General features: G+C 64.3%; 102 protein-coding genes and 1 pseudogene (2 of these 103 only partly in view). 51 read left to right on the forward strand and 52 right to left on the reverse strand.

The annotated features are described in order from the left end of the window. The 11 genes from CQ050_RS06945 to CQ050_RS06995 all read left to right on the forward strand — a co-directional run. Window positions 1–22: the 3' portion of a thiolase gene (locus CQ050_RS06945; protein ID WP_105556300.1), read on the forward strand. 1,151 nt of this gene lie to the left of the window's left edge; the window shows 22 of its 1,173 coding nt (coding positions 1,152–1,173); the start codon falls outside the window, past its left edge; its stop codon occupies window positions 20–22. A 37-nt stretch (window positions 23–59) separates the two neighbouring features. After that, window positions 60–752, forward strand: a complete 693-nt coding sequence (locus tag CQ050_RS06950) for a 3-oxoacid CoA-transferase subunit A (RefSeq protein WP_105556075.1) — start codon at window positions 60–62, stop codon at window positions 750–752. Next, a complete protein-coding gene (locus CQ050_RS06955; RefSeq protein WP_105556076.1) occupies window positions 742–1,413 on the forward strand; it encodes a 3-oxoacid CoA-transferase subunit B in 672 nt (223 codons plus the stop codon). The genes CQ050_RS06950 and CQ050_RS06955 overlap by 11 nt, the downstream gene beginning before the upstream one ends. Before the next feature lie 127 nt (window positions 1,414–1,540). Beyond that, window positions 1,541–1,921 carry a hypothetical protein gene (locus CQ050_RS06960; RefSeq protein WP_233213849.1) on the forward strand — a complete coding sequence of 127 codons (381 nt, stop codon included), beginning with the start codon at window positions 1,541–1,543 and terminating at the stop codon, window positions 1,919–1,921. Next, the gene (locus CQ050_RS06965; RefSeq protein ID WP_105556078.1) at window positions 1,918–2,766 is read left to right on the forward strand and encodes an alpha/beta fold hydrolase; all 849 of its coding nucleotides are present in this window, start codon (window positions 1,918–1,920) and stop codon (window positions 2,764–2,766) included. The genes CQ050_RS06960 and CQ050_RS06965 overlap by 4 nt, the downstream gene beginning before the upstream one ends. Window positions 2,767–2,815: 49 nt before the next feature. Then, window positions 2,816–3,979 carry an ABC transporter substrate-binding protein gene (locus tag CQ050_RS06970; protein ID WP_105556079.1) on the forward strand — a complete coding sequence of 388 codons (1,164 nt, stop codon included), beginning with the start codon at window positions 2,816–2,818 and terminating at the stop codon, window positions 3,977–3,979. A gap of 18 nt (window positions 3,980–3,997) precedes the next feature. Beyond that, complete coding sequence (locus CQ050_RS06975) at window positions 3,998–4,867, forward strand: branched-chain amino acid ABC transporter permease (protein WP_105556080.1); 870 nt, start codon at window positions 3,998–4,000, stop codon at window positions 4,865–4,867. A 3-nt stretch (window positions 4,868–4,870) separates the two neighbouring features. After that, window positions 4,871–5,845 (forward strand): branched-chain amino acid ABC transporter permease, encoded by a 975-nt coding sequence (locus CQ050_RS06980; RefSeq protein ID WP_105556081.1) that lies wholly within the window; start codon window positions 4,871–4,873, stop codon window positions 5,843–5,845. After that, window positions 5,842–6,624 carry an ABC transporter ATP-binding protein gene (locus tag CQ050_RS06985; protein ID WP_105556082.1) on the forward strand — a complete coding sequence of 261 codons (783 nt, stop codon included), beginning with the start codon at window positions 5,842–5,844 and terminating at the stop codon, window positions 6,622–6,624. The genes CQ050_RS06980 and CQ050_RS06985 overlap by 4 nt, the downstream gene beginning before the upstream one ends. Then, complete coding sequence (locus CQ050_RS06990; protein ID WP_105556083.1) at window positions 6,611–7,324, forward strand: ABC transporter ATP-binding protein; 714 nt, start codon at window positions 6,611–6,613, stop codon at window positions 7,322–7,324. The genes CQ050_RS06985 and CQ050_RS06990 overlap by 14 nt, the downstream gene beginning before the upstream one ends. Before the next feature lie 12 nt (window positions 7,325–7,336). Further along, a complete protein-coding gene (locus CQ050_RS06995; RefSeq protein WP_233213851.1) occupies window positions 7,337–8,143 on the forward strand; it encodes an N-acyl homoserine lactonase family protein in 807 nt (268 codons plus the stop codon). A 68-nt stretch (window positions 8,144–8,211) separates the two neighbouring features. On the opposite strand, the gene CQ050_RS07000 is transcribed toward CQ050_RS06995, so the two are convergent. The 11 genes from CQ050_RS07000 to CQ050_RS07050 all read right to left on the reverse strand — a co-directional run bounded on the left by CQ050_RS07000 (window position 8,212) and on the right by CQ050_RS07050 (window position 20,441). Then, on the reverse strand, window positions 8,212–8,991 hold the full coding sequence (locus tag CQ050_RS07000) for a 1,6-dihydroxycyclohexa-2,4-diene-1-carboxylate dehydrogenase (RefSeq protein WP_105556085.1): 780 nt from the start codon (window positions 8,989–8,991) through the stop codon (window positions 8,212–8,214). A 15-nt stretch (window positions 8,992–9,006) separates the two neighbouring features. Further along, the gene (locus tag CQ050_RS07005; RefSeq protein ID WP_105556086.1) at window positions 9,007–10,305 is read right to left on the reverse strand and encodes an MFS transporter; all 1,299 of its coding nucleotides are present in this window, start codon (window positions 10,303–10,305) and stop codon (window positions 9,007–9,009) included. Between the two features lie 134 nt (window positions 10,306–10,439). Next, a complete protein-coding gene (catA, locus tag CQ050_RS07010) occupies window positions 10,440–11,375 on the reverse strand; it encodes a catechol 1,2-dioxygenase (RefSeq protein WP_105556087.1) in 936 nt (311 codons plus the stop codon). Between the two features lie 50 nt (window positions 11,376–11,425). Then, window positions 11,426–12,571 carry a muconate/chloromuconate family cycloisomerase gene (locus CQ050_RS07015; RefSeq protein WP_105556088.1) on the reverse strand — a complete coding sequence of 382 codons (1,146 nt, stop codon included), beginning with the start codon at window positions 12,569–12,571 and terminating at the stop codon, window positions 11,426–11,428. Between the two features lie 287 nt (window positions 12,572–12,858). Then, a complete protein-coding gene (locus tag CQ050_RS07020; RefSeq protein WP_105556089.1) occupies window positions 12,859–14,040 on the reverse strand; it encodes an MFS transporter in 1,182 nt (393 codons plus the stop codon). Window positions 14,041–14,195: 155 nt separating this feature from the next. Further along, the gene (locus CQ050_RS07025; RefSeq protein WP_105556090.1) at window positions 14,196–14,474 is read right to left on the reverse strand and encodes a hypothetical protein; all 279 of its coding nucleotides are present in this window, start codon (window positions 14,472–14,474) and stop codon (window positions 14,196–14,198) included. 148 nt (window positions 14,475–14,622) lie between these two features. After that, complete coding sequence (locus CQ050_RS07030) at window positions 14,623–15,609, reverse strand: tripartite tricarboxylate transporter substrate binding protein (RefSeq protein WP_105556091.1); 987 nt, start codon at window positions 15,607–15,609, stop codon at window positions 14,623–14,625. Between the two features lie 85 nt (window positions 15,610–15,694). Next, window positions 15,695–16,642: a hydroxymethylglutaryl-CoA lyase gene (locus CQ050_RS07035; RefSeq protein WP_105556092.1), complete on the reverse strand. Its 948-nt coding sequence runs from the start codon at window positions 16,640–16,642 to the stop codon at window positions 15,695–15,697. Then, a complete protein-coding gene (locus tag CQ050_RS07040; RefSeq protein WP_105556093.1) occupies window positions 16,639–17,832 on the reverse strand; it encodes a CaiB/BaiF CoA-transferase family protein in 1,194 nt (397 codons plus the stop codon). Before CQ050_RS07040 ends, CQ050_RS07035 begins: the two co-directional genes overlap by 4 nt. Window positions 17,833–17,967: 135 nt before the next feature. Then, window positions 17,968–18,864: a LysR substrate-binding domain-containing protein gene (locus tag CQ050_RS07045; RefSeq protein ID WP_105556094.1), complete on the reverse strand. Its 897-nt coding sequence runs from the start codon at window positions 18,862–18,864 to the stop codon at window positions 17,968–17,970. A gap of 116 nt (window positions 18,865–18,980) precedes the next feature. Then, entirely contained in the window at window positions 18,981–20,441 is a 1,461-nt protein-coding gene (locus CQ050_RS07050) for an efflux transporter outer membrane subunit (protein ID WP_105556095.1), read from the reverse strand. 89 nt (window positions 20,442–20,530) lie between these two features. Here CQ050_RS07050 and CQ050_RS07055 point away from each other — a divergent pair, with 89 nt between their 5' ends. From CQ050_RS07055 to CQ050_RS07065, 3 genes are all read left to right on the forward strand, one after another. Next, complete coding sequence (locus CQ050_RS07055) at window positions 20,531–21,145, forward strand: TetR/AcrR family transcriptional regulator (RefSeq protein WP_105556096.1); 615 nt, start codon at window positions 20,531–20,533, stop codon at window positions 21,143–21,145. Window positions 21,146–21,224: 79 nt separating this feature from the next. Beyond that, complete coding sequence (locus CQ050_RS07060) at window positions 21,225–22,334, forward strand: efflux RND transporter periplasmic adaptor subunit (RefSeq protein ID WP_105556097.1); 1,110 nt, start codon at window positions 21,225–21,227, stop codon at window positions 22,332–22,334. Then, complete coding sequence (locus tag CQ050_RS07065; protein WP_105556098.1) at window positions 22,331–25,420, forward strand: efflux RND transporter permease subunit; 3,090 nt, start codon at window positions 22,331–22,333, stop codon at window positions 25,418–25,420. The genes CQ050_RS07060 and CQ050_RS07065 overlap by 4 nt, the downstream gene beginning before the upstream one ends. A gap of 112 nt (window positions 25,421–25,532) precedes the next feature. On the opposite strand, the gene CQ050_RS07070 is transcribed toward CQ050_RS07065, so the two are convergent. After that, complete coding sequence (locus CQ050_RS07070) at window positions 25,533–26,288, reverse strand: NADPH-dependent F420 reductase (protein ID WP_105556099.1); 756 nt, start codon at window positions 26,286–26,288, stop codon at window positions 25,533–25,535. 93 nt (window positions 26,289–26,381) lie between these two features. On the opposite strand from CQ050_RS07070, the gene CQ050_RS07075 reads away from it, so the two are divergent. Next, entirely contained in the window at window positions 26,382–26,747 is a 366-nt protein-coding gene (locus tag CQ050_RS07075; protein WP_105556100.1) for a helix-turn-helix domain-containing protein, read from the forward strand. A gap of 286 nt (window positions 26,748–27,033) precedes the next feature. On the opposite strand, the gene CQ050_RS07080 is transcribed toward CQ050_RS07075, so the two are convergent. The 6 genes from CQ050_RS07080 to CQ050_RS07105 form a co-directional block, all read right to left on the reverse strand. Then, window positions 27,034–27,351 (reverse strand): NIPSNAP family protein, encoded by a 318-nt coding sequence (locus tag CQ050_RS07080; protein ID WP_105556101.1) that lies wholly within the window; start codon window positions 27,349–27,351, stop codon window positions 27,034–27,036. 52 nt (window positions 27,352–27,403) lie between these two features. Further along, window positions 27,404–28,390 carry a tripartite tricarboxylate transporter substrate binding protein gene (locus CQ050_RS07085; RefSeq protein ID WP_105556102.1) on the reverse strand — a complete coding sequence of 329 codons (987 nt, stop codon included), beginning with the start codon at window positions 28,388–28,390 and terminating at the stop codon, window positions 27,404–27,406. 85 nt (window positions 28,391–28,475) lie between these two features. After that, entirely contained in the window at window positions 28,476–30,161 is a 1,686-nt protein-coding gene (locus CQ050_RS07090; protein ID WP_105556103.1) for a thiamine pyrophosphate-binding protein, read from the reverse strand. A 128-nt stretch (window positions 30,162–30,289) separates the two neighbouring features. After that, a complete protein-coding gene (locus tag CQ050_RS07095; RefSeq protein WP_105556104.1) occupies window positions 30,290–31,189 on the reverse strand; it encodes a helix-turn-helix domain-containing protein in 900 nt (299 codons plus the stop codon). 75 nt (window positions 31,190–31,264) lie between these two features. Beyond that, complete coding sequence (locus CQ050_RS07100; protein WP_105556105.1) at window positions 31,265–32,305, reverse strand: alpha/beta fold hydrolase; 1,041 nt, start codon at window positions 32,303–32,305, stop codon at window positions 31,265–31,267. 99 nt (window positions 32,306–32,404) lie between these two features. Beyond that, window positions 32,405–33,244 carry a type 1 glutamine amidotransferase domain-containing protein gene (locus CQ050_RS07105; protein WP_105556106.1) on the reverse strand — a complete coding sequence of 280 codons (840 nt, stop codon included), beginning with the start codon at window positions 33,242–33,244 and terminating at the stop codon, window positions 32,405–32,407. A 143-nt stretch (window positions 33,245–33,387) separates the two neighbouring features. On the opposite strand from CQ050_RS07105, the gene CQ050_RS07110 reads away from it, so the two are divergent. After that, entirely contained in the window at window positions 33,388–34,290 is a 903-nt protein-coding gene (locus CQ050_RS07110) for a LysR family transcriptional regulator (protein WP_105556107.1), read from the forward strand. A gap of 7 nt (window positions 34,291–34,297) precedes the next feature. Here CQ050_RS07110 and pcaC read toward each other — a convergent pair whose 3' ends face one another. After that, window positions 34,298–34,681: a 4-carboxymuconolactone decarboxylase gene (pcaC, locus tag CQ050_RS07115; protein ID WP_105556108.1), complete on the reverse strand. Its 384-nt coding sequence runs from the start codon at window positions 34,679–34,681 to the stop codon at window positions 34,298–34,300. A gap of 15 nt (window positions 34,682–34,696) precedes the next feature. After that, on the reverse strand, window positions 34,697–35,521 hold the full coding sequence (locus CQ050_RS07120) for an IclR family transcriptional regulator (protein ID WP_105556109.1): 825 nt from the start codon (window positions 35,519–35,521) through the stop codon (window positions 34,697–34,699). A gap of 131 nt (window positions 35,522–35,652) precedes the next feature. Between CQ050_RS07120 and CQ050_RS07125 the strand changes: the two genes are divergently transcribed. From CQ050_RS07125 to CQ050_RS07170, 10 genes are all read left to right on the forward strand, one after another. Continuing rightward, on the forward strand, window positions 35,653–36,660 hold the full coding sequence (locus CQ050_RS07125) for a TRAP transporter substrate-binding protein (RefSeq protein WP_105556110.1): 1,008 nt from the start codon (window positions 35,653–35,655) through the stop codon (window positions 36,658–36,660). A gap of 19 nt (window positions 36,661–36,679) precedes the next feature. Further along, entirely contained in the window at window positions 36,680–37,123 is a 444-nt protein-coding gene (locus CQ050_RS07130; RefSeq protein WP_105556111.1) for a type II 3-dehydroquinate dehydratase, read from the forward strand. A 40-nt stretch (window positions 37,124–37,163) separates the two neighbouring features. Beyond that, window positions 37,164–37,739, forward strand: coding sequence for a TRAP transporter small permease (locus CQ050_RS07135; protein WP_105556112.1), 576 nt, complete (start codon window positions 37,164–37,166; stop codon window positions 37,737–37,739). Further along, window positions 37,736–39,016: a TRAP transporter large permease gene (locus CQ050_RS07140; protein WP_105556113.1), complete on the forward strand. Its 1,281-nt coding sequence runs from the start codon at window positions 37,736–37,738 to the stop codon at window positions 39,014–39,016. The genes CQ050_RS07135 and CQ050_RS07140 overlap by 4 nt, the downstream gene beginning before the upstream one ends. Window positions 39,017–39,095: 79 nt before the next feature. Beyond that, on the forward strand, window positions 39,096–39,797 hold the full coding sequence (pcaH, locus tag CQ050_RS07145; protein ID WP_105556114.1) for a protocatechuate 3,4-dioxygenase subunit beta: 702 nt from the start codon (window positions 39,096–39,098) through the stop codon (window positions 39,795–39,797). Window positions 39,798–39,800: 3 nt separating this feature from the next. Continuing rightward, entirely contained in the window at window positions 39,801–40,379 is a 579-nt protein-coding gene (gene pcaG, locus CQ050_RS07150) for a protocatechuate 3,4-dioxygenase subunit alpha (RefSeq protein WP_105556115.1), read from the forward strand. 24 nt (window positions 40,380–40,403) lie between these two features. Next, the gene (locus tag CQ050_RS07155; protein ID WP_105556116.1) at window positions 40,404–41,786 is read left to right on the forward strand and encodes a 3-carboxy-cis,cis-muconate cycloisomerase; all 1,383 of its coding nucleotides are present in this window, start codon (window positions 40,404–40,406) and stop codon (window positions 41,784–41,786) included. A gap of 107 nt (window positions 41,787–41,893) precedes the next feature. Next, the gene (locus CQ050_RS07160) at window positions 41,894–42,451 is read left to right on the forward strand and encodes a dihydrofolate reductase family protein (protein WP_105556117.1); all 558 of its coding nucleotides are present in this window, start codon (window positions 41,894–41,896) and stop codon (window positions 42,449–42,451) included. A gap of 170 nt (window positions 42,452–42,621) precedes the next feature. Continuing rightward, window positions 42,622–43,095: a (2Fe-2S)-binding protein gene (locus CQ050_RS07165; RefSeq protein WP_105556118.1), complete on the forward strand. Its 474-nt coding sequence runs from the start codon at window positions 42,622–42,624 to the stop codon at window positions 43,093–43,095. Next, window positions 43,092–45,392 carry a xanthine dehydrogenase family protein molybdopterin-binding subunit gene (locus CQ050_RS07170; protein WP_105556119.1) on the forward strand — a complete coding sequence of 767 codons (2,301 nt, stop codon included), beginning with the start codon at window positions 43,092–43,094 and terminating at the stop codon, window positions 45,390–45,392. The genes CQ050_RS07165 and CQ050_RS07170 overlap by 4 nt, the downstream gene beginning before the upstream one ends. 21 nt (window positions 45,393–45,413) lie before the next feature. Here the strand turns inward: CQ050_RS07170 and CQ050_RS07175 are convergent, their stop codons facing one another. Next, complete coding sequence (locus CQ050_RS07175; protein ID WP_105556120.1) at window positions 45,414–46,601, reverse strand: MFS transporter; 1,188 nt, start codon at window positions 46,599–46,601, stop codon at window positions 45,414–45,416. Between the two features lie 99 nt (window positions 46,602–46,700). On the opposite strand from CQ050_RS07175, the gene CQ050_RS07180 reads away from it, so the two are divergent. Together CQ050_RS07180 and CQ050_RS07185 are read left to right on the forward strand one after the other, a co-directional pair. Then, on the forward strand, window positions 46,701–47,615 hold the full coding sequence (locus CQ050_RS07180) for a LysR family transcriptional regulator (RefSeq protein WP_105556121.1): 915 nt from the start codon (window positions 46,701–46,703) through the stop codon (window positions 47,613–47,615). A gap of 169 nt (window positions 47,616–47,784) precedes the next feature. Further along, complete coding sequence (locus CQ050_RS07185) at window positions 47,785–48,618, forward strand: TetR/AcrR family transcriptional regulator (protein WP_105556122.1); 834 nt, start codon at window positions 47,785–47,787, stop codon at window positions 48,616–48,618. A 19-nt stretch (window positions 48,619–48,637) separates the two neighbouring features. Here CQ050_RS07185 and CQ050_RS07190 read toward each other — a convergent pair whose 3' ends face one another. The 4 genes from CQ050_RS07190 to CQ050_RS07205 form a co-directional block, all read right to left on the reverse strand. After that, the gene (locus CQ050_RS07190) at window positions 48,638–49,423 is read right to left on the reverse strand and encodes an enoyl-CoA hydratase/isomerase family protein (protein WP_105556123.1); all 786 of its coding nucleotides are present in this window, start codon (window positions 49,421–49,423) and stop codon (window positions 48,638–48,640) included. Between the two features lie 41 nt (window positions 49,424–49,464). Continuing rightward, window positions 49,465–50,229, reverse strand: a complete 765-nt coding sequence (locus CQ050_RS07195; RefSeq protein ID WP_105556124.1) for an SDR family NAD(P)-dependent oxidoreductase — start codon at window positions 50,227–50,229, stop codon at window positions 49,465–49,467. Beyond that, window positions 50,226–51,875 carry an AMP-binding protein gene (locus tag CQ050_RS07200; protein WP_105556125.1) on the reverse strand — a complete coding sequence of 550 codons (1,650 nt, stop codon included), beginning with the start codon at window positions 51,873–51,875 and terminating at the stop codon, window positions 50,226–50,228. Before CQ050_RS07200 ends, CQ050_RS07195 begins: the two co-directional genes overlap by 4 nt. Before the next feature lie 65 nt (window positions 51,876–51,940). Continuing rightward, window positions 51,941–53,599: an MFS transporter gene (locus tag CQ050_RS07205; RefSeq protein WP_105556126.1), complete on the reverse strand. Its 1,659-nt coding sequence runs from the start codon at window positions 53,597–53,599 to the stop codon at window positions 51,941–51,943. Window positions 53,600–53,924: 325 nt separating this feature from the next. Between CQ050_RS07205 and CQ050_RS07210 the strand changes: the two genes are divergently transcribed. Further along, complete coding sequence (locus CQ050_RS07210; protein ID WP_105556127.1) at window positions 53,925–55,418, forward strand: methyl-accepting chemotaxis protein; 1,494 nt, start codon at window positions 53,925–53,927, stop codon at window positions 55,416–55,418. 66 nt (window positions 55,419–55,484) lie between these two features. On the opposite strand, the gene CQ050_RS07215 is transcribed toward CQ050_RS07210, so the two are convergent. Further along, complete coding sequence (locus CQ050_RS07215) at window positions 55,485–55,928, reverse strand: DUF695 domain-containing protein (protein WP_105556128.1); 444 nt, start codon at window positions 55,926–55,928, stop codon at window positions 55,485–55,487. Between the two features lie 49 nt (window positions 55,929–55,977). Next, on the reverse strand, window positions 55,978–56,910 hold the full coding sequence (locus CQ050_RS07220; RefSeq protein WP_233213852.1) for an AraC family transcriptional regulator: 933 nt from the start codon (window positions 56,908–56,910) through the stop codon (window positions 55,978–55,980). A 194-nt stretch (window positions 56,911–57,104) separates the two neighbouring features. On the opposite strand from CQ050_RS07220, the gene CQ050_RS07225 reads away from it, so the two are divergent. After that, window positions 57,105–57,860 carry an SDR family NAD(P)-dependent oxidoreductase gene (locus tag CQ050_RS07225; protein ID WP_105556129.1) on the forward strand — a complete coding sequence of 252 codons (756 nt, stop codon included), beginning with the start codon at window positions 57,105–57,107 and terminating at the stop codon, window positions 57,858–57,860. Window positions 57,861–57,932: 72 nt separating this feature from the next. Here CQ050_RS07225 and CQ050_RS07230 read toward each other — a convergent pair whose 3' ends face one another. The 3 genes from CQ050_RS07230 to CQ050_RS07240 are packed head-to-tail and all read right to left on the reverse strand — an operon-like array spanning window position 57,933 to window position 60,561. After that, the gene (locus CQ050_RS07230; RefSeq protein WP_105556130.1) at window positions 57,933–58,463 is read right to left on the reverse strand and encodes an AAA family ATPase; all 531 of its coding nucleotides are present in this window, start codon (window positions 58,461–58,463) and stop codon (window positions 57,933–57,935) included. A gap of 44 nt (window positions 58,464–58,507) precedes the next feature. After that, window positions 58,508–59,635 (reverse strand): FAD-binding oxidoreductase, encoded by a 1,128-nt coding sequence (locus CQ050_RS07235; RefSeq protein WP_199196746.1) that lies wholly within the window; start codon window positions 59,633–59,635, stop codon window positions 58,508–58,510. Continuing rightward, a complete protein-coding gene (locus tag CQ050_RS07240; RefSeq protein ID WP_105556131.1) occupies window positions 59,632–60,561 on the reverse strand; it encodes a LysR family transcriptional regulator in 930 nt (309 codons plus the stop codon). Before CQ050_RS07240 ends, CQ050_RS07235 begins: the two co-directional genes overlap by 4 nt. A 143-nt stretch (window positions 60,562–60,704) precedes the next feature. Here CQ050_RS07240 and CQ050_RS31055 point away from each other — a divergent pair. The 3 genes and pseudogenes from CQ050_RS31055 to CQ050_RS07250 all read left to right on the forward strand — a co-directional run. Continuing rightward, window positions 60,705–61,550, forward strand: a pseudogene (locus tag CQ050_RS31055) (hydroxymethylglutaryl-CoA lyase); the annotation flags it as partial. Between the two features lie 210 nt (window positions 61,551–61,760). Next, a complete protein-coding gene (locus CQ050_RS31060; RefSeq protein ID WP_233213875.1) occupies window positions 61,761–62,939 on the forward strand; it encodes a CaiB/BaiF CoA-transferase family protein in 1,179 nt (392 codons plus the stop codon). Window positions 62,940–62,984: 45 nt separating this feature from the next. Next, window positions 62,985–63,983 (forward strand): tripartite tricarboxylate transporter substrate binding protein, encoded by a 999-nt coding sequence (locus tag CQ050_RS07250; RefSeq protein WP_105556133.1) that lies wholly within the window; start codon window positions 62,985–62,987, stop codon window positions 63,981–63,983. Window positions 63,984–64,001: 18 nt separating this feature from the next. Here the strand turns inward: CQ050_RS07250 and CQ050_RS07255 are convergent, their stop codons facing one another. Further along, window positions 64,002–64,892, reverse strand: coding sequence for a LysR family transcriptional regulator (locus CQ050_RS07255; RefSeq protein WP_105556134.1), 891 nt, complete (start codon window positions 64,890–64,892; stop codon window positions 64,002–64,004). Window positions 64,893–64,995: 103 nt separating this feature from the next. Here CQ050_RS07255 and CQ050_RS07260 point away from each other — a divergent pair, with 103 nt between their 5' ends. Then, window positions 64,996–66,552, forward strand: a complete 1,557-nt coding sequence (locus tag CQ050_RS07260; protein ID WP_105556303.1) for an MFS transporter — start codon at window positions 64,996–64,998, stop codon at window positions 66,550–66,552. A gap of 33 nt (window positions 66,553–66,585) precedes the next feature. Here CQ050_RS07260 and CQ050_RS07265 read toward each other — a convergent pair whose 3' ends face one another. Next, window positions 66,586–67,491 carry a LysR substrate-binding domain-containing protein gene (locus CQ050_RS07265; RefSeq protein WP_105556135.1) on the reverse strand — a complete coding sequence of 302 codons (906 nt, stop codon included), beginning with the start codon at window positions 67,489–67,491 and terminating at the stop codon, window positions 66,586–66,588. 113 nt (window positions 67,492–67,604) lie between these two features. Here CQ050_RS07265 and CQ050_RS07270 point away from each other — a divergent pair, with 113 nt between their 5' ends. The 7 genes from CQ050_RS07270 (at window position 67,605) to CQ050_RS07300 (ending at window position 81,383) form a co-directional block, all read left to right on the forward strand. Further along, window positions 67,605–68,486 carry a hydrolase gene (locus CQ050_RS07270; protein ID WP_105556136.1) on the forward strand — a complete coding sequence of 294 codons (882 nt, stop codon included), beginning with the start codon at window positions 67,605–67,607 and terminating at the stop codon, window positions 68,484–68,486. Window positions 68,487–68,547: 61 nt separating this feature from the next. Beyond that, window positions 68,548–70,125 carry an ABC transporter substrate-binding protein gene (locus tag CQ050_RS07275; protein WP_105556137.1) on the forward strand — a complete coding sequence of 526 codons (1,578 nt, stop codon included), beginning with the start codon at window positions 68,548–68,550 and terminating at the stop codon, window positions 70,123–70,125. An 8-nt stretch (window positions 70,126–70,133) separates the two neighbouring features. Continuing rightward, window positions 70,134–71,075 (forward strand): ABC transporter permease, encoded by a 942-nt coding sequence (locus CQ050_RS07280; RefSeq protein WP_105556138.1) that lies wholly within the window; start codon window positions 70,134–70,136, stop codon window positions 71,073–71,075. After that, entirely contained in the window at window positions 71,072–71,929 is an 858-nt protein-coding gene (locus CQ050_RS07285; protein ID WP_105556139.1) for an ABC transporter permease, read from the forward strand. The genes CQ050_RS07280 and CQ050_RS07285 overlap by 4 nt, the downstream gene beginning before the upstream one ends. Window positions 71,930–71,931: 2 nt before the next feature. Beyond that, a complete protein-coding gene (locus CQ050_RS07290; protein ID WP_105556140.1) occupies window positions 71,932–73,563 on the forward strand; it encodes an ABC transporter ATP-binding protein in 1,632 nt (543 codons plus the stop codon). A gap of 34 nt (window positions 73,564–73,597) precedes the next feature. Beyond that, window positions 73,598–74,914: an aminotransferase class III-fold pyridoxal phosphate-dependent enzyme gene (locus CQ050_RS07295; protein WP_105556141.1), complete on the forward strand. Its 1,317-nt coding sequence runs from the start codon at window positions 73,598–73,600 to the stop codon at window positions 74,912–74,914. A gap of 292 nt (window positions 74,915–75,206) precedes the next feature. Then, on the forward strand, window positions 75,207–81,383 hold the full coding sequence (locus CQ050_RS07300; RefSeq protein ID WP_105556142.1) for an autotransporter outer membrane beta-barrel domain-containing protein: 6,177 nt from the start codon (window positions 75,207–75,209) through the stop codon (window positions 81,381–81,383). Window positions 81,384–81,424: 41 nt separating this feature from the next. Here CQ050_RS07300 and CQ050_RS07305 read toward each other — a convergent pair whose 3' ends face one another. Next, window positions 81,425–82,111 (reverse strand): LytTR family DNA-binding domain-containing protein, encoded by a 687-nt coding sequence (locus CQ050_RS07305; protein WP_105556143.1) that lies wholly within the window; start codon window positions 82,109–82,111, stop codon window positions 81,425–81,427. An 81-nt stretch (window positions 82,112–82,192) separates the two neighbouring features. Here CQ050_RS07305 and CQ050_RS07310 point away from each other — a divergent pair, with 81 nt between their 5' ends. Next, window positions 82,193–83,272: a sensor histidine kinase gene (locus CQ050_RS07310; RefSeq protein WP_105556144.1), complete on the forward strand. Its 1,080-nt coding sequence runs from the start codon at window positions 82,193–82,195 to the stop codon at window positions 83,270–83,272. 60 nt (window positions 83,273–83,332) lie between these two features. Here CQ050_RS07310 and CQ050_RS07315 read toward each other — a convergent pair whose 3' ends face one another. After that, a complete protein-coding gene (locus CQ050_RS07315) occupies window positions 83,333–84,094 on the reverse strand; it encodes an SDR family NAD(P)-dependent oxidoreductase (RefSeq protein ID WP_105556145.1) in 762 nt (253 codons plus the stop codon). 41 nt (window positions 84,095–84,135) lie between these two features. Beyond that, a complete protein-coding gene (locus CQ050_RS07320; protein ID WP_105556146.1) occupies window positions 84,136–84,876 on the reverse strand; it encodes an SDR family oxidoreductase in 741 nt (246 codons plus the stop codon). A 285-nt stretch (window positions 84,877–85,161) separates the two neighbouring features. On the opposite strand from CQ050_RS07320, the gene CQ050_RS07325 reads away from it, so the two are divergent. Further along, window positions 85,162–86,055, forward strand: coding sequence for an AraC family transcriptional regulator (locus CQ050_RS07325; RefSeq protein WP_105556304.1), 894 nt, complete (start codon window positions 85,162–85,164; stop codon window positions 86,053–86,055). 84 nt (window positions 86,056–86,139) lie between these two features. On the opposite strand, the gene CQ050_RS07330 is transcribed toward CQ050_RS07325, so the two are convergent. Together CQ050_RS07330 and CQ050_RS07335 are read right to left on the reverse strand one after the other, a co-directional pair. Further along, complete coding sequence (locus tag CQ050_RS07330) at window positions 86,140–86,568, reverse strand: nuclear transport factor 2 family protein (protein WP_105556147.1); 429 nt, start codon at window positions 86,566–86,568, stop codon at window positions 86,140–86,142. A 24-nt stretch (window positions 86,569–86,592) separates the two neighbouring features. Further along, on the reverse strand, window positions 86,593–87,021 hold the full coding sequence (locus CQ050_RS07335; RefSeq protein WP_105556148.1) for a DoxX family protein: 429 nt from the start codon (window positions 87,019–87,021) through the stop codon (window positions 86,593–86,595). A gap of 91 nt (window positions 87,022–87,112) precedes the next feature. Between CQ050_RS07335 and CQ050_RS07340 the strand changes: the two genes are divergently transcribed. Next, complete coding sequence (locus CQ050_RS07340) at window positions 87,113–88,006, forward strand: LysR family transcriptional regulator (RefSeq protein WP_105556149.1); 894 nt, start codon at window positions 87,113–87,115, stop codon at window positions 88,004–88,006. Window positions 88,007–88,210: 204 nt separating this feature from the next. Next, window positions 88,211–89,515 (forward strand): pyridoxal phosphate-dependent aminotransferase, encoded by a 1,305-nt coding sequence (locus tag CQ050_RS07345; RefSeq protein ID WP_105556150.1) that lies wholly within the window; start codon window positions 88,211–88,213, stop codon window positions 89,513–89,515. A gap of 4 nt (window positions 89,516–89,519) precedes the next feature. Here the strand turns inward: CQ050_RS07345 and CQ050_RS07350 are convergent, their stop codons facing one another. Next, window positions 89,520–90,143 carry a TetR/AcrR family transcriptional regulator gene (locus CQ050_RS07350; RefSeq protein WP_105556151.1) on the reverse strand — a complete coding sequence of 208 codons (624 nt, stop codon included), beginning with the start codon at window positions 90,141–90,143 and terminating at the stop codon, window positions 89,520–89,522. Between the two features lie 124 nt (window positions 90,144–90,267). On the opposite strand from CQ050_RS07350, the gene CQ050_RS07355 reads away from it, so the two are divergent. Then, on the forward strand, window positions 90,268–91,770 hold the full coding sequence (locus CQ050_RS07355; protein ID WP_105556152.1) for a 2OG-Fe(II) oxygenase: 1,503 nt from the start codon (window positions 90,268–90,270) through the stop codon (window positions 91,768–91,770). A gap of 35 nt (window positions 91,771–91,805) precedes the next feature. Here the strand turns inward: CQ050_RS07355 and CQ050_RS07360 are convergent, their stop codons facing one another. The 3 genes from CQ050_RS07360 to CQ050_RS07370 form a co-directional block, all read right to left on the reverse strand. Continuing rightward, window positions 91,806–92,279 carry a DUF2269 domain-containing protein gene (locus CQ050_RS07360; protein WP_105556153.1) on the reverse strand — a complete coding sequence of 158 codons (474 nt, stop codon included), beginning with the start codon at window positions 92,277–92,279 and terminating at the stop codon, window positions 91,806–91,808. Beyond that, window positions 92,276–93,532: an SDR family oxidoreductase gene (locus tag CQ050_RS07365; RefSeq protein WP_105556154.1), complete on the reverse strand. Its 1,257-nt coding sequence runs from the start codon at window positions 93,530–93,532 to the stop codon at window positions 92,276–92,278. The genes CQ050_RS07360 and CQ050_RS07365 overlap by 4 nt, the downstream gene beginning before the upstream one ends. Before the next feature lie 112 nt (window positions 93,533–93,644). After that, window positions 93,645–94,175 carry a GbsR/MarR family transcriptional regulator gene (locus tag CQ050_RS07370; RefSeq protein ID WP_105556155.1) on the reverse strand — a complete coding sequence of 177 codons (531 nt, stop codon included), beginning with the start codon at window positions 94,173–94,175 and terminating at the stop codon, window positions 93,645–93,647. A gap of 206 nt (window positions 94,176–94,381) precedes the next feature. Here CQ050_RS07370 and CQ050_RS07375 point away from each other — a divergent pair, with 206 nt between their 5' ends. Further along, window positions 94,382–94,567 carry a sigma factor-like helix-turn-helix DNA-binding protein gene (locus CQ050_RS07375; RefSeq protein ID WP_146121007.1) on the forward strand — a complete coding sequence of 62 codons (186 nt, stop codon included), beginning with the start codon at window positions 94,382–94,384 and terminating at the stop codon, window positions 94,565–94,567. Here CQ050_RS07375 and CQ050_RS07380 read toward each other — a convergent pair. From CQ050_RS07380 to CQ050_RS07405, 6 genes are all read right to left on the reverse strand, one after another. Then, window positions 94,549–94,998, reverse strand: a complete 450-nt coding sequence (locus CQ050_RS07380) for a YMGG-like glycine zipper-containing protein (protein ID WP_105556157.1) — start codon at window positions 94,996–94,998, stop codon at window positions 94,549–94,551. The genes CQ050_RS07375 and CQ050_RS07380 overlap by 19 nt on opposite strands. A 98-nt stretch (window positions 94,999–95,096) precedes the next feature. Then, complete coding sequence (locus tag CQ050_RS07385) at window positions 95,097–95,453, reverse strand: hypothetical protein (protein ID WP_233213854.1); 357 nt, start codon at window positions 95,451–95,453, stop codon at window positions 95,097–95,099. Next, entirely contained in the window at window positions 95,450–95,944 is a 495-nt protein-coding gene (locus CQ050_RS07390) for a hypothetical protein (RefSeq protein WP_105556158.1), read from the reverse strand. The genes CQ050_RS07385 and CQ050_RS07390 overlap by 4 nt, the downstream gene beginning before the upstream one ends. A 97-nt stretch (window positions 95,945–96,041) precedes the next feature. Beyond that, the gene (locus tag CQ050_RS07395; protein ID WP_105556159.1) at window positions 96,042–96,629 is read right to left on the reverse strand and encodes a TetR/AcrR family transcriptional regulator; all 588 of its coding nucleotides are present in this window, start codon (window positions 96,627–96,629) and stop codon (window positions 96,042–96,044) included. 166 nt (window positions 96,630–96,795) lie between these two features. Continuing rightward, a complete protein-coding gene (locus CQ050_RS07400; protein WP_105556160.1) occupies window positions 96,796–98,940 on the reverse strand; it encodes a LamG-like jellyroll fold domain-containing protein in 2,145 nt (714 codons plus the stop codon). Between the two features lie 77 nt (window positions 98,941–99,017). Further along, entirely contained in the window at window positions 99,018–101,531 is a 2,514-nt protein-coding gene (locus CQ050_RS07405) for a class I tRNA ligase family protein (protein ID WP_105556161.1), read from the reverse strand. Between the two features lie 485 nt (window positions 101,532–102,016). Between CQ050_RS07405 and CQ050_RS07410 the strand changes: the two genes are divergently transcribed. Further along, a complete protein-coding gene (locus CQ050_RS07410) occupies window positions 102,017–103,066 on the forward strand; it encodes a hypothetical protein (protein ID WP_105556162.1) in 1,050 nt (349 codons plus the stop codon). Then, window positions 103,063–104,364, forward strand: a complete 1,302-nt coding sequence (locus CQ050_RS07415; RefSeq protein WP_105556163.1) for a hypothetical protein — start codon at window positions 103,063–103,065, stop codon at window positions 104,362–104,364. The genes CQ050_RS07410 and CQ050_RS07415 overlap by 4 nt, the downstream gene beginning before the upstream one ends. A gap of 4 nt (window positions 104,365–104,368) precedes the next feature. Here the strand turns inward: CQ050_RS07415 and CQ050_RS07420 are convergent, their stop codons facing one another. Together CQ050_RS07420 and CQ050_RS07425 are read right to left on the reverse strand one after the other, a co-directional pair. After that, window positions 104,369–105,169, reverse strand: a complete 801-nt coding sequence (locus CQ050_RS07420) for a hypothetical protein (protein WP_105556164.1) — start codon at window positions 105,167–105,169, stop codon at window positions 104,369–104,371. Then, complete coding sequence (locus CQ050_RS07425) at window positions 105,162–105,596, reverse strand: response regulator (protein WP_233213855.1); 435 nt, start codon at window positions 105,594–105,596, stop codon at window positions 105,162–105,164. Before CQ050_RS07425 ends, CQ050_RS07420 begins: the two co-directional genes overlap by 8 nt. 183 nt (window positions 105,597–105,779) lie before the next feature. Between CQ050_RS07425 and CQ050_RS07430 the strand changes: the two genes are divergently transcribed. Continuing rightward, window positions 105,780–106,292, forward strand: a complete 513-nt coding sequence (locus tag CQ050_RS07430) for a hypothetical protein (protein WP_105556165.1) — start codon at window positions 105,780–105,782, stop codon at window positions 106,290–106,292. A 223-nt stretch (window positions 106,293–106,515) separates the two neighbouring features. Further along, on the forward strand, window positions 106,516–106,863 hold the full coding sequence (locus CQ050_RS07435) for a glycine zipper 2TM domain-containing protein (RefSeq protein WP_105556166.1): 348 nt from the start codon (window positions 106,516–106,518) through the stop codon (window positions 106,861–106,863). 31 nt (window positions 106,864–106,894) lie between these two features. On the opposite strand, the gene CQ050_RS07440 is transcribed toward CQ050_RS07435, so the two are convergent. The 3 genes from CQ050_RS07440 to CQ050_RS07450 all read right to left on the reverse strand — a co-directional run. Beyond that, window positions 106,895–108,190, reverse strand: a complete 1,296-nt coding sequence (locus CQ050_RS07440; protein WP_105556306.1) for a serine hydroxymethyltransferase — start codon at window positions 108,188–108,190, stop codon at window positions 106,895–106,897. A gap of 126 nt (window positions 108,191–108,316) precedes the next feature. After that, complete coding sequence (locus CQ050_RS07445; RefSeq protein WP_105556167.1) at window positions 108,317–109,474, reverse strand: calcium:proton antiporter; 1,158 nt, start codon at window positions 109,472–109,474, stop codon at window positions 108,317–108,319. Between the two features lie 186 nt (window positions 109,475–109,660). Further along, window positions 109,661–111,607, reverse strand: partial view of a PIG-L family deacetylase gene (locus CQ050_RS07450; RefSeq protein ID WP_369868260.1) — the 3' portion only. The gene runs 114 nt beyond the window's last position; the window shows 1,947 of its 2,061 coding nt (coding positions 115–2,061); its start codon lies beyond the right edge, outside the window; it ends in the stop codon at window positions 109,661–109,663.

Below are 111,607 nucleotides of genomic sequence, written 5' to 3' on the forward strand. Positions count from 1 at the left end.
GGGCGGCCCGTCCACGCGCTGACGCGCGGCGACTGCCCCTCCTTAGAAAAGGGACTTCCATGCTGGACAAAACAGTCGATACGCTGGCCGCCGCGGTGGCCGACGTGCAAGACGGCGCGGTGATCCTGATCGGCGGCTTTGGCGCCTCGGGCGTGCCGACCGATCTGGTCTGCGCGCTGCTTGCGCAAGGCGCGCGCGACCTGACCATCGTCAACAACAACGCGGGCAACGGCGAACGCGGCCTGAGCCAACTGGTGCGAGCCGGGCGCGTACGCAAGATGATCTGCTCGTTTGCGCGGTCGTCGGATCGCAAGAAGCCGAACGCCGCCGCGTTCGCCGAGGCTTACCACGCGGGCAAGATCGAGCTTGAGTGCGTGCCGCAGGGCACGATGGCCGAGCGCATGCGCGCGGCAGGCGCGGGGCTGGGGCCGTTTTTCACGCCCACCGCCTATGGCACGCCGCTGGCGCAAGGCAAGGAGACCCGCGTGATAGACGGCGTGGGCTACGTGCTGGAAGCCCCGCTGAAAGGTGACTTTGCTTTCGTCAAGGCGCGCACGGCGGACCGCTGGGGAAATCTGGTGTACCGCTACGCCGGGCGCAACTTCGCGCCGGTGATGTGCATGGCCGCGACCACCACGGTGGCGCAAGTGGACAGCATCGTGGAACTGGGTGGCATCCCGCCCGAACACGTCATGACACCGGGAATTTTCGTCAAGCGAGTGGTAAAGGTAGAGGGCAACCATGGCCTATGAAAAGCTGAGCCGACGGCAGATAGCCCGTCTTGTCGCCCTGGACATTCCGGATGGCGCCACCGTCAACCTGGGCATCGGCATACCGACGCTGGTGTCTGCCTTTTTGCCGGCCGACCGCGATGTGCTCCTGCACACCGAAAACGGCATCGTGGGCATGGGGCCAGGCGACCCTGATGCACCGCTGGACCTGGACCTGATCAATGCCAGCAAGGAACCGGTGACGCTATTGCCCGGCGCATCCATCACCGACCACGTGGTGTCGTTCGCCATGATGCGCGGCGGCCACCTGGATCTGACGGTGCTGGGTGCGTTCCAGGTCTCCGCGCGCGGTGATCTGGCCAACTGGGACACCGGCGCGCCGGGCACGATTCCGGCGGTGGGCGGCGCGATGGACCTGGTGGCCGGCGCGCGCCAGGTCTACATCACGATGGACCACGTCACCAAGGACGGCCAGCCCAAGATCGTGCGCGAATGCACCTACCCGCTGACCGGCGCGGGCGTGGTCGACCGCATCTATACCGATCTGGCCATCATCGACGTGCTGTCCGACGCCATGCGGGTCAACGCCATGGTGGCGGGATTGCGCTTCGACACCTTGCAGGACCTGACGGATTGCCCGCTGACGCTGGCGGAAGATTGGCGGGTGTTGCCGCCGGAATAACGTTCGGCTCGTACTTTCCCCTTGTTGACACGGGGAGTTTTCGATACTTAGAATGTTCTTATAGCAAGAATAGACGTTCTGCACATAAGAACGACATGGGCGGGAAGAGACAATGGAAAACCACGCTATGCCAACGCAAGACGCGTCGGACGCGCAGCTTGCGCATCGATTCCGAAGCCGTGCGCTGTTGTTCTCGCGGCCGCGCCAGGTCGACATGGACCTGCTGCTGCGGGTCGGCGACGCGCCGGTGCTTATCTGCATCCGTGACGGGCGTGTCATGACCGCCGATGCACCTGGCGCGCCGCTGCCTTCCTGCGACGTATCGCTGCGCGCAACTGCCGCCGCCTGGTCGCGCTTCTGGCAAGCCGTGCCGGACGCGGGCTGGCATGACATCTTTGCGCTGAGCAAGCGCGGCGAGCTTTCTATCGAAGGCAACCTGCAACCCTTGATGGCGCACTTGCAGTTCGTCAAGGACCTGTTGGCTACCGGCCGCAAGGTGCAAGCATGAACGCCGCGCTGGAACCTATCGTTGGCCGTTACCTGACCGTCGACATCGGCGGCAAGCCCTGCCGCGTCTACTTCGAAGAAGCGGGCGAGGGCATTCCACTGGTCTGCCTGCATACCGCGGGCGCCGACAGCCGCCAGTACCGCCACATGATGTGCGATGCCGACATCACGTCGCGCTATCGCGTCATTGCCTTTGACATGCCATGGCACGGCAAGTCCTACCCGCCACCCGGCTGGCAGGACGAGGAATACCGCTTGTCCACCGAACGCTATGTGGAAACCGTGATGGCGTTCTGCCAGGCGTTGGCGCTGGATCGCCCCGCGCTGATCGGCTGCTCGATCGGCGGGCGCATCGTGTTGCAGCTGGCGCATCAGCACGCCGACCATTTTCGCGCCTTGATCGGCGTGGAAGCGGCTGATTTCCAGCAGCCCTGGTACGACACCTCGTGGCTGCATCGCGGTGACGTCCATGGCGGCGAGGTCTGCGCCGCCTTGGTGTCCGGGCTGGTCGCGCCGCAGTCGCCAGCTGTCCATCGCCACGAAACCTTGTGGCAATACATGCAGGGCGGCCCCGGCGTGTTTCGCGGCGACCTGTATTTCTACCGCGTGGACGGCGATTTGCGGGGTCGGCTGGACGGCATACGCACCGACCGTTGTCCGCTGTTTTTGTTAACGGGGGAATACGACTTTTCGTGCACGCCCGAAGACACGTTGCGCACCGCCGCCGGCATCCCCGGCGCCCAGGTCACCATCATGCGCGAGTTGGGGCATTTCCCAATGAGCGAAAACCCACAGCAGTTTCGCGGCTACATCATGCCGGTGCTGGACGCCATCGCAGGCCTATAGCGCGGCATCAACGACGGGCAGGCACTGCCCGCGATCCACAGGAGGCATCATGCGTTATCCGATCATTCTGGCCGGCATCTTCGCCCTGGCCGCAGTTCCCGCCGTGCAGGCGCAAGAGACGCTGAAACTTGGCGCGCTGGTCACGCTGTCCGGCGCGGGCGCCGCCTGGGGGCAGGGGATGAAGAACGCCGCCGAGATCGCGGCGGATCAGGTGAACGAGGCGGGCGGGCTGGACGTTGGCGGCAAGAAGTACCGGGTCCAGGTGGTGGCCTATGACGACAAGTACCAGGCTAACGAAGCCGTCACCGTGGCCAACCGCCTGGTGTTCGAGGACAAGGTGCGCTACGTGATTGGCCCGGTCGGATCCGCGCCTGTGCTGGCGATCCAACCCATGACGGAAAAGAACAAGGTGATCGTGATGACCTTGGGCTTTACCGCCAAGGCGCTGGCCGCGGACAAGCCCTTTACCTTCCGCCCGAACGTGACGACCGCCGAGGTGTCGCAGCCGCAGATCGACTGGTTGGTCAAGTCGCAAGGCCTGCGCAAAGTGGGCGCGCTGTTTCCCAACGACGAAACCGGGCAGCAGATCGCGCTGGATCTGGAAGCTGCATACAAGAAGGCGGGCGCGGCCTTGTCCGTCAAGGAGTTCTTCGAACGCGACCGGGTCGATTTCGTGCCCGTGTTGACGCGCATGATGGCGCGCGGCATCGACGCCATCGAACTGGACGGCAATTCGCCCACCACGGCCGGGCTGATCGTCAAGCAGGCGCGCGAACTCGGGTTTGAAGGGCGCATCGTGCGCACCGGCGGCCCCGCCACCCAAGAAATCGTCAACGTGGCCGGCAAGACGGCCACCGAGGGCATGTTCGTCCATACACCGATTGATCCAGACTTGCCCGCCACCAAGGCCTACGCCGAACGCTACGCCGCCAAGTACAAGCACGCCATGAACGGCTTCAGCCCCGCCTTTTATGACGGCACCAACATGCTGTTTGAAGCCATGCGCCGCGCCGGCACGGTGGAAGACACGGACCGCGTGCGTGTCGAACTGGAAAAGCTGGAAGGTTTTGACGGATCCCTGGGCAAGCTTAGCTGGACAGGCAAAGCCATGTACGGCATCAACCACCAGTTGAACGCGCCGTTCTACGTGGCCGAGGTCAAGGATGGCCGCGAGGTGATCCGCGCGCGCTGCACCGTCGAGGGATGCCGCTAGCGCGGCGGGGGATGCCACGTGGATTGGAGCATTTTGCTGACGCAGGCCACGATCAACGGTTTGATCGTGGGGCTGCTGTATCTGTTGATGGCGGTGGGATTCACGCTGGTGTTCGGCGTGATGCGGATGGTGAACTTCGCCCATGGCGAGTTCTACATGCTGGGCGCCTTTGGCGCCTATTACCTGACGACCCAGGCGGGCTTTTCGTTCCTGCCCGCCGTGGCGCTGACCTTTGCGTTGGCGGTGGCCGGCGGCGCGGTGCTGGAATGGGGCGTGCTGAAGCCGTTTCGCCGGGACGAACTGAACGGCATGATCGCCACCATCGGCCTGGCGATGATCCTGCAAAACCTGGCCTTGATGTTCTTCGGGCCGGACCCCTTGTCCATGCCCGCCGTGGCGCAGGGAACCGCCCGCATGGGTAAGGTCGTCGTGCCCTTGTCGCGCGTGTACGTGGTGGTGTTCGCCTTGCTGGCGCTGGGCTTGCTGTATGGCTTCCTGCGTCATTCAAAGCCGGGCCGCGCACTGCGCGCCGTGGTCGAGGACTTTGAAATCGCCGGCATCCAGGGGATTCGCTCGCGCATCTATTACCCGCTGGGTTTTGGCCTGGGGGTGGGGCTGGCGGCGGTGGCCGGCGCGCTGATGGCGCCGCTGTTTTCGGTGTCGCCGTTCGTGGGCGCCACGCCGCTGCTCAAGGCATTCATCGTGGTGATCCTGGGCGGGTTGGGCAGCATTCCCGGGGCCGCCTTCGCGGGCCTGGCGCTGGGTCTGGCGGAAAGCTATGGCAGCCTGCTGTTCGACAGCAGCACGGCGGACATGCTGATCTTCGCCATCGTGATCGTGATGTTGGTCGTGCGGCCCAAGGGGCTGCTGGGCCGGGGGGAGGCATAAGCCATGACGGACCTTTCGCTTGACGCAGGCATGGCGCGGCCCGCGCCCTTACGCTGGCTGTTGTGGGCCGCCTTGGCCGTCGCGGCGTTCACGCCCTGGTTTGCCGGACCGTTCGTGCAGCACCTGGCGGTGCTGACCTGCCTGAACGTACTGATCGTCAACGGCTTGGCGTTGATCGCGCGCTGCGGGCAGTTGTCGCTGGGGCATGCGGCCTTCGTCGCGCTGGGCGCCTACGGCTCGGTACTGGCCGCGCGTTATCTGGGATGGAGCTTTCTGCCCGCCACGTTGGTCGGCGTGGCGTTGACAGCGTTGGTGGCGCTGACGCTGGGCGCAATCATCCTGCGCTTGAAAGGCGTTTATTTCGTGTTGGTGACGTTCGCGTTCGGGGAATTGGTGCGGCTGATCCTGCTGGACGGCTCGTCCTGGTCTGGCGGCGCGAACGGCATCGCCAGCATCCCGCCGGCCGCGCTGGCCGGTATTGTGTTCGATACGCGCGCCAGCTTTTACGGCCTGGCGCTGTGCGTGGCCCTCGCCTCCGTGGCGCTCTTGAGCGTGGTGGCAAGACAGCCGTTCGGTCATGCCATCGACGCCGTGGCGGAAAACCCCGCGCTGGCCGAGTCCACCGGCCTTGGCGTGCACCGGATCCAGCTGTGCGCCTTTGTGGCCGGTTGCGCGTTGGCGGCGGCGGGCGGCGCCTTGCAGGCGCGCTACGTGGGGTATGTGTCACCCGAGTCGTTCAACGCCAGCATTTCCATCGGCTTCATCATCATGCTGGTCATCGGGGGGCGCCGGTCGGTATGGGGCGGGCTGATCGGCGCCATGGTGCTGACGCCGCTGCCCGAGCTGTTTCGCGGCGCGGTGCAGACGCAGCACATTTTCTATGGCGCGGCGCTGATCCTGATCTTGCGCTTTCTGCCGGCGGGCCTGGCCGGCTTGCCGGGGCCGTGGCAGGCGCGCCGGCACAAGGAGTCCCAATGACCCAGCCTTTATTGCAGGTGCAGGGCCTGTCGCGCAGCTTTGGCGGACTGACGGCCTTGCGCGACGTCAGCTTCGCCGTCGCCCCGGGCGAGATCGTCGGCCTGATCGGCCCCAACGGCGCGGGCAAGACGACGGCGTTCAACGTCATTAGCGGCACGATGCCGCCGTCGGCGGGTTCCGTGCATTTCGACGGCCGCGATATTTCAGGCGGGCCGCCCAGCCGTGTGGTGGTGCGAGGGCTGGCGCGCACGTTTCAATCCACTTCCACCTATCCCGAGGCCACGGTGGCTCAGAACATTCGGCGCGGCATGCTGTCGCGGGTTCGACATTCGTGGCTGCGCCATCTGGCCGGGCGTGACCAGGACTTGTTGTCGGCGCCGGAGGTGGCGCGGGAGGTGGACCGGCTGCTGGTCCTGCTTGACCTGCAAGGCTGGCGCGACGCGGCGGCCGGGTCGCTGGCCTATGGTTTGCAGAAAAAACTGGGCATCGCCGTGGCGCTGGCCTGCCGGCCGCGCATGTTGCTATTGGATGAGCCGGCGGCGGGCCTGAACCACGAAGAATGCAACGAGCTGGGGCGTTTACTGCGTCGCCTGCAATCCGAGGAAGGGCTGACGATGCTGCTGGTGGAACATCACATGGCGCTGGTCATGGAACTTTGCCATCGCATCGTGGTGCTGGTGCAAGGAGAGAAAGTCGCCGAGGGCACGCCGCAAGCCATTCGCGACAACCCCGCCGTGATCGAAGCCTATCTGGGAGCCCCCGACTATGCCCATGCTTGAAGTCCAGGACCTGAAGGTTCGATACGGGCCGCTGGAGGCCGTGCGCGGCGTCAGCTTCACGGTTGAACAAGGCCAGATCGTTGCGCTGGTTGGCTCGAACGGCGCGGGCAAAAGTTCCACCTTGAAAGCGCTGATCGGCCTGGCGCCGGCGGCGGGCGGGCGCATTGTGTTTGAAGGGCGGGACATCGTGCGGCTGGGTTCGGCGGCGCGTGTGTCGGCCGGGCTGGCCTTGTCGCCAGAAGGGCGGCGCTTGTTCGGCCGCATGACCGTGCTGGATAACTTGATGGCGGGCGCGCATGGGGTCAGCTCGCGTAGCCGCGTTCGCGCGCGGCTGGACGAGGTCTACACGCTGTTTCCGCGTGTGCAGGAACGGCGCGCGCAGTTGGCGGGATCATTGTCGGGTGGCGAGCAACAGATGGTGGCGATTGGCCGCGCGTTGATGGCGCAACCTCGTCTGCTGATGCTTGACGAGCCGTCGTTGGGCATCGCGCCCAAGGTCGTGGCCGAGATCGCGGACGCCATTCAACGCATCAACCGCGATAGCGGCATCGCCATTGTGCTGGTCGAGCAGAACGCGCGGCTGGCGCTGCGCCTGGCGCATCACGCCTATGCGTTCGAACATGGCGAGGTGGTGCGCAGCGGCAAGGGCGCCGAACTGCTGGCCGACCCCTTCGTGCAGAAAGCCTATCTGGGCATTTGAATGAGTCTGGCGATGCAAACCGTTCTTCCGGAATATGAGGTCTACGCCATCCGCTACGCCCGGATGCCGCGCCAGCGACGCGACAACTTCCTGGGCGGCGATCCGCACGACGGCGACATGCCCATGGACTTCTTCGTGTGGCTGATACGCGGCGCGGGCCGCGTTGTGCTGGTCGACACGGGTTTCAACGCCGACATGGCGCGCATGCGCCGCCGCGAACTGATCCAGTGCCCCATCGCGGCCCTGGCCCCGCTGGGCGTGCAGCCCGAAGACGTGCAGCACGTGGTGCTGACCCATCTGCATTACGACCACGCGGGCAACCTGGACCTGCTACCGAGAGCGCGTTTTCATGTGCAGGACGATGAGCTGGACTACGCCACCGGCCGCTGCATGTGCTTTGAACCGCTGCGGCATGCCTATGCAGTGGAAGACGTGGTCACGCTGGTCAGGCGCGTCTACGACGGCCGGGTGCAGTTTCACGACGGCGACCGGACGTTGCTGCCGGGGGTCGAACTGCTGCACATCGGCGGCCACACGAAAGGCCTGCAAGCGGTGCGCGTGCATACCGAACGCGGCTGGGTGGTGCTGGCGTCGGACGCCAGTCATTACTACGAGAACATGGGGCAGGGCAGGCCGTTTCCGATCGTCTACAACACGGCCCAGATGCTGTCGGGCTACGCGAAGCTATATGGCGCGGCGCAATCCGATCAGCATGTCGTGCCCGGGCATGACCCGTTGGTGCTGGATCGGTATCCCAAGTGGCAGGATTCGCCGCATGTGGCGATGTTGCATCGACCACCGCGGCTTTATGGTGGGTAGAAATCCCGCGAAGCGCCAATGGCCGGATGCATGGCGCCTGCAAGCCGGCCGCCCCTTGCCGGGAAGCCTTACCCCAAATGCCCGCCCGCGACGTACATCACCTGCCCGGTGACATACGACGCTTCCGGGGCGGCCATGAAACAGATGGCGGCGGCGACTTCCTCCATGCTGCCCATGCGGTGCATGGGCGTGGTTGCCAGGCAGTCGGCGTACATCTCTTGTTGCCAGGCTTGGTCCTGCTGCGACGGCGGCTCGGTATTGCGCGGGATGGCGCGCACGCCGTTGTCCAGCGCACCGGGCGACACGCAATTCACGCGCACGCCGCTTTCGGCAAGCTCCAGCGCCATGCAGATGGTGGCGGCATGCACGCCGCCCTTGGACGCGGAGTACGGCACACGATAGATGCCGCGCGTGGCGTTCGACCCCACGTTGACGATTGCGCCGCGCCCTTGCTTGCTCATTACCGGAATGACTTCCCGGCACGACCACAACGTGGGCCACAGCGAGCGGTTCACTTCGCGCTGCATCTCGTCGGGCGTGTATTCCCAGAAGGGTTTCATCCAGATGGTGCCGCCCACGTTGTGCACCGACACGTCAATGCGGCCGTGGGTGTCCATGGCGTATTCCACCATTGCCTGCGCGCCGGCATGCGTTTCCAGGTCGGCGCTGATGAAGGACGCTTGACCGCCTTCTTCGCGGATCTCGCGGGCCACGGTCGCGCCCAGATCGGCGGCCCGGTCGACGAGGACCACGCTGGCGCCTTCGGCGGCAAGCCGCCTGGCCGTGGCGCGGCCCACGCCTTGGGCGGCGCCGGTGACCAATGCAATCTGATTTTCAAAGCGGTTCATAAGACGGTTTCCGATTTAGTGCGCGCGCGACAGGTCGCCCGGCACGGGCCGCGCGGTCTTGGTGTCGACGGCCAGCACCGCCAGCAATGCCCCGGCCAGCGGAACCGCAAGCGCCAGGAAGAAGCCCGACGGACCGAACCAGCCCAGGAAGCTGCCACCGACGGCCGAGCCAATGATGGCCCCGGCGCGGCCGATGCCGATTGACCAGCCCGTGGCGGTCGCGCGCAGCGCGGTGGGATAGGCGCCGATCACCAGGTAGTTCAGCGCCAATTGTTGGCCGCCGATACCCAGGCCGGCGGCGCCGATCAGAATGAACACCAGCGTCCAGTCAGTGCCCGCATACCCCAGGCCCAGCGACACCGCGATGCCCAGCGCAAACATGGCCATCAACAGCGAGCGCGTCGGCACGCGCGGCATCAGATAGGACAGCGGAATCGCGCAGACGATGAAGACCAGGTTCACGGTGAACGTGCCCATGGGCGCCTGGTCGGCGGGCAGCCCGGCGGCCTTGAGCACGGTGGGCAGCCACGAAAGCAGCATGAACCACGCGACCCAGTTCAGCAGATAGATCGACCAGATTGCGATGGTCTTGCGCGCGTAGCCATCGGCAAATAGGGCCTTGACGCTGGCGCGGATGGTGGCGTCTTCCGGCACGGTGAAGCGCGTGCCGGCCGGCAGCGGCTGGCCCGAGATCTTGGCAAGGATGCGAGCCACATAGCCCTGGCCGGCGGCGTCGCCGCGCATGGCCTTGAATTGCAGCGATTCCGGCAGCAATGCGAACAACGCAACCAGCAACACCAGCGGCGCGATGCCACCGACGATGAAGATGCCTTGCCAGCCAATCACCGGCAGCATGCGCGCGGCGAGCAAGCCGCCCAGCATGGCACCGGCCGGCAGGCCCAGCAGCACGCCGGTGATGACGGTGCCGCGCAGGCGGGCGGGCGCATACTCGGCGGCCAGCGCCAGCACGATGGGGGTGCAGCCGCCCATGCCCAGGCCGGCGATAAAGCGCAGCGCCAGGATTTGCCAGGTTTCCGTGGCGCCGGCGGTCAGCAGCGTTGCCAGACCAAACACGGCTACGCCCATCAAGGCGGCGGGCCGACGGCCGATGCGGTCACCCACCAAGCCCAGCAACATCGCGCCCACGGTCATGCCGACGATGCCGGCGGTAAGAATCGGCGCCAGTTCACCCGACTGCAGCTTGAAGGCGACCAGAATAGCCGGGCCGGTAAAGGCCATTGCCTGCGTATCAAAGCCGTCGAACAAGGCAATCAGAAAACACAGAATCAAAACACGCCATTGAAAGGCGCTCATTCGATTCTTATCAATCAAAGTGGGTATGGATAGCGTTGCTGCCGACATGGGAGTCCCCTCGTGGTTCGCTTGATGCGTTATTGGTATGCGGTCAAGACGGCCCTGCGCCAGGCGGCGCGCAAGGCCTTGCGGCGTTACGCCTGGACGCTGGCGCGCGGGCGGTTGACGATCTGGTTGTCTTTGCCCTGTATCAGGCTGGTCAGCGCAAAGTTGAATTCGATTTCCTTGTAGGAATCGGCTTTCAAGCCCAGCTTGTCGCCGCCGGTTTTTTCCACCACCGGCGGAATCAAACCTTCACGCGTGGCATACGCGAAGTCGTCCCAGATCAGCGGGTCGCCTTCGATATTGAATTGCGTCGTCAGCTTGCGGTGCTGGTCGGCGCTGACGAAGAAGTGCACGTGCGCGGGGCGGTTGCCGTGGCGGCCCAGCGTGTCCAGCAGCTGCTGCGTGGCGCCCTGCGGCGGACAGCCGTAGCCGACCGGCATGAGGGTGCGGAATTCGTATTCGCCATTGGGGCCGGTCTTGACCGCGCCGCGCAGGTTGAAATCGGTCTGCGCGCCGGTGGGGTCAAAGTGTGAGTAAAAGCCGTTGGAGTTGGCGTGCCAGCATTCGACCACTGCGTTGGCCAGCGGCGCGCCGTTCGTGTCGGTGACCACGCCACGTATCACCAGCGGGCCGGCGTTCTCGTCCGCGTCCAGGTCAATGCGCGACACGCCATCGCGCAGCGGCGCCCCGGCCACGTACAGCGGGCCTTCAATGGTGCGCGGCGTGCCGCCGTCCAGGCCCGCACGCTTGTCCTCTTCATCCATGCGGATGTCCAGGTATTTTTCCAGGCCCAGGCCGGCCGCCAGCAACGCGGCTTCGCCGTCGCGGCCCAGCTTGTTCAGGTAGTTCACGCCGGCCCAGACCTCGTCCGGCGTAATGTCCAGGTCGTCTATCGCCTTGAAGAGATCGCTTAACAGGCGGTGCGCGATCTGCTTGAAACGAGGGGTGCCCTCGGCGCCTTCCAGATTGGTGGCGGCGGCCAGCAGGTCCTGGACTTCCTTGCTGTTGAAAATATTCAGGCTCATGGTTTTGTCTCCGTTTGGTTTTCGCTGCATGCGGGGAACGACGCCCGCAATCACTGTCGTTTGTTGGTCACTTTGATCAGCCCGTCGCGGGTGAAGCGCTTGACCCGAGCCTCGTCCAGTTCGATACCCAGGCCGGGGCCGGCGGGCACGGTCAGTTCAAAGTCGCTGTAGTCCAGCGGCTGCGTCAGGATTTCTTCGGTGATGAGCAAGGGGCCGAACAGTTCCGTGCCCCATTGCAGTTGGGCAAAGCTGGCGAACAGATGCGCCGCCGCGATGGTGCTGACCGCGCCTTCCAGCATCGTGCCGCCGTACAGCTCAATGCCCGCGGCATCGGCAATCGCGGCCACACGCTGGGCGGCGAACAGGCCGCCGTTTTGTTCGATCTTGATGGCGAACACGTCGGCACCGTGCTCGCGGGCAATGCCGAAAGCACTTTCAGGGCCTTGCACCACTTCGTCGGCCATCAGCGCAATGGGAAAGCGTCGCATCAGTCGCGCCAGCGACACCGCGCTGGCCACGGGCTGCTCGACCAGTTCACAGCCCACCTGCGCCAATGCGGGAATGGCCCAGGAGGCTTGCGCCTCGCTCCAGGCCATGTTGACGTCCACTCGCACCGACGCCCGGTCGCCCAGCGCGCTCTTGATATCGGCCACATGCTGGATATCGACCTTGGGGTCCCTGCTGCCGATCTTCAGTTTGAAAATGCGATGACGCCGCGTATCCAGCATCTGTTCCGCCTCGGCGATGTCGCGCGCGGTATCGCCCGAGGCCAGTGCCCATGCCACCGGCAGCCGATCACGGCGCCGTCCGCCCAGCAGTTCGCTGACGGGCACGCCCAAACGCTTGCCGTGCGCGTCCAGCAACGCAGTTTCCAGCGCGCTCTTGGCAAAGTGGTTCACTTTGACGAGCTTGCCCAGGTGCGCCATCAGGGCCTGGGTGCGGGTGGCGTCCTGGCCGATCATCGCGGGCGCGAAGTAGGCGTCGATGGCCAGCTTCATCGCCTCGGGGCTTTCAGGCCCGTACGCCATGCCGGCAATGGTGGTGCCTTCGCCGATACCCACGACCCCATCGCTGCACACCACCCGGACAAGCATCAACGTCTGCCCATACATCGTGGCGACGGATAGTTTGTGCGGCCGAATGGTCGGAAGATCGATGAGAGACGTTTCGATGCGTTCGATAGTTGCTGCGGGCATGTTGGGCACAAAAAGGATAAGGGTCGGGATGTGGATTTATAGGTCCCGCCCGCTTTTTGCGTCCAATACTTTAGGAGTCCAAATTGATACCTTGTAGGTATATATCGTGGATTACGCCCCGTTGAAGGTCATCGCCGTGCGTCCCGCTTCGTCCCTATAAGGGTTTATCAGTAAAGGGGTATTAGGAAGAATGCGGTATTCGTCTTGGGCTTTTATGTGGCGCCTAATACCTTTAGGGTATGTAAGACTGGCTGTTCGTGGGCGGGGCCTCTACCGGCGTAACGGGTTCAAGTCTGCGCGCGGCGAGGCAGCCAGCGCCAGAACACACCGGCTGCCACCAAACCCAGCGAGCCAACGCCGAATGACGCGCCGCCCAGCGACACCAGGGCGGTCAGCACCGACAGCGCCACCGGCCCACCGCTGGCGCCCAGGTCGGCCATGAAGCGCCAGATACCCAGGAATTGCGTGCGCGCGCCCGCTGGCGCGGCGTCGGCGCCCAGCGTCATCACGATGCCTGAACCAATGCCGTTGCCGAAACCCAGCAGCGCCGACACCAGGACGAAGCTCGCCACGCCGCTGGTTAGCGGGATCGCCATCAGGCTCAGTCCCATCAGAAGCGTACACGGCAGCGCCACCCACAGGCGGCCACGCTGGTCCATTACTTTGCCCGCCGGATAAAACACGGACATGTCGACCGCGGCGACCAGCCCATAGACGAGCGAGGTCGTGGTGGCGTCCAGGCCAAGATGGTCCGCCCACAGCGGAATGACCACCTGGCGCGACGCGCGCAGCGCGCTGATCAGCATTACGCCGACGCCGAGCGTAGCGTACACGCCGCGATGGTCACGCGCGACTTCACCCATGCGGGCTCGCGGCGCACCCGCGCCCGCGCCACCGGAGGGCTCGATGTCAGGCGCCTTGAGGGCGATGAATCCCGCGCCCAGCATGGCGCCGATGGCAATCCAATAGGCGCCGTCAAGACCCAGATAATGGATGAGCCCTGCGCCCGCGAAGGGACCGATGAAGGTGCCGATTCGGGTCGTACCGCCCAGCGTGGACAAGGCGCGCGCCCGGTACGCCAGCGGTACGACCTCGATCATGTAGCTCTGGCGCGCTAGCTGGAACACCGACTGCGCGCACCCCTGCATCAGCATGGCCAACGCCAGCACCCACAGGGTGGGAATGCCGATCACAAGCGCCAGGCCGATCACGCTCAACAGGGCCGCCCCGGTCATCGCTCGCTTCTCGCCGAAGCGTTCGGTGATCAGCGCGGACGGAATGTTGGAGAGCAGCGAACCGACCCCGATAAGGGCGGCGATCAGGCCGGCGGTGGCTACCGAGGCACCCTGTTCTCGCGCAGTTAACGCGATTACGGGAAGGATGGCGCCATTGCTGATGCCATAAAGGAGCGACGGGCCGAACGCTGGAATGGCGATCTGCTTCAGATTGAACGAATCAGGTTGCGACATGAAGACATGTTGGGAACACGGCCGCCTGCCTGCCGCTTTGCCTTTGCGCGGGGCCGGCCCAGCGGCCATCGACGCGGGATCCCGAGAGTGTAGCGGGAGCCTTCCCCGTCCACCTGTCAACCGCCTGACAGCGCGCGCTTGCCCGCGCCAGCCACTTATGCCTGCTCGCGCTGCGCCCCTCGCGTCGACAGCCACGCGCGACCCTTGGGCGTCAAAACCGCCACCGGGGTTTTCGTCGCCGCGGACGGATCGGGGGCCAGATCGACCAGCCCGTTGGCGGTCGCGTCCTCCCATGCAGAAAGGCGCGGACATGACGTGCGCCACGCCTCCATGATGTCGGCGTAGGTACGCGGTCGTTCGGCCACCCAGATCAGGAACTGCGTCAGATTGCCCAGTTGGGAAGCGCTGGCCTCGATGTAGGGGGTGTCGAGCATGGCGGACTCCAGTGCGTTTTGCCGACGTTCACGATACTCCCATGGCAAGCGCGCTGGTGACGGGGGGTCGGTGGCCTTCGCGCTTCTGCGTCTGACCGTCCAGCTTTGGGAAGACCCGCCTTTCCCATTCCTGGACGGAAACCTGCGATCAGTTGGCCGTGATGTTGGCGGCCTTGACCACCTTGCCCCAACGGTCCAATTCCGATTGCGTATACGCCCCCAGTTCCTTCGGCCCCATGAAAATGGCTTCGGCGCCTTGTTCGGCGGCCTTCTGACGGAAGGCGTCGGTTTTCATGATCTTCTGGATTTCACCAGCGATCTTGTCCACGACCGGCGCGGGCGTGTCCTTGGGCGCGTACATGGCGAACCACGACGACACGATCAGGTCGGGATAGCCGGCTTCGGCGGCGGTCGGTACGTTCGGCAGGGACGGCAGGCGGGCGTTGCCCGTGACGGCCAGCGCCCGTAGCTTGCCGGCGGCGATCTGGCCCAACAGCGGCGGTGGCGTGGTGATGGTCATGTCCACGGCGCCGCCCAGCAGGTCGTTCAACGCGGGGCCGGTGCCCTTGTAGGGGATATGCGTGATCTGCGTGCCGGCCATCTGGTTCAGCAATTCGGTGGCCACCTGTTGCAGCGAGCCGTTGCCGGACGACGCGTAGTTCAGCTTGCCCGGGTTGGCCTTGGCGTACGCCACCAGTTCCTTCAGCGAATTGATGGGCAGGTCGGGACGCACCACAACGACTTGCGGCGCCGACAGCACGTTGGCGACGGGGGCGAAGTCCTTGATGGGATCCCAGCCGGCGGCGGGCGTTACGTGGGGCGTGATGACCTGGAAACCGGAGTATTGCAGCAGCAGCGTATAGCCGTCGGGCTTGGCGCGGGCCACCGCCTGCGCGGCGATGCCGCCGGAGGCGCCCGGCTTGTTCTCGACTACGACGCTCTGGCCAAGCGCCGCGCCCAGGGGCTGGGCGATCAGGCGGGCGGCAATGTCGGTGGTGCCGCCGGGCGCGGCGGACACGATCAGCGTGACAGGGCGGTTGGGAAAGTCCGCTTGCGCGCTGGCGGCGCTGGCGCCGATGGTCAGCGCGGCGGCGATACCGGCGCGCAGGATGGTGGGCAGGCTTGGGAATGCCATGGGATGTCTCCTTGGTTTTTTATAGGTGTGGTCAAAACAATCGGATGAAACGGCTGCGCTACATCGGTAGCGCACTACATCGCTGCTACTGCGGAAATTTCTCGGCCAGCCAGGCGGGCGCGGTGTGGGTTGCCAGGCGTGGCCCCGCTTGCAGCAAGGCGTTGCTCAGATCGCGCTGCACCAGCGCGGGCAGGCCGCGGACGATGGCCAGCAAAGGCGCAAGCGACACGCCGGTGTCCACGCCCATGCAGGCGAACATGTGCACGAGTTCTTCGGTGTTGACGTTGCCGCTGGCGCCGGGCGCGTAAGGGCATCCGCCCAGGCCGCCGGCCGCCGCGTCGAAGCGGGTGATGCCGGTTTGCCAGGCGGCCATCGCGTTGGCCAGCGCCATGCCGCGCGTATTGTGCAGGTGCACGGTCAGCGCCACGCCGGGCAGGCGCGCGGACGCCAGTTCGCACAAGGCGGCCACTTGCGTCGGGAACGCCATGCCGGTGGTGTCGCACAGCGTGATGCCGGTGGCGCCTGCGTCCGCCAGCCGCGCGGCCAGGTCCAGCACCTGGTTCACGTCCACGTCGCCGTCAAACGGACAGCCGAAGGCGGTGGACAGTGACACGTTGCACGGCGTGCCGCTGCGGCCAGCGGCAGCCAGCACCTGCGACAGTTCCGCATACGACTGCTCGCGCGTCATGCGCAGGTTGGCGCGGTTATGCGTCTCGCTGCACGACATGACCAGGTTCATCTCGTCGGTGCCGGCTTCCAGCGCACGTTCCAGCCCGCGAATGTTGGGCACCAACGCGGTATAGATCACGCCCGGACGGCGGCGGATGCGGCGCATCACGTCCGTTGCGTCGGCCAGCGCGGGAATGGCCTTGGGCGACGTGAAACTGGTGACTTCGATGCGCGCAAAGCCGCAGTCGGACAAGGCGTCCACGAAGGCGACCTTGTCGTCGGTGGCGACCAGGGCTTTTTCTATCTGCAGGCCGTCGCGGGGGCCGACTTCGTTGATCTCGATCTTGGCGGGGCCGGCGTTCATGCAATCACTCCCTTGGCGCGCAGCGCGTCGCGTTGTTCGTTCGACAAGCCCGCCTGCGCCAGCACGGCATCGGTGTGCTCGCCCAGCGTGGGCGCGCGTTCGCGCACCGCGCCGGGGTTGGTGGACAGATACGGAAAGACCGCCGGCATTTCCACTTGCACGCCGGCGGCGGATGCCACGGTCGTGATGGCATTACGGGCCCGGTAGTGCGGGTCGGCGGCGATATCCGCCACCGAATAGATGCGGCCCGCCGGCACGTCGGCTTCGCGCATCGCGGCCAACACGTCGTCGATAAGCCGGGTCTGTGTCCACGCGCCGATGGCGGCATCGATTTCCGCGACGCGCCGGGCGCGGCCGTCGTTGTGCGCCAAGGCCGGGTCCTGGCCCAGGTCGTCGCGGCCAATGCGTGCCATCAGGCGGGTGTAGATGGCGTCGCCATTGCCGGCGATGAGCACGTAGCCGTCCTGGCAGGGATAGGCATTGGACGGCGCAATACCCGGCAACGCGGCGCCGGCCGGCTCGCGTACGGCGCCAAACACGGAATATTCGGGCAGCAGGCTTTCGCTAAGGTTGAACAGGCTTTCGTACAGCGCCGCGTCGATCACCTGGCCCACGCCGCCACGCGCGTCGCGCTGGTACAGCGCCATCATCACGCCCAGCGCGCCATGCAGGCCCGCGATGGTGTCGCCCAACGACAAGCCCGCCCGCACCGGCGCGCGGCCCGGTTCGCCGTTCAGGTAGCGCAGCCCGGCCATGGCCTCGCCGATGGCGGCAAAGCCCGGTTCGCGCGCCTTGGGACCGGTCTGGCCGTACCCCGAGATGCGCAGCATGATCAGGCGCGGGTTCAGTGCATGCAGGGTTTCCCACGACAAACCCCATTTTTCCAGGGTGCCGGGGCGGAAGTTCTCGATCAGCACGTCGGCCTGTTGCGCCAGGAGGCGCACGATGTCCTGGCCTTCCTGCTGGCGCAGGTCCACGCACACCGACTGCTTGTTGCGCGACTGCGCTTCCCACCACACGGACGTGCCTTCGTGCAGCAAACGCCATTTGCGCAGCGGGTCGCCTTGTCCGGGGGGCTCGATCTTGATGACCTGCGCGCCAAAATCCGCCAGGGTCTTGGCGGCGAACGGCCCTGCTATCAGTTGACCCAGCTCCAGCACGCGGATGCCAGCAAGAATCTGCCCAGCCATTACGCCTCCTTGGCGACACTCGATATTGATAGGCGGCAGTGTGCCCGCAAAGCGGCGCCCGGCGGAATGGAAAATCGGGGAAAGGGGGGTTCCTGGAACGAGAAACCCCCGGGCAAACCCGCAGCGGCAATCGCCTCAGTGATCGCCGCGCAGATGCGCCAGCAGCAGGCGGGCGCCAACGGTCAGCGTGTCGGCATCGCGCACGCCCAGCAGCAGCCAGCGGCGCGCCCATTCGTCGGTCAGGGGGATAAGTTTGATCGGCATCGACCGTGCATGCGGCTCGGCGGCGATGCGCGGCAGGATGCCCACGCCACGGGTCGCCGCCACCATGCGGCAGATGGCGTCAAAGCTGCGCACCTGGATGCGCAAGCGCATCGCCCGGCCCAGACGGCCGCTTTCGTCGGACAGGCGGGTCGCCAGCGACGTGGCCGGGGGCAGGCCGACGTAGTCGTAGGCCAACGTGTCCGCAAACGCCACCTGCGCCTCGGCCGCCAACGGATGGCGCTGCGGCACGATCAGCACCAGTTCATCCAGCCGATAGGGAAAGGTCGACAAGCCGTCGGCCGGCGTGCGGTCGGCGAATACGCCAATATCCGCGCGGTTCTCAAGCACCGCGGTGACGATGTCGCTGCTGTTCTGCTCTTCCAGGTCGATGCGCACGGCGGGATGGCCATCCATGAAGGCGGCCAGGTCTTCGGGCAGAAACTGCGTCAGCGACGAGGTATTGGCGGCGATACGCACCTGGCCGCGCACGCCTTGGGCGAAATCCGACAGCGCGCCCGTCATCTGCTCTACTTCCTGCAACACGCGAAGCGCGTGGACCAGGCAGGCTTGGCCCGCGTCGGTCAGCTCCACCCCGGCCGCGTTGCGGTACAGCAGCGCGGTGCCCAGGGCGGCCTCCAGGTCCGAAATGCGTTTGCTGGCCGCCCCAACCGCCAGATGCGACTGGCGTGCGCCGGCCGAGATGCTGCCCTGGCGCGCAACGGAAACAAACAGGGCAAGGGTGACGAGGTCGATGCGAGCAAGGTTCATGGAGAAATTCGGCGCGGAGTATGCCAAGGCGGTGGGGCTGATTGCTATGACCGCGTCGCCAATTCAATAATTATGTCCGAATTTCTCCCTTTGCCCCGATGCGCGCAAGCGCCAGGTCATCGAACCGCCACGGACTCGAACTGAGGGGGCAGCCAGCCGCCGCCAAGCGCCTTGAACACCGAAATGGCTGCCCGTGCCGACTCGGTCTGCGCCTGCGCCCTGGCATCCGAGGCCTGCAGCAGGGTTTCGTCCGCATGCAGGACATCGATCAGGCTGGCCGTGCCTTTCTCGTAGGCCATGAACGACGACTGACGCGCACGCGTCAACGAGTCCTCGCCACCGGTAAGCGTCGTGGCTTGCGTCTCCCGGTTGACCAGGGCCGAGAACGCGTTCTCGACGTCTTCGGTGGCGCGCAGCACGGACTGGCGGTAGGCCGCGAGCGCTTCTGCTTCCTGTCCCTTCGCTTGATCGATCTGCGCATTGATGCGGCCGAAGTCGAAAAGCCGCCACCGCAGGCCCAGAACTGCGGCCGACTGGCTGGCGCCGCTTGCGAACAGGTTGCCGCTGGAAATGGAAGTGGCGCTACCCAGCAAGGCATCCAGGGAGAATTTCGGGTAGTACTCGGCGATAGCCACGCCAATGCGCGCATTGGACGCAGCAAGGCGACGTTCTGCCACGATGAGATCGGGTCGACGGCGTAACAGATCCGCGGGCGTACCTGCGGAGGTGATCTGCGGTGCCTTCGGGATAGCTCCGGTGGCTGCCAGTTCCGTGCGATGGGTGCCGGGCGGGGTGCCCAGCATGACGTCCAGTGCATTCATCGCCGCATCCAGGCCGGTCTGGAGCACGGGAACCGTTGCCTGCACCTGTGCAAGCGAGCCTTCGGTCTGCCGAACCTGGTACTCGGCGGCAAGGCCCTTGCTGTGTAGCAACTGAACCTTCTCCAGCAACCCCCGTTGCGTCTTTACCTGGTGGTTTGCAATGTCCAGGCGTGCCTGCAATCCGCGGATGGTGATGTAAATGTCGGCGGTTTGCGCGGCGACGGCCAGTCGTGTGGCCGCAGCGCCTGCCTCGGATGCCTGGTATTCGGCGAGCGCGGCCTGGCGTTCGCGGCGCAACCCTCCAAACACATCCAATTCCCAGCTCGCACCCAGGTTGGTCTCATATGAGTTGCCGTACCGGTCGAAATCCGGGGTGGAGTTCAGCACCTGACCGAGCGGCGTTTCAATAGACTGATACGCACGTCCCGCCTGGCCATTGATGTTGCCGGTAGGCAATAATGCGGCTGTCGCGGCGCCGAGTCCGGCGCGCGCCTGAGTCACCCTGGCCAAGGCCTGGGCAAGATCCAGGTTTTGCTCGAGCGCCCTTGTGACGAAGTGACTCAGTACCGGGTCTCCAAAGCCCTCCCACCAGATCGCAAGGCTGGCAGGGGTAGCCGCCGTCCGTTGTTCGACGGCCTGCTTGCCCATGTAGTGCTCTGAAAGCGGAGCATCCGGCCGGTGATAATCCGGCCCCACCGCACAACCCGTCATCAGGCAGGCGCTCATCACCAGAGCGAGAGAGCGAGGGGAAAGCATGGGAGATCCTTGAATGAGCACTAAGAGGTGACGATATTACCGTATGGTCACTCGTTGTCAATCAAAGTTCTTCAGGCTAAGCTAAGTAAATGACTGAAAACAGTACTACACCGCCCTCGCGTGGGCCGTCGGAGCACAACGTGCGCGACCAGATCGTCGACGCGGCGACCGAGCATTTCAGCCACTACGGCTATGAGAAGACCACGGTGTCGGATCTGGCCAAGGCGATCGGCTTCTCCAAGGCTTACATCTATAAATTCTTCGATTCCAAGCAGGCCATCGGCGAGGTGATTTGCTCGAACCGTCTTGCGATCATCATGCAGGTCGTTGACTCGGTGGTCGCTGATTCGCCCACCGCGTCAGAGCGATTGCGTCGCCTGTTCCGCGCGCTGACCGAGACCGGCAGTGATCTTTTCTTCCATGATCGCAAGCTCTATGACATTGCCGCCGTTGCCGCACGCGATCAATGGCCTGCCGTGCGTGCGCTGGAGGCACATTTGCGTCAGGTGATCCAGAACATCCTTCTGGAGGGGCGCGAATCGGGCGAATTTGAGCGTAAGACACCGCTTGACGAAGCGTCCAACGCCATCTATCTGGTCATGCGGCCTTACATCAATCCTGTGCAGCTTCAGTACAACCTCGACATGGCGACGGAGTCGGCAGTGCAACTATCAGCGCTCATCCTGCGGAGCCTGTCGCCCTAGGTTTATAGTGACCGTTGACTTTAGTGGTCACTAGTCGCAGAATGCGGTTCCTGTTCTATTCATTTAAGTAAGGGAACCCATGCTTCGGCTACGACCTGCCACCATTGCCGTTTGCTTGCTGCCTTTCGTCTTGACGGCGTGTGGCGAGCCGTCCAAGGCCGACGATCCGCGCACGCACGCGCCACTCGTGAGATCGGCAGCGGTCCAACATTCTTCCGATACTTCCCGTTCGTTCACCGGCACTGTCGCGGCCCGGGTGCAGAGCGACTTGGGGTTCCGCGTATCGGGCAAGATCCTTGAGCGGCTGGTCGATACCGGACAGACCGTCAAGCGCGGTGAGCCGCTGATGCGCCTGGATCCCATTGACCTTGGTCTTCAGGCGCGCGCGCAGCAAGAGGCAGTGACGGCCGCGCGGGCGCGAGCCAAGCAAACCGCCGATGACGAGGCGCGTTATCGTGACCTGGTCGCGGCCGGCGCCGTGTCGGCATCGGCATATGACCAGATCAAGGCAGCCGCCGACGCGGCCAGGGCGCAGTTAAGCGCTTCGGTCGCACAGGCCAATGTGGCCCGCAATGCCTCGGGCTACGCCGTACTGTTGGCCGACGCCGATGGTGTGGTCATGGAAACACTGGCGGAGCCGGGGCAGGTCGTCAGCCCGGGGCAACCAGTGGTTCGACTGGCGCGGGCTGGCCAGCGAGAGGCAATCGTGAACTTGCCAGAGACGCTGCGCCCGGCCCCTGGATCCACGGCGCTGGCGACGCTATATGGCCGCAACACCGGTGCGGTATCCGCAACGCTGAGGCTGCTGTCTGACTCGGCGGACCGTCTTACTCGGACGTTCGAGGCGCGCTACGTACTGGAAGGTGCGCTGGCCAATGCCCCACTGGGCGCGACGGTTACGCTTCATATTCCCGAAGGACCCACCAACAAGCCGGTGCTTCAAGTGCCGATCGCGGCCATCTATAACGCCGGCAAGGGGCCGGGTGTGTGGGCAATTGCGGGCAACCCGGCAAAAGTGACGTGGCGATCCGTCGAGGTCCTGAGCCTGGGTGATGATGCCGCGCGCGTGTCCGGCGAGCTGAAGGCCGGCGAGCAGATTGTCGCGCTGGGCGCCCATCTGCTGCATGAGGGCGAGCAGGTCCGGCTGGCTTCTCAAAGCGTCGCCAGCGTAGCCGGGAGCCGTCCATGAGCGAGGGGCGTTTCAATCTTTCGGCGCTCGCCGTCCGTGAGCGCTCGGTTACGGTATTCCTCATTTTTCTGATTGCGATTGCCGGAACCTTGGCGTTCTTCCAGTTGGGTCGTGCGGAGGATCCGCCGTTCACGGTCAAGCAGATGACGATCATCACCGCCTGGCCGGGCGCTACTGCGCAGGAAATGCAGGATCAGGTGGCCGAGCCGCTTGAAAAGCGCATGCAGGAGCTGAAGTGGTACGACCGAACGGAAACCTACACCCGTCCCGGCTTGGCCTTCACCATGGTGTCTCTTGCCGACAAGACGCCGCCCTCCGAAGTCCAGGAGGAGTTCTATCAGGCCCGCAAGAAGCTCAGCGACGAATCGGGAAAGTTGCCGGCCGGTGTTATCGGACCGATGGTCAACGACGAGTTTTCGGACGTGACCTTTGCGCTCTTCGCGCTGAAAGCCCAGGGCGAGCCGCAGCGGTTGTTGGTGCGAGACGCCGAAACGCTGCGTCAACGTCTTCTGCACGTGCCCGGTGTCAAAAAAGTCAACATCATTGGCGAGCAGGCCGAACGTATTTTCGTCTCGTTTTCGCATGATCGTCTTGCCACGCTAGGCGTATCGCCACAGGACATTTTTTCTGCACTGAACAGTCAGAACGTCCTTACCCCGGCCGGCTCGATCGAGACCGAAGGGCCGCAGGTTTTCCTGCGGCTTGACGGGGCCTTCGACAAACTGGAAAAGATCCGCAATACGCCCATCGTAGCCGGGGGGCGCTCGCTCAAGCTTTCGGATGTGGCAACCGTCCAGCGCGGATATGAAGACCCTGCGACGTTCCTGGTGCGCAATAACGGCGAAGAGGCCTTGTTGTTGGGCGTCATTATGCGCGAAGGCTGGAACGGCCTGGATCTGGGCAAGGCGCTTGATGCCGAGGCGGTCAAAATCAATGAAGACATGCCACTGGGTATGACCCTGACCAAGGTCACCGACCAGTCTGTCAACATCAGCTCGGCGGTCGACGAATTCATGGTCAAGTTTTTCGTTGCCCTGCTGGTGGTGATGGTGGTGTGCTTTGTCAGCATGGGATGGCGAGTGGGCGTGGTGGTCGCGGCGGCGGTGCCGCTGACGCTGGCAGTGGTGTTCGTGATTATGGCGGCCACCGGCAAGAACTTCGACCGAATCACCCTGGGTTCTCTGATACTGGCGCTTGGCCTGTTGGTGGACGACGCCATCATTGCCATCGAAATGATGGTCGTGAAAATGGAGGAAGGCTATGACCGGATCAGAGCCTCGGCGTATGCCTGGAGCCACACCGCGGCGCCAATGCTCTCTGGCACCCTGGTCACCGCAGTCGGCTTCATGCCCAACGGCTTTGCCCAGTCGACGGCGGGCGAGTACACCAGCAACATGTTCTGGATCGTGGGCATTGCCCTGATCGCCTCGTGGGTCGTCGCCGTGGTCTTTACGCCCTACCTCGGGGTGAAGATGCTGCCGGACATCAAAAAGGTGGCCGGGGGGCACGCGGCGATTTACGACACGCCTCGCTATAACCGCTTCCGCAAGGTGCTGACCCGTGTCATCGCCCGCAAGTGGCTGGTGGCTGGAACGGTCATCGCGGCATTTGCGGTGGCGATCGCCGGCATGGGCGTGGTCAAGAAGCAGTTCTTTCCGAATTCTGATCGTCCGGAAGTGCTGGTCGAGGTGCAGATGCCCTATGGCACCTCCATTGAGCAAACGAGCGCCACCACGGCGAAGATCGAAGCCTGGCTGCAAAAGCAGGAAGAAGCGCTGATCGTCACGGCGTATGTTGGCCAGGGCGCGCCGCGCTTCTATCTGGCCATGGCGCCTGAGCTGCCCGACCCCTCGTTTGCGAAGATTGTCGTGCTTACCGACAGCCAGGAGGCGCGCGAAAAGCTCAAGCTTCGCCTGCGCGAAGCCGCGGCTGACGGACTTGCGCCGGAAGCCCGCGTGAGGGTCTCACAGCTCGTGTTCGGCCCGTATTCGCCGTTCCCCGTGGCCTATCGTGTGATGGGACCCGATCCGTCCACGTTGCGCGATATCGCCGGTCAGGTGCAGCAGGTGATGCAAGCCAGTCCCATGATGCGCACGGTCAATACCGACTGGGGACCGCTGGTGCCGACACTGCATTTCTCGCTGGATCAGGATCGTTTGCAGGCGGTTGGGCTGACGTCTTCTGCCGTCGCCCAGCAGTTGCAATTCCTGCTCACGGGCGTGCCGATCACATCCGTCCGCGAAGATATTCGTTCGGTTCAGGTCGTGGGGCGCGCAGCGGGCGATATCCGACTCGATCCGGCCAAGATTGAGGGCTTTACCCTGGTGGGTTCCGCTGGCCAGCGCATCCCACTGTCTCAGGTGGGCAAAGCCGATGTTCGCATGGAAGATCCCATTCTGCGTCGTCGGGACCGCACCCCCACGATTACCGTGCGGGGCGATATTGCCGAAGGCCTGCAGCCGCCTGACGTGTCTGCCGCGATTACCAAGGCCTTGCAGCCGGTAATCGACAAGCTTCCTGACGGTTACCGGATTGAACAGTCGGGTTCGATCGAGGAATCGGGCAAAGCCAGCACGGCGATGTTGCCGCTGTTCCCGATCATGATCGCCCTGACGCTGCTGATCATCATTCTGCAGGTGCGTTCGATGTCGGCCATGGTCATGGTGTTCCTCACTGCGCCGCTTGGGCTGATCGGTGTGGTGCCGACCTTGCTGATTTTCCAGCAGCCGTTTGGCATCAACGCACTGGTGGGCCTGATCGCTCTGTCGGGCATCCTGATGCGGAACACGCTGATTCTGATCGGGCAGATACACCACAATGAGCACGAGGGGTTGGACCCCTTCCACGCGGTGGTGGAAGCCACGGTGCAGCGCTCGCGTCCGGTGCTGCTCACCGCCCTGGCGGCCATTCTGGCCTTCATTCCGCTCACGCACTCGGTGTTCTGGGGAACGCTGGCCTATACCCTGATCGGAGGCACGCTGGGCGGCACGATCATGACACTCGTCTTTCTGCCGGCGATGTATTCGATCTGGTTCAAGATTCGCCCAGAGCAGGGCAGAAACACCCAAGAGGCTCAGCACGCATAGCCCGGGCGGCGGGATGGCGGCTTGCTGCCTCCCGCCCGCCATACCGCAACGCTATGGGTGACGACGTCCGCGTTCGATCCAAAGCGATCACCCCAAGCGCTGCCCCGGTTCCTCAAGTGGCCAAATGCGGAGCATTGATTTTGCGGTTCATCGCGACGACGGCTTCGTGTGCTGGACTGGCGCCCAGCTTCGCAAAAGCTGCCGGCATCTGGTCACGCTTTTGCTCGGCTTCGCCCTTCACCGCGGCTGCAAGGGCCGCGCGCGTTTCGTCTGCATCCCAGTCGCAACAATAGGCAGGCGTGGACGGCTGCTGTCGCCACGACTCCATGAGGGAACCCGCGTCGACGGGGTCAAAGCCGACTTCGTCAACCAGGTTCATCGCGACCTGCTTACATTGGGCGTCGTCACCCGCCACCGCGATGGCCAATCGGCCCTGGGCGCCCGTGGGCCTTCCCAGATTCGCCAGCGTGTAAGCCAGCGCATTGTTGAACGCTTTGATCACTGGGCGGCCAATCTGTTGAGACACCCATATGCTTTCAGGCATTCCGTCGTCGATGTCTGCAATGCGCACGTCTCGCATGCCAGGATAGTAGTTGCTCGTGTCGATGATCGGCACCCCGGGCGCGACGGCATCGAACAAGCCAGCCGGAAGCTGCTGCATCGCCGGTAGGGGAATGGCAAGAATGATGGCGTCTACCTGATCCACGGCATCCTGGACGTCCGCTGCCGTGGCGCCCATTTGCTTTGCAAGCTTGGCGACGTCCTCCTTGCCCTTGGAATTCGCCACGCGCACGTGATGCCCAGCCGCCGTCAATTTGCGAGCGAGGGTGCCGCCGATGTTTCCGGTTCCGATGATTCCGATGTTCATATGAACTCCTGCGTATAAGAGGCCAACTGTAGAATGTCGCTATCGGAATTGGAAGTACTTACCAAAACCTCAGTAACCCACTAAGGAGTTCCCATGGCCGGGGATCGCGAATGGAACTGTGAAGACCCCAGTCGTCGACGCGAGTGGGCAGCGGCGACCACCGAAACCTTGCGCGTGCTTGAGGGGAAATGGAAGATCATCATTCTTTGCCAGCTATTTGCCGCCAAGAAACCGATCCGCTTTTCAGAGTTGGAACGGCTTATCGATGGCGTGAACCAGAAGATGTTGATTCAGCAGCTAAAGCAGCTTGAGGCAGATGGAATCGTGCATAGAACGGTTTTCCCTCAGGTCCCTCCGAAAGTGGAATATCAACTGACAGAGGCGGGTTACGCGCTCGGGCCCTCGATGCAGGCGCTTATCGAATGGGCAGAAAGACGCCACGAATTTGGTACCACCTGATTCCCGGTAACCGGGCCGTCTTGCAAGCGAAAGCCAGCCATTCCGGATCGCCACGGGTTTTGGGAGCTGGACGTTAACCACAACCCGCTTCGATCCACTTGTACCTATGGCGGATGGATCAATAACGGCTTTCTATCGCTGCCCGAAGCGCCCGGCTTGGGGTTTGAGGTCGACTTGCACAGCATCGAAACCTACTGCCGCGCTTCCTGCACTGTCAGATAAAGCGAAGGACAGGCTGCGGCAATCGTATTGAAAGGCGCTGGGGGCAGTGACCCGCGAACGGGTCTCAGGGCTGGAAGAACGCCGTCGGCGTCATAAGCCGGTTTTCCTGGCGGATCAGATAGCCGGCGTCGGCGCTCTTGGTCAGGTAGCCCGCCCAGGCGGGGTCCTTTTGCAGCGCCTGGCGCTTGGCTTCGCGGTCGGCGGCGCTGTCATAGACCCAGATGTGCATGTAGCTGTTAACGTCGCCGGTCTCGGTCTGCATGTAGGCCAGCGGCTTGCCCAGGTGGCGGCTTTGCACCTCATAGCCGTGCTCTGCATAGAGCGCCAGGTGTTTCTTGATGGTGCCGGCGCGGCAGGTGTAGGTTCGTACGTCGTAAAGCATGGTGTTTCCTTGATGGGGCGTTGCGATTGGGGGTGCGAAGGGGGATCGATCGTCAGTCGGCCGTGGCGCCGGACTGTTTCACCAGCACGCTCCAGCGTTCGACTTCCTGGTTCACGTACTGCTGGAACGCGGCATGGCCGTCGCCGACGGGGTCGGCGCCCAGCCCTTTCAGCTTGTCTTGCACGGTGGGGTCGGCCAAGCCCTGGGTGATGGCCTGCGACAGCTTTTCCACCACGGGCGCGGGCGTGGCCGCGGGCACGAACAGGCCGAACCAGGACCGGGCGTTCATGGCCGGGTAGGACGTTTCGGAAAACGCAGGCACGTTGGGCAGCGCGGCATGGCGCTGCTTGCCCGTGACGGCGATGGGCGTCAGGCGGCCGGCCTGCACCTGCGACAGCACTTCGGGCAGGTTCGCGAACATGATCTGGACCTGGCCGCCCATCAGGTCATTGAGCGCTTGCGAGCCCCCTTTGTAGGGCACGTGCGTCATCTGCGCGCCGGCCAGCGAATTGAACTGGGCGCCTGCCAGGTGCGATGCCGTGCCGGTGCCGCCCGAGGCGTAGTTCACGCGGTTGCCGTTGGCTTTGGCGTAGGCGGCCAGCTCTTCGGGCGTCTTGGCCGGCACCGACGGGTTCACCACCAGCAGCAAGGGCACCGAGGCCAGGTTCGACAGGCCCGCGAAGTCGCCCGTCAGGCTGTAGTCCAGCTTGTGATACAGCGTGGAGTTGATGGCATGGCTGGACGTGGCCATCAGCAGGGTGTAGCCGTCGGGCTCGGCGCGCGCCGCCATGACGGCGCCGATGTTGCCGTTGGCGCCTGCCTTGTTTTCCACCACCACCGGCTGGCCAAGGCGCGTGGACATGGATTGCGCCACGGTGCGCGCGATGACGTCGGTGGCGCCGCCCGCGGCAAAGGGCACGATGATGCGCAGGGGGCGCTCGGGGTAGTCGGCGGCGGCGGCCGATGTGGCGCCCAGGGTCGCGGCAGCCAGCATCGCGGCCACGGCTAGCCGCCGCAGGGGGGGCAAGGGGGTATTCATAGTCTCTCTCCAGGTGTGGATATTTTTTTATGTGTGCGCCGCGCGCCGCGCTTGCGGCCGGCGCGCGGCAATCCGATCCTGAACGTCAGGATGCGGCAAGCCGCGCGTTTTCGCGCAAGCTGGTCAGGGTGGCCCGAGGCGTGATCACCTCGGGATCCAGACTGAGTTCGATCAGATACGGCGACCCGCTGTCCAGTGCGCGCGCCAAGGCGGGCGCGAAACCTTCGTGGCTGTCCACCCGCTCGGCGGCCACGCCGAACGATTCCGCGTAGGCCACGAAGTCGGGGTTGCAGAGGTCCGTGCCGATGGTCCGGCCCGGGTAGTTCTTTTCCTGGTGCATGCGGATCGTGCCGTACATGCCGTTGTTGAACACGATGAAGACGATGGCCAGGCGGTGCTGCCTGACGGTGGCCAGCTCTTGCGAGGTCATCAGAAAGCAGCCGTCGCCGGCCAGGCAGACGACCTGTCGTTCGGGGTGGCGCAGCTTGGCCGCAATGGCGGCGGGCACGCCGTAGCCCATGGCGCCGCTGGTGGGCGCAAGCTGGGTGCGGGGATGGCTGAAACGGTAGTAGCGATGCGCCCAGGCGCTGTAGTTGCCCGCGCCGTTGGTCAGGATGGCGCGCGCATCCAGCCCATCGCGCAGGGCGACGATGATACGTGCCGGATCCATGCGCAGATCGTTGGCGGGCGGTTCCGTGTAGCGCAGGTAGCGCTGCCGCAGCCCGTCCAGCCAATCGCGCCACGGGGCCGCGTCCACCGGCTCCCTTCCGGCGGCCGCGTCCGCGAAGGCGTCCAGACCCGACGGTATCTTCAAGGTGGGCTGATACACCCGGCCCAGCTCTTCCGGGTTGGCCAGCACATGGATCAGCGTCTGTCTGGGCACGGGAGATTGCAGCAGCGTATAGCCGCCTGTCACCATTTCGCCCAGGCGCGCGCCCACCGCCAGGATCACGTCGGCGTTGCGCACGGCGTCGGCCAGTTCCGGATTGACGCCTATGCCCACTTCACCGACGTATTGCGGGTGGTGGTTGTCGTACAGGTCCTGGCGGCGGAACGAGCACGCCACGGGCAGGCCGTTGCGGCTGGCGTAGCGGGCCAGGGCATCGAGGCCTGCGCCGGTCCACCCAGAACCGCCCACAATCATCAACGGCCGCTGCGCGCCGGCCAGAAGTGCCTGCATGTCGGCCAATGCATGGGGCGCCGGGTGCGCCTGCGGAAACTGGATCGTGCCGCAGTCCTGGGGCGCGGCCAGTTCGGTCAGCATATCTTCGGGCAGCGCCAACACCACGGGGCCGGGCCGGCCCGACATCGCCACCGAGAAGGCGCGGTTCATGTATTCGGTGACGCGCGCGGCGCTGTCGATCTGCGCCACCCATTTGGTGAACTGGCCGAACATGCGCCGGTAATCGATTTCCTGGAACGCCTCGCGCTCGACCATGTCGTTGCCCACCTGGCCCACCAGCACGATAAGCGGCGTGGAATCTTGAAACGCCGTCTGCACGCCGATGCTGGCGTTGGTGGCGCCGGGGCCGCGCGTGACCATGCAGATGCCCGGCCGGCCGGTCAGCTTGCCGTGCGCCTCGGCCATGAACGAGGCCGCGCCTTCGTGGCGGCAGGACACCAGGCGGATCCGCTCGCGTTCCGTGTACAACGCGTCCAGCACGTCCAGATAGCTTTCGCCGGGAACGCCGAATACGGTGTCCACGCCGTGTTCCAGCAGCGCGCGCACCACATGCTGGCCGCCCGTCATCAATGTTGCAGTGTCGTTCATCGCAGTTTCAATCAGGCCGCAAGGCGGCGGGTTGGGTCTGGATGAACTTTACGCAGCCCGGCACCGGGCGCGTTAGGACAGATCAGAGCTTGTATTGCACTTTTTCGCGGATCCGCCCGGCGCGGCCGTCAGCCGATGGGGCGGTCGTACTTCTTGCGGAAATCGCCGGCGGTGCTGCCGGTATGCTTCTTGAAGAACCGGGCGAAGTAGGAGGGGTCTTCGAAATTCAGCTGGAACGCAATTTCGGCGATGCTCAGGCCCGTATTGCTAAGCAGGCGCTTGGCCTCCAGCGCGACGCGTTCTTGCACCAATTGGCTGGCAGTGCGCCCCACGCTGCGCTTGACCGCCTCGTTGAGCTGGCGTTCGCTGACGCATAGCGCATCGGCGTACTGGCGGATGGCGTCGAAGTCCAGATAGTGTTCTTCGATAAGCATGGTGAACCGCTTGGCCAGTGAATAGCTGGGGCCGGCGGTGGTCTCGCGCTCGTCGGCCGGATAAAGGCGGCGTAGCTGCGTCAGCAGGATCAGCAGGTAGGAGCGCACCACGTCGAAGCGCCCCGTCTGGCGGTCGCGCGTTTCGCGTTCGATTTCATTCAGCAGCGGCAGCATGCCGTCGTGCTGTTCGCGCGACAGATAAATGGCGGGTGAGCCGCCCGCCAGGTGAAAGAAGGGAAATTTGGCGATGTCGTCCGCGCGCGGGAACATGTGCGCGAAGAAGTCCGTGCTGATGTTCAGCACGTAGCCGCGTGGCTTGACGGACGAGGTCCAGGCGTGGATCTGGCCGGGTGACAGGAAGAATACCGAGTGGTCGCGTACCTCGTGCTGCTCGAAGTCCAGCATGTGCGTGCCGCGGGCTTCGCTCATCCAGAGCAGGTGGTAGTAGTTGTGCCGGTGCAGGAAGCCGCGCGGAATATCGTCCCGGTCCTGCAGGCGGACAAGGTCGAAATAGAACGATCCCTCGCCTGAGAAATCGGAGGTTTCAAAGGTGGGGAACGGTTCCGGGTAGGGCGTGTGCAGGCCTGCGGACAAGCGGGAGTCTCCTTGACGGCGCGCGGGGCGGCTCTATTTTTTGCCATGATATAGGTAAACCCCGGCGCCGCCGCCCTAGCCCTTGACCGGCGCGGGCCGTTTCAGTGCATCGAGCAGCGCGGCATTGAAGCGCTTCGGATCCTGGACCTGCGGCGAGTGTCCCAGTTCGGGCCACATCACCAGCGTTGCGCCGGGGATCGCCCGAGCCGTCTTCGGGCCCAATTCGGCGTAATTGCCCAGGCGCTTGGCGACCTCGGGCGACGCGGCGTCCTTGCCGGGCGCGGTGTTGTCCTGCTCGCCGATCAATAGCGTGGTGGGCACGGTGATCTGGCCGAACTCATGCACGACCGGCTGGGTGTAGATCATGTCGTAGGTGAGCGCCTGGTTCCAGGCCACGCGCTCCCGGCCGTCGCCCTGCAGCATGCCGGCGGCCATCAGTATCCATTTGTCGTAGTCGTCGCGCCACTGCCCCGCGTAATACGTGCCCTGCTGGTACTTCTTCATGCCGGCAAAGTTGGCCTTGAGTTCGCGTGCGTACCAGGCGTCGATGCTGCGGTAGGGCACGCCTTCCTGCTTCCAGTCTTCCAGCCCGATCGGATTCACCAGCACCAGCGCATCGGTGGTTGCGCCGTGCATCAGCGCATAACGCGCCGCCAGCATGCCGCCCATCGAATGTCCGACCACGCTGGCGCGTTCCACGCCCAGGTGCGTCAGCAGGGCCTGGGTGTTGGCGGCAAGCTGGTGAAACGAAAATTGATAGCTTGCCGGCTTGTCGGATTTGCAAAAGCCGATCTGGTCGGGCACCACGACCCGATAGCCGGCCTGGCTCAGCGCCGTGATCGTGGTGTCCCAGGTGGCGCCGCAGAAGTTCTTGCCATGCATGAGCACGACGGTCCGGCCGTTGGCCTGCTTGGGCTTTACGTCCATGTAGGCCATCGACAGCGCCTGGCCCTGCGAGTTGACCGTGTGGCGATGGACCTCGTGCGGATACTCGAAGCGTTCGAGATTGGGACCGTAGTCTGGCACTTTGGGCGCGTCGGCCGCCCGTGCCGCGCCGCCCGCCAGCAACAGGCTGGCGCACCATGCGGCAAGCTGGATATGTCGGATTCGTGTCATGCAATGGCTCCTGTTTTGGCGCCGGCCCGCTGCCGGCGCTGTACTAGAGTGACCATGCAGGGCAGGCGAGGTTCCGTGGCACGCCGGGCGTGGCCTGGACTACTTCAGGCGCTTGAGAAGCTCTTGCGCGACGCCAAGCGCCGATGCCGGGTTCTGGCCGGTGATCAACTCGCGGTCGACGACGACATTCGGTGTCCACGGCGCGGCGTTGCTGCGATACTGCGCCCCGGCTTGTTGCAACGCCGTCTGTGGATAGAACTTCATCTGGCCGCCACCCAGCTGGGACTTGGCCTGTTCCTCTTCCTGGTTGCTGATGACGGTCATCTGATACCCGCTGTATATCCATTGCGGCGCACGGCCGGCCTGCCCGGATTCCAGCGCGGTCACGAAGTGCTGGGCGTCCGGCAGCGTCGACAGCAACGCGATTGGCCCATGGCAGACCAATGCCGTGGTCTTGTTGCGGCTATGGAAGTCGGCGAGCAAGCGCCCCAGCGCCGGGCTTTTCAGCAGGTCCTGCATCGGCGCATGACCGCCGGGGATGTAGACCGCATCGAAGCGGCCATAGCCCTGCTGCTCGATACGGGCCAGGCTCACGACCGGCGACTTTTCCGACGAGGTCAGCGCAAGTCGGTCAAGCAGATCCTGATGGACCCTCAGCTGGGCGGGGTCGTTGCCGAAGTACATCGGATCGATGGAGCTTGCATCCACCGTCGGAGCCGACCCCAGCGGCGTGGCGAACGTAATCTCGTGACCCGCATCAAGCAGCAGCTTGACGGGCTGCATCAGTTCGTTGAGATAGAAGCCCGTCGCAAAGACCTTTCCGTCCTTCAGGTCCAGGTGGTTGGCGTCGGACAACACGACCAGCACGTTGCCGGCGTGGGCGGTGGTGGCCGCAAGGCCCAGGGCCATCACGGCCGCGAATTTGTGGATCGATTTCATTTTCTGGTTCCTGGCGGGCTTCAGGTTCAGGAGGGGTGCGCTTGCTGGTTTAGCCGCGCGTCTCGCAATGCCGTCACTGTATTAGGGCCGCCAGAAGAGATAAACTAGCCTTTCAGAACAATATCTGTTCTTTTGAGAGCAAGATGGGCCGGAAATTCGACTATCTAGGGGATGTAGAGGCCTTCGTCGCGGTGGTCGAGCATGGTTCGTTCACCGCCGGCGCCGTGGCGCTATCGACCACCGCTTCGGTGCTGAGCCGCGCCGTCGCACGGTTGGAAACGCGCCTGGGGCGGCAATTGCTGCAGCGGACGACGCGCCGCCTGGGCCTTACCGACGCGGGCCGGCGCTACCTTGAACAGGCCCGCTCGGCCTTTTCCCAGTTCGAGGACGCCGGGCGGGAAGTGCTGGGTCAGGAGGGCGAACTGGCCGGCCGCGTGCGACTGAGCGTGCCCACTACCTACGGGCACTACCGATTGCCGCCGCTACTGGCGCGCTTTGCTCAGCTGTATCCCCAGGTCCAGGTGGCACTGAACATCACCAACCGCAACGTTGACCTGGTCGCCGAAGGATTCGACTTGGCCATCCGATTGGGCCACCTGCCCGATAGCGGCCTGGTCGCGCGCAAGCTCGAAGATGCGCCGCTGCTGTTGGTCGCTTCGCCGGAGTACGTCAAGCGAATGGGGGCGCCACAGACCGTGGAAGACCTGCATCACCATGTCTGTCTTCCCTTCATGATGCCCAGCACGGGCCGGCTCGCGCCATGGATATTCCGCGACGGTGGGTGCGACAGGGATTGGGTGCCAGGCTCTCGCTTCGAGATCTCGGACGACGTGCTAGGTGTGGTGTCGCTGGCCGAACAGGGCGTGGGTATTTGCCAAAGCTATGAATTCATCGTCCGCGACCGCATCCAGCACGGCAGGCTGGTGGAAATACTGCCGCAGTTGCGGGGGCGGTCGCGTCCGTTCTCTGTCGTCTACGCGCCGCACCGACACCAGTCGGCCGCTGCGCGCGCCCTGATCGATCTTCTGAGCCATCCGGGCGGATAGCCGTTGTTCAATGCCCGATTTCTTCAGCGAAGATTTCGGCAGCGGTGTGGAACGCGGAATTGGCCGCCGGTACGCCACAGTAGATGGCGGATTGCAGCAGCACTTCTTTCACCTCGTCCAACGTGACGCCGTTATTGGCGGCGGCGCGCAGATGCAGCTTGAGTTCGGTCTCGCGGTTCAACGCGATCATGGTCGCAATCACAAGCAAGCTGCGCGTGTGGCGCGGCAGCCCCGGGCGCGTCCAGATTTCGCCCCAGGCATAGCGCGTGATCAGGTCCTGGAATTCGCGATTCAATTCCGTCGATGACGCCAGCGAGCGGCTGACGTGCGCTTCACCCAGGACCTCGGTGCGCACTGCCAGGCCCTGCTCGAATCGCTCGTGCTCGTTCATGATTGTCTCCTCTGCTTATTGTGGGGATGCTTCGTCGCCGGCATTGCGGCCCTGCATGGGAAAGCGCTTGCGGAACATGGGCGATGCCAGGCTTGCCAGCGCCAGCTCTTCGGTGGCGGCCAGCAGCTGAGGCCCAAGTTCCAACATACGCGCTTCGGTCAGGCGCATGGCCGGCCCCGCGATACTGAGCACGCCAATCGCGTCTTCGCCCTTGCGCTGCACGGGCGCCGCCATGGCCGTCATGCCGGGCGCGAACACTTCATTGATCATCGCGTAGCCGCGTTTGCGGCCCGCATGCAGCATCTTGGTCAGGGCGGCAATCGTCGTGGGTGCGTTGGGCCCATATTCGGCGGGGGAACCAAAGCCCTGGCGCGACACCAGATCCAGCGCGCGCTCGTCCGACATCGTCAACATCCACGCGTGCCCGGATGCGCTGCACGACAGTCTGGCGTCTGATCCCATTTCGGGGTCATAGCGCAGACCGTGACGCGCGCCCTGCGCCTTGGCGACCCACGTCAGCCGTTCGTTGTCGACGATGGCCAGGCGCACCAACTCGCCCGAGATATCGGCCAGGCGGTCGACCAGGGGCTGCGCGATATCGACGATGCCCGTGGCGGCCAGATAGCTCAGGCCGATGGACGCCACGCGGGCCGTCAACGCGTAATCGCCATGGTCGCGGATCTGCCTGACGTAGCCGCAACGGCACAGGTCGGTCAGCAGGCGGTGGGCGGCGCTTTGAGGGATCTCCAGCTGCTGCGCAAGCGAGGCTAGCGGCACGCCTTCGGGTCTGGAGGATAGGTGCTCCATGACGGCAAGCGCGCGTTCGAGGACTCCGGCCATGTCATCTCAACAAGTAGTGGGGTAATGGATGATAACCCTAGGTGGAAAACTATTCCACTCGGAATTACATTCCACTACCGAGTCCTCCAAGACATCGAGAACATTCCAAAAAAACCCGGAAGGAGACAACGATGAAGACCCGCATTTTCTGCTTGGGCTTGATGGGCGTTCTATGCTCGGCCGCGATGACGGCCCACGCGCAGGACATCCAGGAACGCACCATCCGCTTCGGCCACCTGAACAACACTGACCACCCCGTGAGCGCGGGCGTGAAGAAGTTTGCAGAGATCCTGTCCAGCAAAAGCGGGGGCAAACTGAAGGTGAAGGAATTCCCGGCATCGCAGCTGGGCAACGAGATGCAGCAGCAGTCCGGCCTGCAAGGCGGCGTGCAGGAAATGTCCGCGCCAGCGTCCACCTCGCTGGCCGGCATCGTCAAGGAATTCGGCCTGATCGATCTACCTTTTTCGGTCACCGACTTTGGTCAGGCGGACGCGCTGCTGGATGGGCCGCTGGGCCGCGCGCTGACCGCCAAGCTGCCCGAAAAAGGCCTGGTGGCGCTGGGTTTCTGGGACCTGGGCTTTCGCAACGTGACGAACTCCAAGCACGCCATCACCAAGCCGGAAGACCTGGCGGGCCTGAAGATCCGCGTTATTCCCAATCCGGTGTTCCTGGACACGTTCAAGGCGTTCAAGGCCAACCCCGTGCCCATGCCGTTTGCGGAACTGTACGGCGCGCTGGAATCCAAAGCGGTGGACGGCCAGGAAAATCCGTACTCGGTGATTCTGTCCAACAAGTTCTACGAAGTGCAGAAGTACGTCAGCGCGACCAACCACGTCTATGCGGCCAACATCGTGCTGGTCAGCAAGAAGTTCTGGGACAAGTTGTCGCCCACCGAACAGCGCATGATGCAAGAGGCGGCCGACGAAGCGCGCGGTTACCAACGCAAGGTCAGCCGCGAAGCCGCGCAAAAGGCCGTGGCGGAATTGCAAGCCAAGGGCATCCAATACAACACGATCGAGCCGGGCCAAAAAGTGCGCATGCAGCAGGTCGTCAAGCCGGTCATCGAACACTTCACCGGCAGCTACGACCCCGCCATCGTCAAGCTCTACAACGACGAACTCGCACGCATCCGCAAGTAAACGCACCGGCGTATCCATCATGAAGATTCTTGTTCTGCACGGCCCGAACCTCAACCTGTTCGGCCGCCGCGAGCCGCATATCTATGGCACCACCACCCTGGCCGAAATCAATCAGCGCCTGGCCACCCTGGCGGCCGAACTGGGCGTGGAACTGGCCACGCTGCAATCGAACCACGAAGGCGCGCTGATCGATTTCTTGCACGAGAACATCGACGCGGCGCAGGGCGCGCTGGTCAACCCGGCCGGCCTGACGCAGCACGGCGTGCCGCTGCACGACGCCATCAAGGCCATGCCGTTCCCCACGCTGGAAGTGCATATGTCGAACATCGCCGCGCGCGAAACGTGGCGCGCGCATTCGATCATTTCGCCGGCGGTGCGCGGCACCGTGCAGGGGTTGGGGCCGCATTCGTACCTGACGGCGCTGCGTGGGTTGGTCGACATCCTGCAAGAAGCACGCGCATGACACGGGGCACTCTTCTTTCCACGCCGAAGGAGGCTGCTCCATGGCTTTCATAGATGGGTGCATCGCGGCGGCGTGCCGCGTGCTGGAAATGGCCATCGCGCTGCTGCTGGCGGCGATGGTGGTGCTGGTCTTCGGCAACGTCGTTGCTCGCTATGGCTTCAATTCCGGCATCACGTTGTCGGAAGAGCTATCGCGCTGGATGTTCATCTGGCTGACGTTCCTGGGCGCGGTCATCGCGTTGAAGGAACGCGGCCACCTGGGCATGGACATGGTGGTGGCCAAGCTGCCGACGGCGGGCAAGAAGATCTGCCTGGTCGTGGGCCAGATCATCATGCTGTACATCGTGGGCCTGATGTTCAAGGGCAGTTGGGAACAGGCCGTGATCAATGCGGACGTCAGCGCGCCGGTCAGCGGCTTGCCGATGGCGATCGTGTATGTGGCGGGGCTGGTGTTCTCGGCCCTGGCCGGGCTGATCATCGCCGTGGATCTGTACCGCGTGCTGACCGGAAAGCTGCGCGACCAGGACCTGATCATGGTCCAGGAGTCTGAAGAAGCCGTGCAACTCAAGCAGATTCTGGACGACGCCAACCACGGCGCACCGGGGAGAAGCGCATGACTATCTTCGTATTCATCGGGTCGCTGCTGGGCGTGATGGCGCTGGGCGTGCCCATCGCTTTTGCACTGTTGGCCAGCGGCGTGGCGCTGATGTGGCACCTGGACATCTTCGATTCGCAGATCCTGGCGCAGAACGTCATCGGTGGCGCCGACAGTTTTCCGCTGCTGGCAGTGCCGTTCTTCATGCTGGCCGGCGAAATCATGAACGTGGGCGGTCTGTCCAAGCGCATCGTGGACCTGGCCCTGGCGCTGGTCGGGCACGTCAAGGGCGGGCTGGGCTACGTGACCATCATGGCCGGCTGCCTGTTGTCGGCGTTGTCCGGCTCCGCCGTGGCGGATGCGGCGGCGTTGACGGCGTTGCTGCTGCCGATGATGGTCTGTGCCGGCCACAAGAAATCAACGGCCGGCGGCTTGATCGCGGCCACGGGCGTGATCGGCCCGGTGATCCCGCCCAGCATCGGCCTGGTGATTTTCGGCGTGGCGGCGAACGTGTCGATTTCGAAGCTGTTCATGGCCGCGATCGTGCCGGGGCTGCTGATCGGCGGGGCCTTGTGGCTGACCTGGGCCTGGCTGGTTCGCCGTGAAAAAGTGGTGCCGCCACCGCGCAAATCCGCCAAGGAAATCGGCACGGCGGCGCGCAAGGCGCTGTGGGCGCTGATGCTGCCGGTCATCATCCTGGTGGGCTTGCGAATGGGCGTCTTCACGCCAACCGAGGCCGCGGTGGTCGCGGCCACCTACGCGCTGCTGGTATCGACGCTGGTCTACCGCGAACTGAAGCTGAATCAGTTGTATGCGGTGTTCGTGTCGGCCGCCAAGACCAGCGCGATCGTGATGTTCCTGATTGCCGCCGCCATGGTCAGCGCCTGGCTGATTACCGTGGCCGACCTGCCCGCCAAAGTCGTGGACATGCTTCAGCCATTCATCGGCAACAAGATCCTGTTGATGGCGGCGATCATGGTGTTGGTGATGGTGGTGGGCACCGCCATGGACATGACGCCCACCATCCTGATCCTGACGCCCGTGCTGATGCCGGTGGTGCGCGCGGCCGGCATCGACCCGGTGTATTTCGGCGTGCTGTTCATCATCAACAACTCGATCGGCCTGGTGACGCCGCCCGTGGGCACCGTGCTCAATGTGGTGGCGGGCGTGGGCAAGATGAAGATGGACGACGTCACCCGAGGGGTCATGCCGTTCATGGCCGCGGAATTCGCAGTCATGTTCCTGATGGTCGTCTTCCCGGCGCTGGTCATCGTGCCCGCGCGCTGGTTCGGCGGTTGATACGCACGCCTCGTTCGCGCCTCGTTCCTATTGCTGAACGGGGCAGGCGCGAACCGCTATTCAAAGGAGAATTCCAGCAATGTCCAAGCTTGCCCAATACCGGCGTCCGTTCTGGGACACGCAGCCCGCTTACCGCTTCGACGCGTATGGTTCCACGCTGCTACGTTCGCCAAACGAGCCGCTGATCGCGGTGCCGCAGACCCTGTCGGAAATCACTGGCCCGGCGTTCGGGGCCGCCTTCGTCAAGCAGGGCGACAACGACCTGACGCGCATCGCCAGCGCCGAGGCCATCGGCGAACGCATCATCGTGTCGGGCCGCGTGCTGGACGAGAACGGCCGCCCCGTGCCCGACGCGCTGATCGAAATATGGCAGGCCAATGCCGCCGGCCGCTACCTGCACAAGCGCGATCAGCACGATGCGCCGCTGGACCCGAACTTCAGCGGCGAGGGCCGGACGGTGACGGACGCACATGGCCGTTATCAGTTCAAGACGATCAAGCCCGGCGCCTACCCGTGGGGCAATCATTACAACGGCTGGCGGCCGCAGCATATCCACTTTTCGTTGTTTGGCCGCGCCTATGCCACGCGGTTGGTCACGCAGATGTACTTTCCGGGCGATCCGCTGCTGGAATTCGACCCCATCTTCCAGTGCGTGCCGGACGCCAAGGCGCGCGCGCGCCTGGTCGCCACGCTTGACTGGGAAACCACCGTGCCCGAATACGCGCTGGGCTATCGCTTCGATATCGTGCTGCGCGGCCGCAACGCTACCCCGATGGAGTAACGCATGCTCTACCCCACTACCTCGCAAACCGTCGGCCCCTACCTGCACATCGGCCTGTCGGGCCTGAACTGTGCGGACTTGACCGCGGGCCAGCCCGACCTGGCCGTGGCCTCGGTCGTGATCGAAGGGCGCGTCATTGATGGCCAGGGCAATCCGGTGCCCGACGGCATGATCGAAATCTGGCAAGCCGACGCCCGCGGCGTTTACCGCCATCCGGACGACCCGCGCCATGGCGAGCCCACCACGAGTACGCCGGGCTTTACGGGGTTTGGACGCGTGCCGACGGAAGCGGACGGTTCGTTCCGCTTCACCACGATCAAGCCCGGCAACGTGCCCGCGCCGGACGGGACGCTGCAAGCGCCCCATCTGGTGGTCTCGCTATTCATGCGCGGCCTGCTTAAACACCTATCGACGCGCCTGTACTTTCCGGATGAAGCCCAGGCCAACGAACAGGATTGGGTACTGCGCCAGACCCCGGCCGCCCGCAGGGGAACGCTGGTCGCGCAGGCGTCGGACGACGGCGTACTGCGCTGGAATGTCGTCTTGCAGGGCGCGGGCGAAACCGTGTTCTTCGATGTTTGATCGCCACGGCAACGGACGCGCCACATGACCATTCTTTCCGGCCTGACCGAACAGATCTATTCCGACCGCGACATCATGGGTTTGTTTTCCGGGCCCGGCACCATCAGGCGGATGTTGGCGGTGGAAGCGGCGCTGGCCCGCGCCCAGGCGCACTGTGGCGTTATTCCCAACGGCGCGGCCCGCAGCATCCATGACGTCTGCCATGCCGAGGACATTGATGCCATCCTGGATCTGGAGGCGATCGCCACGGCCTCAATGCTGGCCGGCAACATTGCCATTCCCTTTGTCAAGCAACTGACCGCCGCCGTGCGCCGGGTTGATCCCGAGGCGGCACGTTTCGTGCATTGGGGCGCCACCAGCCAGGACGTGCTGGACACCGCGCTGGTCTTGCAGCTGCAACAGGTCGCCGCGCAGCTGGACCAAGACCTGGACGCGGCGCAACGCGCATGTGCGCGACTGACAGCGGCGCATCGCGACACGATCATGGTCGGGCGCACGTGGTTGCAGCACGCGCTGCCCACTACGTTTGGCGTCAAGACGGCTGGTTGGCTGGAAGCCTTGGCGCGCGCGCAGCGACGCCTGCGGCACGACGCCGAACAAGCCGCTCTGCTGCAATTCGGCGGCGCCGCCGGCACGTTGGCCAGCCTGGGCGACGCCGCACCCGCCATCGCCGGCGCCTTGGCCAAAGAGTTGGGCCTGGCGCTGCCCAATATGCCCTGGCATGCGCATCGCGACCGGTTGGCCGATATGGCCGCGACGTTGGGCGTATTGACGGGCACGCTGGGCAAGATCGCCCGCGATGTGTCGTTGATGGCGCAGACCGAAATTGCCGAACTTGCCGAACCCGGCGGCCCGGGACGGGGCGGCTCCAGCACCATGCCGCACAAGCGCAATCCCGTCAGCAGCGCCGCCATCCTGGCCGCCGCCACCCGCGTGCCGCCACTGGTGTCCACCATGCTTTCGGCCATGGTGCAAGAACACGAACGCGCGTTGGGCGGCTGGCAGGCGGAATGGGACGTCCTGCCACAAATCTGCGCGCTGACCGGTGGCGCGCTACGCCACATGGCAGGCATGCTGGACGGGCTTGAAGTCCACTCCGCCAACATGGCGCGCAATGTAGACGCAACAAACGGATTGATCCTTGCCGAGGCTTATGCGCTTGCGCTGGGCGCCCGAATCGGCCGCATGGAGGCCCACGAACTGATCGAACAGGCATCGCAGGACGCCGTGCGCCGAAACTGTTCGCTAAAAGCAAGCGTACGCGAGGCATTAGCCAAGCATGAAGCGACACGCGAGTTGCTGGGCGACCACGACCTTGACCGCCTGGGCGATCCCGCCAACTACTTGGGTGAAGCGCAATCTATTTGCGACCGCGTGCTCGCGAGCTGGGCGGGATCCTCTTCCTGAGCACCGCATCGCTTTTGTTCAGGTCCATCCCGGTCTGATGTATCTTTAATCCGCAGATTTATTCGCAAAGGTCGGGCTGGATTTGGGAATTTCGGGAGAACGACACCATGGGAATCCTGACTTTCAGTATGAACGTCACCCTTGACGGCTGTGTAGACCATCAGGAAGGGATTGCCGACGACGACACGCACGCCTTCTTCACCCGGCTCATGGACGAGTGCGGGGCGGTGTTGTGGGGGCGGGTCACCTACGAGATGATGGAGGCCTATTGGCCGGCCGTCGCCCGCGGCGACGTCGAGGCATCAGCGGCGATGCGCGAGTGGGCCGTCAAGCTGGACGCCAAGCCGAAATACGTGGTGTCCTCGACGCGAAAGGACTACCCGTGGATCAACACCCACCCCATCGCAGACGACCTGCGCACTGGCGTACAGAAGCTCAAGGACGCGAACCCGAGGGGTGTACTGGTCGGTAGCGGCAAGCTCGCGGCCGAGCTGGACCGGCTGAATCTGGTCGATGAATACCAATTCCTTATTCACCCTAGGATCGCCGGGCACGGCCCGACGCTGTTCGAGGGCGGGCTGCCCAGTACGCGACTGCTCGATTTGATCTCTGCCAAGCCGCTCCGTGGCGGTGTGGTCGCCATGCACTACCGGCGTGCGCGCTGACGCCAAGGCGAGTCAATTTGCGCACGACTACCCCGTGAACGCTTAAAGTGCCTATTAGCCCGGCTAATTGTCTGTGGCGGAATTTTCCACCAGAATGACTTACTTTCGAGCCAATCCCCTCGTTGGGGGCATCGCACAATGTTCTTGGCTCTGACCCAAGGAGTTCGTCCATGATGCGTCTTCAAGTCAACGGCCAGACCAAAGAGATCAGCGCGCCTGATGAGATGCCCCTGCTGTGGGCCCTGCGCGACGAGCTTGGCATGACCGGCACCAAATTCGGCTGTGGCATGGCCTTGTGCGGGGCCTGTACGGTCCACATGGACGGCTCGCCGATCCGTTCGTGCGTCACGCCGGTCTCGGCTACCGTCGGCCATGCGATCGCGACGATCGAAGGCATGGAGGCGGACCGCTTGGGCAAGGTCGTGCAACAGGCCTGGGTCGAGAACAACGTTGCGCAGTGCGGCTACTGCCAGGCCGGCCAGATCATGACGGCGGTTAGCCTGCTCAAGACAACCCCCAAGCCCACCGAACAGCAGATCGACGATGCCATGAGCGGCAACATCTGCCGCTGCGGCACGTACCCGCGCATCCGCGCCGCCATCCAGCAGGCTGCCCTTCGCCTGGCACAGGGAGACAAGCAATGACCGTTACTGCTCAACTCTCCCGGCGCGGGTTCTTGCAAGGCACCGTCGCCGCGTTGACGCTCGCAGTCACTGCCAAGGGCGTGGTCACGGCCGCCTGGGCGGCCGACACCGCCGTCCAGAAATATGGCGCCGAATCCATGCCCGGCGGCACGGTGGATGATCCGCTGGTTTTCGTCTCTATCGCACCGGATGGCACCGTCACCATCGTGGCACACCGCGCCGAGATGGGCACTGGCGTGCGCACCAGCTTGCCCATGGTGGTGGCGGATGAAATGGAGTCGGACTGGGCGCGGGTGAAGGTCGTGCAGGCGGACGCCGACGAGACCCGCTATGGCAACCAGAATGTGGACGGTTCGCGCAGCGTCCGTCATTTCCTGATGCCCATGCGGCGCGTGGGGGCGGCAGCCCGCCAGATGCTTGAAGCCGCAGCCGCGGCGCGTTGGTCCGTTCCGGTGCTTGAGGTCAAGGCCGTGCAACACGAGGTGTTGCACCCGCCCACCGGACGCCGGCTGAGTTATGGCGAACTGGCGGCGGACGCGGCCAAGCAGGCGGTGCCGACGGGCGACGCGCTCAAGTTGAAGGCCCGGACCGAGTTCCGGTACATCGGCAAGGACCGTGTGCGCCTGGTTGACCTGGAGGCCATCGGGAAAGGCCAGGCGACCTACGGCATGGACATGCGCCTGCCCGGCATGGTCTATGCCGTGGTGGCGCGCCCGCCCGTCGTGGGCGGCCGGCTGCGTCGCTTCGACGGCGCCAAGGCGCTGGCCGTGCCCGGCGTGCTGAAGGTCGTGGAAATTCCTGCGATGACGGGCGCGCCCGCCTTCCAGCCACTGGGCGGCGTGGCGGTCGTTGCACGCAACACCTGGGCCGCCCGCCAGGGCCGCGACGCATTGGAAATCGAATGGGACGATGGCCCAAATGGCGGCTACGACTCCGGCGCCTACCGCCAGACGCTAGAGGCGGCGGCGCGCAGGCCCGGCAAGGCGATACGTCATCAAGGCGACGCCGCGCAGGCTTGGGCCAAGGCGCCCGAAGCCGAGCGCGTGGCCGCGGAATACTACGTGCCGCATCTGGCCCACGCCTCGATGGAACCGCCGGTGGCCACCGTGCTGCTCAAAGGGGGCAAAGCCGAGGTCTGGACGTCCGTTCAGAACCCCGTGGCCGCGCGCGATGCCGTGGCTGCCCGCCTCAAGCTTGAACCGGCCAACGTCAAGGTCAACGTCTTGCTGCTGGGCGGCGGCTTCGGACGGAAGTCCAAGCCCGACTTCGTGGATGAGGCCGCCATCGTTGCCCGCGCCATGCCCGAAGGCACGCCGGTCAAGCTGGTATGGACGCGCGAGGACGACATCCGCCATGATTACCTGCACACCGTTTCGGTCGAACGGCTGGAGGCCGTCCTGGACAAGAACGGACAGGTCCAATCCTGGCTGCACCGCAGCGCCGCGCCCACCATCGCCTCTCTTTTTTCCGAAGGGGCCAAAGGCCAGCAGATGTTCGAGTCGGCGATGTCGGCGATCAACATGCCTTACCGCATTCCGAACGTGCAGGTGGAAACGGCCGAAGTAGAGGCTCACGCCCGCATCGGATGGTTCCGCTCTGTCGCCAACATTCCGCATGCTTTCGCGGCGCAATGCTTCATCGCCGAGTTGGCTGACCGCGCAGGCAAGGATCCCAAGGACTTCGCGCTGGACCTTATCGGTCCGGCGCGACGCATCGACCCGGGCACCCTGGCCGACACCTGGAACTACTCCGAATCACCCGAACGCTATCCCTACGACACCGGCCGCCTGCGCGGGGTCATCGAGGCGGCATGCAAAGGCGCCGAATGGGGCCGCACGCTGCCCAAGGGCCACGGCCTGGGACTGGCATTCTGCTACAGCTTCATGAGCTACACCGCCACCGTGGTCGAGGTTGCCGTGGACGACAAGGGCGAAGTGCGCATCATCGCGGTGGACATGGCGATGGACTGCGGGCCGCAGATCAACCCCGAGCGCATCCGCGCCCAGATGGAAGGCGGCGCCGTCATGGGCCTGAGCCTGGCCCTTACCAGCGAAATCACCTTCGAGAAGGGCCGCGTGAAGCAGAGCAATTTCCACGATTACGAGGTATTGCGCCACAATGCGTCGCCGCGCGTGATCCGGACCCACCTGGTCAATGACGACCACGCCCTGCCGCCTGGCGGCGTCGGCGAGCCGCCGGTGCCGCCCGTGGCGCCCGCGCTATGCAACGCCATCTTCGCTGCCACCGGCAAGCACGTGCGCAGCCTGCCGGTGCGCACGGTGGTTCGAACGGCGTGAACGGGTGCGGCGCAGGCCGGGTCAGCGGCTGCTTGCCCGGGCTTGCGACCGCGAGGTCAGGAAGGCGAGGAATGCCGCGAACAGCAGCACCACGGCACTTGCCATGAAGGTGCCTTGGTAGCCTGTCGAATCGAACAGCAGGCCGCCAAGGGTGGAGCCCAGGGCAATGGCCAACTGGATCACCGCCACCATCAGGCCGCCGCCGGCCTCCGCGTTGCGAGGCATGGCGTCGGCGATCCAGCTCCACCAGCCTACCGGGGCCGAGGTCGCCATCAGGCCCCACAGGGCCAGCAGCGCGACCACGGCAGCGACTCGCGCACCGAAAGGAATCAGCGTCAACGCGATCACCGCCATGAGGACGGGAATGACGATCAGCGTCCCGTACAGGCTGCGCTTGAGGACCGAGCCGATCAGCGCCGTGCCGATGACGCCGGCCACGCCGATTGCCAGCAGGATGAGCGACAGCGTGGTCACGTTCACGATCGTCACGGTTTCCAGGAACGGCCGCACATAGGTGAACAGGGCGAACTGCCCCATGAAGAACGCGCCGCAAGCGGCCATTCCCAGGGCTACCGGTGGGCTTGCAAGTACCTTGAAGACGTTGCTGGAACCCGGCGCGCGCTTTTGGGCCGCCATGTCCGGCAGGCTGATCCACTGCCAGACCAGCGCCACCGCCGCCACCGGCACGAGGCAGAAGAAAGCGCCACGCCAACCCAGGATAGCGCCCAGCCAGGCTCCCAACGGTGCGGCGATCACCGTCGCCAGCGCATTGCCTCCGTTGAAAATCGCCAATGCGCGCGGCACCTGGTCGGGAGGCACCAGGCGCATGGCCGTCGCGGCCGACATGGACCAGAACCCGCCGATCACCATGCCGATGAGCGCGCGCCCCACCATGTAGATCAGGTAGCTTGGCGCCAGTGCCACCACGGCGCCGGAAACGGCCATCAGCGCCGTCAACGCAAGCAGTAGCGTCTTGCGGTTCATGTCGCCGGCAAGCCGCGAGATGGACAGGCTGGTCAGCACCGCGAACGCGCCAGAGATGGCGATGCCTTTGCCGACCATTCCGTCGCTGACGCGCAGGTCGGCCGCGATCGGCGTCAGCAGGCTGACGGGCATGAACTCGGAGGCGATCAGCGCAAAGACGCACAGCGACATGGCGAACACGCCGCTCCAGTTCGGATCGCCGTCGCATCGGTATTGTTTTTTCATCCCGTGAATCTTGGCGCACGGAAGGCCACTTGACTAGCTAATGAAATCTTAAAAGGTATATTAGTTCTACTAATTAATAGTTCGTGGGAGACTCCTGCCATGGTCAAACGCAACCTGAACGATCTTCTGTACTTCGTGACCGTGGCGCGGGAAGGCAGCTTCACGCGCGCCGCCTCGTTGCTGGGCGTCACGCAGTCGGCCCTCAGCCAGGCCATCAGCGGCCTGGAGTCCAGGCTGTCGATCCGGCTGCTTACGCGCACCACGCGCAGTGTGTCGCCCACCGCTGCCGGCGAGCGCCTGCTTAATGCCATCGGGAACCGATTTGACGAGATCGACGCGGAACTCGATGAACTGACCAAGATGCGGGACAAGCCGGCCGGCACGGTAAGGATCACGTGCGGCGAGCACGTTCTTCGAACCACGCTGCTACCCAAGCTGACGCCCCTGCTGCTGGAATATCCAGACATCAAAGTCGAATTCGACGTCAACTACGGATTCCGGGACATCGTGGCCGACCGCTTCGATGCGGGCGTGCGGATGGGCGACACCATCGATAGGGACATGATCGCGGTGCCCGTGGGGCCGAAATTGCGCATGGCGATCGCGGCTTCGCCGGCATACTTCCAGACGCATCCAATTCCCAAGGTGCCGCGCGACCTGCTCAACCACAACTGCATCAACATGCGCATGCAGACGGCAGGGGGGCTCTACACCTGGGACTTCGATCGTCGCGGCCAATCACTGAATGTGCGCGTGGATGGTCAACTCGTCTTCAACACTTCGCCCAGCATCGTGGATGCGGCGGTGGCGGGATTGGGGATAGCGTCCCTGCCTGAAGAAGAGTTCGCGCCGCACATCCAGGAAGGGCGGTTGGTGCGCGTATTGGAGGATTGGTGCCCACCGTTCCCCGGATACTACCTGTACTACCCAAGCCGCAAGCAACCGTCCCATGCGTTTTCGCTGGTGCTTGATGCGCTGCGGTGGAATGCGCCTTCCGGCGCCAAGAAGCCATAGGGCAATGCCGCCCGGCGCCGGGCATTCGGAACGCCGGTCTTGGCGCCTGTGCAAGATGCAGGCGCCGTCTTGGAAAGCGGTTGAGTGGCCATGAACTCAAGTACGCTTGTGTTGTGTAAAAATTGTATTCATCATCCTTTTCTTTTTCACATCATCGGAAAATCAAGTCATGGCTGACGAGAAGCACTCTGCGGTGGGCGGGCGAGTCAGCATCTACCGAAGGCCGAACAGCAGGTTCTGGCAATGCCAAGCCACATTCGACGGCAAGAGTGAGCGCATCAGTACCAAGACAGAAGACTTGGGTAACGCGCGGCATTTTGCCGAGAATTGGTACTTATCCCGAACGGATAATGGGGATGCGACGCAGGGCGAGCGCGGGGCGGCACACAACGCGGTGAGGGCCGGCCGGCCGAACTACAGTTTGCCGCTGCATGACAAACGGGCGCGCTTTCTGGCGGCGGCGATTGATTTGGTGGCGCAGGTGGGGTTTCGCGACACCCAGGTCAATGCGATCGCCGAGCGCGCGGGCATGGCGCCCGCGACCCTATACCGGTATTTCAGTTCACGGGAAAGCCTGCTGGTGGAAGTGGTCTCCCACGTCTCGCAGCATGAGGTCAATGTCGTTGCCGGGATCGCGATGGGAAATGACGAGCCCGCGACGCTGCTGCGGGCGTGCGCCTATGCCTTCGGCAGCCGTGCCATCCGCGCGAAGCAGCTTGGCTACGCATTGGTAGCCGAGCCGGTTGACTCCGCCATTGAGCTCGAACGGCTGAAATACCGAAGCAAGCTGATGCGCGTCTTTGAAACGATCATTGAACGGGGCATGCGCAATGGCGACTTCGTTGAACAAAACCCGGAGGTCTCCTCCGCATGTATCGTGGGGTCATTGTTCGAGGCGCTCGTCGGCCCGCTGGCGCGCAACAACGACGCGACCGACCGTCAGCGGCTGGAGAGCGTCAGAGAAATTGCGGACTTTTGCGTGAGAGCCGTCGAGCGACGGTGAGCAACCGTTGGCGGTCGGCCTAACGGCTGCCTACAAATCGAGCCAGCCCGTCTTGCATGACGCGAGTGTCCGAATGCGCTTCGAGCGTCGTGATCTCGTTCTCCAGCGCTTCTGCGATGGGCAGTGCGTGGGCGGCGACAAACAGGGATTTTGCCCGTTGGATCGTCTGCCTATCTGCAAGCGACATTTCGCCCGCAAGGCGGATGGCGCATTGTCGCAACGCTTCCATCGGCGCCACGGCGTGCACGATGCCCCAATCCATGGCTTGCGTGGCGCTGATCGCGCTGCCAGACAAGATCATCCATTTGGCCCGCTGATGGCCGATGACACGCGGCAGCCTGACACTACTACCCCCACCGGGCAGAAGTTCGCGTAGCGTATGGGCGTCGCCGATGGTGGCGTCGTCCGCCGCGATGATGGCGTCGCAGCACAACAGCAGTTCCAGTCCGCCGGCGCGCACGGCGCCGTGCGCCATGCCGACAATGGGCAGGGCAGACGATTCGAATCGCCGGCAGACTTCACGGAAGTTGTCCAGCAGTCGCCGCACGGCGGTCTTGCCGCCTTCCAGCAATTCAACGAGGTCGGCTCCCGCACAAAAATTCCGCCCCGCTCCAGAAAATATGACTGCCCGCACGTCCGATTCGGCTTCCGCCGCATCCAATGCGGCGATCACATCGCTTAGCAGCTCGGAGCTGACGGCGTTGGCCTTTTCCGGACGGTCGAGCGTGATCCAGGCGATGCCTGCATGCACCCTGCAGATCCGGGTAAGCAGACGTCCTTCGTGTTCCAATCCAGCGTGTTCCATTACTTCACCTTGTGTTCCATCGGTATTGCTGTTTCTTCGGCCTATGGTGCAAAGCGCGCCCCGCCGTCCAGGCGGTAGCAGGTGCCGTTCACGTACGGGTTGGTCAGAATGGACTGCACCATCTGTGCGAATTCGTCCGGTAGCCCGGTACGTTTCGGAAAAAGGAAGCTCTTCTCCATGGCCTCCATGCCCTTCGTCGGGACGTTCGCGGTGAGCTCGGTTTCGAAAACGCCCGGCGCCACCGTCATGCAGCGGATGCCGTGTTCGGCCAGGTCACGCGCAATCGGCAGGGTCATACCGACGATGGCCGCCTTGCTTGCGCTGTAGGCGGCTTGTCCTTTCAATCCATCGAAAGCCGCGATGGAGCTGGTGTTCACGATCACACCGCGCTGGCCATGACCGTCTGGCTGGTTTTCGATCATTTTTTCGGCGGCCAGTCGCAATACGTTGAATGACCCGGTCAGGTTGATGGCGATGACCCGGTTCCATAACTCAAGGTCATGGGCAACGCCGCGCGAAACCGTCTTTGCCGCGGAAGGAATGCCGGCGCAATTGACGACGAAACGAAGTTCCCCGAACGCCGACATCCCTTGGTCAATGGCAGCGCTGACTTCCATGGGGTTGCAAACGTCTGCCTGGGCGGCGACGTGGTCGCCGGGCAACTCGGCCTTCAAGGCTTCGAGTTTTTCCCTGTTCAGGTCGACCAGCACGAGCCTTGCGCCATGGGATGCCAACAACCAAGCGGTGGCACGACCCAGTCCCGAGGCGGCGCCGGTCACGATTCCTGTTGAAGCTGCCAGTGTCATGCCGGACTCCTTAGCGCATCACGCAACTCTTTGCGCAACACGAACCGCTGAGTTTTCCCGGAAGGGGTTTTCGGTAGCTCGTCCCGGTAGTGAACCCGGCGCGGATAGGCGTGCGCAGCGTATTCCGTGCGCACTTTTTTCTGAAGTTCCTCTGACAACGCGTCATTGGCCGAGTATCCCGGGTTTAGGACGACGACCGCTTCCAGGACTTCGCCCCGGATTTCGTCAGGGACGGCGACGACGGCGACGTCCCGCACGGCCGGATGTGCGGCGATAACGGATTCCACATCGAAGGGGCCAATCCGGTAGCCGGCCATGATGATTACATCGTCGTCTCGTGACGAGAAGCGGAAGTAGCCTTCGTCGTCATACAAGGCCAGGTCCCCGGTCAGATACCAACGTCCGCAAGGCGTGAGTCTGTCGGCATTTTTTTCCGGCGAGCTGGCGTATCCCTCGAACCACGCCAAGGGGCTACGGGACAGGCACGCGGCCAGCAGACCGGCCTGATTGGGGCCCAGCTCCTCGTGCGTCGCGGGGTCGATCACGGTCATATGCCAGCCCGGCAGGGCGCGGCCCATCGAGCCAGGCTTGATGGGCTGCCGCAGATCGGGGTGGTGATGGTTGTTCAGCAGCATTCCCGCTTCCGTTTGGCCAAAATGGTCGTGAACCAGCGTTCCAAGACCGGCGGGCGCCCATTGATTGACGTCCGGCGTCAGGGGCTCGCCCGCGCTGGATGCGCAGCGCAACGAGACGAATTCCGCAGGCATGCCGTGGGCTTTCAGGCTGCGATAGACCGTGGGGGCCGCGGTGAAGTTGGTCACGCCCTCGCGCTTTAGCACCGCCAGCGTGCCTTCCTGGGTGAACTTCTCCGTGTGCATGATCGACGGCACGCCGGTGGAAAGCGAGACCATCACGCCGAAATAGAGCCCATAGGCCCAGCCTGGGTCCGCGGCGTTCCAGAATGTGTCTTCGGCAATAAGGCCGAGTCCAAATTCCCCATAGGCTTGAAACCCTGCCACGGCGCGCAATGGCACGACGACGCCTTTGGGCTTGCCGGTGGTGCCTGATGTGTACACCTCGATTACGGCGCCTTGGCCCGAGGTGACATGCGCCGAAAAAGACCGGTCACCGCCTGCTTCGATCTCAGCCAGCGTTAGCCCGTCGGCGGAAGTTGGGCCGGCGATTGCAACCCCGAGCCCGGGCAGGACGTCCCCAGCTAGCCCCTGGAGTTTGGCACGCTGCGCCTCATCGCACACCACCAGCTTGGTGCCGCTGCTTGCAAGCCGCATCTCGATGGCGGGCTTGGCGAAGGCCGTGAATAGCGGGACATACACGGCGCCAAGGCGCCAGATCGCCAGCAGCGTCACGAGATAATCTTCGCCCTTGGCCATCAGCGTCGCAATGCGGTCGCCCACGCCGTAGCCGCGCTTGCTTAATCCGCTGGCGAGCTTTTCAGACCGCTCGCGCAGCCGACCGTAAGTGATGACGATCGCCTTGCCGTCCGCGGTGACGACGCGATAGGCGGTGGCGCCCGGATCGTGCCGGTCGCATAGCAGGTCGCTCGCGGTGGCGTCTGCCGCGCCGTAGGCGGCGATGAGGTCCGCCAGGCGGTCCCCCACGCGCGCGCTGTACTCGGCTACCTTCATGGTGTTCTCCTTTCCTCTGTCTTGCTTGATGCGTAGATGTTTGCCGGCTCTTTGGCCGGTTCGTGCTAGCCGCGCGAGATATCGGTTCCCTTTGTTTCGCGCGCGAAAATCAGGCTAAGCACCGTGCAGGCGATTGCGATGCCGACCGGGTAATAAAGGCCGGCGTAGATATTTCCGGTGGCTGCGACAATCGCGAATGCCGTCGCAGGCAGAAACCCGCCGAACCAGGCCGCACTGAGGTGATACGGGAACGACATGGCCGTATAACGGATGCGCGAGGGAAACATTTCCAGCAAAGAGGTCGTGGACGGTGCGAATGTGATCGTGCCGAAGCTGAGCAAGAGCATTAACAGCAGAACGATGGCCGGCGCGTTCACGTCGTCGGGGTTCGCGTTGCCCAGCGGGTAGTGCTTCTCGATGAGTGCCGCTCGCAATTCAGCGTCAAAGCGTTTCTTTTCTTCGGCCGCGTTTGGTGCGTCGCCCTGGTATGAGGCGATCACCTTATCGCCAACACGGATTTCCGCCACGCGGATGTCTGTCCGAGCGACGCTTGTGTGGTTAAGGCCGAGTGACGTCATGGCGTTGGTGGCGACGTCGCAAGACGAGGTGAATTTGCTGGTACCGAGCAGATTGAACTGCACCGAGCAGTCGGCCGGATTCGTGGCGACCACAATCGGCGACATTTCCTGAGCCCGCTGCAGCGCGGGGTTGGCATAGTGCGTGAGGCCTTGGAAGATCGGAATGGTCAGCACTGCCGCAAGAATGTAGCCGCCGATGTAGACCGGGCGCCGTCCTATCCGGTCGGACAGATTCGCGAAGATGATGTAGAGCGGCGCTGTCAGCACGGTCGCGATGATCAGCATGAAATTTGCCGTCAGTGTCTCGACCTTCAAGACCTTGGTCAAAAAGAACAGCGAGTAGAACTGGCCGGTGTACCAGAGCACGGCTTGCGCCGGCAGAATGCATAGTGCCCCGATCAGAATCAGGCGCAGGTTCTTCCAGTGGCCAAAGGTCTCGGCCAATGGTGATTTTGATGCCCGGCCCTCTGCCTTCATCTTCTTGAATTCAGGCGATTCGTCCAGCTTCAGGCGTATCCACAGCGAGATGCCCAACAACAGGATGGAAACGATGAAAGGAATGCGCCAACCCCATGCCATGAATGCGGCCGGCTCCATGCTCAGGCGCAAAGGGATGATGATGGCGACCGCCAGCAGAAACCCCACGGCGGCAGTCAGGATCACCCACGCCGTCCAGGTTGCCCGTTTGTTGGTAGGCGCGTGCTCGGCCACATAGATCATGGCGCCGCCGAATTCGCCACCGAGCGCCAATCCCTGAATCATGCGCATCAACACAAACGCGATCGGAGCGATCAGGCCGGCGGTTTCGTACGAAGGCAATACCCCGATCAGGAAGGTCGACCCGCCCATCAGGACGATCGTGACCAGGAACGTGTACTTGCGCCCGACCAGGTCTCCCAGGCGGCCAAAGACGATGGCCCCGAACGGTCGCAGCATGAAGCCTGCGGCGAATCCCAGCAGCGTGAAGATGAAGCCGGCGGTTGGATTGACGCCAGAGAAAAACACACGGGCGATCTCGGCGGCAAGCAGCCCGATCAGGAAGAAGTCGTAAAACTCGAACACCGTGCCCAGCGACGCGGCGATGATGACGCGTCTATCCTTTTTTGACATGGACGCCGAATGTGGTGCGGATGCGGTTATTTCCATTTCCTCCCCCTTTGTGAAGGCACTTCGTCTCGTTGAGAGCTTGTTTCGCTCATCTTTCTTGCGCACATAACTGTGCAAATACAGTATTGATCAATATTGTAAATGTACATATATGTGGAAACCCTAGGGTTTCACGGGGAGGGTGAGGGAGGGGAGCGGGACCGATCAGCCAGCAGCGTGGGAAGGGGCCTTTGTGGTCTCTTTTGATCGAAGCGCCTGTCGGCGTCCGCCATGAATTATTTGGAACAAATATTCACAAACTGCAATTTATCTATCAGAATTGAGTTTGCGCGGACCCCTCGCGCCCCTGCCGAAGGATCTGCCCATGCGCACCGCAAGCCGCTTGCTGGAAGAATCGTATCGCCGGACCGACCGTGCGATGTTGCCGCTGCTCTGGCTGCTATTCATCGTTGGCCTATGCCTGGCGCCGCAATATGGCCGATGGGGCGCCGCTGTCACGGTAGGCGCGGTGGCGGCGGGCATTCCCACGCTGCTGATCCTGTGGCGGCCGGGCAGCGTGTCCACCCGCCTGGCGGTGGCCTGTAGCCTGATGGTGTTGGCCGCGCTTCATATTCACCTCATGTCCGGCATGGCCGAGATGCACTTCGGCATCTTCGTGCTGCTCTCCGTGCTGCTGGCGTACCGGGATTGGCGGACCATTCTGTGCGCGGCCCTGGTGATCGCGGTACATCACCTGTCTTTCAATTTCCTCCAGCAGTGGGGATACGGAACGATCTGCTTCACGGAACCCAGCCTGGGAATGGTGCTGTTGCATGCCACTTATGTCGTGGTGCAGGCTACGGCGCTGGGATGGCTGGCGTGGAAGATGGAACGCGCCGGCATCGCCGCTGAAGAGCTGGCCCGGCTTAGTGCGCATATCGGGCGCGAGCCGGGGGTATTCGACCTGCGATTTGGCGGCTTGAGCATGGATAGCGGCCTGGGCCGCAGCTTCAAGACAACCATGGACGCGGTGCACCGGACCATGAGCGACGTGCGCGCCACGGCGACGACGCTATCGGCCGCGTCTGGCGAAATGATGCAGGGCGACCAGAAGCTGGAGGAGCGTTCGCGCGCGCAGGCCGATTCGCTGGCACAGACCGTGGCGTCGATGCGTGGCCTGGCCGCCAATGTCCATGACAACGCGGCGCACGCCATGCAGGCCCGGCAACTGACCGATCAGGCGCGCCAGATCGTGGGCACGGGGAGTACGGCGGTGGCCGGCGTCGCGACCGTGATGGGAGAAATCCAGCAGGAAGCGAAGAAGATCTCCGAGATCATCGGCGTGATCGACAGCATCGCGTTTCAAACGAATATCCTGGCCTTGAACGCGGCCGTGGAGGCGGCCCGCGCGGGTGAAAGCGGCAAGGGCTTCGCGGTCGTGGCCACCGAAGTCCGCGCGCTGGCCCAGCGTAGCGCCGGCGCCGCGCGCGAGATTCGCGGCCTTATCGAGGGTTCATTGGAAAAGACCACGAATGGATTCCGTCAGGCCGACAACGCGGCCGGCGTGATCCGTGAAGTCGTTTCCAGCATTGACGGGGTTGCGGGCATCGTCGGCCAGATCGGCGACGCCGGCCGAGCCCAAAGCGCGGATATCGAAGAGGTTAATCAGGTGGTGGCCAAGATGGACGAACTGACCCGGCAAACCGCAGGCCTGATCGCAGAGGCCGCAAGCGCGTCCGCGGCCCTGCAAGCCCAGGCCGCCCAATTGCTGCAAGCGGTTAGCGTGTTTCGCTTGCAAGGCAGCCAGCTGTCTGATGTGCCGCCGGCGCCAAAGCGAATCGCGCCGTCTCCGGTCAGGCGGGCACTGGCCAGCGCCTGAGCCACGCACGCGCCGTAAGCCGGGGCTTGCGCGGGCTGCGGCGCGCGGGCGCCGCTGGCCCACCATTCAATGGAGCTGTTCCGAGCCTTTGGGCTGCAATTGCGACAACCCATTCCAATCCGGGTCCTTGAACACGCGTAGATTGATGGGGTAGGCCGGGTGCCCGGCCAGGCATTGGTTGAACGCCTCCATAAAGGCATCGACGTCGTGGGTGTAGAAACGCCACTCTTTCAGGTTATTGCCCGTCAGGCCAACTACCTGCACGCCCACATTGGAGTTTTCGAAGCCCTTCTCGATGGCGCTTTCAAAGCTGTCGGTGCTTTTCTTGTCTTCGTCATTGGGCATGCCGGACTCAATGCCGGTATATGGCCAAGAGACAATGATCAAGTTTTCGTTGACCTGACGATCAGGCGCCGACGGCAGTCCGGTACGAAAGCGAACGATGACCGAAAAACCGTTGATGCGGGTTTCACCCACTGCCCAGAGATCGCCTGGGAAAATGCTGCTCATTGAATGTATTCCTGTGTAAAAGCCGAACCGACGGGTTCAGCCCTGGATCCTACAAAACCTCGTGCGAATGCGCCAGCGCGCGGGCTTCACGGATGCTGCGCCCCGGTGGTTGGCCGAACATCCGCGCGTATTCCCGCGTGAACTGCGTCACGCTTTCATACCCGACGCCATAGGCGGTGGAGCTGATTGCGGCCCCTTCTGCAAGCAGGCGTCGGCGTGCTTCAAGCAGGCGGAGTTGCTTCTGGAATTGCAGCGGGGTAAGCGTGGTGATGCTACGAAAATGCGTGTGAAACGCCGACAGGCTCATGCCGGCGGCATTGGCAAGGGTTTCGACGCGCAAGGGCTCGGTGAATTTCTTCCGCAGGATTTCAACGGCGCGTGCAATGCGGTGCGCGTGGCTGTCCGTGACACCCAGTGCGCGAATCGCGTTGCCATGCCGGCCAACCAGCAGCCAATAGTGCAGTTCTCGTACCAGTTGGCGGCCCAGCAAGGCGATCGGGCCTGGCCGGTCCAGCAATCTGATCAGCCGTAACGCGGCTTCCGCCACTTCCGTTTCGGTGGGATCCACGCGCACGGGCTGATCGGGCACGGCCGGCAGGGCACGCATTTCGCTGAGCAGATCCGTGATCACGCCCAAGTCCAATTGCATGACGAACGAGTAGTAAGGCGCGGCTGCGCTGGCCGTGGTTATCTGGCTGACCGTCGGCACGTCCATCGTGATCAGCAAGGATTCGCCCGCGCCAAATTCGAAGGTCCTGGCGCCCATGGTCACGCGCTTTCGGCCTTGCAAAACCAAGGCAACCAAGGGTTTGGTGATGGCGTGTTGCAGCGGGGAGGGGGAGGTTTCACGCAGGAGGGCCACGCTGTCGATGGAAGTGGCCGCGAATCCTTCGCCGTTGACATGCGCATCGGCGTAGCGCCGCGCTACCTGCAACAAGGCTTCGGTTACACCGACATGCCTGGATGAGTCGGCCGTTGCCACGCAAGATTCAGCAGATTGGGCAAGTGAATTCATTGTCTTGGGCAAACACGCGTAGAGGAAAACGTCCGGAAATTGTATTCCTGGCCTTTCCGGTTCTCTACGATAAAACAAATAGGCAAGTGGCCAATATGATCGGGCAACCTGCTTGGCGCGGCAACTCCTAGCATGAACGCTCAACGATTCAGGAGCTTTTCATGACAACCATTTCTCTCGTTACCGGCGCTAGCCGAGGTCTGGGCCGCAATACGGCCCTGAGCATCGCGCGCCATGGTGGCGACGTGATCATTACGTATCGCAGCGACAGGGATTCGGCGGATGCGGTGGTCGCCGACATCGCAGCGCTCGGCCGCAAGGCGATCGCGCTGCAACTGGACACGAACAACGTGGCGTCCTTTGCGGGTTTCGTGGCCGCCCTGCGCGAGGCGTTGAGCAGCAATTGGGGCCGTGACAGGTTCGATCACCTGATCAACAACGCCGGCCACGGCGAAATGGCGGACTTCGCGTCCACCACCGAGGCGCAGTTCGATGCGCTCTTTGGCACCCACGTCAAGGGCGTGTTCTTCCTGACCCAGGCGCTGCTGCCGCTGCTGGCGGACGGCGGCCGCATCGTGAACCTGTCGTCGGGCCTCACCCGCGTGTCTTTTCCCGGGTTTTCGGCCTACGCCGCCGCCAAGGGCGCCGTGGAAACGCTTTCCGTGTACATGGCCAAGGAACTGGGCAGCCGAGGCATCACCGTTAACGCCGTTGCGCCCGGCGCCATCGAAACCGATTTCCTTGGCGGCGCGGTGCGCGATATCCCCGACTACAACAAGGCCTTCGCCGACCTGACCGCGCTTGGCCGTGTGGGGGTGCCGGATGATATTGGCCCTATGATCGCCAGCCTGTTGGGTCCGGATAATCGCTGGGTTAACGGCCAGCGCATCGAAGTCTCGGGCGGTCAGTCGATTTGATCGAGCGATGCGCGAAGGCAGCACGCCATTCTGCAAGGACTGGACGGCGCTAAAGCAGGGGCGGTTTGCTGGCTAGCCGCGGAGCCCCTCTGTTTGATAGAAATGCCTGAGCTCGGCCATCGTCGCGAGTTTCACTTTGGGCAGCGCGATGCGCTCGTACATTTCTGCATACCGCCGTCGGTTGGCTGGGGTGACGACCGTGATGTGGTGGATCATTCGCCACTTCACGGAGTCCCGCCCTCCTTCCAGCGCGCCACGCCGGTCGCGTTCAATCAAGGTTCGGCGAAAGTACCGGAATAGGCTGGAGGCTGTCGACAAGTCCAGCAGAATGAAGCCGGTGGCTCGTTCGAGCCGTTGGCCAATGCTATTCGTGTAGTTTCCCTCCATGACCCAATGTTCCTGCTGTATGGCCCGGTCGTGCAGACGAAGGAAATCGGCTTTAGGACGAGGCGTCCAGTCGCTGTGAGGCAGGTGGAAAAGCTGATCGAGGTGAATCGCTGGCAGTTCGCGCTTGCGCGCAATGGCCTGGGCCAGCGTGGACTTGCCGCTATTGCTGGGGCCCAGAATGCAGATGCGCGGGCCAAGGTCTTCAAGACGGTTCATATGTGAGCCATGGACACCATTTGCATGAGCGTCAATAGAATTGCCTACGCCTGGAAGAAGAATCGGTCGGGACGGCAGGGATCAAGGGCACTGGACGCGTTATTGTCCAGGATTTCTTCTGAGGCAAGGCGGCCCACTATGGCCGCCAACGTAACGCCAGGATGCATGACGCAAACGTAAACGCCGCCGATATTTGGCAGATAACCGATGAAGGGAATGCCGTCGGCGGGTATGGGTCTAAGCCCGACACAAGCGGATTCCAGCTCAATGGAGGCGGCCCCATGGAGCTCGTTCTTTATTGCCTTGGCCGTTCGTAGCGCGATGGCTGCTGGCTGGTTCTCCACGGCGTTGTCCAGGTAGTCTTCCGCCGCCAGCAACGCGCCGTCCAAGCACTGCCTGACTTCCATTTCAGGGCTGGATATCAGGGTTCGTACAAGACCGGGGGGCGCCTTGTAACGGATGAAAATGGACGGAGAAGCCGCTATCGGAAGCGGCGCACCAAGCATGTTGGTCAGCTTTGTGATGCCGGTTCCCGCCGCCAATACGACAACATCGGCATTGATGACTCCCATTGCGGTTTCCACGCCGGTCACAGTGGCCCCCTGGCGTGCAAAGCCGAGAACGCGTGTCTGGGTGAAAATCCTGGCCCCATTCGCTTGGGCGCCAGCGATCAACGCATGTGTCGCCGCAACCGCGTCCAGCGCCCCTTCTTCTTCCGCATAGGAAGCATAGTGAGGCGGATGCTTGAGGTTCGGCTCAAGGTCGACGATCCGTGATCGGGACACTCCATTTTTGGAGGTCGGATTACCTGAGCCTGGTAGCGCTTCACTCGACGTCGAGCGATAAGATAACGCGCCCGTCCATCGAATTTTCATGTCGGGCAATTGGGTTTCGAGTCGCCGGTACGCGTCAATGGCCGCACCGCGCAATGGCGCGATGGGGTCGGGTTCGGGGTGCGAGGCGTTAAGCCATGCGAACGAGCTTCCTGTTACCCCAGACGCGATGTCTTCGGCCTCGACCACGGTGACGTCCGCGCCTTTACCTGCCAGATGATAAGCAACGGACGCCCCCACGATGCCTGCGCCGATGACAACAACTCGTTTATCCAGACCGTTTCCCACACTTACCTCCACACCTTCGAACTGTCGATGGTACACAGCTGGATGATTCATGGCTTGAGCGCCGCGGCGGTGTTGCCGTGACGCGCCACATTGGCCAGGTGTTCCAGAAGCACCTGCGCGGCGGGCGACAGATTTTCTTCGTCGCGAAAGCACAAGGTGAAACGCCGCTCGGCCCAGGCATCGGTCAATGGAATCACGATCAATCCCGTTGCGTGCGCATAGGGCTGCGCGACTTCGCGGGGAACGATGGTTATGCCCAGGTTCGCGCGAACCACACGCAAGGCCGAATCGAAGTTCGACACGATCACCCGATGCAGTAAAGGTTTTCCGGCTTGCGCGGCGGCCCGGTGCAACATGACTTGCACGGAGCTTGCGACGGGCATGCCCACATGTTCGTAATCTAGCGTTTGGCTGAACTGCAACGTGGATTCCCGTGCCAGGGGATGGGCAGGGTGCACGACCATCGCCAGGTGATCGTTGCGGTATGGGCGGGACTGCAACCCGTCCAGAGGCGATGCGTCCCAGCAGATACCCAACGACGCCACGCCTTCCTTGATGCCGCGGATCACTTGGTGGCTCAAGCCTTCTTCCATGTCGACGCGGATGCTGCGATGACGCGGGTCTTGCAGGAACATTGCCACATCTTCGGCTAGCGATTCGGCCAGCACGGAGGACGTGGCCAGTACACGGATCTGGCCCCGCAGCCCATGGGAATAGGCGGACATGTCGCGTTCGATCCGGGCCGTGCTGGTCATGATCGCGCGGGCATGTTCCAGCAGCGTTTCCCCGGCTGGCGTGGGCTCCATGCCGTGTTTGCGTCGGGTCAGGAGTTTGGCGCCCACGGCGCTTTCCAGCTGGGCCAGACGCTTGCTGATGGCGGATCCGACGATGTTGGCGTTCTCGCCCGCCCGGGCAATGTTGCGGGTTTCGCAAACGGCCACGAATAGCCGCAATGAAGTCAGGTCCAGGTCGCGCATGGGAAGTCCCGTTTACAGGAAAGTCATCAAACCCTGCCTAAGATATTCCGTTTTGGAACGTTTTGCATTCCAAATGATCGTTATTCGGCCGATATGTGAAATCTACACTACGCCTATTCCTGCCTTATCGGACGAAGCCATTCATGTTTGCTACCGAACTTCCTACTGGCTGGCCTGCCCGCGCGATCTTGCGCGAGGTGGGTTTGCGCGACGGCCTGCAAAGCCTGGCAAGGGTGGTGCCCACCGCCATCAAGCGTGAGTGGATTGCGCAGGCCTATGCCGCGGGACTCCGCGAAATCGAGGTTGGCTCGTTTGTACCGGCGCGCCTGCTGCCGCAATTGGCCGACACGGCCGAGCTGGTGGCCTATGCCCGGACGTTTCCCGGTTTGCGGGCGACGGTGCTGGTGCCCAACCTGAAAGGGGCGGAACGCGCCATCGACTCTGGCGCGGACCTAATGGTCGTGCCGTTGTCGGCCAGCCATGCCCACAGTCTGGCCAATCTGCGCAAGACGCCCGACGACGTGGTCAAGGAGGTCTCCAGAATTCGCGCGGCGCGCGATGCCGCGGGTTCCCGGATGTTGCTTGAAGGCGGCGTGGGCACTGCGTTCGGCTGCACGCTACAGGGGCATGTGGAGCCGGCGGAAGTGCTGCGATTGATGCAGGCGTTGCTGGATGCGGGCGTTGATTGTGTCAGCCTGGCCGACACCGTGGGGTATGCGGATCCCCTGATGGTGCGCCGGCTGTTTGAAGCTGCGCGCCGCATTGCCGGCGACCGCCTGACGTGCGCGCATTTTCACGACACGCGGGGCCTGGGACTGGCCAATGTGATGGCGGCGCTGGAAACCGGCATCACGCGATTCGATGCCTGTCTGGCGGGAATCGGCGGGTGTCCCCATGCGCCGGGCGCCAGTGGCAACGTGTCCACCGAAGACGTGGCCTATCTGCTGGGAAGCATGGGCGTGGACACGGGGCTGGACATGCCGCGGCTGCTGGCCTTGCGTAAACAGGCCGGCGTCTGGCTGGAAGGGGAAACGCTGCGCGGATCGATTGCGCAAGCAGGGTTGCCGAAGATCTGGAAGGGCGCGGCGCCGGCCGCGGACGACGCTGCCGCCGCTTCCGCACCCGCGCCGGAACATAACGGCGCGTCGTGCGGCGACGCCTCTGCGCCCGCCGCACCGGCGGTTGGCAGGACACGCCGTTTGCCGTTGGCCGGTATCCGTGTGGTGGAATTCACCCACATGGTGATGGGGCCTACCTGCGGTCTGGTGCTGGCGGACCTGGGCGCCGAGGTGATCAAGGTCGAACCCATCGAGGGCGACCGTACCCGTCATCTGCTGGGCGCGGGCGCGGGTTTTTTCCCGATGTTCAACCGGAATAAGAAGTCCATTTCATTGGATCTGCGTAGCCCTGCCGGCGCCGACGCCGCGCGCAAGCTATGCGCCAGCGCCGATATCGTGGTCGAGAACTTTCGGCCCGGCGTCATGGCCAGATACGGTCTGGACTATGCATCGTTAAGTCAGCGAAATCGCGGTCTGATCTATGTCAGCTGCAAGGGGTTCTTGCCCGGCCCGTACGAACAACGCACCGCGCTGGACGAAGTCGTGCAAATGATGGGCGGCTTGGCCTACATGACGGGACGCCCGGGCGACCCCTTGCGCGCCGGCTCAAGCGTGAACGACATCATGGGCGGCATGTTTGGCGCGATAGGCGCGATGGGTGCGCTACAGGAACGCGCGGTGACGGGCCAGGGACAGGAAGTGCAATCGGCGCTGTTCGAAAATAACGTCTTCCTGGTCGGGCAACACATGCTGCAATACGCGGTCACCGGCCAGGCCGCCGCGCCCATGCCCGAGCGCATTTCCGCCTGGGCCTTGTACGACGTCTTTACCGTGAAGGACGAGGGCCAGATCTTCCTGGCTGCCGTCAGTGACGCGCAATGGATCACGTTCTGCGATGCCTTCGGGTTTGACGATCTTAAGCACTCGCCGCATCTCAAAACGAATAACGACCGCGTGCGAGCGCGCCCGGAACTGCTGCCCGATCTGCGGACGCGCTTGAAGGGGTACGAGGTGGACGAATTGGCGCGCGTCTTCGAAAAGAACGGCTTGCCGTTCGCGCCCATCGTCCGGCCGGAAGCGCTTTTTGACGACCCGCATCTGCGCGCCACCGGTGGCCTGGCCAATATACGGTTGACCGATGGCGAACGCGCCGGGCAGCAAGCGAAGGTGACGTTGTTTCCGATCACCATGGACGGCGCCCGGCTGGATGTGCGGCTGCAACCGCCCATCATGGGGGAACACACCACGGAATTGCTGAGACACGTGGGTTACCCCGACGAGAGTATTCACAAGCTGCGCGAGCAAGGCGTCATCCACTGACCGCCTGGCCGTGCCAATACCTATAAAACCAGAGGAGACAGCATCATGAAGACACACGACATATCTTGTACTCGGCGTGGGATGCTGGGCGTCTTGGGGGCGGGCATGCTGGGGGCCGCTCTGCCGCTGCGCGTGGCGCGCGCGCAAGACAGTGCCCGGCCAGTACGGTTGATTCTGCCCATCAGCGTGGGCTCTGGCGTGGACACGATCGTGCGTTCCGCGGGGCCGGCGTTGAATCGGGCGTTCGGGCAGTCGGTGGTGGTGGAAAATCAGCCGGGTGCTGGCGGTATCCTGGGCACCTCGGCCATTGTGCGCGCCACGGCCGACGGCCACACCCTGGGCGTCGTGTCCAATAACCACGTGATCTTTCCCAGCGTGCTGAAATCCGTGCCGTTCGACCCCATCCAGGACATCACGCCCATTTCCGTCATTGGCACCACGCCGCTGCTTCTGGTCGTGAATCCGACAAAGCTGCCCTACAGCAATGTGCGCGATCTGGTCGCGGCCTTGCGGGCGAAGCCCGACGCCTATAACTACGGATCATCGGGCAATGGCACCATCCTGCACCTGGGTTGCGAGCTGTTCCTGCAGCAAAACGGACTGAAAATTCGCCACATCCCCTACAAGGGAACGGGCCCCATGGTTACCGACATCATGAGCGGGCAGGTTGATTTTGGCGTGACCTCGCTGCCGTCCATCTTGCCGCACCTGAAAAGCGGCGCGCTGAAGGCCATCGGCGTGGGCAGCAAGGAACGTAGTCCGGCAGCGCCGGACATTCCCACTATTCGTGAACAGGGCATGCCCGACTACGAAGTGGAAGGCTGGTTTGCCGTGATCGGCCCCGCGAAGTTGCAGGCGGATCAAGTGCGGCGCGTGTACAAGGCCTTCGAGGCGGCGTACCGCGACCCCGAAACAAAAAAGGCCATGGACCTGCAGGGCAACAGGATCACCATGCGGGATTCCGCCGATACGGTCGAGTACTTCAAGAGCGAGACCCGAAAATATGCGCAAATCGTGAAGAACGCGAATATCGAACTGCAATAAGGCCCGGCGCCATTGCATTCATAGGGCCGCCTGCGCATCGCCGCAGCGCTGCCCCATGAAGTCCACGAACACCCTCACCTTGGGCGACAGGTTCCGGTTCGACGGCCACACCAGTTGAAACCGGCCGGCGCCTTCGGTGTGCTGGGGCAGCACCTCTACCAGAACGCCCGCAGCCAGCGCATCGCGCGCCAGGAAATCCGGCATGCAACCGATGCCGAAACCCTGTATCACCGCGCCGCGCAGCGCTTCCATGTTGTTGCAGGTGAGCGCGGTGCGCAGCGCAGGGTCGGGGTCCGTCAGCGGCCAGCGTTGCAGGTGCCCAGAGTTTGGAAAGCGGAAGCGGACCGCGGCATGCGCGTGCAGGTCATCCGGCGATTGCGGCGTGCCGTGCGTCGCCAGATATTCCGGACAGGCGCATAACAACATCCGAAACCGGCTCAACGGTCGGGCCATCAGTCGGGAGTCCGGCAGGTCGCCGCTGCGGATCGCGACGTCCATGCGTTCGCCAATCAGGTCGACGACGCGATCATTGAAGTCCAGGTCAAGCTCGACGCCGGGATAACGCGCCGCGAAGTCGGGCAATACCGGCAGCAGGAAGTGATAGCTGATCAGCGGCGCGCTGACGCGCAGGCGGCCATGCGGTGCGTCCCGCGTGCGCGAAAGCATGGCATGGGCGTCATCGAGATCGTCCAGGATGCGCTTGCAGCGCTCGAAGTACAGGCGGCCTTCTTCGGTGAGCTGCATGCGACGCGTGCTGCGTTGGAACAGGCGCACCTGAAGGTCCTGTTCCAGGCGGGCAACGGCCTTGCCCACGGCAGAGGGCGACAGGCCAAGGTTGCGGCCTGCGGCGGCGAAGCTGCCCAGCTCCGCGCTGCAGACAAAGGGCATAAGAGCGGCAAGGCGGTCCATGTCTATTCAAGAATGTTATTCCGTAATGATCGGATTATTACCCCATTTATCGGTCAAGGCTGCCCCGTTATCTTGAAATCCCTTTTCGGATTCCGCATTGACCATGACCACGCCCGTTTCCACTTCTTCCGCCTCGCAGCGGTTGGTGCTTGCCGCCGTCTGCCTTGGCGCGCTGGTGATGCCGCTTAGTTTTACCGGCCCGGCGGTTGCGCTGCCGGCACTGGCGCAGGCGCTGCATGCCAGCCCGGAGGCGCTCAATTGGGTGACCAATGCGTTCATGCTGGCGTTTGGCAGTACCTTGTTGGCCGCCGGCGGGCTGGCCGACCGGCATGGGCGCCGGCGGGTCTATCTGTGGGGCGCGGCACTTTTCGTGCTGGCGTCGCTGGCGCTGATCGCGGCCCCGGGAATGGCGGTGTTCAACCTATTGCGGGCCGCGCAGGGGCTGGGCGGCGCGGCGATTTTGTCGGCAGGCGCCGCGGCGCTGGCGCAGGAATTCGATGGCGCGGCGCGCACGCGGGCCTTCAGCTTGATGGGCACGAGTTTCGGCGTGGGGCTTTCATTCGGACCGATCCTGTCGGGCTTGCTGGTAGCGCAATTCGGCTGGCGCGGCGTGTTCGGCCTGACGGTCTTGATGGCCCTGGCGGCGTGGGGGTTGGGATGGCGCTATCTACGCGAATCGCGCGATCCGGATGCGGGCAGGCTGGACTGGGCGGGAGCCTTCACGTTCTCGGGCGCGTTGGCGTTGCTGACGTGCATGGCGCTGCGCGTGCCGGCCGCCGGTTGGGCGGATCGCGGCACCCTGGGGTTGCTGGCGGGTTGCGTGCTGGCGTTCATCGTGTTCGTAAAAATCGAGCTGCGCAGCAAGCGGCCGTTGCTCGATCTCACGCTGTTCCGTCATCCGCGCTTCGTCGGCGTGCAACTGTTGGCCGCGGCGCCGGCGTATGGGTTCGTGGTGCTCTTGATTCTTCTGCCGGTGCGTCTGATCGCGGTGTCCGGCCTGGACGAGGTGCATGCGGGCCTGCTGATGATGGCGTTGTCGGCCCCGTTGATGGTGGTGCCGATGCTGGCGGGGCGCCTCGTTCAACGGTTTTCGGCAGCGAGCCTGTGCGCCGCCGGGCTGCTGGCGAACGCCGCGGGCTTGGCCTGGCTGAGCCACGTGATGGGGCACGCCGAGGTGTCCGCCATGGTCGGGCCGATGCTGCTGATCGGCGTGGGCATTGGTCTGCCCTGGGGGCTGATGGATGGGCTGGCGGTGAGCGTGGTGCCCAAGGAGCGCGCCGGCATGGCGGCGGGCATCTTCAGCACCTCGCGGGTGGCGGGCGAGGGCCTGGCCCTGGCGATCGTAAGCGCGATACTGGCCGGGCTGACGTCCCATTATCTTGCGGCCGTCGCGCGGGAAGGGGCGGCATCGGTGGGGACGGCGGCTCAGCGGCTGGTGGCCGGCGATGTGGCCGGGGCGATGACGCTGCTGCCGTCGGTGCAGCAAACCGCGTTGGCGCTGGCGTCGGGACAGGCGTTCGCGGCGTTGCTCTACGTGCTGTGCGCCGTGACCGTGGTGACTGCGGTGGCGCTGTATTGGTTCATCGGACGGGAGGCGCACGGCGGGGTCAAGCCCGTCCATGCCCGTCAGGAAGTATCGACGGGCGAGGCGACCAGTTGAGTGCGCCGCGCGCCGATCAAATGTCCATGGGTCTTATTTTTTGCTCTCCATAGGGCGGCCGCCTAAATCGAAAGCGACGCGCAACAATCTGCTGATTTCGCCAGTCAGATGGCGCTTGCGGCCCTGTTCCACGATGCTGATGCTGCGGAATTCTTGTGGCCCCGGCAATGACAGCACTTTCAAGGCTCGGTCTTCATTCCAATAGACGTTTTGCAGCAAGGGCACCAAGCTGACACCCACTTGTTGGCGCACCAACGCCGCAATGCCAAGGATCGAGTTGAGCTCCAGGATTTCTTGCGGCTTGACTCGCAAGCGGCGCAGCACCCGGTCGGCTTTGGAACCGGTGGCCGTATTGCGGTCATAGCGAATATAGGGCTGGGTAGTCAGCAGCTCCGTGATGTCTGGCGTTCGGGCATGAGCCTCGGCGCTTGCCAGCAAGATCAGGGGTTCGTCATATAGCCGCAAGCAGCTCAGGCCTTTGAAGTCCTGTCGGGGCGACTTCACCACCACGGCTGCGTCCAACTCGCCGGCCAGCAACAGTGGCGCCAATTCATCCGAGCGGGCGCTGGTCAGCGTGACCGACACTTTGGGATGAATGGCCTTCAACTGCACCAGACAATTGGCCAGCAGGCCCATGGCCGAAATGATGCCGCCTACCGTGATTTCGCCTTCCATGCGCAAGTCGCGATCGGGGTCTTCCAGCATCGCTTCGTAATCGGCAACCAAGCGTCTGGCCCGCGGCAGCAACAGCTGCCCTTCGCGGCTCAAACTCGTTTGTCTGTGGTTGCGCGCAAACAGGGCTCGCCGCATTTCATCTTCAAGCGCGCGCATTTGCTGGCCGACAGCGGCGCTGGTCAACGCGACCCGATCGGCTGCGGCAGCAAAGCTGCCTTCCTCGGCGACAGCAATAAATGTTTTGAGGAACCGGATGCTGCTCATGTCGCGTAGGTTTAAGGTAAAAATTTACTTTACCCTAATTAAAACTAAATTAGATTTTCTTTGTTTAGACGCTGACGGATACTGCGGGTCTTTCTCATTGAGTGGTTTAGACCATGAGCACTGCTACCCCGGAATCCCAGGCCGAACTGCTGGCGCGACAAACCGCGCGGCGTCTCTACGATCAAGGCCCGACGACGGTCTATTCCCATGTGGGCGACAGGCGTTTTTCGTACTGTCTTTACGTGCCCGAGTCCATCGAAGATGCGACGCGTCCGGTGGACCTGGTGGTTGTGGTGCACGGCTCAAACCGCGCGATGGAGACCTACCGGAACAGCTTTGCCGAGTTTGGCCGCTGGAACGACTGCATCATCCTGGCGCCGCTGTTTCCGGTGGGCGTGCAGGGCGATGGCAATGGCGACGGCTACAAGCAGATTCTTGAAGGCGATATCCGGTATGACCAGATCCTGCTGGATATGGTCACCGAGGTCGGCAGGAAATACGGCCGTCACTTCGACACCTTCGGGCTCTTCGGCTATTCGGGAGGCGGCCAATTCACCAATCGCTTCTGCTATCTGCACCCCGACCGGCTCTGGGCCGCGTCGATAGGCGCGCCCGGTTCGGTCACGCTACTGGACACCGATCGCAAGTGGTGGGTGGGCGTGGCCGATATGGAGACGCGTTTTGGCAAGGCGCTGAACCTGGACGCCTTGCGTCAAGTGCCCATCCACATGGTGGTGGGCGCTGCCGATCTTGAAACCTGGGAGATCACCCATCGCCCCGGTGGCAAGCACTACATGGAAGGCGCCAATGACGCCGGCCGCACCCGACCCGAGCGGCTGGAGCGTCTGCGCGCCAGCTTTGAAGCCGCCGGAGTGAAGGCCACGCTGGATCAAATTCCCAACGTGCCCCACATGGGCATCAAAGTCATGCCGGCCGCGCAGAAATTCTTCGCCGCGGTGTTGCGCGAACGGCGGGCCCGCCAAGTGCAGCAATAAGCACAAGCGGCATGGCCTGACGCTGGCCATGCAGCCCACCCCATTGAAGGAGGAGTACTTCATGCACAACACTGTAAAAGCCGCTCTGAGCTGCGCCACGCTGGCATTGGCGCTGGCGGCGGCCGGGGCTCACGCTACCGAGCCATCACGCATCCAGGTCGGCATCAACGGAGATATCCGCAGCACCGACCCTGGCGTCAACCGGGACGAGAACACCGACGCCGTCGTCATGCATGTGGTGGAGGGCCTGGTGGCCTACCGCGAAGACGCGACCGTGGGCCCCATGCTGGCCGAGTCGATCAGCGTTTCCGACGATGGACGCAGCTATCGCTTCAAATTGCGCGACGGCGTGCGTTTTCATAATGGCGCGCCGCTGACAGCCGCCGAGGTTCTGTGGACCTGGCACCGTTACCTGGATCCCAAGACGCAATGGCGCTGCCTGGCCGACTTTGATGGCCGTGGCCTGCTCAAGGTGCAGGACATCAGCAGCCCGGATTCGATGACCGTGGTCTTCACGCTGGAGCAGCCCAATGCCCTGTTTCTGGCGACCATGGCCAGGACCGATTGCGGCGGCGCCGGCATTCTGCATCCGGACTCGCTGACACCCGAGGGGGCATGGCGTGCCCCGGTCGGTACCGGGCCCTTCAAAGTAGGGCAGTGGCAACGCGGGCAATATATTGACCTGCAACGCTTTGCCGAATACGCCGCACGCGCCGAGGCCATGCCGGATGGCTATACCGGTAACAAGCAGGCGCTAGTGGACCAAGTGCGCTTTGTCGTGATTCCCGACAGCGCCACGGCAAAGGCCGCGCTGATGGCACGTGGCGTCGACCTGCTGCCCGACGTCACGGCAACGGACGCGGCTGATTTGAAGCAGGCCAAGGGCGTGACCATCCAGGTCAGCCCCGCCATGTCCATCAACGGCTTGCTGTTCCAGACCCGTGACCCGCTGCTGAAAGATGTGCGCATTCGCCGCGCCATTGCGCTGTCGCTGGATTACGGCCAGATGGTGGCCACGCTGTCCAGCGGACTGTCCCAGGTCAACAACTCGGCCGTGCCCAGCAGCAGCACCTACTATGACGCGGCCACTGCCAAGGGCTATGGCACTGATCTGGCCGAGGCACGCGCCTTGCTAAGCGCCGCCGGCTATCGCGGCCAGCCGATCAAGATGATCGTGAACAAGCGCTATCCGCAGATGTTCGATATGGGCATTCTGAGCCAGGCCATGCTGGCGTCCGTGGGCATCAACATCCAGATGGAAACGCTGGAATGGGGCACGCAGCTGGAACGCTACCAGAGCGGCAACTACCAAATGATGTCGTTCTCCTATTCGCCGCGTTTCGACCCGGCCTTGAGTTTTGAGCAATTGTTGGGAGACAAGTCCAAGGAAGCCCGCAAAGTCTGGGACAACGCTGACGCCATCGGCGTCTTGCGCCAAGCCATGCGTGAAGCCGAACCGGCGAAGCGTCAGGCGCTGTTCGATCAGCTGCATGGCATGTTGATCCAGGATGTGCCCATGGTCATCATCTACAACGGCACGGCCATCGGCGCGTTCCGTGACGGCGTTCAGGGCTATCGAACCTGGCCGATATCGAAGCCGCGCCTGTGGGGTGTGTCTTTGGCCACGACCGCGAAATAGGCCCCGTCATGTTGCGATTCTTCCTGCAGCGCTTGGGCATGGCGCTGCCCACTTTGCTGCTGATCTCCATCATGGTGTTTGGCCTGATCCGTTTTATCCCCGGTGACCCAGCCTTGCTGATGCTGGGGGATATGGCAGACGCGCACAGCCTGGCTGAGATGCGCAAGGCTCTGGGTCTGGATCACTCTATCGTGACCCAGTACCTGATCTGGATCCGGGCCGTGTTGAGCGGCGATTTCGGCTTGTCCATCAGCAGCAGCCAGCCGGTGCAGGATCTGCTGGTCGAGCGCTTCAGCGTCAGCGCCGTCATCGTCCTGATTTCGGTTGGCCTTGCCGTGCTGCTGGCCGTGCCGGTTGGCCTCTACGCGGCATGGAAGCAGAACAGCCTGATGGATCTGGGCTTGGTCGCCAGCGCGACCTTGCTGTTGTCGATTCCGGCCTTCTGGCTGGGCTTGCTGCTGCTGTACTTCTTCGGCATGCAGTTGGGCTGGCTCCCTATCGTTGGCTACGTCAGCGTCAGCGCAGATCCCTTGCGAGGGCTGAGCTACCTGGTCCTGCCTGTGGTAACGCTGACGCTGGTGGAGTTCGGCTCGATTGCCCGCATGGCGCGCGCCAGCACGATCGAGGTCTTGCGGCTGGAGTACATCGCCCACGCCCGCGCCAAGGGCCTGTCGGAAACGGCGGTGCTGTGGGGCCATGCCTTGCGCAATGCCTTTGCGCCGACCTGGACGCTGGTGGGCCTGATTCTGGGCAATCTGCTGGGCGGCATCGCGGTGCTGGAAACCGTCTTCACGCTTCCGGGCATCGGCAGGCTTATGGTGGATTCGATTTTTGCGCGCGACTATCCGGTCTTGCAAGGGTGTCTTCTGTTGATCACCAGCATCTATGTCGTGGTGAATTTGATCGTCGACCTGCTGTATCCGGTCTTTGATCCCAGGGTGAAACTATGAATGGCAACGCCATCTCTCTGCCGGCAGTGCCTGCGCGGCGCCGCAGCCTGCCGGCACTCAATGCCTTGATCGGCGGTGGCCTCCTGCTGAGTCTGGTCGCGCTGGCCCTGCTGGGCCTGGTGTGGACGCCGTATGACCCGCTGAAGCTGGATCTGAGCTTCCGCCTTCAGGCGCCCAGCGCGCTTCATTGGCTGGGGACGGACGAGTTCGGCCGCGATATCTTGAGCCGTCTGATCATTGGCGCCTCGACCAGCTTGTGGATCAGCCTCCTGTCCGTGGCGGTGGCCTTGGCATGCGGCACCATGATAGGCATGCTGGCCGGCTACCTTCGTGGCTGGACTGACCGCATCCTGATGATGTTCAACGATGCCTTGCTGGCCTTTCCGGGAATCCTGCTGGCGTTGGGCATCATGGCCGTCTTGGGCGCCAGCCAATACAGCATTGTGCTTGCCTTGGGCATGGCCTATACGCCGTCGGTGGTGCGTGTGGTCCGCGGCAGCGTGTTGTCGCTGCGTGAGCGCGAGTTCATCGAGGCGTCCCGAGTCATCGGCAATTCCGAGCTGTACACGATGTTCCGCCACATTGTTCCCAACTGCCTGGCGCCGGTGTGCGTGCTGGCTACCAGCATGTTCGGCTGGGCACTGCTGTCCGAAAGCGCATTGAGCTTTCTGGGGCTGGGCGTGCCGCCGCCTGCCGCCACCTGGGGCAGCATGTTGGCGGCTAGCCGGCCTTACATCGCTTCGGCCGCCTGGCTGGGCGTGTTTCCCGGTGTGCTGATCAGCATGGCCTTGCTGGGTATCAATCTGTTTGGCGATGCCTTGCGCGATCGCCTCGATCCGCGCATGAGGAAGTGAGCATGACCGAGAAAGCGCCGCTATTGTCTGTGAAGAACCTTAAGATCCGTGCCGGCCTGGATGGCCCGCTGGCCGTGAACGATGTCAGTTTCGAGCTTGCGCCAGGCGAGATCCTGGCCTTGGTGGGCGAGTCGGGCAGCGGCAAGACCATGGCCGCCCGCGCCGTGATCGGCCTGTTGCCCGCTCCCATGCAGGTGGTTGGCGGCAGCATAGGCTTCAAGGGTCAGGCCCTGGACACCCGGAACGCCAGAGCCTTGCGTCGTGTGCGTGGGGCCGAGATCGGCATGGTGTTCCAGGAACCCATGGTCTCGCTCAACCCGGCTTTGACCATAGGCCGGCAAATGAGTGAAGCCCTCAAACTGCATACCCAGCTCAGCGCTGCCGATATACGCCGGCGCTGCCTGACCATGTTGGAGCGCATCGGTATCAAGGATCCAGTGCGCTGCCTGACCGCCTATCCGCACGAATTCTCGGGCGGCATGCGCCAGCGCATCATGCTGGCTTCGGTCATGCTGCTGCGTCCGGCCCTGTTGATCGCCGATGAACCGACCACGGCGCTGGACTGCCTGGCGCAGTTGGACGTCATCGAGCTGATGCTGGAGCTGACTCGCGAGCAGGGCACGGCCGTGCTTTTCATCAGTCATGATCTTTCGCTGGTGGCGCGCTACGCCAGCAAGGTCGTTGTCATGCGTAATGGACAGGCGGTCGAGCAGGGGCCGACGGCCTCCATCCTGCTCAACCCGCAAGCCGATTACACCCGTCAGTTGCTGGAGGCGCTGCCGCGCCGTGGCGTTCTTCCCCCTTTGCCCCAGGCCAGCGCACCGCTGGTCGAAATCAAAGGCGTGTGCATCGAATACCCCGGCCAGCGCAGCTTCTGGTCGCGCAGCGCCGCCTATCGCGTGGTGCGCAGCGTGGATCTCAGCATCGCGCCGGGTGAAACGCTGGCCCTGGTCGGCGGCAGCGGCTCTGGCAAGACCACGCTGGGGCGCGCCGTGGCGGGGTTGGTCAAACCCTGCGCCGGCAGCATCAAGTTTGATGGCGTGGACCTGCTCAGGTCCGTTCACCGCAGCGCCCGCCTGCAATGCCAGATGATCTTTCAGGACCCTTATTCTTCGCTGGACCCTCGTATGCGAATAGGGCAGATTCTGGACGAACCTCTCCGTCATAGTGATGACCTGGACGCCTCGCAGCGTCGCACACGGGTAGCGGAAACGCTGAACGATGTCGGCTTGAATCCGTCGTTCCGTGACCGCTTCCCGCATCAGCTGTCTGGCGGCCAGCGCCAGCGTGTGGCCATCGGCCGTGCACTGGTGCGGCGGCCGAAGATGGTCATTGCCGACGAACCGATTTCGGCGCTGGATATGACCATCCAGAAGCAGATTCTGGATCTGTTCGAGCGCTTGCAGAAGCAATACGGGTTTGCCTGCTTGTTTATCTCGCATGATCTGGCGGCCGTTGAACGGATCGCGCATCGCGTCGCGGTGATGAGCCAGGGGGAAATAGTGGAAGTCGCCGGCCGCGATGCCTTGTTCGACCATCCGCAACACCCCTATACACGCAAATTGCTGGCCGCAGCCAGCCCGCTGGAACGGCTAGCCAACGGTGGCTATCGCATCCGCTCGGCGCAACCCTGAGCCGGCCCCCGTTTCAATCATTCAAGGAGATTCCATGACCGACGCCAGTTCCGTTTCCGATGCATTCTGGGCGCCTTTCACTCCCATGCGGCAGTTTCAACAGCAGCCCATGATGTTCGATAGCGCCGACGGCATGTACTACCGCACGTCCGACGGCCGCCAGATTCTGGACGCCATGGCCGGCCTGTGGTGCGTCAACGCCGGTCACGGCCAGGCCAGCATCGTGCAGGCCATTCAACAGGCCGCCGCTCGCCTGGACTTTGTGTCCTCGTTCAAGATGAGCCACCCGGCAGCGCAGACCATGTCGGACGCCCTGATTGAATTGGCGCCCGAAGGCATGGACCGGGTGTTCTTCACCAACTCTGGCTCCGAAGCCGTCGACACGGCCTTGAAGATCGCGCGCGCCTACCATCAGGCACGCGGCGACAGCCGCCGCATCAAGTTCATCGGCCGGGCCAAGGGCTATCACGGCATGGGCTTTGGCGGCCTTTCCGTCTCGGGAATCGGCCGTCAGAAGCGCGACTTCGGCCCGCTGCTGGGTGAAGTCAGCCATTTGCCGTTGCCTTATGACGCCAGCATGCGCTTTAGCGCCGGGCAACCCGAACAGGGCGCCAGCTATGCGGAAGCGCTCACGCAATTGCTGGATATCCAGGACCCGAGCACGGTTGCCGCCGTCATCGTCGAGCCGGTAACCGGTTCGGGCGGCGTTTATCCGCCACCGGTCGGCTATCTGCAACGCTTGCGCGAGCTGTGCACCCAGCACGGCGTGTTGCTGATTTTTGACGAAGTGATCACCGGCTTCGGGCGCGTTGGCGGCAACTTCGCCTCGCAGGTCTTTGGCGTTACGCCCGACTTGATGACGGTGGCCAAGGGGCTGACAAACGGCGCGGTGCCCATGGGGGGCGTCATCGTCAGCGGCGGCGTCTATGAGGCCTTCATGGCCGGCCCGCCGCAGGTGGTGGAACTGATGCACGGCTACACCTATTCCGCCCACCCGCTGGCCTGCGCCGCCGGGCTGGCGACGCTGCGTTTGCATCAGGAACTGGGCATCAACGCCATGGTGCAGGAGATCAGTCCCTTCTGGCAGTCTTGCGCGCTGGCGCTCAAAGGCCTGCCGCATGTCAACGACGTGCGCAGCATCGGGTTGTTGTGCGCTGTGGACCTGGCGCCGCGAGCTGGCGCAGTCGGCATGCGGGGCGCAGATGTCGCACGCTATTGCTTTGACCACGGCGTGCTCGTGCGCGCATCCGGTGACATGATCGTCATTTCGCCGCCGCTGATCATCAGCCCTGTTCAAGTCGAACAGATATTCGAATGTTTGCGACAAGCACTACTTCTTGACGGCCTATGACTGGCGGGTGACTCAAAGCGGGAGCATGGATCGAATTTCCTGGCCGGGCTCCGCCCAAGACCGGTCGTATTCGATTACCTGCGTTGACGCGCAATTGAATCCATACGTACGAATTTGCCGCCAACGCCCGCGCTTGATGCAGCGGCGATCCGTTCCGACGAAGAAAATCCACGATTCGTCGAAAAAATAATGCCTTATCTCTGGGCCCCGAATTAAATCGACACGTCTTCGACTTAATTTGAAACAGCCGCCGGCCCGATTGTGCCGAGCGGCTGCCCGCAAAGGACCAGAGATGAAGCACCTGACTGCCAACCTGACGGCGCGCAGAAGTGTCGCCGCCGTATTCGAGCCGAGCCCGTGGCCCGCGCGGCCCGCGCGCTCCGCTCTTGGGCTGCTTTCTTCCATGTCGATGACCGCCATCGGCCTGATTCTGGCCCAGCCCGCGATGGCCGACATTTCCTGTCCGTCGCCCAGTTCGTCCAGCTCCAGCACGACGACGTGCACGGTCGCCTCGAACCAGAGCGGCAACCTGACCGTTGACTACACCGGGGGCACGGGCACCGGCACCAACAACGGTGGCTATGGCGGCAACTACATCGTGGTCAACAGCGGCTACCTGGGGCCTAACCCCCTGCAGGCGGCGCTGCTGGTGCGCCTGAAGGGCGGCACAGGGTCGCCGGATGGCAAGGACGCCGGCACCTTTGGCGGCTGGGGCGGCGCGATCACCATCACGAACTACGGATCGGCCGAGACCAACGTTTCTCCCACGGAGACCCCGCAGGGGACCGCGCCGGGTGTCTGGGACGACTACAGCGCGCAGTTTGGCATCTATGGCGCGTCGGTGGGCGGCACGGGCGGCACGCCGCCGGATAACTTCGGCGGTGGCAGCGGCGGTAGCGGCGGCAATGGATCCGCCGTGAATATCAGCAACAGCGGACAGGTCCAGATGCAGAGCCTGCCTTATGGCGGCGTGGGCATCTACGGGGCCAGCATCGGAGGCGCCGGCGGTACGCAGATGAGCGCGGTGGGCAGCGATCAGGTGGGCGGCAATGGCGGCAACAGCGATATCGTCAATATCACCAATACCGGCTCGGTTTCGGTGTCGTCCGGCAGCGCGGGCCGCTACGCCTGGGGCATCGGCGCGGAATCGCTGGGCGGCGCCGGGGGGGTCTATAACGGCTGGGGCGGCACGGGCGGCGGCGGAAATCCGGCGGCCACCACGATCATCACGAACAGCGGAAAGGTGCTGGTCAATGTGGGGGTTTCTGGCAGCGCCACCAGCAACCTTCTGACCAATGGCGTGCGCGGGCTGTATGTCACAAGCCAGGGCAATGCGGGGTTTACCTCCAGCGATGGCAGCGACAACGGCGGGCAGGGGGGCGGATTCGGCACCATGGCGGCCGTCAACAACGGCCAGATTTCGGTCACCAGCAATTCCCTGACGGAACCGACGACCTTGGCGGCCCTGTCCGGCGGCATCGTGGTGGTGGGCCTGGGCGGCAATGGCGGCGGCGGGCCGATGACCAGCACCAACACCACCGGCGAGCGCGGCGGCAATGGGGGCTCGGCCCTTTCGTCGGCGACCGTCACACTCAACAACGGCTCGTCGATCACTACCAGCGGCAGCTACCTGCCCGGCGTGAGCGTGATCAGCCAGGGCGGCAACGGCGGCCCCGGGCGCGAAAACAGCAACGGCGCCAATGGCGGCAATGGCGGCACCGTCCAGGTCGGCATGAGCGGCAGCGCCAGCATAAGCACCTACGGCACCCAATCCCACGGCATCGCCGCGCGCAGCGTGGGCGGCACGGGAGGCGGCGTGGAGACCAGCAGCGGCCTGATCGATTTCACACCTGAAAACGGGGGCGTGGGCGGCACCGGCGGCACGGTCAATGTGACGACCGGCGATGCGTCGACGGGAACTGCCGGCGGCACGATCAAAACGCAGGGAGATTATTCGATCGGCATCCTGGGCCAGTCGATGGGCGGCATCGGCGGCACCACCACGGGCAATTTCGAGATGTTCGGTAATGCTGGCGCCGATGCCGGCAGCGGCGGCAACAGCGGCACGGTCAACATCGATAGCCGCACCGCCATCACCACCTACGGAACGTCATCGCACGGCATCGTGGCGCAAGCCATCGGCGGAGGCGGCGGCACGGCGGGCGCCAGCGCCGGTCTGGTCTCTGTGGGCGGCGCGGGCGGCAGCGCCGTCGCTGGCGGCACGGTGAACATCACCCAGAACGGGAACCTGAGCGTCAGCGGTTCGGCGGCCATCGGCATGCTGGCCCAATCCATCGGCGGCGGCGGGGGCGCAGGCGGCCAGGCCACGGTCAACCTGACCGGGAATTCGGTCTATGCGTGGGGCGATCATGGCTACGGCATCGTTTCACAGGCGATCGGCGGAGGCGGCGGGACGGGGGGCGCCGCGTCCGCCTACGATGCCGGCGTGGGGTTTTCCATGGCGGTCGCGATCGGCGGCACGGGCGGCAACGGCGGCACCGGCGGCACGGCGGCAGCCAACCTTTCCAATTCCAGCGTGATGACTGGCGCGAGCGACGCCCATGGCGTGCTCGTGCAATCCATCGGCGGCGGCGGTGGCGCGGGCGGCGCGTCGGTGGCCAAGGCCTTGACCGTTGCCGTTCCCGATGAGGACGCCTCGTTCGGCGTCGCGGTCAGCTTTGCCATGGGCGGGTCGGGCGCCGCGGGCGGGGCAGGGTCCACGGCCACGGCCACGCTGACCAATGCCGGCGTTACGACAAGCGGCGCGAACGCGCAGGGTGTGATCGTGCAGTCCATCGGTGGCGGCGGCGGTGCGGGGGGAAGCGCTTCGGCGACGTCGACGGTGATCGGCACGGGCGACTCGGTCGGGGGATCTCTGCAGGCGGCGCTGGGCGGCAGCGGGGGCAGCGGCAACACGGGCGGCACCGCGTCGCTCGTCATGCAGGGCAGCAGCATCACCACCTCGGGCGATTCCGCCAATGCGATCCTGGTGCAGAGCGTGGGCGGCGGCGGCGGCGCCGGGGGCGTGGGATCGGCCACCGGGCGCAGCATCAATACCGATGCCAATGTGTCGATCTCGGTGGCCTTGGGCGGCAGCGGCAACTCGGGCGGCAATGGCGGCACCGCCAGCCTGACGATCGACCCCAGCAGTTCGGTGACCACGCATGGCGACGGCGCGCGCGCCGCGCTGGTGCAGTCCATCGGCGGCGGCGGCGGAGCATCGCAGGGCGGCCAGGTCGGCCTGGAGGTGAGCGCCACCGAAGAGGACAGCACCACGGACGTCCGCGGCTCGGTCTCCGTCGGCCGCGGTGGCGGCGGCGGCGGCAACGGCGGCGCGATCAACCTGAACAGCGACGGCAACATCACCACCTATGGCGCCGACGCCGACGGCCTGCTGGCGCAAAGCATCGGCGGCTCCGGCGGCCTGGGCGGCGCCGTGGGCGGCAATAGCGGCACCCCCTCTACGCTGCCCTGGGTGAACGATTCCGGGACTACCTATCAGTTCAACGTGGCCGTCGGCGGGACGGGCGGAGCGGGCGGTAGTGGCGGCGCCATCGGCAGCAGCAGCGCGCCGGCCATTCTGGGGGCCTACACCCAGACGTATGGCGACTATGCCGACGCGGCGGTGGTGCAATCCATCGGCGGCGGCGGCGGCGTGGGCGGCGCGTCCACGGTGTCGTCCAGCGTGTCCATGTCCAATGTGACCCTGGCGGTCGGGGGGCGTGGAGGCAACGGGGGATCGGGTGGCGCAATCACGGCGTGGTTGAACGGCGATGGCGCAAACGCCTTCAACACGGCAGGCTACGGTGCGGCGGGCGTCGTGCTGCAGTCCATTGGCGGCGGCGGCGGCATGGCGGGCTCGGGCTCGCCTCAGGCGCGCGGCCAGATGCAGCTGGGCGGCGAGCAGGGCAACGGCGGCGCCATCACCGTCACCGGCGGCAGCTGGGCCTCCATCCAGACCCAGGGCGACAGCGCCTACGGCCTGGTCGCGCAATCGATCGGCGGAGGCGGGGGCATCGCCATGGCGGGCAGCGCCGGTTCGGCGGCCAATCCCGGCAGCCAGCAGTTCAGCATGATTGCGGGCAACACCAGCGGCTACGGCCTCGGCGGCGCCGTCACGGTTTCCGCTGGACTGAACCTGAACACCTATGGCGCCAGGGCGATGGGCGTCGTCGCGCAGTCCATCGGCGCCGGCGGGGGCATCGCGACGACGGGCACCGCAAGCGGCATGGGAACGATACAGCTGGGCAGCCAGCGCAATGGTTCCTACGGCGCGGATGGCGGCAACGTGACGCTCGACCTGAGCGGCAGCATTGCGACGCGAGGCGCCGGTGCGCACGGTATCGTCGCCCAATCAATCAGCGGGGGCGGGGGCATCTTGGGCGACGTGTCCCAAGCCATTCAGTTCAATCCGGCGGGGTTCGCGAGGCAATCGGTCTCGGTCAACTCCAACGGAGGCGGCGGCGCCATGGTCAGCGTGGCTTTCAATGGCAGCATGACGACGGTTGGCGCCAATTCGCATGGCATCATCGCGCAATCGATCGGCGGCGGCGGCGGTCTTGCCGGCGGTCCCCAAGGCGGATTCGCGGGATCCATCGGGCAGGGCGGCCGCTCAAGCACTGTCCAAGTCCAGCAGGCGGGCACCTTGCAGGCCACGGGCGCGGGATCGGTGGGCATATTCGCGCAAAGCGACAGCGGCACTGCACCTGACAGCGCGGTTTCCGTCGTCGTCAGCGGCGATGTGCAAGGCGGCTCGGGGTCCGGCAGCGGCGTCTGGATTGCGTCGGGAAAGAGCAATCGGCTGGTCGTGAATGCAGGCGCCTCGCTGGGCGCCTTGTCGGGCGTGGCCGCGCGCTACGACGGAAAGTACAACACCGGGTCGGGTTCCACGCTGACCATCGACAACTACGGCACGCTGTCCGGCAGCACGCTGTGCGGCAATGCCGACGGCAACACGGCCTGCGTCCTCAACAATCACGCCGGCGCCGTGGCCACCGACGCCGTGGCCTACAACGGCAACGTCCGCAACGACGGGCTGATCGTGATCGGCAAGCCCGGCCAGTTCCAGACCCTGACGGTCAGCGGCGGCCTGACCCAGTCCGGCAGCGGCGTGCTGCGCGCCGACGTGGACTTCGACAAGCTGCGCGCCTCGCACATGGTCGTTGAGGGCGATGCCGACCTTGCCGGCGGCATGGACGTGCTGCCCCAGGCGTTGCTGCCCAAGCGCGAACTGTCCGTGCTGACGGTGCAGGGACGCTCGCAGGGGACGCTTACGGCGGTGGACAGCCCGGTCTTTGACTACGAAACGCGCCAGGTCGGGCCGGAAACCCGCATTCGGGTCGAATCGGCGGATTTCAACGCCTCTTCCATGGGCTTGAAAGCGAACCAGGGGCAGGTCGCGAACAATCTGCAGCGAATTTGGGACGCGGGCGGAAACTCGGCGCTGGCACCGATGTTCGCGCAGTTGGACCTGGCTTCGCGCCAGGGCGCTGGCGCCTACCGTGACAGCGTCGCCAACCTGTCGCCGGGCGTGACTCTCGCGCCAGCAGCGCAATCCGCGGCCAACCTGGGGCAGTTCACCAACACCATGATGTCGTGCCCCACGTTCACGGGCGCCGATGCGATGACCGGCGAGCAGAATTGCTTCTGGGGCCAGGTGAGCGGCCGCGCCACCAATCAGGATGGCAGCCGCGGCACTTCGGGCTTCAGTTTCGACACCGTCACGTATCAATTCGGCGGCCAGCGCAGCCTTGGCCCCGGCTGGTTCCTTGGCGGGTCCATGGCGTACGAAAGCAGCCATGTGCGCGCCCGCGACGGCAACGTCAGCGGCAATGGCGACAGCGGCTACGCGGGCGTGGTGCTGAAGCGCGAAACGGGACAGTGGGTCTTCTCCGCGGCCCTGGGCGGCGGCTATGGCAGCTATCGGATGGACCGCGGCATCGACATTGCCGGCTATCAGGAGACCCTGACCAGCCGGCCCGACGTGTACGGCTTCAATGCGCGCCTGCGTGCCGCCCGCACCTTCGCGCATAGCAATATGTATGTGAAGCCCTACGTGGACCTGGACTTCAGCTACAGCCGCATGCCCGCGTACACGGAGTCGGGTTCCAATCCGCTGGCGCTGTCGGTCGACGGCAGCGACCAGTTCGTCATGGGCCTGTCGCCCATGATCGAAATCGGCGGCCGTGCGGAACTGAAGAACGGCGCGATGCTGCGTCCATTCCTGTATGCAGGCGCGTCCTTCCTGTCGCAGGACGACTGGACCTCCAGTGCGCGCCTGCGCGGCGCGCCGCGGGGCACGGGCGCCTTCGACACCTCGCTGCCGGTCGATGACGTGGTCGGCAAGGTGGGCGCGGGGCTCGAGGTGATGAAGGCGGGTAGCGTGAATTTCCGCTTGCAATACGAAGGCCGCTTCTCGGAGCACGTAAGCAGCCACAGCGCGGCGCTGAAGGTGATGGTGCCGTTCTGAGCGCGGCGCGGGGGCGGTGGGCCGCCGCGACGGCGTGGGCCTTATGCCTGGGCCACCGCCCGCCGCAGGCGCAGCGAGGCAACGCGGCCCAGGATGATGGGTGCGACGCCGTTGATGAACGTCACTTCGGTCTGCGCGCCAGGGAGTTGCGATAAATGCGAGATATGCGCCAGATTGATGATGACCGAGCGCGACAGGGCGCAGAAAGGCGGGCAGGGAAGCTGCGCGGCCAGGCGCTTGAGCGTGATGTGCATCAGCTCGTTCGCGTAGGCGGCGCTGCACAGGCGCACATAGTCCCCTTGCGCCTGCACGATGGTCAGTTCTTCAACCTTGATCAGCTTTGTGCCGGAGCGTGTCCGCATGGACAGGTAGCCGGTGGCGCGGGGCCGCAGCCGCGCCAGCGTTTGTTCAAGCCTGTCGGGGCTGACCGGCTTGAGCAGGTAGTCGACCGCCTCGACGTCGAAGGCGCGCGTGGCGTAGTCGTTGTGGGCGGTGACGAAGACCACGGCGGGCGCGGGGTCCAGGCTTTCCAGCAGATCGAATCCGGTGCCGGACGTCAGTTCGATATCCAGGAAAAGGGCGTCCGGATTGTGGTCCCGGATCAGCCCGCGGGCCTGCTCGGCGGTCGCGGCTTCGCCCGCCACCTGGACGCCGGGCGCGGCTTCGAGCAGCCGGCGCAAGTAGCGTCGCGCCGGGGCTTCATCGTCGACGATAAGCACGCGTAGCATGTTCCTCTCAGGCGCCCGGGTTGGGGCGAGTATATTCTCTCGGTCCGATACGCGGGTAAATATAAGGCCACAGCCGTGTCCATGATCTTCACATCCGTCAGCCAGGGGCTGAGCCAAGGGGAGTCTTCGCCGGGCTTCTGGCGTGCCCAGATCGTCGGGTGGATCTTTCTTGCGCTGGTCGGGTATTCCATCCGCCTGGCGGTGTTCGGCAATGCCGTCGCGGCGTTCTGGCTGACGTTGGCACTGGAACCGCTGGCATTCGTATTGACCAGCGCCGCGGCCGCGCTGCATGGCCGCCGGTCGGGCAAGGGCGACGCGCCCATCCTGGTGCTTGCCAGCGCGGTGCTGCTGTGCCTGGCCGCTTCGGCGTTGCTGGGCTCGGTCGCCTACGCCATTCACCACTTGTTCCCGCCGGGATCGATGCGGGTGCTGCCAGGCAATCAGTACCGCCTGGGTTTCATCTACTACATGGGGATACTCTCCATCTGGACGCTGATCTACTTCGGTGTGTCGGCCGAGCTGGCCGCGCGCACCGAGCGCATGTCCAAGATGAAGGCCGAGACCCGCTCGCTGCAGCTGGAGCTGGAGCATCTGCAGCGGCAGATCGAGCCTCATTTTCTTTTCAATTCGCTCAACACCATCGTCGCCGAAATCGCCGAACGCCCGGCCATTGCCGAAGAGATGACGCGCCGCCTGGCCGACTACCTGCGGTATTCGCTGGATCGGCGCGGGCGCGGGCTGAGCCGGCTGGAAGAAGAGATCGAGGCCGCCCAAGCCTACATACGCATACAGGCCCTGCGCTTTGACAAGCAGCTTGATTGCCAATGCCAGATCGACCCGGCCACGCTGCAGATCAACATTCCCCATATGACGCTGCAGGGGTTGGCGGAAAACGCGGTCAAGCACGGCATGCGGGCCGAGCATGACCGGTTCGTGATCCACATCCGCACCCGGCTTCATGGCGACGAGCTGATCATCCAGGTGGATAACCCGGGTCAGCTGCAGGCGCCGTTCGATCTGGTCGAGAGCGGGGGCGGGCTGGGCAATCTCTGCCGCCGCCTGGCCTTGCGGTACGCCGACAGATACGCGTTCTCGCTGGATCAGCGCGGCGACCGTACCGTGGCCGAGATCAAGCTGAAGGGAAGCCCCGCGGCGCTATAGTCGGCGATACCGGCGGCTTCCGGCTGCGGGGCGTATTCATGAGGATGACCCAGGGGAAATTCAGGCAAGCGCCACGCTCATGCCGCCGTCAGCCATGACGACGGCGCCAAGGATGAAACTGGCTTTGTCTGAAGCAAGGAACGCGATCACTTCCGCGATCTCCTGCGGCTGCGCCGCGCGGCGGATGGGCGCTTTCTTGCCATGCTCGGCAAGGAACGCCTGACCGTCTGCGTGGATATGGTTGGTGATGTTGGTGATGACGTCACCGGAGCCCACCGCGTTGACGCGAATGCCGTGCTCAATGGCTTCCAGCGACAGGGCGCGCGTCAGCTGCGCCAACGCGCCCTTGGAGGCGGCATACGCCGAGATCTGCGGGAAAGCCTGATAGCAGGCGTAAGAACCCACGTTGACGATGGCGCCCTTTCCCGCCGGGACCATCGCGCGCATCGCCTCGCGTGAGAACAGGAATGCGCCGGTCACGTTTACCGACTGAACGCGATTCCAGTCTTCCAACGACATATCCACAAGGGATTTGTTCATGATGATGGCCGCGTTGTTCACCAGGATGTCGAGCTTGCCAAAGCGCTCGATCGCCATTGAAGCGGCCTGCACGGCGCTTTCTTCGTGCGCCACGTCGGCCACGAGAGGGATGATGCCCGGCCGTGCCAGTGCCTCGATATTGCGGCTTCGATCAACCGCGATAACGCTGGCGCCCTCGGCATGCAGCAGGTGGGTGGTCGCCAGGCCAATACCGCTGGCCGCGCCGGTAACAATGGCGACCTTGCCCGCGAAGGCGCCGGTTTCAGTACTGCGTGAAGTCATGGTGGTTTTCCTTGTCAAAGTGAACGATGGCCGCCGTGCGTTCAGAAGGGGCTGGCGGTGGGGCGCACAACGATCTCGCTGACGTCGACGTCGGCCGGCTGCTCGACCGCGTAGGCGATTGCGCGAGCGATGGCATCGGGGGTGATGGCGATACGGCGAAACGCTTGCATGGCCGAGCGCGCCGTTTCGTCGGAGATGGAATCGGCCAGCTCGGATTCCACGACGCCCGGGCAGATCACCGTGACGCGAATCTTGTCCGTCTCTTGGCGCAGTCCGTCGGAAATGGCGCGGACGGCGAACTTCGTCGCGCAATAGACGGCAGCGGTGGGCGACACGGCAAGACCGCCAATCGAAGAAATGTTGATGACCTGGCCGCTACCCTGCTGCTCCATCGTCGGCAGGACGGCCGCGATGCCATGCAGCACGCCTCGGATGTTCACGTCGATCATCCGGTCCCATTCATTGACCTTCACCGCGCTTAGCGGCGAAAGCGGCATCACGCCGGCATTGTTGATCAGCACATCGATGCGGCCGAACGCATCAAGCGCATTGCGCGCGAACGTCGCGACATTCTCGGCCGACGTGACGTCGAGCTCGCGGTATTGGACGATTCCGCCTGCTTGCTGCAGCGACTTCGCCAGCTCGGCCAGCCGTTCGGTGCGGCGCGCGCCAATAACCAGCCGATGCCCTTGCGCGGCAAGCAAGCGCGCGGCCGCCTCGCCGATTCCGCTGCTGGCGCCGGTGATCAGGATGACTTTCGATTCGTTCGAGAAATTTGCCATGTTGAATAATCCTATTTTTCGATGGGAATCTTCGGATGTGCCCGGGATGGAATGGCGGCGTCGCGCCTGACAGGTTTTTATCCGCGCTACAGCCTGTTCATTCATCATCCGGTGCATGAATGTTAGGAAATTCCGCGCTTTGGGCGAATACACGGACCGATCCCGTTATTGCCTATTCCTATCATCCTTGGCTGGCGCAGGCTGCCAGGGAAACGCTAGAATGGCGCGTGACGCGATAAAGGGGAGAAGGCGGTGACCAAGGTTCGAAGTGCCGCTTCGATCAAGATGGTTCGCTTGTTGGAGACGCTGGCGCCCAACGAGGGCTACACGCAGTCCGCGCTGGACAGCGTGCGGCTGATGCGGTCGGACCGCCCGCTGGGACGCACGCCCGTGTTTTATGAACCCAGCATCGTGATCGTTTGCCAGGGGCGAAAGCTAGGCTTCCTGGGCGACGAGGTATATGTCTACGATGCGCAGCATTACCTTGTGCTGTCCGTGCCGTTACCGTTTTCCACCGAAACGCAGGCCTCGCCAGAGGAGCCCATGCTTGCCGTGTCCATCCGCCTGGACCTGCTGGAACTTAGCGACCTGATCACACAGATCGGGTCGGCCGGCAATCATCCCGATGCGCCGCCCGCCGGCATTACCTCCACGCGGCTGGCGGGGCACCTTGAGAGCGGCACGTTACGGTTGCTGGAGGCATTGACGGACCCGCTTGACGCACAGGTGCTGGGGCCCAGCCTGGTGCGCGAGATCTGCTATCGGGTACTGACCGGCGAGCAAGGCGGCGCGATGCGTGCCGCGCTTGCCCACCACGGCCGATTTGGGCGTGTGGCGCGGGCCCTCAAGCGTATCCACACGGATTACGCAAAGCCGCTGAACGTTGCAAGTCTTGCGCAGGAGGCCGGGATGAGCGTGCCTGCGTTCCACGCCAACTTTCGCACGGTGACGCAGACCTCGCCGATCCAGTACATCAAGTCGACTCGCCTTCATCAGGCGCGGCTGATGATGATACGTGACGGGGTGACAGCCGCCGCGGCGGCGGCTCGCGTTGGATACGAAAGCGCGCCGCAGTTCAGCCGTGAGTTCAAGCGCCTGTTTGGGCGGACGCCGTTGAATGAAGTCCGCGACATGCGCGAATCATTCACGCTTTCTCCCGCAGTTCGCTTCGGCGGCTAAGGTCTTGCTATCGGGCCACGCCCAGGATAGCCATCCTGGGACGTGGCGGTCATGCTCTTTTCAAGGGTTTGGCATGCCGGTACATCAATCGCGCTTTGCCGAGACGCCGGCGATTGGCGCGTCGAATGCCAGCGCGGCCTTGACGGGATCAAAGTACTCGCGCAAATGGGCGATGCGTCCGTCACGCGCTGTCAGGAAGACGACATACTCTTGCTGGTAGATGCGGCCCGTTTCGGGGACCCGTCCTTCGGCGCGCACCCGTGCAACGGCCTTATGCGGATCGTCGCTTGCAGTGACTTCAATATCGAAGAAGCGGAAATGGGTGACGGCACCCTTGAACCAGTTCGCATGCCTGACGACCGCCTCGCGGCCGTCAAGCTGCAACGGATGGCCCAGGCTGGGCGCATAAGGCAAGTCCCATACGATGTCGTCATGGATCAGTGTTTGCCATTGCTGGTTGTCGTCAACCAGCCACTGGAAATGTTGTTCCAACAAAGTCGCTGCGCTATGCATGATCGTTTTCCCGTGAAGCGATTATCAAACGGCGGCCGTTGCAACGGGCGCGCGACGGTTGTCCAGACTGAACGCGCCTGCGCCGAACGCCACCACCTGCAAAAGTCCGCCTGCCATGGCCAAGTTCTTGAGGAAGTGGAACAACTGGTTCTGGTCCGCCAGCGCATGGTGAAAGATGAGAGCGGTGGCGACGGCATACGCCGCGAGTAAAGCTGCCACCAGACGGGTCCGATAGCCAAGCCCAAGCAGGACTGAACCGACCAGTTCGAGCATCACCGCAGCCACGAGGCCGAGCACGGGGGCCGGGAGCCCCATCGATGCGATGTATGCCAGATTTGCATCGGGAGCCACGATCTTGCCCAGCGCGCTGAGCAAGAAAATGGTGGCCATCAAGACACGGCCGATGAAGGGAAGTGCGGTAGCGGCGTTGGGGGTCGAATTCATGGTGAACATCCTTGTAGAAGTTGATGTTCGAAGCTTAGGATCTTGACTCCTATCCATGAAGCCTATATTTTTCGATGCTATCTATCTAATTGGCAGATACATGCTCGACGCCGTCTCGCTTGATCAGCTTCGCACCTTCATCGCCGCCGCCGACGAGGGCAGCTTTTCGGCAGCGGGCCGGAAGCTAAGGCGCGCCCAATCCGTCGTCAGTCATACCCTGGCGAACTTGGAGGGTCAGCTGGGCGTGCGGCTCTTTGATCGCACAGGGCGCTATCCACGTTTGACCGAAGCAGGCGCCGCGCTACTGATTCAGGCGCGCACGGTGGTCAGTGGGATGGACGGCTTCAAATCGAAGGCGCGCGCGATGGCGGAAGGGCTTGAGCCAGAACTGTCCGTAGTGGTCGACGTCATGTACCCGATGTCATCGCTGACCGATGCGGTCGGCGCATTCCGAAAAGCGTTTCCGCACACGCCGCTTCGGCTTTATGTAGAAGCGCTGGGCGCCGTGATGCAACCCGTCATTGAACAAACGTGCCGGATTGGCATCAGCGGTTCAATGCCGGTTATTCCAGACCTCATGGAAGCGGAAAAACTGCTGGACGTGCCCATGGTGACAGTTGCCGCGCCGTCACATCCGCTGGCGTCTCGTGATGGCCTGATTCAGCCGCGCGAATTGAAGGAGCACGTGCAGTTGGTGCTGACCGACCGCACGGCGCTGACCGACGGTACGACCTTCGGCGTTTTTTCTCCGCAAACATGGCGGCTTGCGGACCTTGGTGCAAAGCACGCGTTCTTGCGCGCCGGATTCGGGTGGGGGCACATGCCGCTGGCGATGGTGCAGGCTGACCTGGATGCCGGCGCGCTTGTCCGGCTGCGGCTGGCGGCCTTCGAAGTTCGCACGCCGCCAATCGCGATGTTCGCGGTTTACCGAAAGGACACGCCGCCTGGCCCGGCAGGCCGGTGGTTTCTCGAACGGCTCATGGAATCGCGTTAGCCAGCCGCCATGCCGATACGGGCCGCGCCTTTGACCATGAAATTCGCCTAAGTTGTTGATTTTTAAGGTTATAGGGCGACGCGGCCCATGAGCATCAGCGGCGGTTGGCGTCAGGCGGCTATCATTGGTCGCCATCCGGTGATTAATGACCTGGTTGATCAAGCGCCCGACCCTGCGAGGCGCGCATCTCACGGTAACCCGTCCATGAAGACCCTTAAAAAATCGAGCAAGCTCGCTCACGTCCTGTATGACATTCGTGGCCCGATCATGGATCGGGCCAAGCAGATGGAGGACGAAGGCCAGCACCTCATCAAGCTCAATATCGGCAATCTGGCCGCGTTCGGCTTCGATGCCCCGGAAGAAGTCCAGCTGGACATGATCCGCAACCTGCCGAACTCGGCGGGTTATTCGGACAGCAAGGGCATCTTCGCCGCGCGCAAGGCGGTCATGCACTACACCCAGGCGCAGGGCACGCAGGGCGTGACACTGGACGACATCTATCTGGGCAACGGCGCCTCCGACCTGATCGCGATGGCGACCAACGCGCTGCTCGATGATGGCGACGAGCTCCTGCTGCCCGCGCCGGACTACCCGCTGTGGACGGCGGTGACGAGCCTGTCCGGCGGGTCGCCCGTGCATTACCTGTGCGACGAGGCGAACGGCTGGATTCCCGACCTGGACGACATCCGCGCCAAGATCACGCCGCGCACCAAGGGGATCGTGGTCATCAACCCGAACAACCCGACGGGCGTGCTCTACCCCGATGACGTGCTGCGGGGAATCGTCGACATCGCGCGTGAATTCGGACTGGTCATTCTGGCCGACGAGGTCTATGACAAGGTGCTGTACGACGACGTCCAGCACACCGCGCTGGCCAGCCTGTCCACCGATGTGCTGACGCTGACCTTCAATTCGCTATCCAAGAGCTACCGGGCTTGTGGCTACCGCGCCGGCTGGATGGTGGTCTCGGGCGACAAGGGCGCTGCCCGTGATTACATCGAAGGCCTGGATATGCTTGCCAACATGAGGCTGTGCGCCAACGTGCCGGGCCAGTGGGCGATCCAGACCGCGTTGGGTGGCTATCAGAGCATCAACGACCTGGTGCGCGAGGGCGGCCGATTGCACCGCCAGCGCGAATTGGCTTACGAGCTGATCACCGCCATCCCGGGCGTCACCTGCGTCAAGCCGCAGGCCGCGTTGTACATGTTCCCGCGGCTGGACCCCGAGGTCTATCCCATCCAGGACGACCGCCAGTTTTTCCTGCAGCTTCTCGAAGCCACGCGCGTGATGCTGGTGCAGGGCACGGGCTTCAACTGGTCGCGCCCCGACCACTTCCGCATTGTGTTCTTGCCGCACGAGGCCGATCTGCGGGAAGCCATCGGCCGCATCGCCAAGTTCCTGGGCGAATACCGCGCCAAGCATGCGAAGCAACGGTTGGTTTCCGTGGATGCCGATCCGGCGGAGCAGGCTGTCGATTCGCCGGTCAAGCTGGCGGCGAAGGCCGGATAAAACGTTAACGGCCGGCGTGCCGGGCCGGGGGGGCAGCCGCGATAGCCATATGCGCAAAGTCCTTGGCCGCTTTCGCGGCATACCCGGCCGGCATCACGGCGGTGGTGGCGCTGGATAGCCCGAATGCCCCCTCCATCAGGGCAAGCACGCCCGCCGCGAGCGTGCGCGCGCCCCGAGTGTCGCGCTGCTGCTCGCGCAAGGCGGCAACCACCAATTCCGTGACCATCGCCAGTTCCTGCGCGATCACCTCGCTGTACACCGCGCGCACCTCTTCCTGGCGCACGGCCTCGGCGCTGATCATGACCCACGCCGCGACCGCATCCGGCGCCGCGCCTTCGCCCCTGCCCAGGCGGGCTTCAAGGTAGGCATCCAGCCGCAGGCCAGGCGCCGCGGCGGCATCGCAGATACGCGTGAAACGGCTACGCGCAACCTCGGCCAGCATGTCGATGAGCGACAACAGGATTTCTTGCTTGTTCTTGAAGTGGTAGTGGATCAGCCCCGGCGCCAGGCCGGCCTGGCTTGCGATGGACTGGATCGTCGCCTTCTCATAACCATGCCGTGCAATGACGGTGAGCAGGGCTTGCGTAATTTCAGCGCGGCGTGCTTCGGTGTTGGGGCTTCGGGCCATGGCGGGGGCGTCATAGTTGGGTAGATAACCAATTTTAGTTGCGCAAAGTGCCGTAGAGGAGTAATTTTTCAATATTGGTTGTTCAACCAATTTATAAAACAATGCCATTGATCGGGCCATAGCCATGTCTAACCCATCCGCCCACCGCGCCGCCGAACCCTTTTTCCCGCTGCCCGACGGAAGCTTGTTCTGCAAAGTGATACCCGGCTTTCTCTCCCCGGAAGAGTGCGACCGCCTGATCGCGGAAAGCGAGGCTCGGGGCTACGCAGGAGCCGATAGCGATTACCCGCCGTCCTACCGGAACAACGATCGCCAAGTGCTCGATTCCCCGGATCTGGCCTCTGGAATGTTCGCGCGGTTGCAGGGGTTGGTGCCCGCGTCCATGCCGCTGGCGGAGACAGAACCCTCGGCCTTGCCGTGGACGCTGGATTCGATCAATGAACGGTTTCGCTTGTGCCGCTATCGTCCCGGGCAGGTGTTTCACATGCATCAGGATGGGGTGCATCATCGCAGCCGCAGCCTGCAATCGTGCCTGACCTTTCTGGTCTATCTCAGCGATGGCGCATCATGCGAGGGAGGCGACACCCAGTTCTATGAAGCCGCGCACGCCGGCGACGGCGAACCGATCGCCACCGTGACGCCACAGGCGGGCAGTTTGATCGTTTTCGATCACCGCCTTTGGCATGCCGGCGCGCGCGTGACGGCCGGGACGAAATACATCTTGCGCAGCGACGTGGTTTATCGCGCACCGGAAGGGGCGTGCCACACCGCAGCGGCGACCTTTGAATCGGGACACCAGGGGTATGTGTGGACGCTGGAACCACTAAGCCCGGAAATCTTCGCCAGCGGCGGGCGCGATACCTCGATCCGCGTATGGCATCGGGACGGCACTTTGCTGCGCACCCTGAATGGGCACACGCAGTCCGTGTTGGGGTTGGCGCGCTTGTCCGACCGGTGTCTGGCGTCGGTTTCTCGCGACCGCGCGTTGCGGATCTGGGACTGGCAATCGGGACGCTGCCTGCATGTTGTGGACTTGGCGCATGCGGCCGCGCTGCTGAGCGTGGTGGCGCTGGACGACGGCACGGTCGCCACGGCTGGCGCGGACCGGCACATCAACCTGTGGGATGCGAAAGGGGGCGCATGCGGCGCGCTGAAAGGGCATGACGGTTGGGTCTGGGCCGTGGACAAGATGCCGGATGGGCGGCTGGCATCGGCGTCCGAAGACGGCGATGTCAGGATCTGGCACCCGGCAACCGGCGCATGCCTGCACGTATTGCCGGGGCCGGTTGCCCTGCGTTCCTTGGCCGTATCCGACGATGGGCGGCACATCGCGACCGCGGGTATCGACGGAAGTCTCGTGCTGTGGCAGCGGCATGGCGACACCTGGACAATATTGCGCTCGTTCGCCGCGCACGGCGCCGCTGTGCGCCGAGTGCGGTGGTTGTCCCCCACGCTGCTTGCGTCCGCAGGCGAAGACAACCAGACACGGCTGTGGGCGATGCCCGGCTGCACACCGCTTCACGCCGAGCGCAGCCGGAACTTCACGACGGACGTCATGGCCATGGGCGAGGGTATCCTGAGTTGTTCGTATGACGGCCAGATACGTTGGTTGAACTACGGCGGTTGAACAACGGCGGGTAGAACAACCAGGCTTGCGCGGATTTATAACGCCGGCTTCAGGACCATCAGGAAGTACACCGCCACCATGGCCAGGAAGGCGGGGTAGCCCAGGCATTCCCACCACCGCGCAAAGCGCCAGTAGCGTGCGGGCAACGTGGCCTGACCCGAGGCGTGGGCAGTGGCGGCCATCTTGGACATCTCGTATTGCAGCCACACCACCGGCAGCCAGCACACGCCCGCCAGCAGATACAAGGCGATCGACAGACTGACCCAGGGCGTGGTCCATTGCCAGCCGGCGGCATGCGCCAGCCAGAGGCCCGACAGGGGCTGGAACACGACGGCAGGCGTGGTGAACCACAGATCGGCCCGGACCACCAGTTTCGACACGGCGGCGATCGCCGGGATGGAACCCGTCCGGTTGGTAAAGAAGAGGTAGAAGGCCGTGCCGAAGCCGGTGCCCACCAGCAGCACCGACGACAGAATATGCAGGGTCTTGACCGTCAGATATACGTTCATGGCTTGGGTTCCTCGGTAAGCAGAATCAGTAATAGCGCGATGACGGCGGCGTTTTTCAGGACCGGGCCGAACGGGTGCCACAGGTACTCGGGCAAGGCCACGGCAATCACGGCCGTGTAGCCCGACACCAGCCACAACTGCGCGGCCCACAGGCGCCGGCCGGGCTTGCACAGCGTGGCGACACCCAGCGCGAAATCCAGCCCCGCGGCCAGGTACAGCGCCGCAAGTGCGGCGGCGCCTTGCACGCCAACCGGTTCAAGCAACGCCAGGCTGCCGGCCATGGGATAGAGGAAGGCGCTGCAAAGGGCCGTCCATAGCCAGATCAACGCCAACGCGCCGCGAAGCAGGCCCGGGCGCCACGCCGCCAGCGCCTGATGGCGCAGGGCCAGCGCATCGGCGGGTTCGATGAAGGATTCGATGCCGGCGGGCGGACGCCCCAGCGCCCGGGTCGTCGTCGCGCTGGCGTCCGTATTGCCGGCGCGCAGCATCCGCCAGGTGTCGCGCGTCAACAAGGACCCAGGCAATCGGTTCAGCAGCACCGCGCCGGCCGATACCAGCCATGCCGGCACGCAAATTTGCCGCGCCGGTGCAAAGCCCATGGCGCGCCGGTAGGTGGCCAGCATCTGACGAAACTCGACCTCGGTGCCGCCGACCAGGTTCAGCACGGAAGGGCCGACATCATCAGCGCGCAGCGACCGCGCGACGATTTCGGCCAGCTCGTCCACGAGGATCGGACGCAGTAACGGGTGGCCGCCGCCCGGCAGCGGATGTATCGGTAATGTGGCCAGCGCGCGGAAGAACCGCGCCGACGCGCCTTGCTCGCCATAGACCAACGCCGGGCGCAAGATATGGTGCGGCACAGGCAACGACCGCAGGTGATCGTCGGCCGCGCGTTTGCTTTGGAAATAGGGCGTCTCGCCGTGCGCGGCGCCCAATGCCGACAGTTGCACGATGCGCCGGACACCGGCAATGCGGGCGGCCTGGAATAAGGCGATTGGCGCCGCCCGGTGGACCCGGTCGAAGGTGGCGCCCGCGTTCTCGATCAAGATGCCGACGGCGTTGACCACCACATGGATGCCGCGCAGCCGGTCTGTCCAGGCAGCCGGGTGCGTGTCCTTCATGTAGTCAATGGCGATTTCGTCCGGCCGGGCGGCTACCCGCACGCCTTTCAGCACCCGGTGGCCGTCGCGCGCCAAGGCGTCGCAAAGCGCCCGGCCGACAAATCCGTTCGCGCCGCAGACCAGGATGTTCATGCCGCCGCCTTGATGGGTAAGTCGTTCATGCTTTTCTCTTATTTCTGCTATTTCTGTATAGACAGAAATAGGTGCTGAAAAAAAAGCGGGATTTTTGGTCCCGCCCTGGAGATCAAGCCTTGGTGCGCCGCATGGTCTTGCTGATCTTTGCGCCCATGCCCAGCGTCTTCATCAACGTCTCGGGTTTCATGCGCAGCATCTCGTCGGACCAGGTGGTCAGGATTTCCAGGAATTCCAGTGTTTCCCGCACGCGCTGTTCGGTGGCGCGGCTTTCGTTTTCGATTTCCGGGCTGGCCAGGCTGTCGCGCAGCATGGTCAGCGTGGGATCGATTTCGCGTTGCCGGCGGCCTTCGACGATCAGCTTGAACAGCTCCCAGATATCTGTGGACGTTTCAAAGTGGTCACGCCGGTCTTCCATGACGTGGACGACCCGGGCCAGGCGCCAAGCCTGCAATTCCTTGAGACTGTTGCTGACGTTCGAGCGCGCAACGCCAAGCGTGTCGGCGATTTCCTCGGCGGGCACGGGACGGCCCAGCAGGTAGAGCAGGGCGTGGATCTGGGCGACGGTGCGGTTCACGCCCCAGCGCGAGCCCATCTCGCCCCAATGTAGGATGAATCGTTCGGCGATCGGAGTCAGTTTCATGGGGCCACTGTAGGAGGTTTCTGTTATTTCTGTCAAGACAGAAATAACAGAAACCAAAGGGCTTCTAAGCCTGCGGGGCGAAACCCGCCTGGTCAGCCGTTTGACGCGATGCGCTTGCGTTCAGCAAGCCTGTGGCGCGGGGCTTGCCGAGTTGATCGACGAGACGCCGGGCGCCCAGGCCGTGACCGGGCCGGTCGGCGCTGTCGGTGCTGTCGCACGTCATGGAGGGATTGCCCCGCCGGCAGTGCGCCGTGCTCATCGCCCTGCGGGTGGAAGGGCGCAGCCGCGCCGATGCCGCAGAATGGCTGGGCATGTCGTTGCGGTCGGTAGACACCGCCCTGCGCCAGGCGCTACGGCATTGCGAGAAGGCCGCTCAGGGCGTGGTGACCTGATACCCGCGCTGCTGCATGCAACTGCTATAGGCGGAGGAGACGGCCGCATTGGTCTGCGCCGTCTCGCGGCGATCCTGACGCTGCCGGGAGCCGCCCACCACCATCCCGGCGACCGCCGCATCTTTCGCCTGGTTCTGCCGGTACTCTTGTTTGACATCATCGTTTACGCGGTCAGAGACCTCTTCGTGTTGACGGCCGCGTGCGCCGGCGACGGCCGCGCCCGCCACTGCGCCAGTCGCGGCGCCGCGGGCGCGCCCGCCGGACGGCGAGCTATCCGTGCTTGGCGTGCCCGCTTGGGCCTGGCATGCGCTGATGTCTTGTTGGGTGGTTTCGGCAGTCTGCCCTTTTAGCGGCGTGACCGTCTGTGCGGCGGCGCCAAGGCAGAACAGGGAAAGGACCGGGGCGGCGCAGATAAAGATGGATTTTTTCATCGAAAACTCCATTCGCGGTCAGGGGCCCGCTACGTTGCAGTCTAGCTTGGCGTGTCGCGCCCATGGGCGAATGCGGCGTACCTCAAATGGGGTATGGCCTATCTGCCCGATGTCCGGGGCGGCAAGGCCGGCGGCAGTCCTGCCGAGAAGCGATAGGGCTGCAGCGGCAGCAGGCCTTGGATCGTGCCCAGGTCGTTGGCGGCCTCGGCGCGCACCTGTTGCGCGGTCTGCTCGTTGCGCAAGGCTTGATTGGCCGCCAGCGATCGCGCGTCCAGCCTGGCCAGTTGATCGTGGAATGCCTGGATGGCGTGCTGCAGGCAATGGGCGAACGGCGGCGCCTGCGGGCGCGCAGCACGATCGGCTTGGGCCTGGGCGCGCAAGCGCTCGGCCCGGTAGCCGTCCACGACGTTGTCGATCCGGGCAGCGCCAATCGGTTCGATGGCGCGCAAACTCATCGTGACGCCTTGCGTGCGCGGATCCAGAGCTGCTGCGTCACGGCGCCGATCACGAAAATTCCGACCCACGCCGCCAGCGCGCCGCGCACCAAGGGGGATTGCGGCCCGTCCGCCAGCGGATGGGAGACAGGCAGCCGCGTCAGCGTTTCCGCTATCCCGGGGACCCACATCAGGAAAAAGCTGAACGAGAACCCCAACTGGGCCAGATGCGGTTTCGCCCGGGACAGCCAGGGCATCCGCGACACGAGCAGCGCGCCCGATACCGAGAGCAACGCCAGAATGCCGAGCGCATGCCCGGCATTGAACCCGCCCGAGCTGGACAGCCCGAACGAGGTCAGCACGGCCAGCAGCAGTCCGCCCAGATAGATCTTGCCGGTTCGCGTGCTGCTGTCGATCCCGCGATACCGCGCGAAGCTGTACAGGCCCACGGTGGCGGGCACGAGGCTGATGAGGGTGTGCGCGGCCCCCAAAGCGGAAATAGGATGTGGCATGGCGGATGCTCCTTGGAATCCATTAAAACAACCAACTAGTTGGTCGATAGTTAAGTAAAATAAAAGGCGCACCGGTGGGGTGCGCTTCACGCTGTGATTAATCCGATACGGTCAACTGGCGAATGGCTGCGCGCGTAATCGACGCGAATACCTCGGGGTCGCCCAACGCGCGCGCGGTCAGCATCGCGCCATGCACGGTCGACATGAAGGCCTGCGCTTCAACGTGGATGCCGTCGCGCAGTTGAAACTGCCCCGTGGACACGCCGCGTTCAAGCACCGATCCGATCCAGGCGGCCAATTCGCCAAAATACGCCCTCACTTCGTCCGCGATCGCTTGGGGAAGCATGGGCGATTCGGCGGCCAGCATCGCGCAGATGCACATGGGCATCGAGCCGTCGCGCAGGCACTTGGCCCAGTAATCCGTGTAGGCAGTCAAGCGCCCTAAGGGGTCCGGGACGTGCTGATCCAGCGCCGCCAGCCCGTTGCGGGCCTGTTCGCGATGATGGACGACCACGGTAAGGACCAGATCCGCTTTGGCCGGGAAATGATGGTGAATGCTGGGCTTGCCGATATGGACCCGTTCGGACACATCGGCGTAGCTGAATCCGTGATAGCCCCCGGCGGCGAGCAGCAGTCGGGTTTGCTCGACGATCTCGACCGCTCTCGGGGAAAGCTCCAAACTCATTGCGAATCCATTCTGGGTGACGAAAAAAGCCTGCCGGCTGCCGCGGCGCGTGGCGTAAGTGCCGCCATTGCGCGGGCATGGCAGCCAATCTACTAGTTGGTCGGTTGGAAGTCAAGGCCACCCCGAGGCCTTGGCAGCGGCGCCAGGCGGTGCCGCCGGTCGCCGATCAGCGCTTGCGGGCCGTCAGCCACTGCGCCGGCGAAAGCGCCTGGCCCACGATGCGCACTTCGCCGATGCTGCCGAAGAAGCCGTCGGCGCGCGCGCCGTCCCATGAGCCCGCGCCTATGATCCACGGCATGTCGGCCGCCAGCGTGGCCAGGCCAGGGGCGTCGGACGCGTTGCGAAGCACCGGCGCGCCTTCGATGTACAGGATGGTTTCATGCGTGGCGTTGTCGTTCACGATGGCGACATGCAGCCACTTGTCGGCGATGATCTCGCCCGACCAGTTGGTCTTGGCTTCACGCGTGCCGGTGCGCTCGGGCACCACCTCCCACTGGATTTCGCGCAGGCTGGACACGGCGAACAGCAGCGGAGGCGACTCCGGATCGCCGCCGGAGAAGCCCGGCAATGCGCCGCGTTTGCCGTCGCGCGTCATGATGTTCATCCACGCGTGCCGCGACGCGGTCCAGTCGCGGTCGATCTTGATGAAGGCTTCGACGGTGTAGCCGCTGGGCGCCGTTTCCGCGTTCAGCGCGGCGGCCGTGCCGGTGGTGAAGTAGCTCATGCGCGCCGTGTTCTTGTCGGTGTTCAGGAACCGCACCGAGCCGGGAGCGGCAGACAGGTAGTGATGGTCGTTGGACCAGACCACGTCGCCCAGTTGCGCGCCCGCCACGCCGTCGACGTTCAGGGATGCGCGGCGCACCGGGTTCAGGCCGGTGCGGTCGGCGACGACTTCGCCCACCTGTACCGGTTGGCCGTCCGCGCCGCCGAAGAAGCGCCAGTGCGCCAGCGTGCCGGACACCTGCGGATAGTCTTCGCTGTCGGCCGCCGGCTTTTGCTCGGTGGCGGCCGGATCGATGTAGTTGGCAAGAATCAGGGCGCGGGCCTGCTCGACCAGCGCGGTGTGCGTGGGCGCGGCCGCCTTGAAGTCCTTGTTGAAGCCGCCGAACCGTTTGGCGAAGTCCATCTTGATCGTGAACTGCTCGTTGGCGCCCGTCAGCACCGCCTGGTCGAACGTGTTGAGGGTGTCTTTCGGTTTTTGAGGCACCCACGGCGAGAACGACAGCACGCGGATCTCGTTGTTGCTCAGGTCGAATTCGTACAGGCGCATCAGGCCGTTGCCGCCCTGGTAGGCCATCTGGTAGTCCACCACCATTTCCTCGACGGGGTTGCCGAAGGCATTGGTCTTGGTCAGGTGCGCGGCGCCGTGATAGTGGCCGTTGAGCGTCATGAAGATCTGATCATTGTCGCGGATCAGCTTGTCCCACAGCATCAGGCCGTAAGGCACTTCCAGCGGCGTGACGCCGTCTTTGTCGATGTTCAGCAACTGGTGGTTGACCAGGATGACGGGCAGCGAAGGGTTGGCGCGGATGACCTGGTTGGCCCACGCCAGCGCGGCGTCGGAAATGCGCCACGACAATGACAGCACCATGAATTTCTGGCCCTCGGCCTGGAACACGTGGTACTCGTGGAAGCCGCTGGGGTCGCGGCCCCCGAAGGTGGCTTGCTGCTTGGCGCGGTCGGCGCCAAAGGTCCGCAGATAGGGCTCCACGGCCAGGTTGCGCTGCGCGTCGGTCGCGCTGCCCTGGCTGCTGGCGTCGACATAGTCGCGGTCCAGGATCACGTCGTGGTTGCCGGCCAGGATCGAGTAGGGAACGCGGGCGTCCTCCAGGATCTTCATGGCCGCGTCGGCCACCTTCCATTGGTCGGGCTTGCCCTGCTGGTCCACCACGTCGCCCAGATGGATCAGGAACGGAATGCTGAGCGATTTGGCGTGGTCGGCCACCCATTGTGTCTGGGCCTTGTACGGCTCGCTGCCGTACTTGCGCATGAACTGCTGGTTCTCGGCGTCGGTCGCATAGCGCGAATAGAACTGCGTGTCGGGCAAGACCGCCACCGCGAAGCTGGATACGTTCTTGGGTTGCGGTTGCGGTTCCGGATCCGGTTGCGGCGCGGGGGAGCCGGGCGCCGGGGTGGCGTCATCGTCGTCGTCGCTGGAGCAGGCGGACAGCAGCAGCGAGCCGCCTACCGGCAGCAGCGTGGCGCCGAAGCCTGCCTTGAGCAGGCTGCGGCGGCGCGGGTCTGTCGCCGTCGGCAGGGGGGAGTGTGTCTCGGCAATGTCATGTTTACCGTCGTGCTTGTCTTGCGCCATCTGTGCCGCCCGTCCGAAAAAGTGGGAAGCATAGAAACGCCTAATGACGGGATGATGAATCCCGCCATGCCCGATCATCACTGCAAGCTGAGTGCTCCCTGGACGTCGACGCAGCGGTTGCACAGCCCGCCGCCATCCGGCACGGACTGCGCGTGCCGGCGGCAGCACGGACACGCGCGCCACGCCGTCGGCCGGAAGCTCGCTTGCGCGCCATCGTCCATCGCATCTTCCTGGCGCACATCCGCGGCGCCGAGCACGTCCGCGAATGCGCCAAGCCTGTTCGCCACGGTCCGCGATAGCATGACCTCCACCTGGGCGGGGCCCTTGACCCGGTCATCCCGATTGCTTTCCACCCAGCGGTGCAGGGCCCCCTTGACCTCGACCGCTTCCTCATAGGCCGCGAGGCTTGCGGCCTCGTCGTCGAAGGCGGGCAGGCGGACGTCGGCAAGCGTGGCCAGCAGCACGCTGTCCGCCTGCTCTGCACCCGCCGTTTTCAGGTACTGGAAAACTTCCTCGCAAGAGAAGGCCAGTACTGGCGTCAGCAGCCGCACCAGCGTGCGCACCAGCAAGCCCAGCACATGCTGGACCTGCCGCCGGCGGGGCGCGTCAGGCTGGTCGCAATAGAGGCTGTCTTTCACCGCCGGAAAATAATCGCTGGATGCGCTTTCCGCATAACGCAGCAGATGGGACACGGCAGCGGCAAAGTCGTAGCGGTCGGCCGCCGCGCAGACATCCGCGCCCAGCTTGCGCAGCAAGGTCACCTGGACCCGGTCCAGCGGATGAGCCAGCGGCGGCGCGGTCCAATCGAAATCCTGCAGGTTCTGCAGGCAGAAGCGCATCGTGTTGCGCAGCTTGCGAAAGCGCTCTTGGGTCAGCGCCAGCGCCTCGCCCGAGAACTTCAGCTCGCGCGTAAAGTCCTGCTGCAGCGTCCACAAGCGCAGCACGTCCGGGCTCAAGGTCTTCAGCATCTGATCCAGCGGCTGGTAGTTCTTGCTGGACTTCGAGAATTTCTGGCCCGTGCCATCCACCACGAAACCGTGCGTGACGACCTGCTTGTAGGGCGCACCGCCGCCGGCCGCCGCGCAGGTCAGCAGCGACGACTGAAACCAGCCGCGGTGCTGGTCGGAGCCTTCCAGATAGACGTCGGCAGTGCGGCCGTAGCGCTGCATCAGCACAAGCTGATGGGTCACGCCGCTGTCGAACCACACGTCCAGCGTGCGCCGCGGGCCTTCGCTCTGCCAGGCTTCCACGCCTTCCGTGGCGACCCGCGCCGCCAGGCGCAGGTCGTCGGGGTTGGCGGGGTCCACCAGGGGCGTGCCCCACAGCCGGTTGCGTGACACGCACCAGGCCCCCCGACCGGCCAGCATGCTGGTCAGCCGTTCACGGCCGGAGGCGGGCACGAACGTCACCGCGTCCAGCGCGCGCAGGGCATGCTGCCGGGTCTCGGCCAGGTCCAGGAACCACTCTTGCGACGCGCGGAAGAACACCGGCGTCTTGTGCCGCCAGCAATGGGGGTATTCATGTTCCAGGGTGGATAGGGCGACCACCAGGGGCGCGACGCGTTCCAATACGTGGGCCCTGGCTTGCGCCAGATCCATGCCCTCCATGCCCGGCACGACAAAGCGCCCACGTGCGTCCAGGTACTGCTCGACCGCCAGGCCGTGTTGCTCGCAGACGCGAAAATCGTCCGTGCCGAACGCCGGCGCCATGTGCACCAGCCCCGTGCCCGCGCGGCTGACGAAGTCCGCCGGCAAAACAGGAACGGTGTCTTGGGTGTAAGGACTGACCACCATCAACCCCGCCAGCTCGAAGTCGGGCAGTGCTTCGTCGCCGGGCTGGCGCAGGCGAACCCGTGTACGCGGCCCGTCGGCCGCGGCGACATAGCTGAGCGTCGGGTTATAGGCGACGGCCTTGTTCGCGGGCAGCGTATACGGCGTGGTGGTCCATACGTCCAGGAACAGGTTGTTGGCGCCGGCGACCGGAAACAGCACGACCAGGCTGTCGCCGGTCTTCGTTTGGTATTCGACCTCGGCCTCCGCCAATGACGAGGCGCACGCCGGACACCAGTGCACCGGCCGCAGCCGCGTGACGGCGCCGGGCAGCGATTGGAACACCTGCGCCGCGCCGGCTTCGAAGCGGGGCGCCATGGTGAGGTAGGGCTGGTCCCAATCGGCGGCCACGCCCAATTCCCGGAATTGCGCGGTCTGTCGTTCGACCTGCGACTGTGCGTAGGACCGGCAGGCCGCCACGAAGGCCGGCGGATCGTCCTTGGCGTGGCCCAGGCGTTCAACCTCCAGCTCGACGGGCAGGCCGTGGCAGTCGAAGCCCGGCACATACGGCGCGAAATAGCCTTGCAGCCGTTTGAACTTGACCACCGAGTCTTTCAGGCCTTTGTTGACGGCGTGGCCCAGATGCAAGGCGCCATTGGCATACGGCGGGCCGTCATGCAGCAGGAAAAGCGGACGCGCGCCTTGCGTGCGATGCAGGCTATCGACGACCGGCGGGCTTGACCATCGTTGCAGGGTCTGCGTTTTATCGGCGTGGGCGGTGGTCAGCGGGAAAGCATGCTTGAAGAGATTCAGCGTGTACATTTTTTCGAGTCCAGAAATGCAAAAAGGGCAGCGTTCTGTACGCTGCCCTTTGGAAGGCGAGGTGCGAAGGTGGGGCTTAGCTGCCCAACGTAATTCGCCCCCGGCGCCCAATGGCAGCGGAGGAGCGAATAATCACGATCGACGGGAATCTGGACACGGTTGTTGGCTGGTGGCGTGTTGACGTTGTGCATTGACTCTATCACAGCAACAGGACCGGAAACAATCGCAACAATAATTTTCGAGTTTGGCGCTGCGGCTGGCGCCGGGGCTGCCGGGCGGCGCACCGGCGCGGGGCGGCGGAAACCCGCGTCATTGCTGGCGGTTCGGCCGCAATGCCGGTCCGTGTTGTCGCGCAAGGCCTGCCGCATTGTGCGCAATCGCGTGTCGCGCCATGTTTCAGGCGCCAAGCGGGCATTGCGGTCCGGTACCGGCTCAGTAGTATGCGCGGTCAACGATCTGATTCAGCCTCATTCAAGGACCGATCCATGACTTTGCCGCGAACGCGACTTGCGTTGTCCACTCTGGCGCTTTCGATTGCCCTGTCGGGCTGCGCGTCGCCTTCGCTAATGAGCGACGAGGGCACCCGGGATGACCCGCGCTACGCGCAGCTGCTGGATCTGATCGACGAAGCGCTGAAGTCGGGCATGGCCGTGGTGTTGGTGGCCGACTTGACGCCCCATCCCACGCTGGGCGATGCGTTGGCCATGACGAAGTACACCACCCGGGCGATCTGGATGAACGAAGCCGCGCCGCAGGTGACCTTCAGCCGCAGCTTCCAGACCAATTCGCTGCAGCAGGACACCAAGATGCCCCATCTGTTCAAATCGTTCGAGGTGCATATCCTGCCGCCGGGCAAGTACCTGCTGACGGGCGGCGACGATTACAAGCTGAACGCGTTGCTTGACGAGGTGGGCGCTCAAAAGGGCCCCGTCGGATCGGGCCGTGGCGCCAACGGCACGTCTTATTTGTCGCCCGAACTCTATCGCGAGTTCTACAAGCAGACCACATGGCAAGATGCCAGCTATGGCACGCAGACCAAAACGCGATCGGTCTGCACCGCCGTGCACGCGGCGTCGGGCGCGTGCGTGAGCTGGGGCGAGCAGCAATACAGCGACACCACGCAGACCTCGGCGGCGGGCTACCGCGAAGATACGAAGTATCGCGACATCCCCGCGATCAAGATCCAGTCGCGCATTCCGCCTAGGCAGGCGCTGGCAAGCTTCACGCTCAAAAGCGGCCAGTTGGTGCTGAGCCAGCGCATGCATTTGAAGACGCCCGCTTACCAGTACAAGCAGTCGGCATGCCGCGCGGTCGACCCCAAGATGATTGAATGCCCGCTTGAAGACTTGACTGTCTACACCCGCCCGGCGCCCATGGAGTTTTCGAAGAAGCTCATCGCGCAGCGCAAGAACGTCAGCGCGGAACACCAGCAATTGCTGTCCAGGCTGGAACCGATGCAGATCACGACGCTGGGCAAGCAAGGCATGGAAGACCCGGTCTGGGGCGTGCCGGTGTCGATGCGCAAAGGAAAATGAGCGAACCTGCGGACGGGGATCCGCGCAAGCGCTGGCGCGAGCAGCAGCGCGCGCAGCGGCTAGAGCAGGCCGACGATCAGCGCGCCGCGCTTGACGCCCGGGCGGCCGAGCAGCAGGCATGGACGGAGCGCGCGCGCCAGACACCGGCCCAGGCCCGCGTGGCATGGCAGGGCCTGACGCTGCGGGTGTTGAACCTGGCGCAGGCCCAGACGCTGTTGGGCCGGATCCGCGACACCGACAACGGTGCGTACTACGCCTTGCTGGACGAGGCCGCGGCGGCACGGCGGCCCATCACCGGAGACGAGCAATGGGTGGTGCTGGTGGCCGACGAGCCGGTGGCGGCAACGGCGTTGGCGCTACCGGCGCAACTGCCCGATCACGCGGCCTTGCGGATAGCGGGCTGGGTGTTCACGGCGGGTCTGGACGCTGATGCGGTGCGCGTGGCGGAAGCGGCGGACCGGCATTCGGAACCCGGCGCGTCAGGCGCCGACCCTGAGGCCGGCCCGATGCTGGTCGCGCTGGGTCCGGCGCGGATCGGCCTGTTGATGCTGGCCGCAGGGCGGCATGCGTTCACCGAAGGCTTGGACGCCACGGGGTTGTTATGCCGCCACTATCGCTGCCAGGTGCTGGTGCGCGGCGCGCTGCGGGCGGACTGCCTGATCGCCGCCGGCAATGACGTGTACTGCACCGAATCGCCGCAGGTCGGCCTGCTTGCCACCGACGACTCCGACCCCGACCGCAGCCGCGTCATGTCGCGCCACGGGCGCAGCTATCGCTTTCATCCGCCCACGCATGCGATCTCGGACATCGTGGCGCCGCGCTGGTTGCGCCGCGATGCCCGTGGTGCCGCGCGCCTGGCGACGTGTCTTGCGGATCTTGCCGACGTGCAGGCGTTGCTGCGCCCGCATAGAGAGATCGATGGCGTCTATGACGGCTTTCCTGGCGAAATCGAAGACGCCATGGAACGCCTGTCGGTCTTGCTGCGCACGGCGGGGCCTGCGCAACTGTCCGTGCGATTCGGGCCCGGCCCTTCGAATCATGCGCAGTACTCCGAGACCGCCACAGGCGCGCGCGAGTTGGTGCGGCAGATCGCCCATTCGGAATATGTGCGCATCAGCGCCACGCAACCGGGCGCGGGCGGCGAGATCGCATTGCGCGTCGCGCATCTGAGCGCCCCGGTGCGAGAACGCCATGTGCGCGACGCCCGGCTCGAAGACGACGACGCCGAGGCGCGCATGATCAAGCGCGCCTTGCGCCACGCGATCACCGGCTTGCTGGCGCACTACGACCCGGCGTAAGCCCTCAAAGGTGCCGATGGCTGCACGCCATTGGCGCGTCGACGATCTTGCCCACGGCATCCGCCAGCATGCGGGCGCTTTCTTCGTCCAGCCATTCGGTGCGTATCATCCGGAAGCCCAGGGCCAGGCTGAAATGCCAGTCCAGGTCGAAAATGCGATAGGCGTTGCCATTGGATGGGCAGTGCCATTGCACGCCGGGGTCTTCAAAGGCCGCGCCGATGAAATCGACGTGGTCGTCGAAGGGCGCCATGTCGGACACCGGTTCGCCGGCTTCCGGCAAGCTCGGCACTTCCAGGTTCTCGCCCACTTTCACGGCTGGATTCGGGGCGTCGTAGGCCAACAGCATCAAGCCGAATTGCTGCGGCTCGATGTCATAGGTTTGCGCGGCATGCGCGCTCAGGAATTCGCGCGCGCCAGGCCCCAACCGATAATGCGGGCTATGCCAAGTGCTGCCTTCGTCCTCGAGGAAGGTGCGGTCTGGCTCCACGCCGTGACGGGTCAGCAGTTCAAGCGTCTGCGCAATGCTGAAGTCCGGTTCGGCCCGCGCGTCGGCGGGCAGGCCGCCACACCCTTCGTACAACGCCAAGACTTCGGCGGGGCTGCGCATCGCGTCGTCGTAGCGGTAGGGGCAGTCAAACGTGCGCGCCAGCGTCAGGCTCAGATTGACCAGCGCCCGCAACGGCACGTTGCGACCGAATGGAGGCAGCACGATGCCGGCGTCAAGCAATTGCGATTCAAGCCTTTTCCAATCCGGCGCAGGCAGGTGGGGATAACGCGGGAACAGGAATTGGTGGTGTTCAGACATGCGCGGCGTCCAACAGGGCAGGTTCCGTCATCGGCCCGGGTCCGCCCATGTGATGCGGCTGCCGGGAGGGCACGGGCGTCAGCCGGCGGATGACCTCCAGTACGTCTGCCGGCTCGGCGGGCTTGCGCAAATAGGCGGCATAGCCATCGCAGGTCGCGCTGATTTCATGTTCCGGCCGGCCGCTCAGCACCAGGACGGGCGTGTCGCTCAGGTAGGCGTTTTCGCGCATGGCGGTGAGTAGCGCGGCGCCGTTCATGCCGGGCATGGAGAAGTCGGTCACGACGAGATCGGGGCGTACGTCAAGCATCTGCTTAAGCGCGGTCAGGCCATCGGTATGGGTCGTGACGTCATAGCCTTCGATGTGCAGGAATTCGCGCAACATGTCGACGAGCATCGGCTGATCGTCAACCAAAAGTATTTTTTTCATGGGGTTCAATGCCACGTACTGCAGCGTTGGTGTTTCTGGCCGGGCCGTGGGAAGCCGCATCCTAGGGCATGCGCGTCGGTCACGCGTGTCGCAATTGTATCGGGAGTTGACCCGCGCAGGCCTGTGCTTAAATTCGTTTTGAACCGCGCGCCGCATCGCGCAACAAGGACCCCGGAGCCCGACATGCCCATAGATTTCGATCTGATCGAGAAAGGCTTTATGGAGGTGCTGCGATCGCAGCCCGCATTCACGGGCTGGAAGAAGAAGCGCAAGCGCTGCTTGTGGCGTGCGCTGGGCGACGTGGAGCAAGGCGTCGAGTTGATCCGCTACAAGGCGTCTTTCGAGAACACGCAATGGGTATCGTTGGCCGTGCATGTGTCGGTGCCTTGCGAGCGGGAGTGGCCGGTGTATGTGCCCACCGAGATCTGGGACAAGGGCCGCCTGTATCGCCGGGCTTATCTGGTGCCCGGCCAAGGCCTGGCCGATGAGCCCACCTTTGCCAGCGGCGCCCTGCTTGCCATCACCTCGCCGGAAGAATTGGCTACGTGGCTGGAGACGCTTCCGGGCGATATCGACAAGCATGTCGTCTCGTGGTTCAAGCAATACGAGACGCTGGAAGCTGCCTCGTATGAATACCAGATCCCGCGCTGGCGCCTGGAACAAGCCGGCCTGCTTCCGAGGACGCCGGAACGTTAGGCGCGGACGGCGCGCCTGTCGCCATGCCCGCAAAAAAAGCGCCTCTCCCTGCCGATGCGCCCTGGCGCAGAAAGCGATTGAAACCGCTTATACACACCGTATCCCAGCCTGCGGGACTGACACACACCTGAAGTGATAACTTGCTTTCCAGATGTTTGATTTCTGGTTCAAGCCGTCAGGCACGGCCGCATTGCAGGCGCGGCCCGCTACAGGAGAATAAAAAATGGCTATTACGAAGCGCGTTGTCCAAGCGGTTCTTGCGGGGGTGCTGGCATTGGGTTTCAGCATGACCGCGCAGGCCGACAAGCAGACCCGCAATACGGTTATCGGCGCCGGGTTGGGCGGCGTGGCCGGCGCATTGCTGTCGGAAGGAGATCCCTGGGCCACCGTGGGCGGCGCCGCCGCCGGCGGCCTGTTGGGCCACGTCATCACCGGCGACGATGACCGCGGACGGCGCCGGCATGATTGGGACCGCGACCGCGGCCGCGACCATTCCTACAAGCGCGCGGGCTACCGAGGCCACGACCGACACCGCGGCGATTCGCGTTCAAATTGGCGGCATCGCCATTGATCCCTGCCGCCCGGACGGGGAATCGGGCGGCCTAGTAGGGCAGCGGAAAGCGCCGGGCCAGGTCGGTCGCCTTTGCGCGTATGGCGGATTCGGTGCCCGGGTCGATAGCGCCAGTGCGGAGGTCGCCCAGCACGGCCAGGATCATGTCGCCGATGGTGTTGAACGCGTCGGTCCCCATGCCGCGGGACGTGCAGGCGGCGCTGCCCACGCGGATGCCGGAAGTCACGGTTGGCTTGGCGTCATCGAAAGGCACGGCGTTCTTGTTCAAGGTGATGCCGACCTGCTCCAGGGCCTGTTCGGCCCGATTGCCCGCCACTCCCCAGGGCCGCAGGTCGACCACGCCCAGGTGGCAGTCCGTGCCGCCCGACACGATAGACAACCCGCCGGCCGCGAGCCGGTCGCATAACGTTTGCGCATTGGCGACGACGGCCCGGACATAGGTTCGGAACGACGGTTGCAGGGCCTCGCCCAGCGCCACGGCCTTGGCCGCCACGATGTGCATCAGTGGCCCGCCTTGCAGGCCAGGGAACACGGCCGAATCGATCTTCTTCGCGATTTCGCCGTCGTTGCAGAGAATCATCCCGCCGCGTGGCCCGCGCAGGGTCTTGTGCGTCGTGGTTGTCGTGACGTGGGCATGTGGCACCGGCGACGGATAGACGCCGCCGGCGACCAAGCCGGCGAAATGCGCCATGTCGGCCATGAAGATCGCGCCCACGTCGTCGGCGATGGCGCGGAACCGCGCGAAGTCCAGCGTTCGCGAATAGGCCGAGCCGCCCGCAACAATCAGCTTGGGCCGCTCACGCCGGGCAATGCGTTCCACCTCGTCCATGTCCACGCGCTGCGATGCCGGGTCCACGCCGTAGCTCAGGGTCTGGAACCAACGGCCCGACATATTGACCTTGGCGCCATGCGTCAGATGCCCGCCGGCCTTCAGGTCCAGGCCCAGGATTTTGTCGCCGGGCGTCAGCAGCGCCAGGTAGACCGCCTGGTTCGCCTGGCTGCCGGAGTGGGGCTGCACGTTGACGTGCGCGGCGCCGAAAAGCAGCTTCGCCCGCGCGATCGCAATGTCTTCCGCAACGTCGACGTTCACGCAGCCGCCGTAGTATCGGCGGCCCGGATAGCCTTCGGCGTACTTGTTGGTAAACACGGAACCTTGGGCGTCCTGCACCGCGCGGCTGGCGAAGTTCTCCGACGCGATGAGCTCGATGGATTGCATCTGCCGATGGCGTTCGGCGTCGATGGCCGCCCAGATGTCCCGGTCGGCCTGGGGCAAGGCAAGGGCGCTGATGACGGGCAGCGGGCCGTCGGGAAGTGCAAGGTGCGTCATGATGAGGGCGTGGTGTCGAAGAAAGTGGAATTCTAGGATTGGCGTGGCATAGCCGTTCATGCCACATCCGGAACAACAGGCAGACCACTTTTTCGACCCGCCACGCCACGCCGGCCCCGTCTTTCGTCAGGGAAAAAACAAAAGAAAGCCGTAGGTGATGAACAGCGCAAGGTGCATGGCGCCCTGCATGACGGGCGTGCGCTGACCGTTGAACGTCAGCATGCCCAGCACGAGCGTCAACGCCAGCAGCACGGTTTCCAGCGGGGATATCCCCATCACGACCTGCTTGCTGGTTATCAGTCCGATGACCAGCACGGCAGGGACGGTCAGCCCCACGGTAGAGACGAACGCGCCCAGGCAGAGGTTGATGGCGCGCTGCATTTCGTTGTTCAGCGCGGCCTTGATGGCGGTCAGGGATTCCGGCGTGAAGACGATGATGGCGATCAGCACGCCGCTGACGGCCACTGGCGCGCCGGCGGTCGCCACGCCGTAGTCGATGACGATGGCAAGGTGGTGCGCCAGCAGCACGATCGGGATGATCATGCCCAGCAACAGCAGGCTGCTGGTCAGGATGGCGGCCCGGTCGCCGGTCGCGGCGGGCGTGCCTTGCGGTGAGTCCTGTGGTGGGCTTGTGGACGCTTTGGCGCGCGCGGGCACGGCCATCATGCCGGGGCGCGGTTGAATGAACAGCCGGCTTTCGCTGCGCATCTGAAGCAGCAGGAATACCGCATACAGCGCGGCAGTGACCGCGGCGATCGTCCAGGCTTGCAGCGGCGCGAACTCGCCCGCGCCCGACAGATGGTTGGGCAGCACAAGCGCTGTGCCCGTCAGCAGCGCGATCATCGACAGGTAAGCGTTGGCGCCCTGGGCATTGAACTCTTGCTCACCATGCTTCAAGCCGCCGGCGATCACGCAGATTCCCATGACGAGATTCACGATGATCATCATCACGGCAAAGATGGAGTCCCGGCCGATGGTCGGGAATTCGCCCGGCCCAAGCAGCACCGACGCAATGAGGATGACCTCGATCGAGACGATGGAAAGCGTGAGAATCAGCGTGCCGTAGGGTTCGCCCAGTTTGTGGGCAAGGAGGTCCGCTTCGTGGACCACGCCGAACGAGGCGGCGACGATGGTGAAGAAGAGCACCGCGAAGCAGGCTGCCGCGGTGGCCGGCGTAAGCGGCTCGGCAAGCCATGTGCCGCCGCAGACCGTGAAGGCAATGACGACGAGCCAGGCCCAGCCAAGCTTCAACCAGGTAGTGTTGGGAATGCCATTGACGCGCATCGCTGTTCTTTCCATGAAAGATAAGCGGGGTCGTCCCCGGTGTAGACACGCGCCGAGCAGGTCGTCCTGGCCGGCGAGAGCAAGATGGCTCGGTCGCTGGAATTCTACCCGATCAGAACGCCGCGATCCCGCTTCCGCAGTCCGCCGACGGCGCCCGCTTGTCGCGCTTGCGGCGCCGAGCGCCCCTTACTGCACCGTGGTGGGCGTGGCGGCGCGCGAGGACTGCGCGGGCATGCGTTCCAGCGTCAGCGTGCCGGGCGTGCTGGGCGAAGGCCGCACCACCGCGGCATTGTTGGTGCTGTTGGCGCCCAGGTTGGGCAGGTCCGCCGGACGAGCAGCCACCGTTGCGAAGGGGCCGCCGCCGGCCGCCGGCACGCCGTCCAAGGTCAGCGCGCCTGTCCACTGGCCGTCGTGGCGCGACAGCACTTGATACTGCTGCGGCGCGCCGGCGGTGCGCGCCACCACATACAGCGTGCCGTCGATGATATTGAGCGCGGGCGGCGATGCGGCCAGGGCGTCCAGCTTGAGCGGCTTGCCGTGCTCGATAAGCCAGAGCGGGCCGCCCGCGCGTTCCAGCACCGCCAGGACGACATTGCCTTGCGCATCGGCGCCGATGGCCGGACGCCCGATGTAGGGCACGCCCATATCGGCGGCGGCGCTCCAGTCCATATCAAGATCGGTGGTGTCGCCGGCTTCAATCAGCTTGATCAGATGGTTGTTGCCGCGCTGGCGAAAGTAGAGTTCGACACGGTTCTCGTGGTTGCGGATCGCGGCCAGGCCGCCCGCGGCTTCGGGCGCGGGAACGCGGCGCCAGCCTTGCCATTCGGGGCGCTGGCCCTTGGCGGCCGGCAGTTGGCGCGTGTAGAAGAGTTCGCCTGCGCCGGCCGACGCAAAGATGACATAGCGCCCATCGGCGCCGCGCGCGGCGGCCGGGGCGCCCGTGGCGCCGTCCAGCGGTGGCAAGTCCTGCCACGTGCTCCAGCTGCCATCGATGCCGGAGGGGGTGATCCAATGGAGCACGCCGTCGTAGCCGAGTGCCACGGCGGCGGCTTCGCCGCGCGGAGCGACGGCGGGGATCTGGGTGACGCGCAGCCCGCCCAGCGCTTGCCAGCCTTGCCAGGTGCCGTCGTGGCGTTGCTTGTTCGCCCAAACGCCGCCCAGCGGATCGCGGGCCATCAGGCCGGCGGTGCCGTCGGCGTGGGTGAACGAGACCAGCGGGCCGCTGGTGCGGCCGCCCAGGCTCTGCCAGCGGCGCTGGCTGGAATCCCAGCGGTTGACGGCGGCATTGGTTTCGCCGGCCGCGAACACCACCAGCCCGCCACGTCCGTCCGGGTACAACTGCGGCGCGATGTCCTGACGCGAGACGTAATAGGCGCGCTGCACCCACGCGGCGGCGGGCCCGGCGGGTTCTTTGCAACCGGTCGGGCCGGCGCAGTAGTGGTAGTCGTTCCAGGCATAGTGCTGGAAGATCACCGACTTGCTGGCGATTTCGGTATCCGCCAGATTGGTGGCGCGTTCCTGGCTGGGATAGTCGATATAGCCGGTCTCGGCATAGTTGCCCGGCACGCGCAGCATGGCTTCGCGGACCAGCCGCGCGCTGGCGATGTGGTCGGGATGCCCATGGCCCGCGCACCGCCAGCACAGTTGCGTATAGGGCACGACCATCGTGTCGTCCAGGTGTCGCACCGTGGTCGGCTTGTACTGGCGAATCAGGTCCGCCAGGGTGTCGATCAATTGTTCGCGCGTGTAGACCTGGGGGTAGGGGCCAAGCGTGTCGACACTCTGCCCGGGTTCGGACTCGGTTCGGCTCAGTGGCGTCAGGCTGCCCCAGCCCTTGCCCAGCCAGGGGTCTTTCAGGCGCATGTGCCACAGCTGCACGCGCGGATTGTCCTGCAGCGTGAAGCGCGCGATGGCGCGGCCGCCCGCGGTGCCGGCGTCTTCCTTCCATTGGTCGGGTTTGTGCGCCATGTAGGCGTAGGCAGCGCGGATGCCGCGTTCGCGGCCCAGCATGTAGCCGTCGCCTTCTCCCGCGTCGCTGGCGGTCAGGTAGACCACCCGCACGCAGCCGCCGGCCTCGATATTCGAGGCGATGTCCGGGTTCATGAACAGCAGGTCGTCGTCCATATGGGCAAC

This window comes from Achromobacter sp. MYb9, from assembly GCF_002975275.1.
GTDB lineage: Bacteria > Pseudomonadota > Gammaproteobacteria > Burkholderiales > Burkholderiaceae_B > Achromobacter.

Excerpts from the sequence above, each read along its gene's own strand:
- CQ050_RS07260 (WP_105556303.1), top strand. The coding sequence starts at position 64,996 with ATGACCACGCCCGTTTCCACTTCTTCCGCCTCGCAGCGGTTGGTGCTT.
- CQ050_RS07155 (WP_105556116.1), top strand. The coding sequence starts at position 40,404 with ATGACCATTCTTTCCGGCCTGACCGAACAGATCTATTCCGACCGCGAC.
- CQ050_RS07225 (WP_105556129.1), top strand. The coding sequence starts at position 57,105 with ATGACAACCATTTCTCTCGTTACCGGCGCTAGCCGAGGTCTGGGCCGC.
- CQ050_RS07235 (WP_199196746.1), bottom strand. The coding sequence starts at position 59,635 with ATGAATCATCCAGCTGTGTACCATCGACAGTTCGAAGGTGTGGAGGTA.
- CQ050_RS07165 (WP_105556118.1), top strand. The coding sequence starts at position 42,622 with ATGATGCGTCTTCAAGTCAACGGCCAGACCAAAGAGATCAGCGCGCCT.
- CQ050_RS07195 (WP_105556124.1), bottom strand. The coding sequence starts at position 50,229 with ATGACACTGGCAGCTTCAACAGGAATCGTGACCGGCGCCGCCTCGGGA.
- CQ050_RS06970 (WP_105556079.1), top strand. The coding sequence starts at position 2,816 with ATGCGTTATCCGATCATTCTGGCCGGCATCTTCGCCCTGGCCGCAGTT.
- CQ050_RS07395 (WP_105556159.1), bottom strand. The coding sequence starts at position 96,629 with ATGAGTTTGGAGCTTTCCCCGAGAGCGGTCGAGATCGTCGAGCAAACC.
- CQ050_RS07210 (WP_105556127.1), top strand. The coding sequence starts at position 53,925 with ATGCGCACCGCAAGCCGCTTGCTGGAAGAATCGTATCGCCGGACCGAC.
- CQ050_RS06995 (WP_233213851.1), top strand. The coding sequence starts at position 7,337 with ATGCAAACCGTTCTTCCGGAATATGAGGTCTACGCCATCCGCTACGCC.
- CQ050_RS07315 (WP_105556145.1), bottom strand. The coding sequence starts at position 84,094 with ATGACTTCACGCAGTACTGAAACCGGCGCCTTCGCGGGCAAGGTCGCC.
- CQ050_RS07360 (WP_105556153.1), bottom strand. The coding sequence starts at position 92,279 with ATGAACGTATATCTGACGGTCAAGACCCTGCATATTCTGTCGTCGGTG.
- CQ050_RS07280 (WP_105556138.1), top strand. The coding sequence starts at position 70,134 with ATGTTGCGATTCTTCCTGCAGCGCTTGGGCATGGCGCTGCCCACTTTG.
- CQ050_RS06950 (WP_105556075.1), top strand. The coding sequence starts at position 60 with ATGCTGGACAAAACAGTCGATACGCTGGCCGCCGCGGTGGCCGACGTG.
- CQ050_RS07085 (WP_105556102.1), bottom strand. The coding sequence starts at position 28,390 with ATGAATACCCCCTTGCCCCCCCTGCGGCGGCTAGCCGTGGCCGCGATG.
- CQ050_RS07175 (WP_105556120.1), bottom strand. The coding sequence starts at position 46,601 with ATGAAAAAACAATACCGATGCGACGGCGATCCGAACTGGAGCGGCGTG.
- CQ050_RS07425 (WP_233213855.1), bottom strand. The coding sequence starts at position 105,596 with ATGAAAAAAATACTTTTGGTTGACGATCAGCCGATGCTCGTCGACATG.
- CQ050_RS07330 (WP_105556147.1), bottom strand. The coding sequence starts at position 86,568 with ATGCATAGCGCAGCGACTTTGTTGGAACAACATTTCCAGTGGCTGGTT.
- CQ050_RS07335 (WP_105556148.1), bottom strand. The coding sequence starts at position 87,021 with ATGTTCACCATGAATTCGACCCCCAACGCCGCTACCGCACTTCCCTTC.
- CQ050_RS07250 (WP_105556133.1), top strand. The coding sequence starts at position 62,985 with ATGAAGACACACGACATATCTTGTACTCGGCGTGGGATGCTGGGCGTC.
- CQ050_RS07065 (WP_105556098.1), top strand. The coding sequence starts at position 22,331 with ATGAGCGAGGGGCGTTTCAATCTTTCGGCGCTCGCCGTCCGTGAGCGC.
- CQ050_RS07130 (WP_105556111.1), top strand. The coding sequence starts at position 36,680 with ATGAAGATTCTTGTTCTGCACGGCCCGAACCTCAACCTGTTCGGCCGC.
- CQ050_RS07305 (WP_105556143.1), bottom strand. The coding sequence starts at position 82,111 with ATGCTACGCGTGCTTATCGTCGACGATGAAGCCCCGGCGCGACGCTAC.
- CQ050_RS07025 (WP_105556090.1), bottom strand. The coding sequence starts at position 14,474 with ATGCTCGACACCCCCTACATCGAGGCCAGCGCTTCCCAACTGGGCAAT.
- CQ050_RS07320 (WP_105556146.1), bottom strand. The coding sequence starts at position 84,876 with ATGGCAAATTTCTCGAACGAATCGAAAGTCATCCTGATCACCGGCGCC.
- CQ050_RS07205 (WP_105556126.1), bottom strand. The coding sequence starts at position 53,599 with ATGGAAATAACCGCATCCGCACCACATTCGGCGTCCATGTCAAAAAAG.
- CQ050_RS07100 (WP_105556105.1), bottom strand. The coding sequence starts at position 32,305 with ATGACACGAATCCGACATATCCAGCTTGCCGCATGGTGCGCCAGCCTG.
- CQ050_RS07390 (WP_105556158.1), bottom strand. The coding sequence starts at position 95,944 with ATGCCACATCCTATTTCCGCTTTGGGGGCCGCGCACACCCTCATCAGC.
- CQ050_RS07040 (WP_105556093.1), bottom strand. The coding sequence starts at position 17,832 with ATGGCTGGGCAGATTCTTGCTGGCATCCGCGTGCTGGAGCTGGGTCAA.
- CQ050_RS07030 (WP_105556091.1), bottom strand. The coding sequence starts at position 15,609 with ATGGCATTCCCAAGCCTGCCCACCATCCTGCGCGCCGGTATCGCCGCC.
- CQ050_RS06955 (WP_105556076.1), top strand. The coding sequence starts at position 742 with ATGGCCTATGAAAAGCTGAGCCGACGGCAGATAGCCCGTCTTGTCGCC.
- CQ050_RS07340 (WP_105556149.1), top strand. The coding sequence starts at position 87,113 with ATGCTCGACGCCGTCTCGCTTGATCAGCTTCGCACCTTCATCGCCGCC.
- CQ050_RS07015 (WP_105556088.1), bottom strand. The coding sequence starts at position 12,571 with ATGCCCGCAGCAACTATCGAACGCATCGAAACGTCTCTCATCGATCTT.
- CQ050_RS07075 (WP_105556100.1), top strand. The coding sequence starts at position 26,382 with ATGGCCGGGGATCGCGAATGGAACTGTGAAGACCCCAGTCGTCGACGC.
- CQ050_RS07420 (WP_105556164.1), bottom strand. The coding sequence starts at position 105,169 with ATGTCTGAACACCACCAATTCCTGTTCCCGCGTTATCCCCACCTGCCT.
- CQ050_RS06980 (WP_105556081.1), top strand. The coding sequence starts at position 4,871 with ATGACGGACCTTTCGCTTGACGCAGGCATGGCGCGGCCCGCGCCCTTA.
- CQ050_RS07090 (WP_105556103.1), bottom strand. The coding sequence starts at position 30,161 with ATGAACGACACTGCAACATTGATGACGGGCGGCCAGCATGTGGTGCGC.
- CQ050_RS07050 (WP_105556095.1), bottom strand. The coding sequence starts at position 20,441 with ATGCTTTCCCCTCGCTCTCTCGCTCTGGTGATGAGCGCCTGCCTGATG.
- CQ050_RS07385 (WP_233213854.1), bottom strand. The coding sequence starts at position 95,453 with ATGAGTTTGCGCGCCATCGAACCGATTGGCGCTGCCCGGATCGACAAC.
- CQ050_RS07355 (WP_105556152.1), top strand. The coding sequence starts at position 90,268 with ATGTCTAACCCATCCGCCCACCGCGCCGCCGAACCCTTTTTCCCGCTG.
- catA (WP_105556087.1), bottom strand. The coding sequence starts at position 11,375 with ATGAGCCTGAATATTTTCAACAGCAAGGAAGTCCAGGACCTGCTGGCC.
- pcaG (WP_105556115.1), top strand. The coding sequence starts at position 39,801 with ATGCTCTACCCCACTACCTCGCAAACCGTCGGCCCCTACCTGCACATC.
- CQ050_RS07345 (WP_105556150.1), top strand. The coding sequence starts at position 88,211 with ATGAAGACCCTTAAAAAATCGAGCAAGCTCGCTCACGTCCTGTATGAC.
- CQ050_RS07135 (WP_105556112.1), top strand. The coding sequence starts at position 37,164 with ATGGCTTTCATAGATGGGTGCATCGCGGCGGCGTGCCGCGTGCTGGAA.
- CQ050_RS07000 (WP_105556085.1), bottom strand. The coding sequence starts at position 8,991 with ATGAACCGCTTTGAAAATCAGATTGCATTGGTCACCGGCGCCGCCCAA.
- CQ050_RS06965 (WP_105556078.1), top strand. The coding sequence starts at position 1,918 with ATGAACGCCGCGCTGGAACCTATCGTTGGCCGTTACCTGACCGTCGAC.
- CQ050_RS06960 (WP_233213849.1), top strand. The coding sequence starts at position 1,541 with ATGCCAACGCAAGACGCGTCGGACGCGCAGCTTGCGCATCGATTCCGA.
- CQ050_RS07005 (WP_105556086.1), bottom strand. The coding sequence starts at position 10,305 with ATGAGCGCCTTTCAATGGCGTGTTTTGATTCTGTGTTTTCTGATTGCC.
- CQ050_RS07215 (WP_105556128.1), bottom strand. The coding sequence starts at position 55,928 with ATGAGCAGCATTTTCCCAGGCGATCTCTGGGCAGTGGGTGAAACCCGC.
- CQ050_RS07080 (WP_105556101.1), bottom strand. The coding sequence starts at position 27,351 with ATGCTTTACGACGTACGAACCTACACCTGCCGCGCCGGCACCATCAAG.
- CQ050_RS07105 (WP_105556106.1), bottom strand. The coding sequence starts at position 33,244 with ATGAAATCGATCCACAAATTCGCGGCCGTGATGGCCCTGGGCCTTGCG.
- CQ050_RS07160 (WP_105556117.1), top strand. The coding sequence starts at position 41,894 with ATGGGAATCCTGACTTTCAGTATGAACGTCACCCTTGACGGCTGTGTA.
- CQ050_RS07055 (WP_105556096.1), top strand. The coding sequence starts at position 20,531 with ATGACTGAAAACAGTACTACACCGCCCTCGCGTGGGCCGTCGGAGCAC.
- CQ050_RS07255 (WP_105556134.1), bottom strand. The coding sequence starts at position 64,892 with ATGGACCGCCTTGCCGCTCTTATGCCCTTTGTCTGCAGCGCGGAGCTG.
- CQ050_RS07285 (WP_105556139.1), top strand. The coding sequence starts at position 71,072 with ATGAATGGCAACGCCATCTCTCTGCCGGCAGTGCCTGCGCGGCGCCGC.
- CQ050_RS07120 (WP_105556109.1), bottom strand. The coding sequence starts at position 35,521 with ATGGCCGGAGTCCTCGAACGCGCGCTTGCCGTCATGGAGCACCTATCC.
- CQ050_RS07035 (WP_105556092.1), bottom strand. The coding sequence starts at position 16,642 with ATGAACGCCGGCCCCGCCAAGATCGAGATCAACGAAGTCGGCCCCCGC.
- CQ050_RS07430 (WP_105556165.1), top strand. The coding sequence starts at position 105,780 with ATGCCCATAGATTTCGATCTGATCGAGAAAGGCTTTATGGAGGTGCTG.
- CQ050_RS07270 (WP_105556136.1), top strand. The coding sequence starts at position 67,605 with ATGAGCACTGCTACCCCGGAATCCCAGGCCGAACTGCTGGCGCGACAA.
- CQ050_RS07310 (WP_105556144.1), top strand. The coding sequence starts at position 82,193 with ATGATCTTCACATCCGTCAGCCAGGGGCTGAGCCAAGGGGAGTCTTCG.
- CQ050_RS07125 (WP_105556110.1), top strand. The coding sequence starts at position 35,653 with ATGAAGACCCGCATTTTCTGCTTGGGCTTGATGGGCGTTCTATGCTCG.
- CQ050_RS07110 (WP_105556107.1), top strand. The coding sequence starts at position 33,388 with ATGGGCCGGAAATTCGACTATCTAGGGGATGTAGAGGCCTTCGTCGCG.
- CQ050_RS07380 (WP_105556157.1), bottom strand. The coding sequence starts at position 94,998 with ATGAAAAAATCCATCTTTATCTGCGCCGCCCCGGTCCTTTCCCTGTTC.
- CQ050_RS07350 (WP_105556151.1), bottom strand. The coding sequence starts at position 90,143 with ATGGCCCGAAGCCCCAACACCGAAGCACGCCGCGCTGAAATTACGCAA.
- CQ050_RS07440 (WP_105556306.1), bottom strand. The coding sequence starts at position 108,190 with ATGACGCACCTTGCACTTCCCGACGGCCCGCTGCCCGTCATCAGCGCC.
- CQ050_RS07170 (WP_105556119.1), top strand. The coding sequence starts at position 43,092 with ATGACCGTTACTGCTCAACTCTCCCGGCGCGGGTTCTTGCAAGGCACC.
- CQ050_RS07325 (WP_105556304.1), top strand. The coding sequence starts at position 85,162 with ATGGTTCGCTTGTTGGAGACGCTGGCGCCCAACGAGGGCTACACGCAG.
- CQ050_RS07435 (WP_105556166.1), top strand. The coding sequence starts at position 106,516 with ATGGCTATTACGAAGCGCGTTGTCCAAGCGGTTCTTGCGGGGGTGCTG.
- CQ050_RS07400 (WP_105556160.1), bottom strand. The coding sequence starts at position 98,940 with ATGGCGCAAGACAAGCACGACGGTAAACATGACATTGCCGAGACACAC.
- CQ050_RS07415 (WP_105556163.1), top strand. The coding sequence starts at position 103,063 with ATGAGCGAACCTGCGGACGGGGATCCGCGCAAGCGCTGGCGCGAGCAG.
- CQ050_RS07370 (WP_105556155.1), bottom strand. The coding sequence starts at position 94,175 with ATGAAACTGACTCCGATCGCCGAACGATTCATCCTACATTGGGGCGAG.
- CQ050_RS06990 (WP_105556083.1), top strand. The coding sequence starts at position 6,611 with ATGCCCATGCTTGAAGTCCAGGACCTGAAGGTTCGATACGGGCCGCTG.
- CQ050_RS07240 (WP_105556131.1), bottom strand. The coding sequence starts at position 60,561 with ATGCGCGACCTGGACCTGACTTCATTGCGGCTATTCGTGGCCGTTTGC.
- CQ050_RS07200 (WP_105556125.1), bottom strand. The coding sequence starts at position 51,875 with ATGAAGGTAGCCGAGTACAGCGCGCGCGTGGGGGACCGCCTGGCGGAC.
- CQ050_RS07300 (WP_105556142.1), top strand. The coding sequence starts at position 75,207 with ATGAAGCACCTGACTGCCAACCTGACGGCGCGCAGAAGTGTCGCCGCC.
- CQ050_RS06985 (WP_105556082.1), top strand. The coding sequence starts at position 5,842 with ATGACCCAGCCTTTATTGCAGGTGCAGGGCCTGTCGCGCAGCTTTGGC.
- CQ050_RS07060 (WP_105556097.1), top strand. The coding sequence starts at position 21,225 with ATGCTTCGGCTACGACCTGCCACCATTGCCGTTTGCTTGCTGCCTTTC.
- CQ050_RS07140 (WP_105556113.1), top strand. The coding sequence starts at position 37,736 with ATGACTATCTTCGTATTCATCGGGTCGCTGCTGGGCGTGATGGCGCTG.
- CQ050_RS07265 (WP_105556135.1), bottom strand. The coding sequence starts at position 67,491 with ATGAGCAGCATCCGGTTCCTCAAAACATTTATTGCTGTCGCCGAGGAA.
- CQ050_RS07365 (WP_105556154.1), bottom strand. The coding sequence starts at position 93,532 with ATGAACATCCTGGTCTGCGGCGCGAACGGATTTGTCGGCCGGGCGCTT.
- CQ050_RS07230 (WP_105556130.1), bottom strand. The coding sequence starts at position 58,463 with ATGAACCGTCTTGAAGACCTTGGCCCGCGCATCTGCATTCTGGGCCCC.
- CQ050_RS07190 (WP_105556123.1), bottom strand. The coding sequence starts at position 49,423 with ATGGAACACGCTGGATTGGAACACGAAGGACGTCTGCTTACCCGGATC.
- pcaH (WP_105556114.1), top strand. The coding sequence starts at position 39,096 with ATGTCCAAGCTTGCCCAATACCGGCGTCCGTTCTGGGACACGCAGCCC.
- CQ050_RS07275 (WP_105556137.1), top strand. The coding sequence starts at position 68,548 with ATGCACAACACTGTAAAAGCCGCTCTGAGCTGCGCCACGCTGGCATTG.
- CQ050_RS07070 (WP_105556099.1), bottom strand. The coding sequence starts at position 26,288 with ATGAACATCGGAATCATCGGAACCGGAAACATCGGCGGCACCCTCGCT.
- CQ050_RS07410 (WP_105556162.1), top strand. The coding sequence starts at position 102,017 with ATGACTTTGCCGCGAACGCGACTTGCGTTGTCCACTCTGGCGCTTTCG.
- CQ050_RS07290 (WP_105556140.1), top strand. The coding sequence starts at position 71,932 with ATGACCGAGAAAGCGCCGCTATTGTCTGTGAAGAACCTTAAGATCCGT.
- CQ050_RS07180 (WP_105556121.1), top strand. The coding sequence starts at position 46,701 with ATGGTCAAACGCAACCTGAACGATCTTCTGTACTTCGTGACCGTGGCG.
- pcaC (WP_105556108.1), bottom strand. The coding sequence starts at position 34,681 with ATGAACGAGCACGAGCGATTCGAGCAGGGCCTGGCAGTGCGCACCGAG.
- CQ050_RS07445 (WP_105556167.1), bottom strand. The coding sequence starts at position 109,474 with ATGCGCGTCAATGGCATTCCCAACACTACCTGGTTGAAGCTTGGCTGG.
- CQ050_RS07020 (WP_105556089.1), bottom strand. The coding sequence starts at position 14,040 with ATGTCGCAACCTGATTCGTTCAATCTGAAGCAGATCGCCATTCCAGCG.
- CQ050_RS07045 (WP_105556094.1), bottom strand. The coding sequence starts at position 18,864 with ATGAACCTTGCTCGCATCGACCTCGTCACCCTTGCCCTGTTTGTTTCC.
- CQ050_RS07295 (WP_105556141.1), top strand. The coding sequence starts at position 73,598 with ATGACCGACGCCAGTTCCGTTTCCGATGCATTCTGGGCGCCTTTCACT.
- CQ050_RS07185 (WP_105556122.1), top strand. The coding sequence starts at position 47,785 with ATGGCTGACGAGAAGCACTCTGCGGTGGGCGGGCGAGTCAGCATCTAC.
- CQ050_RS07405 (WP_105556161.1), bottom strand. The coding sequence starts at position 101,531 with ATGTACACGCTGAATCTCTTCAAGCATGCTTTCCCGCTGACCACCGCC.